The sequence below is a fragment of the Erwinia persicina genome (genome assembly GCF_014838825.1).
Lineage (GTDB): Bacteria > Pseudomonadota > Gammaproteobacteria > Enterobacterales > Enterobacteriaceae > Erwinia > Erwinia persicina_A.
Map to the genome: position 1 here is coordinate 1 of NZ_JACYMO010000007.1, position 114,540 is coordinate 114,540.

110 protein-coding genes and 4 pseudogenes (1 of these 114 only partly in view) are annotated in these 114,540 nt (G+C 54.9%); 54 read left to right on the forward strand and 60 right to left on the reverse strand.

Features of this window, described 5'->3' with window-relative positions; genetic code table 11:
• Positions 1–339: 339 nt before the first annotated feature.
• The 16 genes from IFU29_RS16235 to IFU29_RS16310 all read right to left on the reverse strand — a co-directional run bounded on the left by IFU29_RS16235 (position 340) and on the right by IFU29_RS16310 (position 24,464).
• Positions 340–4,302, reverse strand: a complete 3,963-nt coding sequence (locus IFU29_RS16235; protein WP_191934835.1) for a DUF2357 domain-containing protein — start codon at positions 4,300–4,302, stop codon at positions 340–342.
• The gene (locus tag IFU29_RS16240; RefSeq protein ID WP_191934836.1) at positions 4,303–6,591 is read right to left on the reverse strand and encodes a chromosome partitioning protein ParA; all 2,289 of its coding nucleotides are present in this window, start codon (positions 6,589–6,591) and stop codon (positions 4,303–4,305) included. It lies immediately after the preceding gene.
• Positions 6,592–8,718, reverse strand: a complete 2,127-nt coding sequence (locus tag IFU29_RS16245; RefSeq protein WP_191934837.1) for a hypothetical protein — start codon at positions 8,716–8,718, stop codon at positions 6,592–6,594.
• Entirely contained in the window at positions 8,715–12,089 is a 3,375-nt protein-coding gene (locus IFU29_RS16250) for a DEAD/DEAH box helicase (RefSeq protein WP_191934838.1), read from the reverse strand. Before IFU29_RS16250 ends, IFU29_RS16245 begins: the two co-directional genes overlap by 4 nt.
• Positions 12,086–13,555, reverse strand: a complete 1,470-nt coding sequence (locus IFU29_RS16255; protein WP_191934839.1) for a lipopolysaccharide kinase — start codon at positions 13,553–13,555, stop codon at positions 12,086–12,088. The genes IFU29_RS16250 and IFU29_RS16255 overlap by 4 nt, the downstream gene beginning before the upstream one ends.
• Positions 13,552–14,280, reverse strand: coding sequence for a PP2C family serine/threonine-protein phosphatase (locus IFU29_RS16260; protein WP_191934840.1), 729 nt, complete (start codon positions 14,278–14,280; stop codon positions 13,552–13,554). The genes IFU29_RS16255 and IFU29_RS16260 overlap by 4 nt, the downstream gene beginning before the upstream one ends.
• Positions 14,273–14,857: a vWA domain-containing protein gene (locus tag IFU29_RS16265; RefSeq protein WP_129639997.1), complete on the reverse strand. Its 585-nt coding sequence runs from the start codon at positions 14,855–14,857 to the stop codon at positions 14,273–14,275. Before IFU29_RS16265 ends, IFU29_RS16260 begins: the two co-directional genes overlap by 8 nt.
• A complete protein-coding gene (locus IFU29_RS16270; RefSeq protein ID WP_129639996.1) occupies positions 14,854–16,554 on the reverse strand; it encodes a Card1-like endonuclease domain-containing protein in 1,701 nt (566 codons plus the stop codon). Before IFU29_RS16270 ends, IFU29_RS16265 begins: the two co-directional genes overlap by 4 nt.
• Positions 16,551–19,235, reverse strand: a complete 2,685-nt coding sequence (locus IFU29_RS16275) for an FtsK/SpoIIIE domain-containing protein (protein ID WP_198424996.1) — start codon at positions 19,233–19,235, stop codon at positions 16,551–16,553. The genes IFU29_RS16270 and IFU29_RS16275 overlap by 4 nt, the downstream gene beginning before the upstream one ends.
• A complete protein-coding gene (locus IFU29_RS16280; RefSeq protein ID WP_129639995.1) occupies positions 19,210–19,449 on the reverse strand; it encodes a hypothetical protein in 240 nt (79 codons plus the stop codon). Before IFU29_RS16280 ends, IFU29_RS16275 begins: the two co-directional genes overlap by 26 nt.
• Positions 19,442–19,831 (reverse strand): hypothetical protein, encoded by a 390-nt coding sequence (locus IFU29_RS16285; RefSeq protein ID WP_129639994.1) that lies wholly within the window; start codon positions 19,829–19,831, stop codon positions 19,442–19,444. The genes IFU29_RS16280 and IFU29_RS16285 overlap by 8 nt, the downstream gene beginning before the upstream one ends.
• Entirely contained in the window at positions 19,821–21,149 is a 1,329-nt protein-coding gene (locus IFU29_RS16290; protein WP_191934841.1) for a hypothetical protein, read from the reverse strand. Before IFU29_RS16290 ends, IFU29_RS16285 begins: the two co-directional genes overlap by 11 nt.
• 9 nt (positions 21,150–21,158) lie before the next feature.
• Positions 21,159–21,428 carry a hypothetical protein gene (locus IFU29_RS16295; protein ID WP_129639992.1) on the reverse strand — a complete coding sequence of 90 codons (270 nt, stop codon included), beginning with the start codon at positions 21,426–21,428 and terminating at the stop codon, positions 21,159–21,161.
• Between the two features lie 20 nt (positions 21,429–21,448).
• Positions 21,449–22,162 (reverse strand): vWA domain-containing protein, encoded by a 714-nt coding sequence (locus IFU29_RS16300; RefSeq protein WP_191934842.1) that lies wholly within the window; start codon positions 22,160–22,162, stop codon positions 21,449–21,451.
• Between the two features lie 233 nt (positions 22,163–22,395).
• Positions 22,396–23,523 (reverse strand): CRISPR-associated ring nuclease Csm6, encoded by a 1,128-nt coding sequence (csm6, locus tag IFU29_RS16305; protein ID WP_129639990.1) that lies wholly within the window; start codon positions 23,521–23,523, stop codon positions 22,396–22,398.
• Positions 23,524–24,236: 713 nt separating this feature from the next.
• Positions 24,237–24,464, reverse strand: coding sequence for a hypothetical protein (locus IFU29_RS16310; RefSeq protein ID WP_191934843.1), 228 nt, complete (start codon positions 24,462–24,464; stop codon positions 24,237–24,239).
• 1,656 nt (positions 24,465–26,120) lie between these two features.
• Between IFU29_RS16310 and IFU29_RS16315 the strand changes: the two genes are divergently transcribed.
• Positions 26,121–26,456 (forward strand): hypothetical protein, encoded by a 336-nt coding sequence (locus IFU29_RS16315; protein ID WP_191934844.1) that lies wholly within the window; start codon positions 26,121–26,123, stop codon positions 26,454–26,456.
• 227 nt (positions 26,457–26,683) lie between these two features.
• Positions 26,684–27,310 carry a hypothetical protein gene (locus IFU29_RS16320; RefSeq protein ID WP_191934845.1) on the forward strand — a complete coding sequence of 209 codons (627 nt, stop codon included), beginning with the start codon at positions 26,684–26,686 and terminating at the stop codon, positions 27,308–27,310.
• 49 nt (positions 27,311–27,359) lie between these two features.
• Here the strand turns inward: IFU29_RS16320 and IFU29_RS16325 are convergent, their stop codons facing one another.
• Both IFU29_RS16325 and IFU29_RS16330 read right to left on the reverse strand, forming a co-directional pair.
• Positions 27,360–29,669 (reverse strand): FdhF/YdeP family oxidoreductase, encoded by a 2,310-nt coding sequence (locus IFU29_RS16325; RefSeq protein WP_191934846.1) that lies wholly within the window; start codon positions 29,667–29,669, stop codon positions 27,360–27,362.
• A 311-nt stretch (positions 29,670–29,980) separates the two neighbouring features.
• Positions 29,981–30,601, reverse strand: a complete 621-nt coding sequence (locus tag IFU29_RS16330) for a TetR/AcrR family transcriptional regulator (protein ID WP_191934847.1) — start codon at positions 30,599–30,601, stop codon at positions 29,981–29,983.
• Positions 30,602–30,852: 251 nt separating this feature from the next.
• Here IFU29_RS16330 and IFU29_RS16335 point away from each other — a divergent pair, with 251 nt between their 5' ends.
• A complete protein-coding gene (locus IFU29_RS16335) occupies positions 30,853–31,980 on the forward strand; it encodes an MFS transporter (RefSeq protein ID WP_191934946.1) in 1,128 nt (375 codons plus the stop codon).
• Positions 31,981–32,202: 222 nt separating this feature from the next.
• Here IFU29_RS16335 and IFU29_RS16340 read toward each other — a convergent pair whose 3' ends face one another.
• The 5 genes and pseudogenes from IFU29_RS16340 to IFU29_RS22345 all read right to left on the reverse strand — a co-directional run.
• Entirely contained in the window at positions 32,203–33,549 is a 1,347-nt protein-coding gene (locus IFU29_RS16340) for a VasL domain-containing protein (protein WP_191934848.1), read from the reverse strand.
• Positions 33,550–33,588: 39 nt separating this feature from the next.
• The gene (tssE, locus tag IFU29_RS16345) at positions 33,589–34,044 is read right to left on the reverse strand and encodes a type VI secretion system baseplate subunit TssE (protein ID WP_191934849.1); all 456 of its coding nucleotides are present in this window, start codon (positions 34,042–34,044) and stop codon (positions 33,589–33,591) included.
• Positions 34,045–34,144: 100 nt separating this feature from the next.
• Positions 34,145–34,312: pseudogene (locus IFU29_RS16350) on the reverse strand (type VI secretion system baseplate subunit TssF); the annotation flags it as partial.
• 198 nt (positions 34,313–34,510) lie between these two features.
• Complete coding sequence (locus IFU29_RS16355) at positions 34,511–35,209, reverse strand: DUF3592 domain-containing protein (protein WP_191934850.1); 699 nt, start codon at positions 35,207–35,209, stop codon at positions 34,511–34,513.
• Positions 35,210–35,516: 307 nt separating this feature from the next.
• Positions 35,517–35,600: pseudogene (locus IFU29_RS22345) on the reverse strand (type VI secretion system contractile sheath small subunit); the annotation flags it as partial.
• A gap of 629 nt (positions 35,601–36,229) precedes the next feature.
• Here IFU29_RS22345 and IFU29_RS16360 point away from each other — a divergent pair.
• Positions 36,230–37,294: a mechanosensitive ion channel family protein gene (locus tag IFU29_RS16360; RefSeq protein WP_191934851.1), complete on the forward strand. Its 1,065-nt coding sequence runs from the start codon at positions 36,230–36,232 to the stop codon at positions 37,292–37,294.
• Positions 37,295–37,896: 602 nt separating this feature from the next.
• Here IFU29_RS16360 and IFU29_RS16365 read toward each other — a convergent pair.
• The 3 genes from IFU29_RS16365 to IFU29_RS16375 all read right to left on the reverse strand — a co-directional run bounded on the left by IFU29_RS16365 (position 37,897) and on the right by IFU29_RS16375 (position 40,506).
• Entirely contained in the window at positions 37,897–38,391 is a 495-nt protein-coding gene (locus tag IFU29_RS16365; RefSeq protein WP_191934947.1) for a MarR family winged helix-turn-helix transcriptional regulator, read from the reverse strand.
• Positions 38,392–38,650: 259 nt separating this feature from the next.
• Positions 38,651–38,878 carry a hypothetical protein gene (locus IFU29_RS16370; RefSeq protein WP_244633728.1) on the reverse strand — a complete coding sequence of 76 codons (228 nt, stop codon included), beginning with the start codon at positions 38,876–38,878 and terminating at the stop codon, positions 38,651–38,653.
• 83 nt (positions 38,879–38,961) lie between these two features.
• Positions 38,962–40,506 carry a methyl-accepting chemotaxis protein gene (locus IFU29_RS16375; RefSeq protein WP_191934853.1) on the reverse strand — a complete coding sequence of 515 codons (1,545 nt, stop codon included), beginning with the start codon at positions 40,504–40,506 and terminating at the stop codon, positions 38,962–38,964.
• A 382-nt stretch (positions 40,507–40,888) separates the two neighbouring features.
• On the opposite strand from IFU29_RS16375, the gene IFU29_RS16380 reads away from it, so the two are divergent.
• Positions 40,889–41,437: a GNAT family N-acetyltransferase gene (locus IFU29_RS16380; protein ID WP_191934854.1), complete on the forward strand. Its 549-nt coding sequence runs from the start codon at positions 40,889–40,891 to the stop codon at positions 41,435–41,437.
• Positions 41,438–41,455: 18 nt separating this feature from the next.
• Here the strand turns inward: IFU29_RS16380 and IFU29_RS16385 are convergent, their stop codons facing one another.
• Positions 41,456–42,580, reverse strand: a complete 1,125-nt coding sequence (locus IFU29_RS16385) for an N-acetyltransferase (RefSeq protein WP_191934855.1) — start codon at positions 42,578–42,580, stop codon at positions 41,456–41,458.
• A 637-nt stretch (positions 42,581–43,217) separates the two neighbouring features.
• Between IFU29_RS16385 and IFU29_RS16390 the strand changes: the two genes are divergently transcribed.
• Genes IFU29_RS16390 through spt form a run of 4 tightly spaced genes read left to right on the forward strand, consistent with a single transcriptional unit; the run spans position 43,218 to position 47,324 of the window.
• The gene (locus tag IFU29_RS16390; protein WP_423244847.1) at positions 43,218–44,966 is read left to right on the forward strand and encodes a fatty acyl-AMP ligase; all 1,749 of its coding nucleotides are present in this window, start codon (positions 43,218–43,220) and stop codon (positions 44,964–44,966) included.
• A complete protein-coding gene (locus IFU29_RS16395) occupies positions 44,963–45,874 on the forward strand; it encodes an NAD-dependent epimerase/dehydratase family protein (RefSeq protein WP_191934857.1) in 912 nt (303 codons plus the stop codon). Before IFU29_RS16390 ends, IFU29_RS16395 begins: the two co-directional genes overlap by 4 nt.
• Before the next feature lie 30 nt (positions 45,875–45,904).
• The gene (locus IFU29_RS16400; protein ID WP_191934858.1) at positions 45,905–46,165 is read left to right on the forward strand and encodes an acyl carrier protein; all 261 of its coding nucleotides are present in this window, start codon (positions 45,905–45,907) and stop codon (positions 46,163–46,165) included.
• Complete coding sequence (spt, locus tag IFU29_RS16405) at positions 46,152–47,324, forward strand: serine palmitoyltransferase (protein WP_191934859.1); 1,173 nt, start codon at positions 46,152–46,154, stop codon at positions 47,322–47,324. The genes IFU29_RS16400 and spt overlap by 14 nt, the downstream gene beginning before the upstream one ends.
• Before the next feature lie 61 nt (positions 47,325–47,385).
• Here the strand turns inward: spt and lptG are convergent, their stop codons facing one another.
• From lptG to IFU29_RS16440, 7 genes are all read right to left on the reverse strand, one after another.
• Entirely contained in the window at positions 47,386–48,465 is a 1,080-nt protein-coding gene (gene lptG, locus IFU29_RS16410) for an LPS export ABC transporter permease LptG (RefSeq protein ID WP_191934860.1), read from the reverse strand.
• Positions 48,462–49,532, reverse strand: a complete 1,071-nt coding sequence (lptF, locus tag IFU29_RS16415) for an LPS export ABC transporter permease LptF (RefSeq protein WP_191934861.1) — start codon at positions 49,530–49,532, stop codon at positions 48,462–48,464. Before lptF ends, lptG begins: the two co-directional genes overlap by 4 nt.
• 20 nt (positions 49,533–49,552) lie before the next feature.
• Positions 49,553–50,116 (reverse strand): YtfJ family protein, encoded by a 564-nt coding sequence (locus IFU29_RS16420; RefSeq protein ID WP_191934948.1) that lies wholly within the window; start codon positions 50,114–50,116, stop codon positions 49,553–49,555.
• Between the two features lie 22 nt (positions 50,117–50,138).
• Positions 50,139–50,987 (reverse strand): hypothetical protein, encoded by an 849-nt coding sequence (locus tag IFU29_RS16425; RefSeq protein WP_191934862.1) that lies wholly within the window; start codon positions 50,985–50,987, stop codon positions 50,139–50,141.
• The gene (locus IFU29_RS16430; protein ID WP_191934863.1) at positions 50,962–52,320 is read right to left on the reverse strand and encodes a lipopolysaccharide biosynthesis protein; all 1,359 of its coding nucleotides are present in this window, start codon (positions 52,318–52,320) and stop codon (positions 50,962–50,964) included. The genes IFU29_RS16425 and IFU29_RS16430 overlap by 26 nt, the downstream gene beginning before the upstream one ends.
• A 187-nt stretch (positions 52,321–52,507) precedes the next feature.
• The gene (locus tag IFU29_RS16435; protein WP_191934864.1) at positions 52,508–53,254 is read right to left on the reverse strand and encodes a hypothetical protein; all 747 of its coding nucleotides are present in this window, start codon (positions 53,252–53,254) and stop codon (positions 52,508–52,510) included.
• Complete coding sequence (locus IFU29_RS16440) at positions 53,254–53,979, reverse strand: hypothetical protein (protein WP_191934949.1); 726 nt, start codon at positions 53,977–53,979, stop codon at positions 53,254–53,256. Before IFU29_RS16440 ends, IFU29_RS16435 begins: the two co-directional genes overlap by 1 nt.
• 200 nt (positions 53,980–54,179) lie before the next feature.
• On the opposite strand from IFU29_RS16440, the gene IFU29_RS16445 reads away from it, so the two are divergent.
• The 5 genes from IFU29_RS16445 to IFU29_RS16465 all read left to right on the forward strand — a co-directional run bounded on the left by IFU29_RS16445 (position 54,180) and on the right by IFU29_RS16465 (position 57,016).
• Entirely contained in the window at positions 54,180–54,905 is a 726-nt protein-coding gene (locus IFU29_RS16445) for a dTMP kinase (protein ID WP_191934865.1), read from the forward strand.
• Between the two features lie 294 nt (positions 54,906–55,199).
• Positions 55,200–55,520 carry a hypothetical protein gene (locus tag IFU29_RS16450; RefSeq protein ID WP_191934866.1) on the forward strand — a complete coding sequence of 107 codons (321 nt, stop codon included), beginning with the start codon at positions 55,200–55,202 and terminating at the stop codon, positions 55,518–55,520.
• Positions 55,521–55,818: 298 nt separating this feature from the next.
• Positions 55,819–56,064 (forward strand): regulatory protein YcgZ, encoded by a 246-nt coding sequence (ycgZ, locus tag IFU29_RS16455; RefSeq protein ID WP_191934867.1) that lies wholly within the window; start codon positions 55,819–55,821, stop codon positions 56,062–56,064.
• A 170-nt stretch (positions 56,065–56,234) separates the two neighbouring features.
• Complete coding sequence (locus IFU29_RS16460) at positions 56,235–56,534, forward strand: hypothetical protein (RefSeq protein WP_191934868.1); 300 nt, start codon at positions 56,235–56,237, stop codon at positions 56,532–56,534.
• Between the two features lie 233 nt (positions 56,535–56,767).
• Complete coding sequence (locus tag IFU29_RS16465) at positions 56,768–57,016, forward strand: biofilm/acid-resistance regulator YmgB/AriR (RefSeq protein WP_191934869.1); 249 nt, start codon at positions 56,768–56,770, stop codon at positions 57,014–57,016.
• A gap of 195 nt (positions 57,017–57,211) precedes the next feature.
• Here the strand turns inward: IFU29_RS16465 and IFU29_RS16470 are convergent, their stop codons facing one another.
• On the reverse strand, positions 57,212–57,415 hold the full coding sequence (locus tag IFU29_RS16470; protein ID WP_191934870.1) for a hypothetical protein: 204 nt from the start codon (positions 57,413–57,415) through the stop codon (positions 57,212–57,214).
• 384 nt (positions 57,416–57,799) lie between these two features.
• Between IFU29_RS16470 and IFU29_RS16475 the strand changes: the two genes are divergently transcribed.
• The 4 genes from IFU29_RS16475 to dcuR all read left to right on the forward strand — a co-directional run bounded on the left by IFU29_RS16475 (position 57,800) and on the right by dcuR (position 60,805).
• Positions 57,800–58,033 carry a YgdI/YgdR family lipoprotein gene (locus IFU29_RS16475; protein WP_191934871.1) on the forward strand — a complete coding sequence of 78 codons (234 nt, stop codon included), beginning with the start codon at positions 57,800–57,802 and terminating at the stop codon, positions 58,031–58,033.
• 15 nt (positions 58,034–58,048) lie between these two features.
• Positions 58,049–58,279: a YgdI/YgdR family lipoprotein gene (locus tag IFU29_RS16480; RefSeq protein WP_191934872.1), complete on the forward strand. Its 231-nt coding sequence runs from the start codon at positions 58,049–58,051 to the stop codon at positions 58,277–58,279.
• A 169-nt stretch (positions 58,280–58,448) separates the two neighbouring features.
• Positions 58,449–60,089, forward strand: a complete 1,641-nt coding sequence (locus IFU29_RS16485; protein ID WP_191934873.1) for a sensor histidine kinase — start codon at positions 58,449–58,451, stop codon at positions 60,087–60,089.
• Positions 60,086–60,805: a two-component system response regulator DcuR gene (gene dcuR / locus IFU29_RS16490; protein WP_191934874.1), complete on the forward strand. Its 720-nt coding sequence runs from the start codon at positions 60,086–60,088 to the stop codon at positions 60,803–60,805. The genes IFU29_RS16485 and dcuR overlap by 4 nt, the downstream gene beginning before the upstream one ends.
• On the opposite strand, the gene IFU29_RS16495 is transcribed toward dcuR, so the two are convergent.
• Positions 60,786–61,754 carry an FAD:protein FMN transferase gene (locus IFU29_RS16495; RefSeq protein ID WP_191934950.1) on the reverse strand — a complete coding sequence of 323 codons (969 nt, stop codon included), beginning with the start codon at positions 61,752–61,754 and terminating at the stop codon, positions 60,786–60,788. The genes dcuR and IFU29_RS16495 overlap by 20 nt on opposite strands.
• Before the next feature lie 117 nt (positions 61,755–61,871).
• Positions 61,872–64,649 (reverse strand): flavocytochrome c, encoded by a 2,778-nt coding sequence (locus IFU29_RS16500; protein ID WP_191934875.1) that lies wholly within the window; start codon positions 64,647–64,649, stop codon positions 61,872–61,874.
• A gap of 593 nt (positions 64,650–65,242) precedes the next feature.
• Here IFU29_RS16500 and IFU29_RS16505 point away from each other — a divergent pair.
• The 3 genes from IFU29_RS16505 (at position 65,243) to IFU29_RS16515 (ending at position 70,368) form a co-directional block, all read left to right on the forward strand.
• Entirely contained in the window at positions 65,243–66,754 is a 1,512-nt protein-coding gene (locus IFU29_RS16505) for a DASS family sodium-coupled anion symporter (RefSeq protein WP_191934876.1), read from the forward strand.
• A gap of 182 nt (positions 66,755–66,936) precedes the next feature.
• Positions 66,937–68,583: a class I fumarate hydratase FumA gene (gene fumA / locus IFU29_RS16510; protein WP_191934877.1), complete on the forward strand. Its 1,647-nt coding sequence runs from the start codon at positions 66,937–66,939 to the stop codon at positions 68,581–68,583.
• A gap of 207 nt (positions 68,584–68,790) precedes the next feature.
• The gene (locus tag IFU29_RS16515) at positions 68,791–70,368 is read left to right on the forward strand and encodes a methyl-accepting chemotaxis protein (protein ID WP_191934878.1); all 1,578 of its coding nucleotides are present in this window, start codon (positions 68,791–68,793) and stop codon (positions 70,366–70,368) included.
• Between the two features lie 54 nt (positions 70,369–70,422).
• Here IFU29_RS16515 and IFU29_RS16520 read toward each other — a convergent pair whose 3' ends face one another.
• Positions 70,423–70,887, reverse strand: coding sequence for a DUF805 domain-containing protein (locus IFU29_RS16520; RefSeq protein WP_191934879.1), 465 nt, complete (start codon positions 70,885–70,887; stop codon positions 70,423–70,425).
• Between the two features lie 166 nt (positions 70,888–71,053).
• On the opposite strand from IFU29_RS16520, the gene IFU29_RS16525 reads away from it, so the two are divergent.
• The 4 genes from IFU29_RS16525 (at position 71,054) to treA (ending at position 76,820) form a co-directional block, all read left to right on the forward strand.
• Positions 71,054–73,207 carry a hypothetical protein gene (locus tag IFU29_RS16525; protein ID WP_194710772.1) on the forward strand — a complete coding sequence of 718 codons (2,154 nt, stop codon included), beginning with the start codon at positions 71,054–71,056 and terminating at the stop codon, positions 73,205–73,207.
• A complete protein-coding gene (locus tag IFU29_RS16530) occupies positions 73,177–73,902 on the forward strand; it encodes a DUF3142 domain-containing protein (RefSeq protein WP_191934880.1) in 726 nt (241 codons plus the stop codon). The genes IFU29_RS16525 and IFU29_RS16530 overlap by 31 nt, the downstream gene beginning before the upstream one ends.
• Positions 73,903–74,012: 110 nt before the next feature.
• The gene (gene argC, locus IFU29_RS16535) at positions 74,013–74,942 is read left to right on the forward strand and encodes an N-acetyl-gamma-glutamyl-phosphate reductase (RefSeq protein ID WP_191934881.1); all 930 of its coding nucleotides are present in this window, start codon (positions 74,013–74,015) and stop codon (positions 74,940–74,942) included.
• Between the two features lie 195 nt (positions 74,943–75,137).
• A complete protein-coding gene (gene treA, locus IFU29_RS16540; protein WP_191934882.1) occupies positions 75,138–76,820 on the forward strand; it encodes an alpha,alpha-trehalase TreA in 1,683 nt (560 codons plus the stop codon).
• Positions 76,821–76,878: 58 nt separating this feature from the next.
• On the opposite strand, the gene IFU29_RS16545 is transcribed toward treA, so the two are convergent.
• Entirely contained in the window at positions 76,879–77,127 is a 249-nt protein-coding gene (locus IFU29_RS16545; RefSeq protein WP_049851133.1) for a GlsB/YeaQ/YmgE family stress response membrane protein, read from the reverse strand.
• A gap of 200 nt (positions 77,128–77,327) precedes the next feature.
• Here IFU29_RS16545 and IFU29_RS16550 point away from each other — a divergent pair, with 200 nt between their 5' ends.
• Positions 77,328–78,065: a flagellar brake protein gene (locus tag IFU29_RS16550; protein ID WP_191934883.1), complete on the forward strand. Its 738-nt coding sequence runs from the start codon at positions 77,328–77,330 to the stop codon at positions 78,063–78,065.
• Positions 78,066–78,068: 3 nt separating this feature from the next.
• Here IFU29_RS16550 and emtA read toward each other — a convergent pair whose 3' ends face one another.
• The gene (emtA, locus tag IFU29_RS16555; RefSeq protein ID WP_191934884.1) at positions 78,069–78,704 is read right to left on the reverse strand and encodes a membrane-bound lytic murein transglycosylase EmtA; all 636 of its coding nucleotides are present in this window, start codon (positions 78,702–78,704) and stop codon (positions 78,069–78,071) included.
• Positions 78,705–78,900: 196 nt separating this feature from the next.
• Here emtA and ldcA point away from each other — a divergent pair, with 196 nt between their 5' ends.
• Both ldcA and IFU29_RS16565 read left to right on the forward strand, forming a co-directional pair.
• Positions 78,901–79,824: a muramoyltetrapeptide carboxypeptidase gene (gene ldcA, locus IFU29_RS16560; protein WP_191934885.1), complete on the forward strand. Its 924-nt coding sequence runs from the start codon at positions 78,901–78,903 to the stop codon at positions 79,822–79,824.
• 20 nt (positions 79,825–79,844) lie between these two features.
• The gene (locus IFU29_RS16565; RefSeq protein ID WP_191934886.1) at positions 79,845–80,519 is read left to right on the forward strand and encodes an MBL fold metallo-hydrolase; all 675 of its coding nucleotides are present in this window, start codon (positions 79,845–79,847) and stop codon (positions 80,517–80,519) included.
• On the opposite strand, the gene IFU29_RS16570 is transcribed toward IFU29_RS16565, so the two are convergent.
• Both IFU29_RS16570 and IFU29_RS16575 read right to left on the reverse strand, forming a co-directional pair.
• The gene (locus IFU29_RS16570; RefSeq protein WP_191934887.1) at positions 80,520–81,257 is read right to left on the reverse strand and encodes a class I SAM-dependent methyltransferase; all 738 of its coding nucleotides are present in this window, start codon (positions 81,255–81,257) and stop codon (positions 80,520–80,522) included. It abuts the gene before it with no gap.
• 101 nt (positions 81,258–81,358) lie between these two features.
• A complete protein-coding gene (locus IFU29_RS16575) occupies positions 81,359–81,583 on the reverse strand; it encodes a YgdI/YgdR family lipoprotein (RefSeq protein WP_244633729.1) in 225 nt (74 codons plus the stop codon).
• A 154-nt stretch (positions 81,584–81,737) separates the two neighbouring features.
• Here IFU29_RS16575 and IFU29_RS16580 point away from each other — a divergent pair, with 154 nt between their 5' ends.
• Both IFU29_RS16580 and IFU29_RS16585 read left to right on the forward strand, forming a co-directional pair.
• Positions 81,738–81,983 carry a DinI-like family protein gene (locus tag IFU29_RS16580; RefSeq protein WP_191934888.1) on the forward strand — a complete coding sequence of 82 codons (246 nt, stop codon included), beginning with the start codon at positions 81,738–81,740 and terminating at the stop codon, positions 81,981–81,983.
• Positions 81,984–82,248: 265 nt separating this feature from the next.
• The gene (locus IFU29_RS16585; protein ID WP_191934889.1) at positions 82,249–82,485 is read left to right on the forward strand and encodes a hypothetical protein; all 237 of its coding nucleotides are present in this window, start codon (positions 82,249–82,251) and stop codon (positions 82,483–82,485) included.
• A 24-nt stretch (positions 82,486–82,509) separates the two neighbouring features.
• Here IFU29_RS16585 and IFU29_RS16590 read toward each other — a convergent pair whose 3' ends face one another.
• Positions 82,510–82,710, reverse strand: a complete 201-nt coding sequence (locus IFU29_RS16590; protein ID WP_191934890.1) for a hypothetical protein — start codon at positions 82,708–82,710, stop codon at positions 82,510–82,512.
• A gap of 450 nt (positions 82,711–83,160) precedes the next feature.
• Between IFU29_RS16590 and IFU29_RS16595 the strand changes: the two genes are divergently transcribed.
• On the forward strand, positions 83,161–83,850 hold the full coding sequence (locus IFU29_RS16595) for an XRE family transcriptional regulator (RefSeq protein ID WP_191934891.1): 690 nt from the start codon (positions 83,161–83,163) through the stop codon (positions 83,848–83,850).
• Positions 83,851–83,890: 40 nt separating this feature from the next.
• On the opposite strand, the gene IFU29_RS16600 is transcribed toward IFU29_RS16595, so the two are convergent.
• Both IFU29_RS16600 and IFU29_RS16605 read right to left on the reverse strand, forming a co-directional pair.
• Positions 83,891–84,178, reverse strand: coding sequence for a phage holin family protein (locus IFU29_RS16600; protein WP_191934892.1), 288 nt, complete (start codon positions 84,176–84,178; stop codon positions 83,891–83,893).
• Positions 84,165–84,545, reverse strand: coding sequence for a putative holin (locus tag IFU29_RS16605; RefSeq protein ID WP_191934893.1), 381 nt, complete (start codon positions 84,543–84,545; stop codon positions 84,165–84,167). The genes IFU29_RS16600 and IFU29_RS16605 overlap by 14 nt, the downstream gene beginning before the upstream one ends.
• Positions 84,546–84,787: 242 nt before the next feature.
• Between IFU29_RS16605 and IFU29_RS16610 the strand changes: the two genes are divergently transcribed.
• Positions 84,788–84,925, forward strand: coding sequence for a hypothetical protein (locus tag IFU29_RS16610; RefSeq protein ID WP_191934894.1), 138 nt, complete (start codon positions 84,788–84,790; stop codon positions 84,923–84,925).
• A gap of 22 nt (positions 84,926–84,947) precedes the next feature.
• Here IFU29_RS16610 and IFU29_RS16615 read toward each other — a convergent pair whose 3' ends face one another.
• Positions 84,948–85,853, reverse strand: a complete 906-nt coding sequence (locus tag IFU29_RS16615) for a LysR family transcriptional regulator (protein WP_191934895.1) — start codon at positions 85,851–85,853, stop codon at positions 84,948–84,950.
• A gap of 241 nt (positions 85,854–86,094) precedes the next feature.
• Between IFU29_RS16615 and IFU29_RS16620 the strand changes: the two genes are divergently transcribed.
• Complete coding sequence (locus IFU29_RS16620) at positions 86,095–87,108, forward strand: zinc-dependent alcohol dehydrogenase family protein (protein WP_191934896.1); 1,014 nt, start codon at positions 86,095–86,097, stop codon at positions 87,106–87,108.
• 16 nt (positions 87,109–87,124) lie between these two features.
• Here IFU29_RS16620 and umuC read toward each other — a convergent pair whose 3' ends face one another.
• The 4 genes from umuC to IFU29_RS16640 all read right to left on the reverse strand — a co-directional run bounded on the left by umuC (position 87,125) and on the right by IFU29_RS16640 (position 90,143).
• Complete coding sequence (gene umuC / locus IFU29_RS16625) at positions 87,125–88,387, reverse strand: translesion error-prone DNA polymerase V subunit UmuC (protein ID WP_191934897.1); 1,263 nt, start codon at positions 88,385–88,387, stop codon at positions 87,125–87,127.
• On the reverse strand, positions 88,387–88,809 hold the full coding sequence (umuD, locus tag IFU29_RS16630; RefSeq protein ID WP_191934898.1) for a translesion error-prone DNA polymerase V autoproteolytic subunit: 423 nt from the start codon (positions 88,807–88,809) through the stop codon (positions 88,387–88,389). The genes umuC and umuD overlap by 1 nt, the downstream gene beginning before the upstream one ends.
• 269 nt (positions 88,810–89,078) lie before the next feature.
• On the reverse strand, positions 89,079–89,477 hold the full coding sequence (gene fos, locus IFU29_RS16635) for a fosfomycin resistance glutathione transferase (RefSeq protein ID WP_191934899.1): 399 nt from the start codon (positions 89,475–89,477) through the stop codon (positions 89,079–89,081).
• Positions 89,478–89,759: 282 nt separating this feature from the next.
• A complete protein-coding gene (locus IFU29_RS16640; RefSeq protein WP_191934953.1) occupies positions 89,760–90,143 on the reverse strand; it encodes a nuclear transport factor 2 family protein in 384 nt (127 codons plus the stop codon).
• Positions 90,144–90,416: 273 nt separating this feature from the next.
• On the opposite strand from IFU29_RS16640, the gene IFU29_RS16645 reads away from it, so the two are divergent.
• The 4 genes from IFU29_RS16645 to IFU29_RS16660 all read left to right on the forward strand — a co-directional run bounded on the left by IFU29_RS16645 (position 90,417) and on the right by IFU29_RS16660 (position 93,223).
• Complete coding sequence (locus IFU29_RS16645) at positions 90,417–91,076, forward strand: TetR/AcrR family transcriptional regulator (protein WP_191934900.1); 660 nt, start codon at positions 90,417–90,419, stop codon at positions 91,074–91,076.
• A gap of 32 nt (positions 91,077–91,108) precedes the next feature.
• Positions 91,109–91,693: a TetR/AcrR family transcriptional regulator gene (locus IFU29_RS16650; protein WP_244633730.1), complete on the forward strand. Its 585-nt coding sequence runs from the start codon at positions 91,109–91,111 to the stop codon at positions 91,691–91,693.
• Positions 91,694–91,746: 53 nt separating this feature from the next.
• Entirely contained in the window at positions 91,747–92,850 is a 1,104-nt protein-coding gene (locus tag IFU29_RS16655; protein WP_191934901.1) for an alkene reductase, read from the forward strand.
• A gap of 127 nt (positions 92,851–92,977) precedes the next feature.
• On the forward strand, positions 92,978–93,223 hold the full coding sequence (locus IFU29_RS16660) for a hypothetical protein (RefSeq protein WP_191934902.1): 246 nt from the start codon (positions 92,978–92,980) through the stop codon (positions 93,221–93,223).
• On the opposite strand, the gene IFU29_RS16665 is transcribed toward IFU29_RS16660, so the two are convergent.
• Together IFU29_RS16665 and IFU29_RS16670 are read right to left on the reverse strand one after the other, a co-directional pair.
• Positions 93,196–94,029 (reverse strand): hypothetical protein, encoded by an 834-nt coding sequence (locus tag IFU29_RS16665; protein ID WP_191934903.1) that lies wholly within the window; start codon positions 94,027–94,029, stop codon positions 93,196–93,198. The two genes, IFU29_RS16660 and IFU29_RS16665, sit on opposite strands and share 28 nt — an antisense overlap.
• 108 nt (positions 94,030–94,137) lie before the next feature.
• Complete coding sequence (locus tag IFU29_RS16670) at positions 94,138–94,548, reverse strand: ASCH domain-containing protein (RefSeq protein WP_191934955.1); 411 nt, start codon at positions 94,546–94,548, stop codon at positions 94,138–94,140.
• A gap of 226 nt (positions 94,549–94,774) precedes the next feature.
• Here IFU29_RS16670 and IFU29_RS16675 point away from each other — a divergent pair, with 226 nt between their 5' ends.
• The 5 genes and pseudogenes from IFU29_RS16675 to IFU29_RS16695 all read left to right on the forward strand — a co-directional run bounded on the left by IFU29_RS16675 (position 94,775) and on the right by IFU29_RS16695 (position 97,420).
• Complete coding sequence (locus tag IFU29_RS16675; protein ID WP_191934904.1) at positions 94,775–95,293, forward strand: GNAT family N-acetyltransferase; 519 nt, start codon at positions 94,775–94,777, stop codon at positions 95,291–95,293.
• Between the two features lie 129 nt (positions 95,294–95,422).
• Positions 95,423–95,959, forward strand: coding sequence for a GNAT family N-acetyltransferase (locus IFU29_RS16680; protein WP_191934905.1), 537 nt, complete (start codon positions 95,423–95,425; stop codon positions 95,957–95,959).
• A gap of 135 nt (positions 95,960–96,094) precedes the next feature.
• Positions 96,095–96,301, forward strand: a pseudogene (locus IFU29_RS16685) (integrase); the annotation flags it as partial.
• A gap of 124 nt (positions 96,302–96,425) precedes the next feature.
• Positions 96,426–96,803, forward strand: a complete 378-nt coding sequence (locus tag IFU29_RS16690; RefSeq protein WP_191934906.1) for a RidA family protein — start codon at positions 96,426–96,428, stop codon at positions 96,801–96,803.
• 227 nt (positions 96,804–97,030) lie between these two features.
• On the forward strand, positions 97,031–97,420 hold the full coding sequence (locus IFU29_RS16695) for a SecDF P1 head subdomain-containing protein (protein ID WP_191934907.1): 390 nt from the start codon (positions 97,031–97,033) through the stop codon (positions 97,418–97,420).
• Between the two features lie 131 nt (positions 97,421–97,551).
• Here the strand turns inward: IFU29_RS16695 and IFU29_RS16700 are convergent, their stop codons facing one another.
• Complete coding sequence (locus IFU29_RS16700; protein WP_191934908.1) at positions 97,552–98,139, reverse strand: TetR/AcrR family transcriptional regulator; 588 nt, start codon at positions 98,137–98,139, stop codon at positions 97,552–97,554.
• A gap of 133 nt (positions 98,140–98,272) precedes the next feature.
• Here IFU29_RS16700 and IFU29_RS16705 point away from each other — a divergent pair.
• From IFU29_RS16705 to IFU29_RS16715, 3 genes and pseudogenes are all read left to right on the forward strand, one after another.
• Positions 98,273–99,469: pseudogene (locus IFU29_RS16705) on the forward strand (MFS transporter).
• A 27-nt stretch (positions 99,470–99,496) separates the two neighbouring features.
• Positions 99,497–100,675, forward strand: a complete 1,179-nt coding sequence (locus IFU29_RS16710; protein WP_191934956.1) for an MFS transporter — start codon at positions 99,497–99,499, stop codon at positions 100,673–100,675.
• Positions 100,676–100,862: 187 nt separating this feature from the next.
• Entirely contained in the window at positions 100,863–101,414 is a 552-nt protein-coding gene (locus IFU29_RS16715) for a chorismate mutase (RefSeq protein WP_191934909.1), read from the forward strand.
• Positions 101,415–101,472: 58 nt separating this feature from the next.
• Here the strand turns inward: IFU29_RS16715 and IFU29_RS16720 are convergent, their stop codons facing one another.
• Together IFU29_RS16720 and IFU29_RS16725 are read right to left on the reverse strand one after the other, a co-directional pair.
• Positions 101,473–102,000 (reverse strand): carboxymuconolactone decarboxylase family protein, encoded by a 528-nt coding sequence (locus tag IFU29_RS16720; RefSeq protein ID WP_244633731.1) that lies wholly within the window; start codon positions 101,998–102,000, stop codon positions 101,473–101,475.
• A 13-nt stretch (positions 102,001–102,013) separates the two neighbouring features.
• Positions 102,014–102,784 carry a cyclase family protein gene (locus tag IFU29_RS16725; RefSeq protein ID WP_342214484.1) on the reverse strand — a complete coding sequence of 257 codons (771 nt, stop codon included), beginning with the start codon at positions 102,782–102,784 and terminating at the stop codon, positions 102,014–102,016.
• 243 nt (positions 102,785–103,027) lie between these two features.
• Here IFU29_RS16725 and IFU29_RS16730 point away from each other — a divergent pair, with 243 nt between their 5' ends.
• Positions 103,028–103,687 (forward strand): AraC family transcriptional regulator, encoded by a 660-nt coding sequence (locus tag IFU29_RS16730; protein ID WP_244633732.1) that lies wholly within the window; start codon positions 103,028–103,030, stop codon positions 103,685–103,687.
• A 20-nt stretch (positions 103,688–103,707) separates the two neighbouring features.
• On the opposite strand, the gene IFU29_RS16735 is transcribed toward IFU29_RS16730, so the two are convergent.
• Positions 103,708–104,910 (reverse strand): diguanylate phosphodiesterase, encoded by a 1,203-nt coding sequence (locus tag IFU29_RS16735; protein WP_191934910.1) that lies wholly within the window; start codon positions 104,908–104,910, stop codon positions 103,708–103,710.
• 266 nt (positions 104,911–105,176) lie between these two features.
• On the opposite strand from IFU29_RS16735, the gene IFU29_RS16740 reads away from it, so the two are divergent.
• From IFU29_RS16740 to IFU29_RS16760, 5 genes are all read left to right on the forward strand, one after another.
• Complete coding sequence (locus tag IFU29_RS16740) at positions 105,177–105,605, forward strand: hypothetical protein (RefSeq protein WP_191934911.1); 429 nt, start codon at positions 105,177–105,179, stop codon at positions 105,603–105,605.
• 369 nt (positions 105,606–105,974) lie between these two features.
• Entirely contained in the window at positions 105,975–106,712 is a 738-nt protein-coding gene (locus IFU29_RS16745) for an MtnX-like HAD-IB family phosphatase (protein WP_191934912.1), read from the forward strand.
• A complete protein-coding gene (locus tag IFU29_RS16750; protein WP_191934913.1) occupies positions 106,705–107,577 on the forward strand; it encodes an alpha/beta hydrolase in 873 nt (290 codons plus the stop codon). The genes IFU29_RS16745 and IFU29_RS16750 overlap by 8 nt, the downstream gene beginning before the upstream one ends.
• Before the next feature lie 13 nt (positions 107,578–107,590).
• Positions 107,591–107,947: an EamA family transporter gene (locus IFU29_RS16755; protein ID WP_191934914.1), complete on the forward strand. Its 357-nt coding sequence runs from the start codon at positions 107,591–107,593 to the stop codon at positions 107,945–107,947.
• Positions 107,944–108,336, forward strand: coding sequence for a DMT family transporter (locus IFU29_RS16760; protein ID WP_198424997.1), 393 nt, complete (start codon positions 107,944–107,946; stop codon positions 108,334–108,336). The genes IFU29_RS16755 and IFU29_RS16760 overlap by 4 nt, the downstream gene beginning before the upstream one ends.
• Positions 108,337–108,399: 63 nt before the next feature.
• On the opposite strand, the gene IFU29_RS16765 is transcribed toward IFU29_RS16760, so the two are convergent.
• Both IFU29_RS16765 and IFU29_RS16770 read right to left on the reverse strand, forming a co-directional pair.
• On the reverse strand, positions 108,400–109,779 hold the full coding sequence (locus IFU29_RS16765; protein ID WP_191934915.1) for an aspartate aminotransferase family protein: 1,380 nt from the start codon (positions 109,777–109,779) through the stop codon (positions 108,400–108,402).
• 136 nt (positions 109,780–109,915) lie between these two features.
• Positions 109,916–110,140: a hypothetical protein gene (locus IFU29_RS16770; RefSeq protein WP_191934916.1), complete on the reverse strand. Its 225-nt coding sequence runs from the start codon at positions 110,138–110,140 to the stop codon at positions 109,916–109,918.
• Between the two features lie 365 nt (positions 110,141–110,505).
• On the opposite strand from IFU29_RS16770, the gene IFU29_RS16775 reads away from it, so the two are divergent.
• Positions 110,506–110,961 carry a DUF5680 domain-containing protein gene (locus IFU29_RS16775; protein WP_244633733.1) on the forward strand — a complete coding sequence of 152 codons (456 nt, stop codon included), beginning with the start codon at positions 110,506–110,508 and terminating at the stop codon, positions 110,959–110,961.
• Between the two features lie 140 nt (positions 110,962–111,101).
• Complete coding sequence (locus IFU29_RS16780; protein WP_342214485.1) at positions 111,102–112,109, forward strand: YiiG family protein; 1,008 nt, start codon at positions 111,102–111,104, stop codon at positions 112,107–112,109.
• A gap of 67 nt (positions 112,110–112,176) precedes the next feature.
• Here the strand turns inward: IFU29_RS16780 and IFU29_RS16785 are convergent, their stop codons facing one another.
• Positions 112,177–112,413: a YgdI/YgdR family lipoprotein gene (locus IFU29_RS16785; RefSeq protein WP_191934917.1), complete on the reverse strand. Its 237-nt coding sequence runs from the start codon at positions 112,411–112,413 to the stop codon at positions 112,177–112,179.
• A gap of 617 nt (positions 112,414–113,030) precedes the next feature.
• Between IFU29_RS16785 and IFU29_RS16790 the strand changes: the two genes are divergently transcribed.
• Complete coding sequence (locus IFU29_RS16790) at positions 113,031–113,414, forward strand: YgiW/YdeI family stress tolerance OB fold protein (RefSeq protein WP_191934918.1); 384 nt, start codon at positions 113,031–113,033, stop codon at positions 113,412–113,414.
• A gap of 390 nt (positions 113,415–113,804) precedes the next feature.
• On the opposite strand, the gene icd is transcribed toward IFU29_RS16790, so the two are convergent.
• On the reverse strand, positions 113,805–114,540 hold the 3' portion of the coding sequence (gene icd, locus IFU29_RS16795; RefSeq protein ID WP_118664296.1) for an NADP-dependent isocitrate dehydrogenase. It continues 515 nt past the right edge of the window; the window shows 736 of its 1,251 coding nt (coding positions 516–1,251); its start codon lies off the right edge, out of view; it ends in the stop codon at positions 113,805–113,807.

The following is a 114,540-nucleotide window of genomic DNA, read 5'->3' on the forward strand; positions in this document are numbered from 1 at the left end:
CGTTTCTTCATGGGGATGTCCTCATGTGGCTTATGAAGACATTACTAACATCGGGGTGTACTAATCAACGGGGAGCAGGTCAATCTCCTCAGGAGACATAACCAGTATGTCAGAGGGTCACTAAGAGTGAATGGTTCGTTTTGCAGGGATACTTACAACCAAAGGGAGTAACTCCGATCGGCGAAAAGCTCAAGCCTCTTTCAACATAGCAAACACCACGCGGGCAGATCCCTGCGTCAGTTCAGGATTTGAGAAGTACGGCAGCATTATTTCCTTGCGGGCAAGGCTGCGCATCCCGTCCGGCAGTGCCTGGCTGCCGGACCTTTATCTACCCCGACTTCATTTACCCTCATCAATCGCGCTTATCACGATTGAACTACCGCCAGAATCGCCGGAAAGATAGCAGCGCAATGCGTAAACCAGCGCCACATCTTCGCTGGAAACGACCGATTCGATAATCTCCAGGTGAATACGTGACTTTAAGGCAATATTTTTCTCTAGAGCTTTACAGGCAATTGCATCTGTCAGCGCCAGTAACCGCCGCGCCATCGCTGAACCCGGCACCAGCAGTAGTCGGATTTCCTCATCCTGCGATTCGCGGCTGCGTAACAGCGCCAGCAGCAATTCCAGATGCCGGGTAAGGATACCTGGATCCTGCGCACGTCCAGGCTGGCCTAACCGTTGTAAGTCAAACTTCAGGCAGTTTTCCGTACGCAGCAGCAGAGTCGCTATCTCTGCTTTATTAAAGCGAAAAATGAGCTGGCGCGATCGCCAGAGCGCGACGGCCAGGATCTCCAGCGTAGCGGAACTCACCCATCGCTCTTGCCGTTGCGGGGCGATCAGCGCCGCCAGCAGGTCCTGCTGCCATTCCCGCTCTGCACTGCCGATGGCGTAAGCGATATTGTTTTTCTTAGCAGATAAATCGCCCTGCGCCGTTACTGCCATCATCAATGCCCTAACAACGCTTTCAGGCGCGTCAACGTGGAGATAGCAGAGAAAGTTAAACAGCTCTTCTTTCAGGCTTTCAGGCACATTATCCGCGTCCATTAGCGCTTGCGCGCTGGCGATACCGCTCATCACGATGCGGCAAAAATCAGGCGGCATCTCCCCGGAATTTAACGAAAAGGCGTTATTCCAGAGGGTCAGCGTTGGGAAACGCAGGCTGCTCCTCAGGTGGGTAATAGTGTCTTTAGTTATTGCATGCCCAGACGCAATCTCTTTGGCTACAAATTCATTGGGTTCTTGCTGCGGTAACAGATTGAACGACAGCGAGGTAGCCTGCGCATCAAAGGACTTAAAATGTCGTTGATGAAAGAATACCTTGCCGTAGTCATAACGACGCGTGAAGAAGCAATGGCCATTTTTATCCTGCCGCCAGGGGAAGGGTGATGGCCCATTGTCAGCAAATTTCCTTATGCTATCGGCACTGGCGCTGAAAAAACGCTGCAATTCGTCAATTATCGCCATATTACGCTGTGTCCAGTCCGCAAGGTCGGTAACGGTGCCTTTGTTCTGGTCAGGGAACTGTAAAAAATCCGCCCAGCGTTTCGCCGCCGGATACGCGGGCGCGGCAGCCAGCGCTCTTTTCCCCTGCTGATGATCCGCATCGTTTAGCCATTTGACCTGCGCTGGCCTGAAGCGACCGGTGGCATTTCCCGTCGGCACGAAGACCAACTCGTAGGGTATCTCCTCACCGTAGTGATATGTCATTTCTAACGTGCATGGGGTGTCCTCCGGCAACGGAAAGGCCGGAGAACGCAACTCCGCAACATATTGCTGCAACTGCTGCCCCTGTCCCTGGCGTAGCGGAAAACGGTAATATGGCCGCCCGGCTGGCAGCGTGAACGTCTCCGCCACCTGAATGCGCATGCTGCGTCCGCGCATTGGGGTTACCGTCTGATTATCGACCAGCGCGAAATCCGCCCACCAGTATTTGCCGTTGGCAACGGGCTGCGGAATATCCATCAGCGACAACACCGGCAGATGGTCGCGCCATAATGGCGTCTCCCCCGCCTGTTTTTGCCACTGTGCCAGGGTACGCGCGCCCGCGGTTAGCGACCATCCGCCGCCAATCCAGTTAACGTTTGGCGGCAATGTCTCGCTTTTAATATTGCGGTTCAGCGCCAGGATATGCACCCTACCGCCTTTGAGCCGCAGCGCCAGTTGGCTAAGACACTCATTAATCAGGGACGGCGTAATACTGACTTTTGCGGCCTCGGGACAGACAGTATCCGTCATGGAAACCGGCAAGTGGAACCACTGCCGGTCCACAAGCGACAGTTGGCCGGCTTCCTGCATCAGTCCTTCCGCGCCAAACAGCGAGAAAAGCGCCCCGGCATGGGGGCAACCTTGCGCCGACAAATGCTGAACAATGGCCGTACAATCATATCCTTCCAGAATAAAAGCAGGATGGCGTTCCCAGCCGATGCCGCAGGCTGATGGGATCTGCCGGACCACCTCCGGCAGCGCAATCGCCTGAACCGGCGTAACCGACAGCCCGCCTTCGAACACATCAAAAATCAGCACCTTGTCCCCCGCCGCGACCACATCGCGCGCAAAGCGAGGAGAAGATTGCCATGCCAGTAGCGCCGCGATGCTTTCCGGCAAGGGTACGGAGTCAGGGAAGGTGGTATTAATATTGCGCGCCAAATGCTGCAACTGAAATTCGTTACTCCAGTCCGGTGCCAGCCAACACAACCGCTCAGCCGGGAGCCATTGCTCCAGTTGCTGGATAAAGGTGCGAGCCGCTTCGCTCTTTTGCGTTTCCGTGAGCGGCGAGTCCGGGAGGAAAAGGCTTCGCATACTGACCGTCTGTTGCTCGCCGCCCAGTCCTAGCGCGCTGGCCCGGTCGCAGTTAACCGTCTGACCAGGCCAAAGCTGTTGCATCAGGCGAACAGGCAAGGGCCGCAGGTACCCGGTTTCGCCTCCGATGACAGGGCGGGCAGCGCACAGTTGCACAAACATCTGCCCCTGCGGCTCCACATCCCATTCCGGTTCCGCAGGCGCTGCGATCTCTCCGGCTATTAACCGCGCCAGCGCAGGCGCGACCTCAGTTAGCGCCTGGTCTGCCAGCGGAAAGCGCAGCGTTTTCCCCGAAGGCGACTGCGTCACCACAATCTCGCTATCGCCGTAGCTTACGGTAATCTGCTGATGTTTGCCTTCCAGGGTAAAACCCTGCGCCCCCTGGCGAATATCAAACACGTCAATCGCAGCGGCTTCGCTGATATTGTCCGCGCACGGGCCCTGCTTGTTTTGCCCCACGACAAACTGGACCTGCTGGCCCGGTTGCAGTGCGGAAAAATTCAGTACGCGGTCAAGGTTGCTTTGATGGAAAAAGTAATCCTCCCCCTGCCGATCGGTAATAAATCCAAATTTTTTAACCTTATTAACGGTTTTAATTTTTCCCCGCTTGCGGCCATCGCGCAGGGGAAACAGGCAGCCCTGTATGGGCAGCACGGGTTTAACCGCAAAAGTGTGGTAATCGAAAGCCAGGGGTTGTTGAAGCAGACGGAATCGCCCAGTGCGATGCAGCGCCGCCAGGGTTTGCCATTGCAGCGCCAGCATCAAATCCTGCCGCATTCGCGCAGCATCTGCGGCGATATACTCATCCAGGCTCAGAAGCGTCTGCCAGGCATCCCATACCTTGCGATAACGCCGGTCCTGCAACAAGGTGTTGTTTGGCGGCACGTTCTGCCACAACCCGATCTCTGCCGCCTCATCGCCGCGCAGCCAGCGCTGAAGATGAACCAGCAGAGTTTCGCACGTCTCTTCTTCTTCGCCCTGAAACACCGTTCCCCGCGCCTGTAGCAGCTCATCCAGCCGTAGTAATACGCTTTTCAACAGCCGGTTTTCTGCCGTATCCACGCTACTGCGCCGCTGTACCGCCATCACCCGGCGCTGATTGCCCAGCTTTTGGCGTAGCGTGGTTCCCTGCTGGCGGCTAAGCCACTGCACGCTGACGCTATCCATCTCTTTGGCGGCATACAGCGGCATGACGCCGTGGTCGCGAACAATCTTCTCACGCATCTGCCCCAGAATACCCTGCAACGGTGCCAGCAGATCTTCTGCTAGGCGTTGCAGGCGATCGCGCCCCCCCTGGTCTGGTGGCAGACCCTGCGTGCCGACCCTGTTAAGAAACTCTACCGCGTCGGTCGCCAACAGCTCTCCGCTTGCCGGATCGGCATGCGTAACCCGCGATAGCCAGTTACGCAGCGCGACCAAACGTTCCGCCTGCGTTCGCTGTGGCGCATCTGACGCAAGCGCCTTAATAAGCGCCGCTTGCGAATCAATTCCCTGCGCCATTTATTCCTGCTCCGCTGGCGTACTTTCAAACGGCAACGCATCATCCAGTAAGTAATTCGCCGAGCTCCAGATAAACTGGCCATAGCCAAAACGGCAAGCGTGCTCAAAGTCATCAATGATGTTGTAACCATCCCGGATCAGCAGGTCACGGATCTTATCCAGGCACTCGGTTTTAGCGGTTCCCCGGGTTTCAATACCGCGCAGCTTGGGCATTACTTTCTGCACCAGTTGATCTTCAAAAGCGATCTTCATTGCCGCCTGAAGCGCCTGCGTGTTTTCCTGCTGTCTCGCCGCCAGCACGTCAGGGTAGTTCGCCATGTAGTATTCAATCGACTGCCAGACGCGATGGCCCAGCGCCCGCCCGACGGCAGCCAGCGCCTGGTTAATCTCCTGAATCAGCGCCTTAAACTGGTCGATTTGTTCATCAGTAAAATCACTCTGTTTGCACCACCAGTTTTCCCATGTTCTGCGCGGTAACAGCGGGCTGGCTGGCTCCAGAGGTTTCAGCACATTACGTCGTTGCAGAATAGAGGGGCGCGGGAAGTTAATGACGATACCGCGATCCAGCACCTTGTCCGAAAGTGATTTGGTGGTTTCATCCTGGTTCATGGTGCCGGCCCACAGCACATTGCGCCCCAGCTGCAATGGATACTCCATTACGCCCCCCAGCGAAATGCTCAGCGTTGGCGCATCGCTGCCTTTCATGCCGCGGCGCTGCTCCAGTTTGCTAAGGAACTCTGCGAAATAGAGTTCTACGTGCGCCAGGTTCATCTCATCCATCAGCACCAGGCTAACGGTATCCGCCAGGCCAAGCGGATAGTCATCACTGCATGGTTTCTGCGATTGCGCCAGCAAATGCAGTAGCGGCTTACCTTCGAATCGCTCTTCCATGACATTAAACCAGCCGAGCATCGCTTCCTGGCTGTCCCAGTTCGGCTGCACCGCCAGGTTCATAAAGTTGATGCCGCCAAAATGCGCATAAAGACGCGGCAGCTCAGATTTACCGGTGCCACTGACCCCTGCCAGTACCGTCAACGGGGACCATTCGGCAGTTTTCAGCGCGGTATGGAAGGCGTAAAGAATACGACGCGGGAACACCAGCCCATAATCGGCGCAGCGTTTGCCTATCCCATTTAACCAGTCGATTTCCGTGATAACGCTGGCCTTATCAGCACGCGGCAACGGCAGTTTAAAGTAAGGCGTTTCAATTTCTTCTCGCCATTTCACCAGTTCATCACCGCGCTCCCGGGCGTGTTTATACCGATCGAGCCTGTCGATAAGGTGCTGGTTATGCGCCTCCAGGTACGTATTGGTTTGCTCCAGCGTTTTGTTGCGGGTCGTAGCGCTCTCCAGCTCAATTAACACCCGGTCGTAATCCCGGCTGCGTTTGCGCAGATTTTCATAATCGTCAGCCAGATTTTGCTGCTGAAGATCCAGCGCCTCTTTCTCGCTTTTCAGCCGCTCGAACTCTTCGCGCATCGCCAGCGATGGGCGCGCCAGCAGCTCTTCACGCAAGTTGCTGACTTTCATTTCGTACTCTGTCAGTTGCTGAAGTACCCGCTCCGGCTCATCCCCGCCCAGTCGCCGCGCAAGCTCGTCATAACACTGGTTTAGCGCGTTGCTGCGGCTAATCTCCTGGCGCAGGCGTTCATTTTCATCCGCGAAATCAGCGATCTGGCGTTCAAATGATAACTTGCGCTGCGCCACACGTGATTTCACTTCTTCCTCAAGTAGATGCTCACGCTGATCGAGATGCTCTTCACGCGCATCCAAACGACGCGTCAGCAGGTCATGTTGATTCGCCTCTTCTGCAAGCCGCTGCTGAGACTGGTTGACGGCGGCGATCTGCGTGTCCAGCGCCGCGCGCATCTGTTGCAGGCTGGTATCCAGCGCCTGGCGGCGTTGCGTCCGCTCCTGTTCCCACTGTTTATCGTGGGCTTCCCGCGCCCTCGCCAGTTGGTGATCGCATTGCGCGCGCCGCTGCGCCAGCTCATCGTCAAGTTGCGCCGTACGCGCTGACCTTTCGGTATCAAGCTGCTGCTCGCTGTTCTGGCGCGCCTGAGCCAGTTGCGCATGCAACTCAGTAAATTTCTGTGCGCGCATCTCGTGGTTCTGGCTCTCAAAGACGTCGCGTCTGGCGCTAAACTCCCTCTCAGCGGCAGACAGCGCGTTTTCCCGACGCGCTAATGCTTCCCTTTCCTGTTCAATCATTCGCCATTGATGCTGTGTGTCCGGCGAAGGTTGCTCCATGTTTGTCAGTTCGGCCTGAAGTAACGCATTATCTTTCACTTAAAATATCTCCATCATCAGGTTCAGCGTTGTCAGTACGCGTTGTTGTAATTGGTCCATTTCGGCAGCGCTGATCAGACTGGCTGGTGCTTCGTTGCCATGCCCGCGTAACAACGCCAGACTGGCGACGAAATGAATAAAGTCGCCATCCCGATGGAAAAGCGCTTTCAGTTCTTTTTCCGGCGCCAGAATAAACATCCCCAGCAGATTCGCTCCCAGCGTCGGGCCGCTTCCCAATACGGCCTGTTGCACTTTTTCATTGGCCACCGTGACAACGGGCGTCGGTAATTCACTGACCGATGACGCAAAACCGGCATCGACCATTCGTTGCAGCGCCACGCTCTTCAGTTCCCCCTGGATGAGCGCCGTTTGGCGGTAGCCTTTGCTGACATGAGCTAACGCCAACTCGATCACCGTGGCGATGCAGGTACGAAACGCCGCTTCCGTCTGCAACGGGTCGAGCGGAGGCGTGGTTAGTTGAATCATCTGGATCAGCGCATTGCGCAGCATCCTATCCAGGGTATGGGCGACGCTTATCCCCAGCGCGTCATCCAATGCCAGACTGGCGGCGAGAAACTGCTGATTGAAGTCTTCGGATGTCGCGGTGTCAGTAGCGGATTCCTCGGGGGAAAAATCCGGGAAAAGCGTCAGGATCGCGGTCTCAGTGCGTTTCAACCACATTTGCAGGTTTTCAATGTCCAAACGCAGCATTTGCGACTTACCGTGCATCGCCTGATCCCGACGAATTTTTAATTGCAGTAGAAATTCGATCCAATCCGGCTCCTGGCGCGCAAGCGCGCGCAGAGGATGGCGGGGGCGCTCGTGTGCGGCGGCAATGACTAACGCCAGTAAGGGCTGCAATTCAACGTTATTATCATGAAGGGTACGGAATTTACCGCTTTTAACCCTTAACATTCCCGCCGCGCTGCCCGGAAAATTCAGGCCAAGATCCTGGGCAAACCCGACCAGTATCGACTGATTTTGTACTGGCCGCTGCATGCTGAACAACTTCTGCCAGCGATCGGCAGGATACTGGGTAAGCAAAATACGCAGCGACCATTCAAATGCTTCATAGAGCCCGATTGCCGTATCGCCGACGTTTTGCATCAGTCTTTCTTCGTTGCCGTCAGGATCCGCATGAAGACGTTCGCTCCGCACGATAAGGCTCTTCGCGACCGCCAGCCTGCGCGCGACCTGGTGATACTTACCGATGCTCTGGGCATGGGTATAAGCGGCCCGAATGTGGTCCGCGCGCTGCTCCGGTATACGTTCGACCCGCGCGCGTTTTTTCAGCCCGGTTATCCACGGCATACTTTGCGAGACGCAGTATCGCGCCAGGGCGTCGTTGAAGCCGAAACCAAAGCCATCGGTGACGATCACATTGCCGCTCCCCTTACGGATGAGCGCGCTGCAGTGCAAGAAAACCAGCTCGGCGCTATCACTTATCTGAATGGCTTCCGCCTCCGGAAGCGAGGAAAACGGCAGTTCAACCTGGGGATTAAGATAACGGAGGTCTTTATGCCTTCTGGCGAATCCGCGCATCGCCCGCAGCACCTGATTGACGCTCGGTTTTTCCGCATGCGCCACCGCGCCGCGTGGCCAAATTCGTATGGCGTGAATGGCATTTTTATCGGTCTGGCGTTGCAGAAATCGCAGATTTTCTCCGCCATCCCAGTGCTCCACTTTTTTGAAAACCGGCTGTTCGGTGGTGATCCACTCCATTAGCTCGCCATTCAGCGCATCAACCAGCACCCACGCCACGCGGTATTCCACTTCGCCGCCGTGCGGATCGTGCTGTTCCGCCAACAATTTATGCGCGCGCGGCGTTAACTGCTGGCATGTATCCAGCAGGTTGAGTTGGTGCAGCCGCTGTTGAATAAACGTCACCAGTTCGACTTCAAGGCACGTCAGATCCGCCAGATGCGCCGCTTCCGTTGATGACACGGCCATCAGATTCAAAATCAGCTCTTCAAACACATTCAGCACACGGTTTTTTTTGTGCGGAAGAGATAACGTCCAGGCGTGGCAAGGCCACAAAATATCCTGCCGGGCAGCGAAACTCACCGTCGTGGTGGTATCAGAGAAACTGATGATTTTCGGTCGATAGTCTGTTGGTTGGCTGCTCATAGTACGACTCCTTCCGTCTGGCAGAGCTGGTAATAATTTCTCAGCGCGGATACCGCCGCTTCGCCGTGCGCGCTACGTACCGTGCCGCTATCGCCCACAATCGCCAGCACCCGTTTCTGGCGGCTCATGCTGACGCATAGCCGGTTTTCAGACATCAGGTGGCCAAATATCTTTTGCTGCTGTTTGCGCGGGTTCGCTTCCTTACGGATAAAGTCAGGTAAATGATGCATATCTTCGCTACGCACCATGGAGAGCAACACGACGTCAAACTCCATCCCCTGGAAGCTATCTACGGTACCGATGCGTACCCGTTCTTCATCGTTGGAATAAAACCGCCATTCGTCGTTAATTTGCCATTCGCCATTGACAAAACTGCTGATCCCTAAGGATTGCAGCGCCTCATGCAGCGCATTGACCTGGGCCCGGTAAAAGGTAATCACGCCGAAGCTCAGGCCGGGATGAGGCGCGCCGGTCAGCGCGCTCATGTATTCCGCGCTGGCCTCTTCACAACGCAGCCAGTCCGCCAGTTGTTGAGCAATCTTTAACGCTTCACAGTCGCGAGTGTAACTGCCGGTAGGCAGTCGAGTCGCCTTGCCCTGTCGGTGCGGAACGTCAATCCACGCCATGGCCTTGCCCTGCAAACCCGGCAGTTGTTGTTGGAAATAGCGCGCAGAAAGCGGCGACTTATAACCCTCTTTATGCTGCTCATAGAAATGCTCGCTGACAAATTTGCCCAGCAGAGGGTGGGTGCGGTATTGCGCGTCGAGGGTAACCACGCGTCCGCGCGTATAATCCTGTTCGGCATCCAACCGCGTCAAACGCCTTTTTAAGTAGGAGAACATACTTTCGCGCACATAATCATTCTCGCTGGTTTGCGTTTCGCCCAGCATATTTACGATATCCTCATTCACGATATGAGGAAGTTGCCGGTGATCGCCCACCAGAATGATGCGTTTTTCTGCCTGCGACATCGGGATCAGCAAGTCGCGCGGGCTGGTACGCGCCGCTTCATCAATAATGACGGTGTCATAAGTCAGCCGCTCGTCGTCAGAGCGTTTTTTCGCTTTGCGGATATCCCGCCCGTCCGCTTGCTGGGTAGTGGCGGCGAAAACAAAGTTGTAGTCTTCAATTGCGGTTAATACGCCATCGGGGTTGTCTTCAAGCTGGTGCAAAAACTCCGCTAAAATCGCATCGCGTTTGCTGCTGCCGCTTAATTCCGACTTCAGACAGAATTGCACCTCTGCGACGAGTTCCGTTACGCTCTCCAGCGTTTTATCCCGCCGATAGTCCGGCAGTCCTCTGGCGCTCAACAGTAACCGTTCTTTTAACATTTTTAGCGCGGCTAAAAAGTCCAGTGGTTCTCCCGTCCGCCAGAACGCCGCCCGCTCAAGCAGCGCCCGATCCTCTGTAGTCAGTTGCTCGCCCAGTGTTTCCAGCAGCACCAGCGCGCCAGTTGGGCCATCATCGGCAAATCCCTCAGGGCTGACGCGCAACGCGCGAACAGAACGCTGCGAGTGGAAGCTGAGCGAAGCAGATTCAGCCTGTAATGAGCCGAGAATAGCCCGCGCGGCATCGACGATCTGCGGCGTAATCAGGCGGCGCGGCAGTTGCAGAATATTATTGAGCAGCGTCAGCGTGTTGCTGCGCGAAGGCGTTCGGGCATAAATTGCCGTAAGCTCGCACAGTTTCCGCTGATGCTCAGTCTGGACAATCTGCGGATTTTTCTCGCGAATGCGTTTGGCGATGTTGGCGCACCAGGCTTCCGTGCGGACGGTTACCGCATCCGCGCCATAGCCGTTATCGCCCGAGCGCTTGCCAAACTTCACCGCCGGAAGGGCATTGATGCTCAAGCGGGCGATAATATTTTCCACGGCATCATGCTGGAAACCGGAGACCAGAATCTGCCCGCGCATGGAACGCGTCTTATCGAACTCTTCATTCAGGCGTTCGATAATCGCCGTGACGACCGTGGTTTTCCCGGTGCCCGGCGGCCCCTGAATTAATGCGATATCCGGGGTATTGAGCGCCACGTCGATGGCCTTGATCTGTTTATCCGTCGGTTTATGGCGGAAAATTTTGTCTTCAACGAAAGGCGTTAACGGCTTGAGGCTGGAGCTATAGCGCAACGGCGGCAGGGTGCCGTTCTCCTCTATCAATAACCCCAGCAGCGGATTGGCGCTACGGCCTTCGATGATCGCTTTGCGGCTCTGCATACGGCGTTCAATCTGAGTTTTATCGCCACCGATGGACAGGGTTAAAAATTTCCCTTCAGCAGGCTCTACCTGCAATTCCAGACTGATACTGAACGCAGAAAGGTTAATAATTTTCAGCGGCTGGCTACCTGAAGAGAACTGACGCTCCGCCAGTTGTTCTTCCAGATGCCGGGCATAATCCTGCCAACTGGCCTCAGGGTGGCGCAGATAAAACGGCTCTTCATCGGTAAGCTCAAGCCGATCGTTTTCGGTTAACGCCTCCGGCAGCGACGAAACAGAAAACTTCATGCCTCCCGACACCGGCACCGGCGGCCAGCGAAAATCAATACGTCCCACCGCTCTGGCGCGCGTCAACAGCATCTCGCCTTCAATGTCACCATACTGATCCCAGGACTTTAAATAACTATCTTCCTGCTGGCTGAGCTTTTGCATCGCGCCCGCCGCCTGAGCGCGCAGACGGCCAGTTTGAGTATGATCCGTGAACATCAATCGGCCTTTGGCCAGCCGCAGTGCACCGTTCGGTCGCGGATTATCGCTGGCGATGGCCTTGCTGGCGAGCAGGATATCCGTCGTAAAATCCTGCTGACGCCGTTCAACCGCCAGGCGCTGGCGTTCGCCATGCAGCATAAATGCCTGCTGCGGCGGGGCGTCTTTCGCCACGGGTTCTGATGCCAGCTCAGTGCGCGCCGCCGGGCCGCTGGTGAAAACAAACCAATCCTCGCCGTTAATCTGCAACTGGTATTTTTGTTCCATCAGCCTGGCCAGTTCATCGATGTTTTTACAGCGCATTCCGCTTTTCTTCGCGCTGTTTAAAATATGCTCATCAAGGCCAATCTCAATATCGCCCCAGTCCACGGCCTCCCCATTGAAGAAGCGCACGGTCAGCCTGGCGGCGCGGCCGCCGGGGAAGATCTGCGCCAGGTCAATGTGCGCCAGGCAGGCGCATCCGCGCCGTAAATGGGTATTCAGCTCGCTGGCCGCGCCCCGGGTCTCGACCATGACTTGCTGCATCACCCCACCAAAATAGAGCTGATAACATTCGGCGCGGCTGGGATCCGCGTGAAGCGTGCCGGTGCCGGGCTGGATGACCTCATCGGAATACTCAGGCTTAATCATCAGCTCAAAGACAAGCTCATTTTTGATATCGCTTAATTTCATTGGCCTGCCTCTTGCATCACACACCTAATCAGGCGGGGGGTCGTCATTTCAGTAAATAGCCAGAAGCCTGACGCGGCATCAGCATATTCAATGCCAAGCTGCGCGCTAACCGGATGAAATGCCCCGTCGGTTGCCGCTGCCAGCGTCATTGTTGCCCCGACGATTTTTTTGACTGTCAGTCGCGGGCCGTCGAAGCAAAACACCAGCGCGTCGTCATCGGCAGTGCGGACGGCAAAATCATCTACCACGCGGCGCGGCAGAGTTATTTCGGCACCTGGCGTAATTTCACGGCAGAAGCCCCAGTCTGGGTCGCCGAGAGGCGCGTCTGCCCCCTCCCAGCGCCACGATTCCAGCACCAGCCGCGCCGGAAGCGGCGCCTGGCAGTATGGGCACGTTTTTGTGTAAGGCGTCTCGGGGTAGTAGTTCATGCTGCAGCCCGCGCATTCCAGCGTGATGTCAGCCGCGGCGGCCAGCGCCTGCGGCCAATGCCAGATTGCCGGACGGCGCCAGGGAGCCAGGCGGCCTGCGCTGAAGGTATCGTTAAACAGCGTTTGCAACGCGGGGGTCAGCACGAGTACGCTCGGCAGCCCTGAATCGGTTGCGTTACTGTCATCTTCTTCGTCACCCACCCACGGCAACTCTCCGGCGAGCGCGCGATCTTCTGACGTACGCGCATCATCATCGGTATCGGACCAGTCCCGATCCTCGCCGAGCGCCTGACGGCCCATAAACGGGTGCACCGTGCTCAACAGATAGAAGGCGACGACGGCGAAAGCGTGACAGTCGCTGGCCGGGCGGCCGCCATCGCGCTGGTTAACCAACTCCGGCGCGCCGTAACGCGGGGTATAAATCGCGCTACCGCAGGAGGGGCGATCAAAGCGCAAGTTATCGGCGTCAATCAGCCAGACGGCATCTCCCGCCGCCGCCGCGCCGCGGGAGATAAACATATTGCCGGGGGAGATATCGCCGTATACCAGACCGTAACCATGCAGTCGCGCCAGCAGCGAAGCGCTTTGCAGCAGAGCGTTCAGCCGACGGCGCAGGCCGCCGGTACGCTGATAATGAACCAGTTTTTTTGCGTCTGCGGGTTGCATGGCAGCCATCCAGTGGGGAATGGCATCATCAGAAATACCCTGCAACGCGGCAGTATACGGCCAGAAATACTCGAATGGTTCCATCTCGCCCAACAGCGGCATTACGTACCCTGCCTTGTTTTTCAGCAATGCGATGGGCATGGAGATATTTACGCCATCGGGCAACGGTAGCAGGCGCACCCACTGGAAACGCCGCTGATACCGTTGGATCTGAACTGGATCGGTCAGCGGTTCGCCATAGGCATCGGTGACCAGCTTAATCGCCAGATCGGGATCATCAGTGCGGAAAACCACGCCCTGACCGCCCTGCCCCAGCACTTCGCTCCGGGCATGATCAAAGCCGTACTCATCAATAAAAATGTCGTTGTTCATTGCACGGCTCCTTCAGGTATCAGGCACAACCCGGCCAACGTTTTATCATCTGTATGCCCCGGCACCGGCCAGGCCGTCATCCAGCGCCGCAGGTCGCTTACCACGTTGCGCGGCGTCTGGGCCGCATACTGCCGATACATTTCGTGAATAAAGGTGGTGAACGCTGTCGGTAAAATGTCATCAGCGATGCCGTCTGAGCAGAGAAATACGGCGCTAACCTCCTGTGGGTTAAACACGGCGACCTGCCACAGCTCCGGTTTAAATGCCTGATGCAAACTCGCGGTCAAGTTAGAGAACGCAGCCTGTTTATCCTCGCAAAGCAGCGTGCATCCCTCGTCTGCGGCGCGATAAACGGCAATCGCGCCATCGCCCAGACGCCCGACAATCACCTTTTCCGCCGTGTGGATCGCAAACAGGCAGGTGGTGGCACATTGTGATGCCGTCAACGGCGCGATGTTGAGTAGCCAGTGGGCATGGATCAGCCGCAGCAATGCTTCAGTCCCGGCCTGCGGATGGCGCTGAAAACACCGGGCCGCCGTGATGACCGCCGCGCAAGCGGCGCTCGAACCCAGATGCGAATGAGGTTTGCTGCCCAGACCATCACACACCGCCAGTACATGGCCCCAACGGTAGCGGCGCGCTATCCAGGCATCCTGGTTAGGGATACCCTGTTGCTGATGCAGCGGGCCAGTGACGCTCGATCCCCAGATTTGCCAGTCAGTCATTCCAGTCATCCTCCGCTTCCTCTGCGGATGGCTTACTCACGGTTCCGATGCGTATCTCGTTAAGGGAAGCAGGCATCAGGAAACGTTCGCGTTTATTTCTCATTACATGGGCTATCGCCGCCGCAATATCTTCTGCGGCAAACACTCTGGCGTTATCGGCAATCTCTTCCAACCGTTGCGTATCGGCATCAGCGCCTGTCGCCACCGGGCAGAGAGACAGGGCGATTTGAGGCGAGAGCGCCGCCTGAAATAGGCGTAGAGTTTTGCCGCTCGCACTGCCGTCGGTCAACAGCAGGACCCTTTGCAAAACGTCGTCTTCGTGAAGCGCGGCGCAAAATGTCGCCAGCGCCTGCCAGTCGGCCTGGCCTGCGGCGGTAAACGGTGGAATGTCCTGAAGCGTGTCGAGGGGTAATGGCGTGACCTGCTGTTCCCACAGATAAAATTTGAGCGTAACGGCGGGGGCGTTTGCCGCCGTCCATTGCCGGATAAAGCGGCACAACGTCTGTTGAAGCATTACCTTACCCATCTCCGCCATGCTCCCGGAGACGTCAACCACCACATTCAGGTGTTGATTCATGCGCTTTCGCTCCCGAAGCGCTGCAATAGCGCCTCTTCCATGCCATTGCTGTAATACCAGTCGATAGTGAGATCCTGCGCTTTCTGGCGAGTGACCGGATGAGAGGCTTTGAACGAGGAGACCAGAATAGCTTTGCCATCTCCGCCGCCAAATTTCTTGCTGATTTGATGCAGCTTGACCACTTGTTCCGACGTGACGCTGCCGGATTTACACTCGACAATGGTCAGCGTGTAGCCGTCGGTAAAGATAACGTCGAACTCCTGATAAAGTGCGTGGTCGCTGTAGTTCTGGGCATACTCGCTGAAATGCGGGTTAACCTCGGTTTGCGCCACAGAGACCTCCAGCCCGAGGCGCAGATCTTTAATCACGCCCTGGTCGAGCAGCGGTTTCAGCAGAGAGTAGACGTACAGTTCCAGCCACTCTCCCATTAAGAACCGCGCCAGGCCGGGAAAATAGTCGAACTCAACGCGTTCGCCGCCAATCGTCAGGCGCGCCTGATAATCGTCGGTCAGTTCGGCATAGATCTGCTCGGTGCGCAGGATAAATGCAGAGGGCGTTTGCTGGTCTGCATGTGGTTTCAGCTCGCGATACTTACTGACGATTTTATGACGCTGTTTCCACAGCGCCCGCGCCAGCGTCAGCTTCTCCGCCAGGTGCTCTTCCCCGACGCGGCCCGGTTTTGATATCTTCAGGCCGTCGCCATTCAGCAGTAAAAAGTCATCCACGCTATTGAGCGTCGCCAGCGGCTGCTTGCGATAATCATTCAAAAACACCACCTGCTTACTTTTACCTTCAAAGTAAAACGGTGTAGCGTTGACTTTACGGCAGGCGGCCAGCGCGCCGGCGAACATAAGTTTGGTGCCGCCCGTCAGGTTAAAACCAATGCGTAATCCGACAGGCAGTTGCGCGATACGCGCCAGCAGCGTGCTGCGTACCTGCTCAGAATCCCACGGATCGATAGCAAGCTCCTCAAAAACGGCGCTCCCTGTAAACTGCCGCAGCGCTGCGGCGGGGAAACGCGCTGTATTGACGAAAATATGGTGAAGGCAGGGAAATTGCCGGATAGCGAGCAGACCGGGGATACGCTGCTCGCCGAACAAATGGAAAATGACATCGAAGCCACGGGTATTTTCATCTGGCAGGTTACGCTGGCGACCATGCCACTCCAGCCATTCATCAGGCAGCGCAATGGTTTCCGGCGCTTTTCCCGGCTGCGACGCGGTAATTAAGCGTTTTTTTAGGTTGGGATATTTCAGGGCGGCGAAGGCCCAGGCAAAAGCCATCACCGGTGTGCCGGGGCTAAGATACAGCGTCACGCGCTTATCGTTGGGCATCTGCGCCAGTTGAGTAAGCGCGCCGGTCGCGGCCTCATAAATGCCCTGGGTGTCATTTAGGTGGGTGAGCGGCACGGGGCGAAAATCGATCGCTGTGCTGCGCCCCGCCTGCGCCAGACGCTGCGTTAACCAGTCAATAAACAGGCGGTGCGCCTGGGGCGTATTCGCCAGTGCGCCGATGCCGCCAGGCTGCATCAGAGGCGCGTTATTATCCGGCGACGCAGCCTGCGAATAACCCAGGATCAAAACGTGGGAATAGGCCTCCGCCAGCAGCGCAGACAGCACTGGGCCGTCTCCCCCCTCCAGGCTCTGCGCGGCGCGCAGATCCGTGATGCCGTACCATGTGATTAACCAGCTTTTCATTTGTCATCCTCACTGATGAAGGGGCGGAAGGTGGTGACCTCAGAGGTCGTCCGATCGGCCCATGCGGCGCGGTTATCTGCCGTCAACCCTTTGAATTTGACGAGCGAACCGCCCGAGAGGAACGCGCCAGCATCGTCTTCATTCATGGCAAATCCGATACGTTGCTCAAACAACTGCGTCAGTTCTTTACAGACCGTATTGCAACGTCGCCAGTTATCGGTGAAGGCAAAGGCAAAGCTGCCGTGACGCGGGCCGTTTTCCAGCCATGCGCGCAGCAGATCTTTTGGCGAAGGCGGTTCATCTTTCTTTGGCGCGCCGCGAAACGTCATATCGCTGTGGAAAGCTTTTACTTCATCCAGCCCTTCAATTAACAGCACCCTTCTGGCACTGACGGGGGCTTTGAGCAGACTGGCCAGTTCATCGCTATGCTGACAGCGGCGCACCGGCACATCGCCTGCGGAAAAAAGCGCGTCCGTCGTTACGCCGTTGGGATTAAACCAGACGATTTCATCAATCTGGCCCGACGTCGCCACGCTGCGGAGCAGCGACATCAACAGACCTTTTTGGATCCGCCGATCATACCCGGCTATTAACAGGTTGGCGGCGCGGGGGCCGCAGGGGATCTCTAACGGCGCTTCGCTAAAGTCCAGACGCAGGCCAGGCAGCAGCCGTAATTGTTGATCGCTGCGTTCGGCAAACCATGCCGGGTGCGGCATAGCGGGCAGATGGCTGCCGTTAAAGACGCGCGTGCGGGTACAGTAGCCTTCTGCTTGCGCGCGCGCCGCCATTGACGCCAGATGATGTTGCAGTAACTGGCGCTGCGCCTGCGGAATGGTCAGCAGCTTATTGGCGGTAAGCGCTCCGTTGGCATTATTAATAATGCCCTGCGGCGGGCTGTTTAATTCTGACGCCGCCCAGTTGCCGTTACCGAGGATCATCGCGGAATCCTCCTGGCTACAGGCCAGCGCCAGCCGGCAGCCCATTTGGCTAATAAGCTGTCCGGTCGACCCCGACTGCAAACCTCGCAGCGTCTGGGTCGCCAGCAGAAGATGAATGCCGTAGGCCCTGCCCTGACGCAATAATTGATTCAGCAGCCTGTCCGCTTTATCAGCCACATCGCGCCCGGAGGAGAACAGGATCTGGAATTCATCCACAATCAATAACAGACGGGGCAGAGGCTCGGAACAGACCGCACGGTATTCGCCGATGTCGCGCACGTCGTGCTGTTTAAACTGGCGCGCGCGGTTATCCAGTTCCTCACAGAGATGCGTCAGTACGGTGACGCCATATTCCGGGCAGCCTTCGGTCGCGACCAGACTGGCATGCGGTAACGGCGGCGAAGCATATGCGCTGAATTCCGTGCCTTGCTTGTAGTCCAGCAGCCAGACGCGCAGTTCATCAGGCCCGTAGGCGTGGCATAAACCATGGATCAGCACATGCAGCAGATTCGATTTCCCGGAACCAGAGCGACCAGCCAGCAGGACGTGATGCTCCGTATGGGTTCCGCCCAGCGCCAGACACACCGGTTCGCCCTCGTCAGACCAGCCGATGGGCGCGCTAATGCCCTGCGCGCTGCTGCTGCGCCAGTAGTCCTCCTCGGCCCATAATTCGCCGAGTGGACGTTGTGTTCCGGCATGCTGCTGATAGCACTGCGCCAGCTGGCGCAGGAAATTGTCCAGTGCCTGCTGCTGGGGCCAGAACTCGCCCTCTTCGCTGACGGTGATAATCGCATCGGTTTGCGGGACGATATCGCCCTTCACCAGCGCGTCAATCGGTCTGGCACAGGTACGCAGCGCGTCTCTGAGCGCAGTGAATTTACGATCTTCAAGGCGCGCGACATCCGCGACCATCACTGGCAACACGCCACAACGCGGACCATGCTCAATCAGGCGCGTCAGAGACCACAGGCTGCGATCGGATAATTGTTCCGGCAGGTCAAAAATAAACAGCAGTCGATACGGCAACAGACGATCGCGCCGGGTGGAACGATACGCGGCCCAGTCAGCGGCTTGTGCGGTGAACTGGTTTTGAATCAGGTTTTCGACTTCGTCGGTCAGTGCCGCCAGCGCGTGCTCAATCTCATCGGAACGCGTCAGAATACGCTGCGCCGGCACCAGTTTTTTGATGGCCAACAGAGGACGGAACGGCTCAAGCGCGCGTCCCAACCCGGAGGGATCAAACGCGGTGATTTCCAGTTGGCCCACCGGCACAACTTGAAGCAAACGCAGCACCAGTTGATGGATCTCGCGCGTCGTTTCATTGCCTGGGGCGTGCCATAGCGCATTCGGCAACGGAAAAGGCACCAGACGCGGCACGTAGCCGCGCCAGTTTTCATAACGGCAGTGCAGGCGTCCAAACGCCAGCGCATCGGGGTAACTCTCCCCCTGATTAATATGTTGCTCATCAAGCACATTGAGATGCGGTTGGCGATGGCGCACCCGCTGGCAGAGTTGATCAAGCGTATCCAGCGCCGCCAGCCAGCTCTGTTCGAAGTGCTGGTTCACCGCCGCCAGGCGTTCAGTACGTTTTTGATAATCGGCAAGCGCCAGCTTTTGCCCGGGAAAATCGCTCTCCACGGTGCGTACATGGGCATCGCGTCGGGCGAGCGTTTTTTGCAACTGACACAACGCGTCAGTGATTCGCTGGCGCAGAGAGCTACCGCCCGGCGTTGAGTATTTCATTTCCTTTGCTCCCGATGGTCCTTACTTCAGCGCTGATGCAGTCTATTGCAGCGCCCTGTTCGCAGCTGCTTGTCGACATGTGCTGCAACGCCGTTAGATTCGCCAGCATGGGCGTGAAAACATCGTCAATAATCGACTGTCCAAAACTGTCGTTAATCGTTCCGGCGAATGACGTTATACGCACTGAAGCAAGCGAAACCAGCTCCTCAAACATCTTCATCCTCCTCAGCTTGAGGAAGTTGTAGCAGCAGCGAACCAGTGGATCGCGCCAGCGCTATGAGCGCCGCGACCGCGACCAGGGCTTCGTCGTTTTCCGGGCTGGATAAGGCCTGCGCCAGCTGCGCGATTTGCGGCTCTTCAAGCACGAAACCGGCGCTAAAATCGCTCTGCGTTTCACGCACCCGCGCCAGCATTCGCCGCCATGTCGTTTCCGGCACCCAAAGCAGTGGCTCTGGCTGCGCCAGCCTCAATAGCTGTTGGGTAATTTTGTCAGCATCGCTAACGTCGCCCGCCATCATCGCGCATTCCAGCTGGATGCTGAGCGCTTCTGCTTCGGTGCGCCTCTGCGCGGACAGGAGCGCAAGATTAATTTTCATCAGCGCCTCCGCTGTTCTGTTGTTCTTCTGTGACCAGCAGCCAGCAGGCCTTATCAATTTCCGCTTTTTCAGGCAGCATGCCGATAAGCGGCGAGCCGGACTGCCTCAGCGCTTCGCGCAATTGGTCCTGCTTCTCTTGCGGCAGCTTTTTAATATCGCGCGAGCAGATCGTCACCGAGGCATCAGCCTGCTGATGGCCGCCTGACTGAAATACCATGTGATCCTGTTGCCCCAGCAGGTAGGCCGTACCGCCGCATTTCACTTCAATAGCGATGGAGCCGCCCTTTGGCGCGCTCATCCCCGTACCGCGCCCCAGGATGACTGGAACATTGAGATCCTGAAGCACAAGGTCAGTTTTGGTGTAACGGCCATCGGCAAACCGGGTTTTGTTCTGGGTACTCACGCTGCCTGCCAGCGGGCCAAGCGCTTTCTCGACGATTTTTTCACCGCAATACCCGCTAAGATGGCGACGAATTTTCAGTTGCACCGCCATGACTTCCGCCGGGCCCGCCGCGTTGGCGAGCTGCTGGCGGTAGTCGGCGATTTTGGCGCGAAACTGCGGGTCGCGTTCAGCCAGGTATTGATAGAAATAGCGCTGCTGTTCCGGAGTCAGGTTGAGCCGGGCATGCAGATCCTGCGGGGTCACCACCTTTTTCCCATCAGGTTTCCAGTTCAGCCAGGCGTGAAACTCGGCGGCGGCAGGATGCGTATTCAGGTACGCGGTAAGCACAGTGCTGGCGTTTCTCAACCGGCAACGGCCCGTTTCCAGCAGTTGCGCGGCATGGCTCAGGCGGGCGGCACATTCGCTGTGTACGCTTTGCGCCAGTTGACTGGCCATATCCAGGCACTGATGTGCGAGATCCCGGCGCTGCTCCAGCGCCATACGCTGTTGCTTCGCCGCCACGACGCCTTGCTCAGCGCTAAATAGCGCCGTTTCAGCGCCTTGTACATCCGCTTCGGCTATGGCGATCCCGTGCTCTTCCTGGCTGCATATCGGCGGGTAATAATGGCCTTCGGCATCGTAGCGGCCGCCAGCTTCACAGAAGGCGAGCGCTGCATGGGCATGACTCAATTCTCCCTGCGCCGCCATCAATGCCTGCTGGCACTGAACAAACGCATTTTCCGCCTGCATCTCCTGTTCGATGCCCGCGTCCAGCAACGCCGTGCTGTTTTCAAGCTCCGCCTGTGCCGCCTCACATCGGGCAACAACACTGGCAATCTGGGCCTGACAGGCGGATTCCATCCCCTGATAAAGCATGTCCAGATTACCGATTGCCTCTTCCAGGTTTTCGACCTGCCCCACCGATACGTAGCTCATTCCCTTACCTTAACTTTGTAAGTATTCTCTTAAGCGAGACGCCAGCGCGTGGATCCAGGGGATTTGCTCTGCCGTACAGGATTCGAAGCGCGATAGCTGCTGCATTAACAGATTGAAGTCCTCTTCAAAGCGGGCGCGCTTTTCATCCTGCCAACTCTCCCCCACCCTCGAGAAACTGTGGTTCAGGCTTCCCAGCGCCTCGTTCAGCGTCTCAACAAATTCGCTCAGGGCATAACCGAAGCGATCCAGTTCGTCGGGATCGCCAATGGCTTTAGACATAGCTACCTCCGTAGGGTGGATTACCAGTAATTGTTGTCATCGGCATCCGCCACGCTGTCGTACACCGTAGCTAACTGAACGCTGCCGCCATCCAGCACGATTTGCTCAGGAGTCGGCACCGCGTTGGGGTTGGCAGAGACGCTGCGCAGCGTGACGGACATGGTGACCAGCCGGAAAAACTCGCGCAGCCGGGAGGCGCTTTCAGCGTAAAACAGCGGGTGAGTCGTGTTTTCCACAAAACGGCCTAATACCGCATCATCCGCGTCGCTGCCAATCGACATAGCCATACGGTCACATTTTTCGGAGCGCCCTTGGCCGATAAACGCCGCCAGCGGTTGCTCCCATGAGTCTGTGGGATGGCCATCAGAGACCAGTACCACCACCGGACGATAAGCGCGCGACGGGGTGATAGTTTTATCTTCAATCATCGCCTTTGCCGTCTCCAGCGCCTTACCCATCGGGGTTAATCCACTGGCGCTCAGCGGCTGCCACTGCACTTGAGAAGCCGGGGTGTAAGGCGTATGCAGTACAACGCCGTCGCCGAAGGTAATGGCGGAGAACAGGATCTGCGTCTCCATTTTTTCCTGACTGGCAAACGACGCAATCATCTCTTCAACGGCCAGATTGAGGCTGCGGATTTTGTCGCCGCTCATGCTGCCGCTGATATCAAGCAGCAGTATCACAGGAAGGGGTTTCGCGGCGGGCGCGGTGAATTTGCTTGGATCGAAGATCATTTCTTTTGCTCTCCTCAATAAAGTTATCGAATGCGTTATCGGCTAACCAGGAAAAATATTCAGCCTCACCAAATAGTTATACTAATTTTATTTGCCAGGAGTCACATTTTTTGTCACGCTATCGGTTGAACACCACTTTACGGATCGGTGGGAGAGAAGAAAGCTTAATAAGCTTATGAACTTCACCCAGCGGAACGCGAAAGGTGTGCCGGACGCAGGGCACAAGGCATGAGTTAAGGTAATAGTGTCACTGCGACCGGATGGTTGAATAACGCCAGCGCATAACGATGCTGAGTTTTCTCGCTGTAAGCGCTGATTTCGATATTTCTTGCCGTTTGCGCGGGGAGTTGACTAGTAAGCTTTTGATTGATAGTCGACCGAACTGTCTGAATAAACTCTTTCTCCATACCGCGCAGCCTGACATTCCCCCCTGCGGAAAACACTTCGTAGCTGGTGTCAAAGGTATTGAAAACCCGAGGATCTTTCGCCAACACGGCATAAATTCGCAAAAAATCCCGGCTGTGCTGTTCCTGTTCGCTGAAGTCACGATCGACCACAATCCCCTGTTTACCCTTGCTGTGCAGCCAAAGGTAGAAGGCGAACTCCTTCGGCGTCAAAGTGATGTTATTTTCCTGAACTCCAATCGTCCGGCGGCTTTTATCCAGCCTGACAGAAAGCTCGCCGCGGTGGGTTTCGTTAATCAGTGCGACAATGTGGCTGAAAGAGTGACTGCTCATGGAATCAATCAGTGTCGGGGAAACGGATTCGCGCATCCGCACAAAAGGAATTTCCACTAATCTGACCTGCGCATTCTTCGTATCCACCTCGCGCTGTCCAAATTGACCCGCGACCCAGCGGGTGTCTTTGGTCGGATACCAGAAATCGCGCACAAATTCGTAAGGCTCATCGACAAAAACATGGCTGAGCGTATCCTGCGCGCGGCCAAGCAGAGACATCGCATAACCAAAATAGAACGTCATGGTTTTGCGTCCCCCAGCGAGAGAGGCGTGAATGGCGCAGTTAGCGTTCTGGGTCAGTCTGAAGACCTGACGGATGATAAAATCCGCGGCGGCTTCCTGCTCTTCCGGGGATTGGGTGTCCTCTAACTGCTGGCCGTATTTATCCTCAATGAGCCAGATATGCTGCTCATCGAAACAAAACTCCGGCAGTTGATACTCGTTTTTTAGCGCCTGAAGATGACCATCGCGAAATAAGCCGTTGACCAGCTTTTGCCGGGCAACACCGGTGGTGATGACAAACACTTCATCGGGGAAAGGTTTACCACTTTGATGGAGGGCATACAGCGTTTCGGTCAACACTTGCGGGCTGGCGCCAATCGTGGCGAGGAGAATATGCTTCATAACATGCCGTTGTCTGTTATCGTTCAGGAGCCTGGGCTGACGTTACTGGCAATCAGGACATCTTCACTCGGTTTATAATCGCCTTATGATAATGATCAACGAAGTGAAATAACAACTCATCTCACTTCTTTTTCTCAGAACATGACTCAGACACGGTTAACTTTCCTCATTTAGCACTCTCAGAATTACCGCGATAAATCGCAGGTAAAGGTTTTTTCTGGAAGATTTTGAACAGTTGCTCACTGAATATCTCTAGCGACTGGTCCGGTTAACGGACTATCCGTTCCCCGGAAAGCTCACGTACGGTCATAAATTCCAAGTTTTCTGTTGTTATCTGATTCTCTCTTTACTGCTTAATGACGTCATCAAAATTCATACTACTTGCACCAACCAAATAATTGTACAAGACGTCCTACCATGCATTGCAGAGTATCGGGGGACAGGAGGCAACTGACAAAATCGCAAAGAGTTTAGCTGCTGACTACTCACCAAACGTTCAATACACAGCCACCAGCTATATCTTTTAAACAAGTACCCCCATAAGTACGCAAGAGAGAAATTGGGGATTTTAACAAAGACAGAAGCTGTATAAGTAATTGATTTAAAGGGTTCGATAGTAGAAGTATAACCTTCAACCTTCGCAATACGAATGCGTGCTAAGTTTTAAATGAGTACAAAGATGAGTATTTATAAAAAAACTAATTAAATAAATTTTAAAAATCAATGGTATAAATAAATAATCGCAGTTCAACGTCTGACCCGTTCTTCTGACTGATGGGGTGAAAAAGCCCCTCATCAAGGCAGACAGCGACGATCAAACCCACGCCACGGCGTGGGTTTTTCATTTTCACACCCTTCTTCAGGCAACCGCTAAACGCGCCCCCCGTTGCTGCTGAAGCCCGCCGCACCATTTCATCTGTTCTGAGGCTGGCTTTAGCCACTCTCAGAGCAGATAACGGTCTTATCTGACCTGTCCCCAGGCGTTTGCTGATCCCTGTACACATCAAACCTGATGAACCGGGGCTCACAGGTGAGGCACGGTTTACCGGACCAGGTGGTATATCGCATTAATCGAGATTTAAGCTAAGAGCTCCACTGCCAGACCAGGAGCCAGCACCGACCCCAGAGAGTTCCGACCTGAGGACGACAGTATTGTTACCTTTGGATAAAGAGAGACGCGCGTTGAGCGGACCCGTGGAGGTTTTTATGCTCGCGTATCCTCCCCCAAGGGAAATACGGTCGTTGGCTGATGCCAGAGAGAGGCGGCCCGTCGCAGCCGCGTTACAATTGATATTCAGATCTGCGGACGCCAGACCTGGGGGATCGCCAGCGGTGACCACGCCATGGTTCAGTCGTACGGGTTGCGTTATGGTGCAAGATGTTGGTACTGACGTGTCGATCGGTATACATGATGACTCCCAGATGACGCGAATAAAACTACTATTGCCACCCGGTTGTTCGCGGATTTGTACAGTCGCGCAGACGGGTACGGCATTAAGGTAGAAGCTGTAATCCCGTGGAGTTAACGTCATGGCGAAAGGGCGTAAAGTTTGGCCATTAGTGGCCCCGGACTGTCTGCCTCCTAAGAAGTGTGGTTCAGAGCGCATACCGGAGGCACTGACACCCACAACAAAGATATCGCGATACACGAAGTCGGGTCTGGCCGGGATCCGGTAGTCAAGCTGCGAAGACGGGATGTCGACCAGCACCGCAGGGTCACTGCCAGACCAGGAGATCCCCCCCTGAGAAGCGGGAGGGGAATTGTACAGGGTCGGCCGCACACGGGGTAACGGATATACAGATAACGGGTATCACCAGGGATGCGATGAGTGCTTTCATATATCTACCAAAGTGCTGACTAAGGGCGGGCGCAGCGTAAGTCATCAGGTCAGCCTTCTTAACATCCCCTCTGCCCACAGATTCCATTGCAACGGAAGCCTCCTTTTAATACAGGAAATATATTTATTTTATTATAGAGAACGCGCTCTCTATAAGGTTAGAAACGCCTGTTTTCGGGGAGGACCCACATTATTAAATGACATATGACATTAAATCTTTTATTAAATAAACCTGTCATTTCATGGAGGCAATGTTAACACCACTTACTGACAATTGAGATATACATCTAAAAAATATGTTGCATAGAGATTAAAATCCTGTTTTTTATTTTTTCACGATTTACAATATCAATTCACCGTGATTTAAAAAAACCATTTCATCTCAACCGGATTAAAAACTGCCTGTTAACAGCTGTTAGACATTACCTTATTGAACTGCACCCTGTATGGGTAAAACTAACTGAAAGATGTGTCGAAAATCAGGTGTGCCTGCCAGAGCGAGGTATTATGTTCTTCGCTCAACGCCTTGCTGGCGGGGTTAACTTTATCGGTTTGTATGCGGTCGACTACATTTAATTTATCATCAATGGCCATATACGGGTCTTTTTTCTTGCCCCCATTCCCATGGCAGCATTAATTAAATGAAAATTCGAACAGTCTGCTCAGAGCATATTTTCCAAATGGGACAGCGGTGCCTTAAACTTTGAAAAACGGAGCGGGCGAGGAATCATCGCGTGATGCACAATGAGATGAAACCAGATGAACGGTGTCAGGGAGGGGATTATGGGTGCGGAGCGCGCGGTTGAGGGGGTTTATGCACGGCTGATGGGGGAAAACGCCATCCCGCTAAAAATTCGCGCCAGAAAAGGGGGAGCGGCGGCGGAAGTCAGCGAGCTGTTTTTGGCTATTGATGTCCTGATTGGTCATTACAGAAGACAGGATAGGATCCCGAAGAAACTGGCACTGGCCTTTGTCGATATCTTTGTAGGGTTCAGTGTTGCCGATGATTTTTATGATCAGGATGAGCTTGAGCGATATGAGAATATCGGCATCGCGCTTCAGGATAAGGCCGGTGCGTTATTCGACGGGGCCTGAGACGGACCGGCGGGCCTCTCTTCGGCCAGGCAACCTGCCGGACCGGGGTCGGTTTCACCGCAGGAGATCCCCCTGCCTGAGTAGCCGCTGACCTTTAACGGCGCCGGGGATGGCAACCGGACAGGCTCCGATAAAGGTTATTGAAATCGGGCGGGTTGTCATGCACGATTCGGTTGCAGCAGCGGGGGGTAAACAGTGCAGGTACAGGTTTGATACAGGGGTGAGTCATGAGCAGGGAACATCGGATTTATTTTGAAGAGGAGCTGCAAAACGAGCTCAAACGTATCGGGTGTCACGCGCTGGCCGTCACCGCCGTTAAGCGGGGCCTGAAATTTCGCTATGAAAAAAAGCTGGTGGCGGAGCTGTCTTTGCAGTACCTGGTCAAGGCGCACGCCTTTGTCCTGCTCGGGCATGTCTTTGGTGGCCCCCTGTTTGACAGCCTGTCCAAAATTGAAATGCCTTATAAAAGCAACCTGGGCAGTAATGCCTGCTTTTCATTTACCACTTCAGGACGGCAGGATAAAAAGTTCAGTCCCGATATTTACGGGGCGATCGCTGTGCCCCGCCCTGAACAAGCCAGTGAGGTGTCTGAGCACATCCGGCGCGTCCTTGAGGAGTACTATATCCCTTTAGTTGTCGGGTGCATCCTGCCTTCAGAACGAACGATTGAGGACGTACTGTATTCCCCGAGAGACTATGCTTATCCGGCTGCGTTTATTCACTGTGCTCGCAGCAGCAACCCCTCCTTATATCACGATGGTATAAAGGAAAAGTTGAGAACCAATAAGAAAATCATCAAAAACAAAGCTTTTGATTTTGCGCTTTTAGGTATTGATCCCCCTCAGCGGTGTTAATGCCGCTTACGCGGCATGAAGAGGGACACCTGCCCGCGTCAGGCTCGGTTCAGGCAGACGCGGGGGCCAGTGGGGTGGCGATGTCACGTGACCGCAGCGTGATGCGTACCGGAGCCGATTTGTAAGACGGCGTGCCGCTTTCCCTGTCGATGTAATCAAGAGGGATCAGCACGTTTGCTTCGGGGTAATAGGCCCCGATCGATCCCCTGGCGATGGCATAGCGGATCACCGTCATGCCTTCCAGCCGCATGCTGTAGCCCTTCACTGCTGACTCCAGGTCTACCACATCGCCGTGTTCCAGCCCCAGACGCTCAAGATCATCGTCGCACATAAACAGCACATCACGGCGGCCAAACACCCCGCGATAGCGATCGTCCAGGGCATAGATGGTCGTATTGTACTGGTCGTGGCTGCGCAGCGTGATGAGACGCAGGACGTTGTCACCCGGCACGGACAGGTCCTCATGGGTGCCCTGATAAACCGAAAACATCGCTTTACCGCTCGCGGTCGGCCAGATGCGATCCCGGGGCGGCAGCGGCATCTGGAAGCCACCGGGTTCCCGTATACGGGCGTTGTAATCCTCAAAGCCGGGAATGGTTTTTTCAATCAGATCGCGGATAAGACTGTAATCGGCAATCAGCGCATCCCATGCCACTTTCGTGCCCGGCAGCGCCGCTTTAGCCATCCCGGCGACAATGGCCGGTTCCGACCGCAGCAGCGGCGAGGCTGGCTTCAGCTTGCCAGAAGACGCATGCACCATAGACATGGAGTCTTCGACGGTGACGGACTGGCGGGTGCCGTCCTGCTCATCAAGTTCGGTGCGCCCGAGACAGGGCAGCAGCAGGGTCTCTTTCCCGGTCAAAAGGTGCGTGCGGTTCAGCTTGGTGCCGATGTGGACGCTGAGTTCAAGCTCACGCATCGCCGGAAAGCTCACTCCGGAATCGGGCAGCGCCACCGCAAAATTGCCGCCGAGGCAAATTAGCGCTTTCGACCGCCGATCCACGATGGCCTTCATCGCCTGCACCGCATCGTGACCGTGATGCGACGGGGGCGTAAACCCGAACACTTTCTCAAGCTTACTGAGAAAATCAGCAGACGGCTTCTCCGTGATCCCCACCGTGCGGTTACCCTGCACGTTGGAGTGACCGCGCAGTGGACAAACCCCGGCGCCGGGCTTGCCCATGTTGCCGCGTAACAGCAGCAGATTAACCAGCAGACGCACGTTGTCGGTGCCACGGTTGTGCTGAGTGATGCCCATACCGTAGGTCAGGATGGTGGCATTCGACTTCACGTAAGCCTGGGCCACCTGACTAAGCTGCGCCTGCGTCAGGCCCGACTCAAGCTCCACCGAATCCCAGGACGTGGCGTCGATGTCGGCCGCAAACTGCGCAAAACCGTCGGTGTGTTCGCGGATAAAGGCATGGTCCAGCGCCGTGCCGGTCGCGGCCTCAATCGCCAGTACCGCTTTGGCAATGCCCTTCAGCGCGGCCGAGTCACCTCCGGCGCGAACCAGATAGTACGTGGAGGCGATATCGGTTGAGCTGTTGGTGGCCATCTCCATGACATTCTGCGGATCGGCAAAGCGCTCCAGCGCGCGTTCACGCATCGGGTTGAAGACGATGATGGGGACGCCACGGCGTGCCAGCTCGTGCAGCGTCCCCATCATGCGCGGATGATTGGTCCCCGGATTGTGTCCAAAGGAGAGGATCAACTCTGCGCTGTCGAAGTCATCCAGGGAAACCGTGCCCTTGCCGATACCAATCGACTGAGGCAGGCCAACGCTGGTGGCTTCATGGCACATGTTTGAGCAGTCCGGGAAATTGTTTGTGCCGTACTCGCGGGCAAACAGCTGAAACAGATAAGCCGCCTCATTTGACGCCCTTCCGGAGGTGTAAAACTCCACCTCGTCCGGCTGCAGCGCCGCCAGTTTTTCAGCGATAATCGTGAAGGCCTCATCCCAGCTGAGCGCGTTAAAGGTATCTGAGTCGCGGTTATAGCGCAGCGGCGTGGTCAATCTGCCGTACCCTTCCAGCTCAAAGTCTGTCCGTGCCAGCAGCGATGTCACGGTATTGTCGGCTAAAAAGGCGGGCGTAACGCGTTTAGTGGTGGCTTCCCACGTCACGGCTTTAGCGCCATTTTCACAGAACTGGAAGGTGGATTGATGATCCTTATCCGGCCAGGCGCAGCCGGGGCAGTCAAAACCGTCAGGCTGATTGGTGCGCATCAGCGTGGACGGCGCTTTCAGGGTATCCATCTGATTTTTTACGGCAATGGCCGTCGCTTTCAGGGCTCCCCAGCCGCCTGCCGGGCCATCGTAGGGATGCACGCCTGGCACGGTACGGTGTGTTTTTTTGCTCATGACGACTCCGGGCTCACATAAAAGGAATCAACAGCGCTGCCACGCCTGCGGGGGTGGTGGCCTGAGTAAGGCTTATTCTGATGTTGATTGTGTCAGTTAAAAGTAGCAAAAAAAAACCGATGGCCGCCTCCGGTTAGCAACTGGTTACGTTTTTCTTTCTTTTGCTTGAGGGTTAGACGCTGGAAAGCGCGGCGGGTTGTCCGGGCGTTGAAGCCGGTGATGTGGGGAAGGTCTGTGCATCCGTCGAAGGGGGCGATTCTCAGGGCTGCCGCTGCCCTGTGCCAAAACGGGCCGCTTCACCTCAGATTCTGTTAATTAACAGTAAGCAGCGCTGCTGCATCCCAGGCTTTCATGGCAGACGATACCGCAGCATCAAGCTCTTCGCCCGGAGTCCCGTCGCGCGCTTCTGTTGAGAGTCCGGTTTCAAAACTGTGCAGAAAGGTGGCCAGCGCCCGTGCGTCAGTGGTCGCAGCCAGTTCACCCGCCTCTTTTGCTCTCATCACACAGCGCAGAAATCCCTCTCTTGTGCGTGCGCGTCGGGCTGTCAGCAGCTGGCGGATGTGCTCGTTCCCGGGCGAACAGGTGTTAACGGATAAGGCGATAAGGCAACCGCTGGGGTGCCCCGGTTCTGTCTGCATTTTTGCTGAACGACGCAGCGCACGTTCCGCAGCCTCACGCGGGCCGAGCGTGTCGTCCCACAGGCAGTCGTTAACCTGGCCAAAGGTCGACATATAGCATTCGATAACCTCTTCAAACAGCGCCTCTTTAGAGCCAAACGCCGCGTAGAAGCTGGGTGCGGTGATGCCGTTGCCAAGGTTCGCCTTGAGCAGGGCAAGCGAGGTGGACTCGAAGCCATGCTGCCAGAAAAGGTACATTGCCTGACGAATTGCCTCGTCCCGGTCGAATGAACGTGGTCGTCCCATCTGCGCCATATTGGTTCCTGATTATGCCAGTGACACATAAATACTAATCGATACAGATATGCTTGACAACCTTCGGGCTGACCTATAGCGTCTGACATATATACCATTCAGTATATATGTCATGACAGAAACGCACTGTCTGAACTGTTTCCGCTATTTATTAGACACCTCAATAAGGACTCACCGTGCACGCAGAGACAAACTTACGTGAAACCCCATCGCAGCAGCAGCTGCCTCTGGCCGCCCTACTGGCATTTGCCATGACGGGCTTTATTGCCATCCTGACTGAAACCCTCCCGGCGGGCCTGCTGCCGGAAATTGGCGAGGGGCTTGGCGTGTCACAGGTGATGGCGGGCCAGCTGGTGAGTCTCTACGCACTGGGTTCACTGCTGGCGGCGATCCCGCTGACGGTGCTTACCCGTGGATGGCGGCGTAAAAAAGTCCTGTTGCTGGCTGTCGGTACCTTCCTGATTTTCAATACCATTACCACCGTTTCAACCAGCTACTGGCTGACGCTGACGGCACGGTTTATGTCCGGCGTGGCTGCCGGACTGGCATGGGGGATCCTGGCCGGTTATGCGCGCCGCCTTGTGCCTGCTGATTTACAGGGCCGTGCGCTGGCCATTGCTATGGTAGGCATACCGGTTGCCCTGTCGCTGGGAACGCCGGCGGGAGCGTGGCTGGGCGGCATGATGGGATGGAGAGTACCGTTTGGGCTGATGGCCGCACTGGCAGTGATTTTGTTTATCTGGACACTGGTTGCGGTTCCTGACCTGCCCGGGCAGCCGGCGGAGCGCCGCCTGCCCGTGTGGCAGGTCTTTCTGCTACCTGGCGTCCGTCAGATTCTGGCGGTGATCTTTCTCTGGATGACGGCACACAATATTATTTATACGTTTATCGGACCGTTCCTGGCACTGTCGGGGCTGACCGCACTCGTCGGACTCATCCTGCTGGTCTTCGGGCTTGCGGCCCTTGTTGGCATCGGAATAACCGGAACGCTGGTTGATCGCCACCTGCGCCCTCTTGTGCTGTTCAGCCTTGCGGCGATGGCTGCGGTAGCTCTGGTGCTGGCGGTGGGTATGCGGGAGCCGATCGTGGTATTTCTGGCGGTTATCGTGTGGGGAGGATCATTTGGCGGCGCGTCAACCCAGATGCAGACGGCAGCGGCCGATGCGGCCGACAGACATGTCGATGTCGTTCAGGCGATGGTGACCACCGCATGGAATCTGGCTATCGCCAGCGGCGGCGTTGCCGGCGGCCTGCTTCTTAATCAGGCGGGTGCGGTGTCATTTCCCTGGGCGATCCTGGCCTTGATGTCTGTCGCGTTTGTTATTGCTTATTTCGGTAAAAAACAGGCTTTCAGGCCCGGTGCAAGAAACGGGACCTGAATCGGTAAGACTCCCGCCCTTGCCGACCTGCTGCGGTCAGAACGTCTTTGCTGTTGACGCAGCCAGCCTCCGTGTTAGCAGGCATACCGGAGGTGGCCTGCTGAAAACCGCGCCCCGTCCGGCTCTTTCATTCCCCGCTGACAAAACGACATTCCCGCTCTCTTACCGCGAGGAGAACGGGGAACACTTTCAGACGACCGGCGGCAACAGGGAGTCCTGATGCTAGGGCATTCCCTCCGTTGCACCCGGCGACTCAGCCGCCTGCTTTAGCAAAAAATACCGCTTCTGTAACTGATCCAGCGCCATTTCCGCCTGCCGCCGTTCTGTTTCTGACGGGCGGGCCGCATACAGACGCAATCGTTCTTCAGCCGGAAGCGAACGGTTAAACGCCTGCGTGGCATCATACATCACCGACTTCAGTTCGCTGACCGTGATATATTTTCCGCGCTGTCCGTCGAGGGCGTTGAGCCTGGCGGTCAGTTGCTGCAGCTGCGCCATCCCCTGCTGCCAGCCCGACATCACCTCTGGCGGTAACGCCCCTGCCCCGACCTGCTGTTGCCACGCGGCAGCCATTTTTTCCGTGGTGGCATTCGGCGGGCTTAGCGCCTTTGCCTGATGCACCAGACGCTGTCCATAATCAAGCGCCCAGTCCGGCGCAAGCCCGCTGAGGCGCGTCAGCTGTTGCTGCGTGCGTGGCATAAGGTTGTCCGGCGGCATAGTCTTCATCTGCAGACGGTTTAGCTGCTCTTCTGACAGCGGCGATGCCGGCGGCGACAGTGAGGCGTAAAGCTGGGTTAACAGCGCATCCGGACGGTGCAGGGTAAGCCAGGCCCACCGGGCGGCGCTGCCGACCACCAGCGTAACCACCACCCCGGCGACAAACGGTTTCCAGCGGCTTGCCTTCGCGGGCACCGCCGTTCCCCCCTCCGGGGCGGGCTGAGACTGCGCCACATACACCCATTGCGCTCCGCCCACCCGGCCCCCCCCCGTCACGGGCGGCACTGCAGCCGGTAACACTGCTGCTGAAGGAGTCACCGCAGGCGTATCGCTGTTTTCCAGCCGTACCGCGCTGGTGTGCATCAGCGTGGCCAGCGCGTCAAACTGGCTCAGATGTTTTAACTCCAGGCGCTGCAGGCTGGCGTTAAGACGGCCAAGCTGCTGCTCTGCGTGATAAAGCTGGCTGAGGTCGCTGTAGCTGAGCGGCAGCGTGCGCATCATCTGCTGCAGGCGACGGCTCAGTCCACTGAGGATCTCGACCCGGGCATGGGCCTGCCGGGGCCACAGGCTGCCCCACTGGTGGCTGATTAGCGCCTCAAGGATCGACACGCCCTCGTTCAGCCCCGCCAGCCCGCCCAGCTGAGTGCGGGCCAGCGTGTACCAGGCGGCGGTTTGCAGCTCCACGCCGTTTTGTTCAAACAGAGTAAGGCTGAGTTTTTCAACAAGATGCCAGTTCACGTCCGGTCGTGCCGGATGCGTCAGTTTGCCCAGTTCATCGCGCAGTGCGGCATAGTCCGGCAGCGTACGCGGATCGCCGCCGGTCTTCAGGTAACGTTCAGATAAAAGTGTCATAAGCGGCTTCAGATTGTCATCGGAAAAAAGCGGCGTCTGCTAAAGAGCAGCGCGCGGGTCCAGGTACTGCTGCTGTTTCATATGGCGGATGAGGACTTTGCCCTCGGGCATAAACCCGGTGCCGTAGCGCACCAGCCCGATGCCGTTCAGTTCAGCATCGATGGCATAGCTCAGCTCACCCGGCACGGTCTGTTCCAGCATCACGACACTGATGCTTTTCAGCCGTGGCTCAAAGCGCAGCAGCACCGACGACAGCGTGGTCATCAGCTGATGCGCGGTGCCGGGCATCCCCTGCAGAATTTTCGTCATATCCGGCAGGCCGTAGTCGGGCAGATGCGCGAGGGAACCCGCGCGGCAGTTGAGGATGCGCTGCATATTGTCCAGCACCGAGAGGATCACCTGGTTTTCCTCGCTGACGTTATGCAGCTCCAGCCCGCCGCTGAAGTTACCGTAGAGAATTTCATACAGCGAGGGGGCGTTATGGGAATGGGGCATTACTTATCCTTAAGTGGTTGCATCGTGATTGTCTGCTGGTTCAGCTCAATCTGGCGGGCTTTGCCCGGGCCTGGGACGTCGCGACGCAGTACCAGACCGTTGAGAAGGCAAAGCCCTCAAACAGCCTTTCGACGAACGGATCCGGGGTTCCGGCTTTATCCAGGTCCAGCATCGCCGCCCGGTCGGGGTGCGCGCGGGCAAATTCTTTTGCCGCATCACGCAGGTAGCGCATTTCAGCGTCGAAATAGCGCAGGCTTAAATCGTCCATTGGTAAACCGTCCTTGCTGATCTCATTCTGTTGACCTGGGGTCAGATTTTTAATCTCTCTTGCCGTTCGCACAGCAGCCTGATGGGCCAGCAGGCCGCTGTTGCAAAGCATGACTGGCTTTCTGCGACGCGAGGATGTCACCGGATAACATCCATCTCTGAGAGAATCATCGCCCGCGCCAGTCGCCCTGCATATTCCTTACGCTTTTTTGGGAAATGAAGAGGTATCGACGTAATATTTCTTAAAATTTCCGTGATCAATATAAACTCTTATTTTATCTTCCTTGATATACGATGACGGATCGTAATAAAAGTTATCACTATTGAACACGTATACAGTATTACTCAACGGGTCAAGCCACTGGCAAACAATTATCCACGGAGAACGGCCGTTAAACTGGATCGTCTCATTCAGTGCCACACCAACGATTTCAGCGTCAACGGGACGGCCGTTATGAACCAGTTTGGCATAACGACTGCCTCTGCCTGTCACTCTGATGCCGATAAAGCTTATAAACAAAATAACAGCGGATACACCGCCAAACACCATTGAAGGAAGGTACAGCCGGGCCTTATCGTCAACTTTAGCGGTTTCAGGACGATCGCTGAGATAGAGGATATCTATGCCATCACTAAATGCGTTGCGATAAGAATTGCTGTTGGACGAGGATTCAAATACGTTAGTTTTCCCTTTATTATCAACAAAGGTCACTTCCGTATACCACTTGCCTGATGAAGCGTTGTCGCTGCGGCTAAAGCGCAGGTCGGTCACTTTCCCCTGAGTATGGATAGCGTTTGCCTGAAACTGATAAGCGTCAAAAGCAAGGTAACCACTGACCCCCGCCAAAATAAGTCCCAGCAGCAGCATAATGCGAAAGATCAGTTTCATTTTACTCATGTTGTTCTCTTTTATTTTTTTAAAAATTCAACAATAGCGCGTACAGTTGAATGAGCTGTTCTTATTTCATTTTTCATCTCACCCTTCACCCCAGCAAACTTCCTTGTGCGGAAATCTTACCCCAGAACGGTTCTGCAGAACAGTTCTGCTATCGGGGAGTCATGGCCAGGATGAATGACAGCTGGCATTTTATACCTTATGAGACATCTCTGATAAAAGCAGGCAGGTTAATATTTTTTCGGAAAGCGCAGTGATATTTAAATGATATTTTTGGAAATTTATCCAGCTGCCGGCGAAGTTGGCAAAACTTTTTCTGCGCCCCGCAGGCGTGCAGATCCAGCCGGATATTAACGCGCGCTTTTGGGATCTCATTCTGATAAGAGTTGCTCATTTTCTTTCCTGTAAAAATGGACACAGAAAGCAGGCGTTACGCACACTTTCCTTGTGTGTACAGGCGGGACTATATAGCAGTCTGTTTAATGTGAGCAATATGAAACGGTGCGCAATACGATCTGATTTATATAGGAATTTTCTTGAAATTTAATTTAAGTTACTGAAAGAAAGGGTTAACCTTTCTCCTCAATACGGTGAAAAAATGCCATCCCCTTTGCTGAATTTCAGGAATAAGGACGATTTTCAGGGTGTTTAATCACGCCGGATTAACTGTTTCATTAGATGGCATTTATGAAAGAGGATACTCATCACACGCGCTGTGATAACGCTATCGTGTTACTCTGTCTTGCGCAGGCGCAGGTGGCAGAGCGAGTTACGTACGCAAAGCCTGTCGGCGAGTAAAAAATTAACTCCTTTACATTTCAACCAGTTGCAATAGCAGCCAGCTGAAATCCGATCTCTTTTCGCGCTTTTTTGCTGTTAAGAAAGTCAGATCAGCAAATTTTTCATAAACTCATCTGCGTTAACCATTTGATCCGCTGACCACGAAGAAGACAGCGGTAACTGATTTTTTTACTGAACTGGCAACGCAAACGTTGGTTGTTGGCTGAAAAAAAGGGAAAAAGCATGCTAATGATATTCGGTGAGTTCTCTGGTGCGCCATCCTGGGTGCCTGCGGTATTGCTCGTCACGCTCTCATTTGCATTGGGTTTCCTGGCCCGATTTATATTACTCAGGTTCATCCGCTACTGGCAGAGTCGTGACAGAAAGTTGTTCAAATCTCTTGAAAAGCATCTGCGTGGCTCCCTGTTTCTTTTCATACCCTTACTGCTTATTAATGTAGGGATTAATTACATTGATATTCACCCGGGCTCCCTCTCGCTTATCACCACCGTGATCAACATCTTTATTATCTTATCATTCTGCTCTGTGTTAATCCGGCTGACCAATGTGGCGCAGGATATGCTGTTTATACGCTATGATATTAATCTTTCGAATAATCTTCGGGCGCGTAAAATCCGTACGCAGATCATGTACGTAAAAAAGGTTGCTATCGTACTGCTGGTTCTGTTCTGCCTTTCCCTGATTCTGCTCAGTATCCCCGGGGTACGAAAATTTGGTACCACCATCCTGGCCGGTGCCGGGGTTGCCGGGATCATCATTGGTTTTGCTCTGCAGAAGTCGTTGGTTAACCTGTTTGCCGGCATTCAGATAGCCTTTACGCAACCGATAAAAATTGATGATGCGGTAGTGGTTGAAAATGAATGGGGCTGGATTGAGGAGATAAACCTGACGTATGTTGTTGTGCGTATCTGGGACCTGCGCCGGCTGGTTCTGCCTATAACCTACTTTACAGAAAATGCCTTCCAGAACTGGACGCGCAATAACGCACAAATATTAGGTTCGGTTTTTCTTTACCTGGATTATTCCATGCCGCTGGATCCCCTGCGTAAGCATTTCGAAAAAATCCTCAGTGAAACAAAACTCTGGGATCAGCAGACTCAGGTACTCCAGGTCACCGATACCACGGACAAAACCATGACGATCAGATTATTGATGACGGCACAGAACTCCCCTACGGCCTGGGATTTACGCTGCCACGTGCGGGAAAAAATGATTGAGTTTATTCAGCAAAATTATCCGCAGAGTCTGCCTCACGTCAGGGCAACACTGACCGGGCCCGGTGTGTGATGGGCGATCACAGACGTGATTCATCACTGGGGTTGGAGACTGACTAAAGACAGCGGATCGAAAAGTTATCACGCCTCATCCGGCAAGGCCCCCCCTGGCCCCGCGCTACCTGCTCCCTTTGTTAACAGCAAAGGTCAGCGATACTGGCGCTGACCGAATGGCCGGACTGGGGGTAACTGCTGTTACTGTATAGGAGGCGGGCTCAGGGCGAATCTTACGCAGCGTCACGTCAGCTCAGTCGGTGATGCCGGAGAGTTCACCCGGGACGGGAAAGGGCTAAGGAAGGCTCACGGTTTCTTAAGCCTGTCAGAAATGAGGCGTTCCGCTGCTGCACAGGTTTGCTTCATTCCATCAACAGATTCACTCTCACGCTGGTTCAGGGCCGCCACCAGAGTGTCAGAGTCTAATGGCTGACCCGACTTCAGCAGAGATGAAACGGTACGCCCTATCACCGCATGGATCCTGTCCATTTTTAACTTATCATCAGCGTTCAATCAGCATTCCTCAACCTGCTTATCTGACAGGCAATCGCAGCCTGAAGTCACTTCTGTCCTGACGGTATCGGTTCTCAACGTGCAGGATGCTGGAAGAGAGTGTGATGATCATTCCAGAGCATGGGTCAGTTTCTTGCGCAGCGCTGTAATCCGTACAGTCAGGTCAGACAACTCTTCATACGGCGTGTCCATTACCGAGACCATATCTGCAGGCACACCGGCCGCTTTAACCCTGAGCTGGTGTCCCTGCTCCGTTAGCGAAATAAGTACCCTGCGCTCATCGCCACCCAGGTCACGTTTCCTGGCGATCAAGCCGGAGACTTCAAGTCTCTTCAGCAGCTGACTGAGCGTACCGGAATCCAGGCAAACGCGAGCGCCAATGTCAGACACCGTGACATTGTCCGTTTGCCAGAGTGCCAGCAAAACCAGATATTGCGGGTACGTCAGGCCGATAGGCTTCAGTCGCGACTGATAGAGTTTGGTCATGGCCAGTGAGGCAGAATAAAGCGCAAAACAGAGAAATTGATCGACCGTCACCGGTGCATCTGTAATGGCAGAAGCCTCATCCGCGTCATCTGTTTCATGGTTAACATCGTTACACATTGAGGATCCAAATCTGATGGCGAACGGGGTGCCTTTCTGCTGCACATCGTGGCGGGCTGACACAGCAGGATGGCCCCTGCTCTTCCCGGCCCCGGTCCGAAAAAGGCATCATGACGAGAGCCGCAGGCTTCGCCCTTGCATAAGCCTGCGAAGTATTGAATCAAGTCTAATTGATGTCAATCTAATTTATCAGAACACGTCCCTGTTTTCTGACAAATCAGTGAGGGTGAGAACGAGGGAATATGACCTCCGGGCTGAATCACTTGCTCTGCTTTGCCGCGCAGCGCAGGACGTTATTCATGACCTCGATAATACGTCCTACTGCCATCAGGTCAGCCGCCAGCAACACATCGGTGCGCACCACGACATCCATCAGTTCAGCGTCATTCATGTGATGCTGAATACCGGTGTAGAGACGCATCAGATGCACCCAGTTGTTTGCAAAGGTGTCCAGGCTCAGATACTCCCCTTCACTAAGCTGCTTCATCAGAAAATTCACGTCACTTTTGAGCGCACAGATACGTGAGAGAAGATCTTCTGACGAGGACGATGCCGGCATTTCTGCAGGCCTCATACGCGAAATGTTTCCACCATGCCGCGTAGCGTATGGGCCTGTGCGGACAGAGATTGCGATGCGGTGGATGATTCCTCAACCAGGGCCGCGTTGCTCTGTGTGACGCCATCCATCTGGCTCACCGCAACGCTGACCTGCGAGATCCCCTGCATCTGCTCACCCGAGGAGAGTGAGATGTTGTCCATCGCGTCCGCCAGTTCGCTTACCATGCCTACTATTTTCAGAATACTGTCTCCGGTGCCGGTAGCCACTGTCACGCCGTTTTCTACCTGGCTCACCGCCTGTTCAATCAGGGCTTTAATATCGCGCGCCGCGTTAGCGCTGCGCTGTGCCAGCGTTCTTACCTCACCGGCGACGACGGCAAATCCCCGCCCCTCTTCCCCTGCGCGGGCGGCTTCAACGGCAGCGTTCAGCGCCAGAATGTTGGTCTGAAAGGCAATGCTCTCAATCACGCCCGTGATGTCGCGAACCTTCGTCGCACTGAGAGATATATCGTTCATCGTCTGCGACATGCGCTGTACGTCTTTCTCACCGGTACGGGCCAGCGTCGCCGTGGTCCGGGCCGTATCCGCCGTCTGCTGCGCACCCGCCGCATTACTTTTCACCGTCGCGCTAAGCTGTTCAATGCTGGCGGCCGTTTCCTGCAGCGCCGCAGCCTGCTGCTCGGTCCGCGAGGACAGTTCGGTATTGCCCTGCGATATTTCGTCTGCCGCCATAGCAACGGACACCGAGGAATCCCTGATATCAGAGACCAGGCTACGCAGGCTGCCCTGCATGGTGGCCAGCGATGCCAGCAGGCTGCCCCTGTCGTGTCGCCGCAATGTGACCGGATAAGTGAGATCGCCGCCAGCAATAGCCGCAGCCAGTGCCTGTGCCTGAGCCGGTTCACCGCCCAGCTGGCGCATAAGTATGCGTACCGTCAGATAACAGGTCGCCGCCGCCAGCAGGACGGACAATGCAGTAATAGCCATCAAAAGAGAGGCGGTACGTGAAGAACGGGCGCTGTTTTCAGCCACCGTATCGCGGCTCAGCTGCTTTTGTACGTCGGTCAGTTGATTCAGTGCTTCCAGCAGTTCTTTCTGCGCGGGGCGAGCCGTGATCAGCAGGTATGCCGTGGCGTCGTTTTTACGGTTTTCCAGCCCCATTTTGCCTGCCGTCATCAGGGTAGAAAGTGCCGCAGACTCTGCGGATAACGTCCGCCCCAATGCTGCCTTCCCGCGGGCAGAGACATGGGATGACATACTGTTTTCCAACGCTTCACGTGTCTGAATATAAGCATCACGCTGTTTAACCAGGCGCTGCCACTCCGGCTGCATCTGCTGCGGGTCCGTTATCAGAGCCAGGTTGCGTACGGCAATGGCCATATCGCGCGCACTCCCCCGCATATCCAGCACCAGCGCGAAACGCTTCATCTTCACATCAACGGTATCATTCATGCCATCACGGGCATGCCAGAGCGCGTTAATAGCAATACTGGTGCACATTATAAAAAGCAAAATAATCAGGCCAAAGCCTGCAGTCAGTCGCGTTGCAATTTTCATCAATCTTCTCAGGACAGTTAACGTAGTGACCCTGTATCGGCAGCAACAGCGTACAACATAAGGGTTGAGCAAAATTAAATTGAACACAATCTATCTTTCACAAATCACTGCCCCCCCGGGTGGGGGAATGCCTGACTGCCCCAGTGCGGCCCGGGGGACAGAGGCAACGAGGCAACTTCAATGCGTCAGGCTAACGCGTATGCCCGTTCACCCCGTGTGGCGGGACTTAACTCTGGCGGAGTCAGGTTGAATTGACGGTGTTGAAAAAATAACGCACCTTTACCGGAGTTCGCCCGGCTGGCGGGATGCGCGTCGCGATACCACACCAGGACTGTGCGCCTGAGCCGGCCATCATGCTTTCGTGTCAAAAGGAGGTAAACACATGCCTGTGCCCGTGCTTAAAACCGAGCGCCTGATATTAAAACCGTTAGTCGCTGAAGATGCGCCACAGATTCAGACGATCTATCCACGCTGGGAGATTGTGCGTTACATGGTGGCCTCAGTTCCCTGGCCATACCCTGAGAACGGTGCAGAGCATTACGTCAATCACGTGGCGCTGCCGGCGATGGCAAAAGGCGAGGCCTGGGTCTGGACAATCCGGCGGCGTAGCGATCCCGATAACCTGATAGGGCTTATCTGCCTGGATGATGAGAAGGATAATAACCGGGGATTCTGGCTGGTGCCGGAATGGCAGGGGCAGGGATTAATGCGGGAAGCCAGTATTAAGGTGACAGATTACTGGTTTAATACCTTAAACAGGCCCGTGCTGCGGGCACCCAAAGCGGCCGAAAACAGTCGTTCCCGGCATATTTCTGTCGGCAGTGGTATGCGCCTGATCAGAACGGAAAAAAAGGAGTATGTCTGCGGATGGCTTCCCTCAGAGCTATGGGAAATCACCCGCGATGAATGGAACGCTCAGCGCCAGCGCTGAGACGGTTGCCTGGTGCGGTTAAAGCTGCTTTTCATACAGCCGGTAACGCTTATAAGCAACAGCTCCAATACGTTCCAGCATCGTGCGCATCCCGCTGTTTGCCTCTAAAATCCACGACATTTCCAGCGCATCTATGTGACGCCGGGCAAAGGGATCACGCAGCGCTTCGATCAACAGCAGTGCCATGACTGGTCCACTGCGGCTGAACTGATACTCCTGCCGCACCCCCATTAGCGGCACCCGGGCGGTGCGCACACCGCTGACCTTCAGTCGCCACAGCAGCTTTGCCCAACCGAACGGCAGCATTCGCCCCTTTAAACCGGCAATAGCCTCATTGATATTGGGCAAGCCGACGATAAAGGCGCAGGGGTTGCCTTCCACTTCAGCAATATAAATCATATCGTCGGGTACGAGGAATTTTAACTGGTCACCCATGACGGCGAACTCCCGTTCGGTAAAGGGCACAAATCCCCAGTTATTCTGCCAGCCGGAGTTAAAAATCTGTCGCATAATCTGCATTTCCTGGCTGAACTGCTTACGATTAAGGCGGCGGATAGTCACTTTCTGCCGCACTTTATCCATCAGACGGTTTAATGACGGGGAAAAATACAGATCGGTACGGCGCATCCAGTAAGCCAGCAAATCGGTACCCTGAGTATATCCCTGCTGTTCTACTGCGGCAGCATAATAGGGTTTACCGTGAGGCATCATCGCCGACGGCGGCGTATCGAATCCCTCAATCAGCAGGCCACTTTCCTGGTTAATATTCAGACTGAAGGGGCCGCTAATGTTTGTCGCGCCTCTGGCTTTCAGCCATGCTTCTGCCGTCTGGAATAATAAGCTGAACACCGATGGATCGTGAATGGCCTCTATCATGCCAAAATGGCCGGTATCTTCACCATATAACTCACGATGTAACGTATCGATTTGCGCCGTTATTCGCCCGACAACAACCTCTCCTTTTCTGGCAATCCAGGCCTGCCATTCAATATGTTCTTTCGCCGGATTTTTATCAGAAAGATGTTCCGCACGCTCCATATATAAGGGATCAATCCAGTGAGGATCGTCAGCATACAAGGTAGAAGCAAAATTTATAAATGCCTTAAACTGCTGCCTGGTATCAACTTTTTCAATGTGGATCATAACAACCTTATCAGTGGGTTATTCACGAAATAATACAATAAACCGGTCATCATTCCCGACGCAGCGGTTTATTGCTGTATATCCCAGGCAGCGTCATAAAATGAAAAAAGCGTTAAATGATAAAAAAGTTTTTTTTAGTCGTTCTGCTATCTTACCCTTGCAACCGCATAGCGTAATTTATTGTGATGAATATTGTCATCACCTTGTCATGCTTTTTACTGAATTCAATATGTTACAGAAATTATCTGAATGGGCATGGCTATTTTTACCACTAAATGCGTTTAATCACATTCGTGTAAAACTAACCATACACATTTAAAAAACTAAGCGTCATAATAATCCCACGATATTAACTGAGAAGACTTTCATGTACAGGGCTTATCCGGCCAATCGCGATATCATTATATCAACGGGTCTCTCCCCCACTCATCAGTATGCGGTCGCGCACCTGCGGATATAGCTATCCGTGTAAAGCTCGCGCGAGGCCTGCGGGAGGTTAACCATTAAAATTACAATTAAATACATACCTTAATCTAATGTCATTTTAGAAAAATTATTGCGAGTTTTTTACAAAGACCTCTATTCCCCGTAGCTATCTGTACTTTTTGGCGGTTTTTAATCTATGGCTTTATCGTATATATCTGAAACAAGTTCACACCACTCTCTTCCCATGCGCCATGCTGACTTCCCCACTCTGGTTGAGGCGTTAAACTACGCCGCCGGGGGAGATACCGGGATGAATTTTTACGACAGGCGTAATCAGCTGGCAGACGTGCTGGAGTATCGCCTGCTCAGGCAGCGGGCCATCACGGGTGCCCGGCGACTGCTGTCGCTCGGCCTGAATAAAGGCGATCGCGTGGCGCTGATGGCGGAGACCAGTGCGGGTTTTATCGAAGCTTTCTTTGCCTGTCAGTATGCGGGGTTAGTGGCAGTACCGCTGGCTATCCCGATGGGAATGGGCCAGCGTGATTCTTATATCACCAAGCTCCGGGGCTTGTTAAAAAACTGTCAGCCCGTCGCCATTATCAGCAGTGAGGAGTGGCTGCCGCTGATCCGTTCGGCCAGTGCAGATACCCCCGGTATTCATACCCTCAGCAATGATGACCTGGCGGCCCTGGCAGAGAGGGAGATCGCCCTCCCACTTCCCTGCCCGGAGGATATTGCCTATCTGCAATATACCTCGGGCAGCACGCGCTTCCCGCGCGGGGTGATCATCACTCATCGGGCGGTGATGGCGAATCTGCGGGTCATCAGCCATGACGGCATCCAGTTACGCGCGGGTGACCGCTGCGTCTCGTGGCTGCCGTTCTATCACGATATGGGGCTGGTGGGCTTTATGCTGACGCCGGTCGCCACCCAGCTTTCCGTTGATTATCTGCGTACGCAGGACTTTGCCATGCGGCCCATGCAGTGGCTCAAGCTTATCGGTAAAAACCGCTGTACCGTGTCTGTCGCCCCGCCTTTCGGTTACGACCTGTGCTTACGCCGCAGTAACGACAAAGAACTGGCCGGTATCGACCTCTCCAGCTGGCGCGTGGCGGGCGTCGGGGCTGAACCCATTCCCGCCTTGCTACTTGACCAGTTTGCCCGGCACTTCAGCAAAGTGAACTTCGACCGCCGGGCATTTATGCCCTGTTACGGGCTGGCGGAAACCACACTGGCCGTCAGTTTTTCGCCGGCGGACTGCGGGACTCAGGTGGATGAGGTCGATCGGGGTATTCTGGAATACCAGAGCAGGGCCGTCGCGCCGGGTGAAAAAACCCGGGCGATCTCGACCTTTGTTAACTGCGGCAGGGCGCTTCCGGGCCACCGTATCGAAATCCGTGATGAAGAGGGGCAGGCCCTGCCCGAGCGTGACGTCGGCCATATCTGTATCTCCGGCCCCAGCTTAATGAGCGGCTACTTCCAGGATAGCGCCTCACAACGGCTGATGCAGGAGACCGGCTGGATGGATACCGGTGACCTGGGCTATCTGCTGCAGGGCAACCTCTACGTTACGGGACGCAAAAAAGATCTGATCATCATCCGGGGACGTAATATCTGGCCCCAGGATATTGAATATGTCGCCGAGCAGGAGCCGGAAATTCATTCCGGCGATGCAATAGCCTTCGTCACCCCGCAGGATCGGGAAGAAGGGGCTCGCATTATCTTACAAATCCAGTGCAGGTTCAGTTCAGAGGCGCGCCGGGAACAGATCGTTCACTCCCTCACCGCGCATATTCAAAGTGAATTCGGCGTCGCCGTCGAGATTGAACTCCTGCCGCCGCACAGTCTTCCACGCACCTCATCAGGTAAGCCCGCCCGAGCAGAGGCCAGAAAGCGTTATCTCAGCGCGCTGGGCACCGCCGTCAGCCCACGGGTCGAACTGGCAGGCCAGACGCCATGACCGGCACCGTCGCCATCACGGGAGCCACGGGCTTTATCGGCAGGCACATTGCCGACAGCCTGCTGGCGCAGGGGTTTACCCTCAGGGCTCTGACCCGCCGCCCTCAGGGCACGGTCAATAATCTGACCTGGGTTGCGGGCACGCTGGAGCAGAGCGACGCGCTGGCTGAGTTAGTGCGCGGTGCTGACTACGTGGTTCACTGCGCCGGCCAGGTGCGGGGATGGCAGGAGGCGAGTTTTATGCAGGCCAACGTTAGCGGCAGTCAGCGTCTGATGCAGGCGGCAATAGCCAGTGGCGTCTGCCAGCGCTTTTTGTTGATGTCTTCCCTGGCTGCGCGCCACCCTCACCTCTCGTGGTATGCGAAGTCGAAATATCTGGCCGAGCAACGTTTAACCAACCTGACCGCCGGGATCACTTTCGGCATTTTTCGCCCGACAGCGGTTTACGGCCCGGGAGATAAAGAGCTGAAACCGGTGTTTCGCTGGCTGCTGCGCGGGCTGCTGCCGCAGACCGGACCGGCGGACGCGCGCCTCTCTTTTCTTCACGTCAGCGACCTGGCCGCCGCCGTGGGGCAGTGGTTAACGGCGGCACAGCCCCCACCCGGCCCCTGTGAACTCTGTGACGGCGTGGAGGGCGGCTACAGCTGGCCATCATTACAGGCCACCGGTGCCAGGGTGCGTGAGGGGCCCGTGCGGCTGATCGGCATCCCTCTGCCGCTGCTGAAGGGGCTGGCGGATCTCAGCGTGCTGGCCAGCCGTATAGCGGGTCGGGAGCCGATGCTGACCCGCAGCAAAATTCATGAGCTGACCCATCAGGACTGGTCAGCCAGCAATGTACGTTTCTCTGAACATACCGGGTGGTTGCCTGCGGTGACCCTGGAGCACGCCCTGCGTGCCGGGCTCTTTTGAAACACTGACTAAAGGGAAGTTGAGGATTTTATGCTGAATCAAAACGCGGTGATGGACTATATCCTGGCCTGTTTGCGGGGCATGGTTGCCAGTGAGCTGGAGATCGAACCAGACAGCGATCTTGTTGATGAACTGGGTCTGGAGTCGATCAGGGTAATGGATCTGCTGATGATGTTAGAAGACCGGTTTGATATCCCCATCCCCATCAATATATTGCTGGATGTCAGGACCCCGGTGCAGCTCCGGGATGCGTTACTCCCCTTCCTGGAGAAGTCATATGGGCCTTTATGATCGCTTTGCCCGCCTTGATCACCACCGGGAACAGTTTGAGGCCAGCGGTCTTAACCCGTTCGGTACCTGTATTGATGAAGTCTACTCGGCAACCGAAGGCCGCATCGGGGAGAACCGGGTGGTACTGGCCGGAACCAATAACTATCTGGGCCTGACGTTTAATCCGCAGGCGATTGCGCAGGGTCAGGCGGCACTGGCAGCTCAGGGAACAGGCACCACCGGCTCACGCATGGCAAACGGCAGTTACGGTTCACATCTGGCCCTGGAACATGAGATCGCTGCCTTTTTTGACCGCCCTACCGCCATCGTCTTCCCTACCGGCTATACCGCTAATCTGGGCATCATCAGCACCCTTGCCGGGCATGATGCCGTGGTATTACTGGATGCCGACAGCCATGCCAGCCTCTACGACGCCTGTGCGCTGGGAGGGGCAACGATCATCCGTTTTCGCCATAACGACGCCGCCGATCTGGAGCGCCGCATGCTGCGCCTGGGCGAGCGTGCCCGCGAAGCGATCATTATTGTCGAGGGCATTTACAGTATGCTGGGAGACGTGGCCCCCCTGGCGGAGATCGTCGATATTAAGCGCCGTCTCGGGGGCTATCTGGTGGTGGACGAAGCCCACTCGTTCGGCGTGCTCGGTGCCCGCGGACGCGGGCTGGCCGAAGCCGTCGGCGTTGAGCAGGAGGTGGATATCATCACCGGCACCTTCAGCAAAAGCCTGGCGTCTGTCGGCGGATTTGCCGTTGGCGCCGCGGCGATGGATGTGCTGCGCTACAGCAGCCGCCCATATATCTTTACTGCCTCCTCCTCACCCTCAGTTATCGCCTCGGTGCGTTCGGCGTTACGAACGGTTGCACAACGGCCTGAGCTGCGGGAAACACTGTGGAAGAATGCCCGCCGCCTTTACAACGGGCTGGAACGCCTGGGTTACCCGCTGGGGGCGCATATCAGCCCGGTGGTACCGGTCATTATCAGCTCGAAAGAGGAAGGTCTGCGGCTGTGGCGTGCGCTGATCGCCCGCAACGTGTATGTCAACCTGGTCCTGCCGCCTGCCGCACCGGCGGAGATGACGCTGCTACGCTGCAGCATCAACGCCGCCCACAGCGAAGCGCAAATCGATAAAATTGTTCAGGCGTTTGCCGATGTAAAAGGCTGAACCCCCCGGCGGCTCCCCGCGTTACCGGCGAGCCGCTTTCTGCGTCACGCTCCCCCCTGCGTCAGTGCTGCCGGTCAAACCGGCGGACCAGCGCTACCGCCAACAGCAGGAGTAACGCCGGCGGGCCCAGGGTGGTAAGCGGTACATTGAGTGAGAGCAGCAGCCCGAGATTAACAATAATCTGGTCGCTGATGTAGGTCACCAGCCCGACAATCACACCGGTGGCTAAACGGCTGCCCATGCCAGGCGACCGCGGGTTGCTGAACGTAAACGGGATAGCCAGTAAGACCATCGCCAGGGTTAACACCGGCCGCCCCAGCTTCTGCCACAGGGCGATCCGAAATTCCGTTCCGGGCTGGTGGGTATCGTGCAGGTAGTGAATATAGCGGCGAAGCTGGCCAATCGAAAAGCTGGCAGCCGGCAGCGTCAGCTCCTTCAGGCTGATGCGTGTGAAGAGGGATCGCCACGCCAGGGACGGCCGTATCGTTACTGTCTCTTTCTGGTTCAGCCACTGCTTTTGATTCACGTCGTGCAGCATCCATATGCCGTTGCCGAGGACGGTGGCGCTACCGGCATAAATATAGGACGCCAGCGTCAGGTCTGGCCGGTAGCAGAAGATCTCCACGCCCACGGGCTGCTGATGCTCATCCAGCCGTCTGACCGTAGCGAATTCATTATGACTCCTCGCCCAGAGCGCATTGTTGATGCTCTCACCGTCTTCATCCTGCGCCGCTGCGGCGCTCTTCAACGTAATCGCGCGCTGCTGTAACGGCGAGGCCACCCACTCATCAAGCGCGCCAGCCGCAAACGTTAACATTATGCCGGCAGCGGTTATCGCCAGTGCGATGCGCAGGACAGAAAAACCTGCCGTGCGCATGGCCGTTAATTCGAGGGTTTTCGACAGCTGCCCCAGTCCGACAATGCCGCCCAGCAGCGCGATAAAGGGAATAAGATCGACCAGGCTGCGGGGTAGCGTCATCAGGACGACCGCCACGGCCTGCGTCCAGCGATAACCGCCGGGGCTGACGTCATCCAGCTCGTTAATCAGATTAAAGGTGGTAAACAGCGGGATCAGCAATCCTGCGGCGGCGGCAAAGCCGGTGAAGACGTTACGGATGACATAGCGGCTGAAAATGTTCACCGGAAGCGTGCCGGCAGCAGCGCCAGATCGCGGGCTATAAGCAGCGCCACCCCCGCCAGCATCAGCAAAGGCACACACCACACGCCGGGAAACACCGGTAGCGCCCCATTGGCCACCAGCGTGCGGGAGAGATTCCCCCCATAAAAAATCGCCGTGAACACCAGGGTCAACGGCAACAGCGTGGTAAAGCGCCCCTGCCGGGGTTTGATGCGGCTTAGTGATACGGCTAACAGCGCCATCAGCAGGGCACTGGCCCCCCGGCTCTGCCGCCACTGCAGTTCAGCCCGGTCGGCGGGATCCTGCGAACGCGCAAGCTCGTTCACGGAGGCCGACTTACGCCGGGTGTTGTTGCTTTGGGGGATCGGGGTCAGCTGCAGATGAAGATGACGGTACAGCGTTTCACTGTCCGCGCTGCCCTGGTGATCGAGCGAATAAGAGGTTCCGGACTGCAGCAGCACCGAGGGGCTGGCAGGCGAAGGGTCGGTCACGCTGACCGTTCCGGCCCGGTATACGCTGCTTTTTATCCCAGATGAGGTGTAAATAAGCACATCCGACAGGATACGGGTGACGGGATCAATCTCTGCCGCCAGCACCATCCTGCCGCTGTCATTGACATTAAACTTACTGGCCACCAGCCGGTGCGTGTCCAGTTCGGACTGCGACCGCTGCTCCAACTGATAAATTTGCCCGTAGGCCCAGGGCCTGGCGTACATTGACAACAGCATCACCATCATACCCAGCGGCACGGCCAGCAGCATCACCGCCTTATACAACCGCAGCGGACTGGCACCGGAAGCCAGCATCGCGGTGATTTCCGCATCGCTGTAGAGCTGCCCCAACGCGACACCGACGGCGACATAAAGCCCGACCGGAAGCAGCATCTCAAGGGCGATCACCACCTTAAAGAAGACCACATCGAACACCACCGACAGGGCTAACGTACCGTTGGCCGCATCGGTCAGATAGCGCTGTGCCGAATAGCTGGCAAAAATAAAAATCAGAAAGCCCACCAGGGTCGCCACTAAGCGGTGAGTCTGCATCAGGATGTAGCGTTCAATCAGCAACATACACCGCGCGCCTTTTGCCATTACTGCTGCTGATCGAGCAGGTGATGAACCTGCGCGAGAAGCCGGGCAACCTCATCTGGCGTCAGGGCCCCATCCTTCACCCACTGAATACGCCCCTGCTGGTCAAGCACCAGGATGGTTGAACTCGCCGCCTTCAACTGCCAGGCGCGCCGGGCGAGGCCATCGCTGTCGATAATGAACTGCGCCCAGGGGTAACGTCTTTTATTCTTTTCAACCTTTCTGCGCACAAAAAAACCGGAGCCGGGGATGGCATCATCCGTATTGACGATGGTCGTCGGCTGGAAACGATCGGATGGAAACCGGGCACGCTTAATGGCCTGGATCAGCAGTGCGTTTTTATTTTTTGCAGAGGTGCGTCCGGCAATGTACTGCACCACGCGAATTTTGCCCGCCAGCTCCGTACTCTTCCAGGGTGAATAATGAATCTGCCCGTGTTCCAGCCGCAGCTCCCCATCATCCGTAATCAGAACGGGCGGTACCCGGTGTCCGATATCGAAGTTGTGCGCCGTGGCCAGCACCGGCAGTAACAGACCCAAAACGGGCAGACATCTGCATAACCTCATCATGCTTCCTTTCTGATGGATGTTACTGACGGACGCCAAGCGGATAGCGTTCCAGAAACTGTTCCAGCCGCTGACGGATACCCGCATCCAGCGGTGCGGCGGCATTATAGTCACTGTGCCCCGCCAGGTTGCCGGACACCATTTCATCGTGCCGGTCGCCCATTAAACCGTTTATTGCCGCTAAGTAGCGCGAGATCTGCCTGGCCTGCAGATCGTCTGGGGCCAGGGCGCGCAGCGTGTCGTAGTAAGAGACCTGCTGACTGACAATTTTCCGCACGGCGTGAAACTCCCGCCCAGTGAGCCTGGGTTTGCCGAGGAATGCCTCAAGCTTGCGCATCTCCTGCTGGCAGCAGGCGATAAAGTCACGCTCTCCGGTCAGTGGAAAATGCCGCAGAGAGTGATCCACCCACCGCCAGACCGGCGCGCTGAGACAGAAACGCAGTATCCGCCCATAAAAAGTCACATGGCTTATATTTTCGTTACGGAATGCATCCTGAAAGCGCCCGAGAAAGACCGTGGTTTTGCTCAACCCCGCGCTGCACGCGTGTTGCTGCCCGTAGAGCCGCTGGGCAAAACGCAGGTGTTTGTAACGTGAGCGGATATATTTGTACTGCCTGCGCTCCTGTTCTGACAGCGTTTGCCCCTGTATAACCCGGGTGACCAGGCCCAGCAGCTCTGCCCGCGTAAAACCCTCCTGCCAGTATTGCAGGCACAGGGCGTAATTATCGCGAATGCTCTCCCCGGAACAGGAGAGGTCGATCGCCTGCGGCAGGCTGACGCTGTCATCAATACAATCGTCTTCGTCCACCGCAGTAAACAGTAAATCGACGGTTTCAGGCGGGTACTTACGCCACGCTGGTCTGCTGGTCATGGGGACGTTCTCCGTGCTGACTGAAAGGGAGTAAATGACGATGGCGGTAGGCCCGCAGCGTCGGAACAAGCAACAGCAGCACGTCCACACACTGCCCTGCTGCATAGGCAAACGCCGCGCCGGACACGCCAAAGAAGTGTGACAAACCGACCAGCAGTAACATACTGGTGACGGATGAGATGGCCTGGGCCACAAGGAAGGCGCGCTGCTTTCCTGCCATCAGCAGCAGCGACTCCTGCGGAAAGCCCATCATCGACACGACAACGGCACAGAGCATCACCTGAATTAAGTCATAAGCTTCAAGATACTGATGCCCGAAAACGAGGGAGACTAAGGGCTGCCCCACCATCAACACCACCAGTGCGACGGCAAGTCCAATGCCTCCGGCTAACAATGCTGATTTCAGCCCCAGCAGCCAGGGCCTTTTCGTCCGCGGATCCAGCCGCATCATCTCGGGATAAAAACTTTTCTCCATCAGGCTCGCCGGTGTACCGGTGGCCGATAAAAAGGTCATCGCAATTTTGAACAGGCCGGCGGCGGCAGGTCCGGACACGATGCCGACTAACACCGTGCTGCCGGAGTTACGCGCTGCCCAGATAGAGTGGGCAATATTCGTTGCCCAGACAAAGCCCCACGCCCCGGGAAGATTTCGTGCAGCATGCAGTAATCGCGGCCGGAAAGCGTGATGGATGCCCCTGCGGCGCAGTTCGCGGGCAGCAAACCACCAGTACAGCACGCCCCCCATCAGATCAGAAACATACCAGGTCAGCATAAAACCGGCGAAGCCAAAATCCCCGGCGAAGGAGATCACGCTGCCTGCTGCCCGCAGAAAGGGCCGGACCGCCTGCTGAACCGCAATCAGATCGAACCGGTCAAGCGCACGTAAAATGCCGGTGGGCGTGGATGCCGCCATGGAAGGGATCAGCGTGCAGTAGAGGATCGCCAGCCAGAAGCTGTGCGCGTCCAGTCCTAATGCCTGTGCAAGGAAAGGCAGCAGCAGCATGCCCCCGGCAATCGCCGCTGCGCCGCTGGCCAGGTCCAGCCCCAGCGAAAAGGAGATCACCTCGCGAAACTGCAGCAGGTTATTATTCGCTAATGCCGGGGTACCGTACTGCACCACCAGCTGCCACGTCTGAAACTTCATCACATCGCTTATCGTTTTCGCATACGACTGGATCACCACCAGCACCCCAAACAGGGCGGGCGACATCCCTTTCCCGGCACAGGAAAGTGCCAGCAACCCCAGCAGAGCACTGGCCACATTGCCAGAGCCCAGATAGGCCGTATTGCGCAAAATGGTGCGAAACACACCATCAGAAAACCAGTGTTTCATGGAAACAGTCAGCCATAGCCAATATTCCAGCAAACCGGGCGAATAAAGAAAACCACTCGCCATTCAGTGCGTTTAACTGAAATATTATTCAATAAATTTTTCATCAGAGAGATAAGACGCCGACATTAAAACCCTGCCCGTAAATATTTCCCTGAAGACAATTGCGCCTCTGCCATGAATACCTTATTCAGGGAGATTGCCGTTGAGGGGCAATGGCCAGAATGGCATTCAGCGATTTTTGCAGCACATCGTTATAGGGTGCTCTGGAATCCACTTCCAGCACAGCCGCGTGATTGTAATTAATTTTATCCATAACAGAGATTTTATCCCGCAACTCTTCGTAATCGTGATCGGGCTTGCGGGAAAAAGCGGTATCAATATCAATATCAAGGCGGATCACTAACTGTGGGCGATAATACGCCATTTCCTGATAGAGCCGTTGTTCGCGCCGGGCCAGCCCTGTCATCAGCCACCCTTTCACTCGCTCAACGCCAATGCCGGGGCCGTCATAATGAAAACCGGCAATCTCTGCCTGCGGGTAGCGGTCACTGATCACCATCACCCCGCTTTTTGCCAGTCGTTCCACCTTGCGCAGGTTTGCCCTGCGCCGCAGCGAAAACCCGTACATAATCAGCGCCGCCCATAGCGCCGGTGAACGGGTCTGCATACTTTGGGTCTTTGACGACTTTGCCGCCAGACGTCGCTCAAGCCAGACGCCAATCAACGGCAGGCGCTTGATTTTATCGCCCTCCTCACCCGAAACCAGCCCCAGATAGCGGCGCTCTGTGAGGTAATGCGTTTTCAGGTTCTTCACTAAGTCGGCGGTCAGCGTCGATTTTCCGGTGCCATCGCACCCGACGACCGCGATCAGGCCCGGAATACAGGCCCCTGTGGGCTGTTCGTTTATCTTCACGTTATCAGATGCCCCTGACATCAATTCTGATCGTCGCTGAAGGTGCGGAGAGGTGATGTCCCCAGTGAGATCTGCACCGCCTGCCTTGAGGCATCAAAGATTTTATCCGCAGGTTCACAGCCGTTTAAGTCAATGATCTTCGCCCCATTAAATCGCAGATGGGGGATCACCGCCGTCTTCTCCCGCAGCGCGGCGATCGGGTGGTCAGGCTTGCGCTGGTGCGCGGTTTCGGCATCAATATTCAGCCTGATTAACAGCAGCGGGGGATAAGACGCCATCCACTGATACAGTCTCTGCTCCCGCGCTCTCAGCGCACAGATCCACCGGTTGCCCCCTGCGGTTTTCGCCAGCTGAGGTCCGTCAAAACGAAATCCGGCCACCTCCGCCTGCGGGTAGCGGTCGGTAAAGAGTAAAGAGCCTTTTTTACAGCGGCTCAGCATCCGGCGAAACTTATAGGTGCGCCAGCAGGAGAGCAGATAGATGACCAGAGCCGTGCCCCCACCCGGCGGGGATGCCGGTTTAGCATGGACCCCCCGGGCTTTCGCCCGTAAATAGCGACTGAAAGGCGCGCCAACCACAGGCAGACGACCTATCCTTTCTGCAATATGGCCTGACGACTGCCCGAGATACACGAGTGCCGCAGCTTCTCCGGCAGAAAAATAACGTACAAGTTGAGAGGCCAGCGTTGTTTTACCCGCGCCGTCGCAGCCAGCAATGGCAATAACCCTGACCGCAGGATGAGGCATAAGAGAGGAAGGTTGCTTCACAGCTAAATCCGTATTGAAAATAATGCCACGATGCTAATTCAAATTTCTCTGAGGTTATTTGCGGTTACGTGCGGTTAACTGTCGCTTTATGTATTAATGGCATTTTACAGACGTACCTCTTGAGGACATTTCAGGATGAGCGTATTTTTCCGCTCACTGTATCCAGAAAGAGTTTAAGTATGTCACCGAAAAAGATACCGCTCATTGCCGTTATTGGCTGCGATGGGTCGGGAAAGTCCACTGTCTGTGAACATTTAATTACTTATATTAATAAATATGGCCCTGCCGTCAGAGTTCATCTGGGAAAACAGGCGGGAAACGTTGAGCGGGCGGTTATTAAGCTACCGCTACTTGGACCAGCGTTGGATAATGCCATTAAACGAAATAAAGTGATTGCGGCTAAAAAACTTCCCGGCCCCATCCCTGCCCTGGTCGTAATGAGTTTTGTTCTTCGCCGCCTGTGGCGTTTCAGACATATGCTGGCCTGCCGCCGCCGTGGGCTGATTGTCTTAACCGACCGCTTTCCCCAGGTGCAAATGCCCGGGACGAACGATGGACCGGTTTTTCCTGCCCATGTCCCTGGCGGGCGTTTTGTCCTGTGGCTGGCCGAACGGGAGCGACGTGCATTTAGCTGGATGGCCAGGCAGAAGCCGGATCTGGTGATCCGCTTGAACGTCAGTCTTGACGTCGCCTGCAAACGCAAGCCCGACCATCATACCGAATCCCTGGCCAGAAAGATTGCCATGACGCCGCTGCTGACCTTTGAAGGGGCACATCTGGTGGATATCGATGCTGATCGCCCCCTCGATGAGGTGCTGAATGCCGCGATGACCGCTGTATCAACGCTGATGGTCTCACTGGGGTACCCTGCTGTAGAAGCAGAGACGTCTTACCTGCTCTCCTGATGCGCTTATCCCTGAGCACGCAGTGAAAATAACCTAGGAAACATCTTAATATTTCCAGATCTGTAGGTAATCTGTCGCAATAAAAATAAATAAATCTGAAGAAAAAAATAGGGCGAAAATATAATAAACTATAAAAAACAGCAACTTAAAATATAAAAGGCCGCTTTTAATCGTTTTAATCTATCAATCAAATTGATCTGCAACTCATGTGGCGTCAGCGTAATGAGGCAGGATGGTTTATAATTAGTCTGCACGTAAAAAGTTAATCTTTTGAAAAGCACTCTGGAGGTATTTTTGTCTATTTCTGATGAAGATGAAAAACAGCACGTTGTCATCGGTGAGGCTGCAATGAATCTTATCTTCAGCAGGGAAGAAGTCAGTCTTGGGTCTCTCATTAACCAGTTACAGAGTATGGCGCGCACGGAAGACGATGAGGATCGGCTGCTGAAGATTGATGAAGCGCGCACGTGGTTGCTTGAGTATAAAAAAGGGCGTACTACCGCCCCTGCGGGAAATCACTGGCTGGCCTCATCAGGCCATCAAAACGATCCGGTCAGCAAAGAGTCTGACATCACGATGAACGTTTACAGCGACACCGAAAAACCAAAACGCTGAAGCACCATCTGCGCAGCGGCCCCAGGCCGATGTCACAACATCGGCCTGACCCCTTTACTGTACGCCAGCCCTTACCCTGCCCGCCTTAAATTTCAGAATTTTCCCTATTTTCCCCTCCATCGAGGGCGGTATGATCCTGCCTGTCTATCTCGTAACACGATGATCTTAAAGATTTAGCACTTTTTGCACAAATCTTAAGGGGGTCAAAATTCACTATTCCTGTACAAATCACTCATAGATGTATAACTTTACTGCGGAAAATTTGACACAACAAACTTTACGACTGAGGGACATTCTTATGCGTCAGGACGGTTCCAACCCGAAGATTGAAAATGACATCAGCCGTTATTTTAGTGAGGCGGTAATGCCTTCTCAGCAGGAAACACTTGGCCAGATTGTGGTTGAGATCCTGCGTTCAGGCCGCAACCTTAACCGCAAATCTATCTGTTCAAAGCTGCTGACGCGCCTTGAGCTGGCATCGGGCCCTGAGCAGGAACGGCACTATCAAGAACTGATTGGCTTACTTTTTGGCCGCGGTGACTGAGTTTTTAAGCAACTTTTGCTGATTGAACACTTATAAGTGCGCATTACGTCACGACTCAGTCCGACAATCTGACCATCCTGCCCATCGGCACATGCTGTAACAGGGTATCGGGATGCAGGTTTCTGCGGGTATTTTAGCTCTGCCCGCATCACTGATTCAGAGAAGTTGGTATGTACAGAAACGAAGACGAAGAAGAATTACTCTCCGATATTATTTTAGGCGAAGCCGTTATGGTTCTGCTGAAAGCTGATGCGGCGATCAGCAGTTCAGCTCTCATCCGTCAGTTGCAAGCTATGGCCGCAGGAGAAAAAGAACTCACCCGGCAGCGCGCCTGCAGACGTGCCATTGCGGAGGTCAGGAGTTACCAGGCTCCTGAGCCGGATACGGATACCCGGGAGATCCGCGACAGGGATAACGTGACCCACCTGTTTACCAGCGAAGGTCCGGCAGACGGAACGAAAAAACACTGATGGATCTGGCTGGGTGTACTACGCTCATTCAGGGGTAAAGCGGTATCACGTTTGCCTTACAGTATCTGTTTCATCGATGGCGCCTGAAAGGCGTGCTTAAACCGCCAGCAGGCGCGTCCGGTGAAGAGCAGTTTTCACTTTAGCGTCAGCGTTTTCCGCCCTGCTTACTTCGTGGAAAACACCCTTAGCTGGCTCATAGAGCATTTTTTCCATTTTTTACAAGGTCATTATCCATGCAGCAGATGTCATCAGAATCCGAAATCCTGAGTTATTTTCAGGGTGGCGGTGAGAAGTTTTCACAAGAGGCTCAGGTTCTCGGTGCTGTGATAAAGGAACTGGCAACCGGTGGCAGACATGTCAACAATAAAGCCATTATCCTCAAGCTGATTGAGAAGCTGGAGACCACCTCGGACGTTGTGCAATTGGATGTTTATCGTCAGGTGCTGGAAGTGGTCGTTGGCATGACGCCAGACGATGCCTGACAGGATGGTCAGCCGCCGGCGAGACAAAACCGCATGATGAGGCACACCTGAGTTATCTGCAGGTGTGCCTTTCAATCTGGTGGAATATAACGAAAGTGTCAATGCGTTTGCTGAGTTGAAACAAAACTAAGATTTATCTCTCTGCTGTTGAGATGTTTTTTTCATTAGCAGAGGAGCCCACGCTTTTCCGCGCGATTAATGAAAGCTTTCCAGTAGATAACGGAAGGCCTGCTTATAAATATCCAGAAGCTGAGCATCTGCTGTTTTGCTGCTGTGAACCTGCAGCATAATGAGCACGCTCTTCTTATCCAGCGGTTGTTTTGCTGTAATCAACTCTGACACTGCCCGCCCAATAACTGCATAAATTTCTTTCGGATATTCCTGGTTATTATCGTGCACATGCACCCCTTGTCTGGCTGTATGTACTTTAATATTAACATTTCATGATGAATATTGCACATCCCCGACATCAAATCCCGCGCGAATAGCGAAGAACCCCAACAAAGCGAAGAATCAACACATTGATTTAGAACATTTTTTTATTCCACCCACTTACCCCTCCGACGCATGCGCTTAAGACCAAACAAATAAGTAAATAACATTATAAAAAAAGGCAAGATCATTCTATTTTTTTAAGATTAATCTGCGAAAAAGTAGAAGCCTGGTTAAGAAACTGTAAATACGCAGCACCCTGAAATATATTACTGCCAATTTATAGCAGATTTGAAAATCCCAACTATAATTGGTGGGTGAGACGAAAAAGACACCAATAAGGAAATCCAAATGAAAGTCACACTGTTTAAGTCTACCTTTATCGCTGCGCTGTCACTGCTGATGCTCGCGGGCTGTGCGTCGAATCAGTCAATTCAAACTACCGATGGTAAGACTATCGTTACCGACGGTAAGCCACAGATTGATGATGAAACCGGACTGGTTTCATACAAAGATGCTCGCACGGGTCAAACAGAACAGATTAACCGTGAGCAGATTAAAAACATGAGTGAACTCGACAACTAATAAAAAGGAATCCCTATGAAAAAGATTATGGCTGTATCTCTGGCGGCACTGTTCTGCGTTACCGCCCTCTCCGGCTGCACCCGCAGCAGCTATGCTATCCATACTAATGATGGCCGTACCATCATCAGTGATGGCAAGCCGAAGGAAGATAACAAAACGGGTCTGATTGCTTACACCGATGCCAACGGCACTGAACAGCAGATCAGCAAGAGTGACGTTAAAGAGCTCAGCGAACTGCCAAAATAATGGCGTGAGCCCCTCCGGGGGCTCTTTTAGACTCCTCCCCCCCCTACCTCTTAGCGCCCCCCTGTCGTAAGAAAACCAACCTCATTTTCCGCTAAAATATCCTGTTTAACCGGTTCACGCGTTATATTAGCGACAGTTTAAGCCGCTTCCCTCTCTTTCAGGAGTCTCCATGAGTGACCCGCAGCTGACGCCGCCGGTGCGAAAGCGCCCGATGAAACTCAGCACTTCCGTCAGCCTGATGGTCAGCGCCGTGATCGCTACGGTGTTGCTGATCGTGCATCTGTTCTATTTTTTCCAGATAAGCCACGTCACCCAGGAAAGCGTCAAAGATAAGGCCCTGGCGGTAGCACGCACCCTGGCCGACTCCCCTGAGATCCAGCAAGCACTGCAGTTACCCCCCACCCAGGGGATCATTCAGCCGATCGCCAGCGCCGTGCAGGAAAGCAATGACCTGCTGTTTGTGGTCATCACCAATATGGACGGTATCCGTTATTCTCATCCCGATGCCAGCCTGATCAACCAGCACTTTATCGGGGAAGATCTGCAGCCTGCTCTACGGGGTCAGGAGAATATGGCCATCAATCACGGCAAACTGGCTGAGGCGCTCCGGTTGTTTACCCCGGTTTACAACCACCAGCAGCAACAAATTGGCGTGGTGGCGATCGGTATCTCGTTAAGCGAAGTCGCCAAACAGATTAACCAGAGCCGCTGGAACATTTTCTGGTCTGCACTGTTCGGTATTCTGGTTGGGGCAATTGGCACTTTCCTGCTGGTAAACGCCGCCAAACGCATCCTCTTCGGGCTGGAGCCCTATGAAATATCCACGCTGTTTGAGCAGCGCCAGGCGATGCTGCAATCAATGAAAGAAGGGGTGATCGCCGTGGACGATCACACGCAGGTCACGCTGATTAACCGTGCGGCGCGTCAGCTTCTGCGCGACGCCGGCATCCAGCAGGCGGTGAACGGTGATATCGGCGAGACGGTAGCAGCCTCCGGGCCGCTGATCTCGAATCTGCGCAACGTGCTGAGCAATGGCCTGCCCCGGCGGGATGAAGAGATCAACCTGAGAGGCCGCATCCTGCTGTGCAATACCATGCCCGTCCGCAGTAACGGCGTCATTATCGGTGCCATCTGCACCTTCAGGGATAAGACCGAAGTCAGTCAGCTGATGCAGCGCCTCGACGGGATGGTCAGCTATGTTGATGCCCTGCGTGAACGCTCTCACGAGTTTATGAATAAACTGCATGTGATCCTCGGCCTGCTGCACATGAAAAGTTACGGCAAAGTAGAGGATTATATTCTGAAAACCGCTAATAATTATCAGACTGAAATCGGTTCGCTGATGGGAAAAATCAAGTCGCCGGTGATTGCCGGTTTCCTGTTGAGTAAGATTAACCGTGCTTCCGACACCGGTAATCATCTGCTGATCAGCGATGACTGCATGCTGCCTGACAGCGGCAGTGAAACCCAGGTGGCCGTGCTGATCACGGTGCTGGGTAACCTGATTGAAAATGCCCTCGATGCGCTGGGACCCAGCGCTGAGGGCGAAGTCAGCGTGCTGCTACACTACCAGAATGGCTTCCTCGCCTGTGAGGTTAGCGATGACGGCCCCGGCATTGCTGCCGACCAGCTGGAGGCTATTTTTGAGAAGGGTTTCTCTTCGAAAGGCGAAGAACGCGGCGTTGGACTGTTTCTGGTAAAACAACAAACCGAGAGCCTTGGCGGGAAAATTATTGTAGAGTCCGAGCCTGGCGTTTATACGCAATTTTTTGTACAACTGCCCTGGGATGGAGAGAATAAAAACGCATGATCAATGTTTTAGTCGTCGATGATGATGCGATGGTCGCAGAACTGAACCGTTGCTATGTCGCTCAACTGCCGGGGTTTACCTGCTGTGGCGTGGCGTCCACCCTGCAACAGGCAAAAGAGTGGGTGCTGCACAGTGACGTCCCTATCGACCTGATTCTGCTGGATGTCTATATGCAGCAGGACAACGGATTGGATCTGCTGCCGGATCTGCGCGAGTCCGGACGCGCTGTCGATGTGATTGTCATCTCTTCTGCCGCCGATGCGGCGACAATCAAACAGTCCCTGCACTATGGTGTGGTGGATTATCTGATCAAACCCTTCCAGTTCTCCCGCTTCGAAGAGGCACTGACCGGATGGAAACAGAAAAAAACGCTGATGGACAACCACGCGTTTTATGAACAGGCAGACGTGGATCAGCTGCTGCACGGTAATCCGCCAGCGGCTGAAGATACCAAACGCCTGCCAAAGGGTCTGACCCCGCAGACGCTACGTACCCTGTGCCTGTGGATCGATGCGCATCCGAATGATGAATTTTCCACGGACGACCTCGCTGCTGCCGTGAATATTTCACGCGTTTCCTGCCGTAAATACCTCATCTGGCTGGCGCACAGCAATATTCTGTTTACCAGTATTCACTACGGTGCCACCGGCCGCCCGGTCTACCGCTACCGTCTGCAGCCGGAGCATACTGCCCTGCTTAAACAGTATTGCCAGTAAGGCGATAGCTGTCGTCCAGCAGCGTAAAGCGGTAAGTGCGCTGTGAGGAGCAGATCACCTGACGATCCCGGGTAACAAAAATGGCCTCGATGTCTGGCGTATTGCGCAGGACAGCGAGGCTTTTTTCTACCCCCATGCCGTACAACAGCGTCGTCCAGATGTCTCCGTCAATCGAGTCAGCAGAGACGATCGTTACACTGAGCAGTTCATTGTCCAGCGGGACGCCGGTGTGCGGGTCAAGGATATGGTGGTAGCGCCGTCCCTCAAGCTCGAAGTAGCGTTCGTAAACACCGGAGGTCACTACGGACTGATGCGATACCGCGATCACACCGATCAGCGCCTCAGGTTCAGCAAACGGCTGTTTCAGGCCGATGCTCCAGCCCTGCTCACCCGGATGCCCCAGCGTCTGGACGTTCCCCCCCAGGTTGATCAGCGCACAGTCAACGTTCTGCTGGTGCAGATAGTCGCGCACCACGTCAGCAATATAACCTTTGGCGATCGCTCCCAGGTCAATCTCCATACCTGCCTGCTGCAGAAAAACTGAGTGTTCGGCATCATCCAGTACCACCTGATGCGGGTCGGTGAGCGCCAGTAACGTCTTCAGTTCGCTTTCAGGCGGCACCGTATGCCCCTGAAAGCCTATTTTCCAGCGTTTGACCAGCGGGCCGATGGCAAAGTTAAAGCTGCTACCGGGTAGCCTGCTGACCTCACTGGCCCGCCTGATAAGCTGATAGACCGGCGGGCTGACGACCACAGGATGTCGCCCTGCCGCATGGTTAATCGCCATGACTTCAGAGTGAGCGCGGTTAACGGTGAATAGATTTTCCTGCTGCTTAATAAGACGAAACACTCGCCCGGCGAGTGCTTCATCGTGGTCAAACAGCTTAAGGAGGATGGGTGAGCCCATCAGGACGGCGGAATAGGCGTACACGCCAGTTTCAGCGGGCAGGGTCATTCTCAGGCTCCTCAATGCGGGACGACCGGGACAGCAGGTTGCGTCCCCTGTGGATGAAGGCGATGGCGGGGCTGACTTTTTTCCGGTCAGCCCGTTCATGCCTCGCGGCCGTTAGCGCCGGGCGTAAGCCGCAGCGTTACGGCCAGCCAGGGTACCGAAGATGATGATATCGGCTACGGCGTTTCCACCGATGCGGTTAGCACCGTGAATGCCACCGGCCACTTCCCCTGCCGCCCAAGCACCAGGAATCACCTGTTTCTGCGCATCCAGCACCGATGTATCGGTGTTAATGGTCACGCCGCCCATGGTGTGGTGAACGCCCGGGGCGATGCGGATGGCGTAGTACGGTCCCTTATTCAGCGGATGACGCAGGGCGGTGGTACGGCCAAAGTCTTCATCCTTCTGCTGTGCCACAAAGCCGTTGTAGCGGCCCAGCGTGGTCTGCAGCGTTTCCTGATCCATATTCAGCTTCACTGCCAGCTCATGCGGCGTTGGCGCACTGATCACGAAGCCTTTGGCAATATACTCATCGGCCGCTTTGTTATTGCTGCGAACCTGATCGTCGAAGATAATCCAGGCGCTCTTCTCTGGCAGGGCAATAATCTCAGCGGACACTTTGTCGCGGGTTTCCATTTCGTTGTAGAAACGGTGGCCTGCCTGGCTGACCAGGATGGCACCGCCGCCGCGAATCGATTCGGAAATCAGGTACGAGGTGGTCTGCTCCACTGTCGGGTGAATCTGAATTTCGCCCATATCAACGGTATCCGCACCGATGTTCTGCAGCATAGCAATCCCGCTGCCGGTGGCACCTTTGTGGTTGGTGGTCACAAAGCCGTCCAGCTCAGGGCGGTATTTCACCACCATTTCGCGGTTGGCGCTGAAGCCCCCGGTGGCGACGATCACGCTTTTCGCATTGAGGATGCGGGTGTCATTATACTCATCCACCACTCTCACGCCGCTGACCGCCCCATTCTCCATCAAAATTTCAGCAACAGAGGTTTCCAGCAGCACTTCAATATTGCGCTGGTTGATGTTCTTCACCAGTCCGCTGATCAGAAAGCCGCCGACGGCTGAACGGTCTGCAGGGCGGTGTGTACGGTCAATGCTCATGCCGCCGGTGATGGTGATATCGTTGAGCTCGATACCGTTGCCCGCCAGCCACTCAATGGCCTCCGGCGCGAGGTTAACGAACTCACGCAGCAGCTCGGGATTGTTTTTAAACTTGCCGCCTTTCAGCGTCTCGTCATAGAACAGCTCTTTGCTGTCTTCAATGCCTTTCAGTTTCTGGAAGCGGGTTTCTGCGGCATTCATGCCGACGGAAGCCTTAATGGTATTCCCGCCGATGGTCGGCATCTTCTCGATGATCACCACATGCGCACCGGCATCACTCGCCTCGATCGCTGCGGCCAGACCGCCACCGCCGCTGCCGACCACGACCACGTCGTAATTTTGGGGTGCCTGCGGATTACCGCCCTCTTCGATTACGTGCTCCTTGCTGGAGGTCGTCATCGCGCGGGAAACGGCTTTTTTCAGCGCCTCACTCTGCGTGGTCGCGCCGGTTACTGCATCCACATGCGGACTGTTAGCCACCAGCATGCGGGTACGCAGGCTTTCAAAGGTAGTGGTGAAGTCAACATCAAGGCTGTCGTCAGGGATCAGCGAGATGTCAGTAATACGGTCGGTATCCAGTGTGACGTTGATTTTCAGCTTCAGCGCTTCGGCTTCCACTTTTTCCTGATACACGCCGGCTTTGTATTTGCGACCGCTGGTGCTGACATCGCGGATCATGGCGTCAACCAGTGAGAAACGCCACAGCGGTTCAGGAATATTCAGTGCTTCGCGCTGGGTGCTGTCGATAAACAGCTCCAGATGATCGTTTTTAATGATGCGGTCTGCCCAGTCCGGGTAGGCGATACAGGCTTTACCCACGGCCACCAGGTCGAAACCGTACTCCAGCGCCATCTCGGCATCCGCTTTGTTAACCACCCCACCTACGCCAATCACCGGCACTCTGGCCAGGGTCTCTGAACGTGCTGCCAGGTAGTTGGTGATCAGCGGGGTTGGATCTTCACGATCGACAATGGAGGAACGCAGCAGCTGTCCCACGGAGAAATGCACGTAATCCAGGCCGCGTGCGGCCAGCTTTTCCAGCAGGTACAGCGTGTCGTCAAAGCGGATGCCCGGCACTTCAATCTCTTCCGGGGAGAAGCGGTAGCCGATAATAAAGGAGGAATCGGCAAAGCGTTCCACCATCTTATGGGTGATCTCCAGCACTTCCAGCGGGAAGCGGGCGCGGTTGTCACGGCTGCCGCCCCATTTATCGTCGCGCTGGTTAGAGTTCGGGGAGTAGAACTGCTGGATCAGGTAGGTGTTAGCACCGTGGATCTCTACGCCATCGAAGCCGGCTTTAATCGCCCGGTTTACGGCGTCACCAAACTTGGTGATCATCACGTCTACTTCTTCTGCCGTCAGCGCCTGCGGCGTGGTCGCCCCTTCACGCGGGGCGGCAATGGCACTCGGTGCGACCGGGATGCGACCGCCAATCAGCTCCGGTTCGACCATACGGCCACCGTGGTAGATCTGCAGGATGGCCTTAGAGCCTTCGGTTTTGATAGCGTGAGCAATTTTTGCCAGGCCCGGGATCTTGTTATCGCTATCAATGGCGATGGCGCCAGGGAAGGCCGGCCCCTTCGGATCTATAAAGCAGCACTCGACAATCACCGTGCCAATGCTGCCCGCACGGTCACGGTAATATTCGACAAGCTCACTGGTGACGGTGCCGTCATAAAAGCCGGTACAGGTAGTCATCGGTGCCATCAGCAGGCGGTTTTTCAACACCGCACCGTTAGGCAATGTCAGCGGGTTGAGAATAGGGGTTAACGTATTCATAAGGTGGACTCCAAATTAAAAGTTCTGAATTCTTTCGCGGACAGCTGTTTATTATTTATATGAATGGTCCGATGTCATGGTGCTAATATAGCAATTTCTTTAGCTATATAATCGATAACTTTAATTATTTAACTTTTAAATAAACGATTGATTTTTATTATCCTAAAATGATATAAATACTTTTATTAATTGTTAACCAATGAGAACAAAAAATCAACTTATGGTTTACATTAAAATAAAAATGATTAAAATCAATGGGTTGAAAAAATTACCTGGGTTTTTCTGGAAATGAAATCTACCGTATCAGGGGTAATAATGTGCTCAAATGAAAACTACTCATAATAATTCAGTCCCATTTGTTAAAAATAAAAGGGTCCTTTGATTTTTCTTGATCTAGATCAAAGTCTATATTTAAGGAAGTCGCATTATATTTATATCAAGCCCATAAATAATGACGTTCCTCACCAGGAACAGGGCAAAAAAGATTCAAGTATCAGGGTAAAAAAAACGGAACAAATAGAAAAGAAAGTAAAAAAAACCGCTATACCTTACCGGATACTTAACGCATTCTTATTAACTTGCAGACAAAAACTATGAAACAGACATCGATAGTAAGTGATACCGCAAAGGCTCCTCCGGCCCCTGCGGCGCAAAAAAAACGCCTGCTTATGTTGTTCCTGCCCGTTCTGGTCGCGGTACTGCTGCTGCTGGTACCGGTCCCGCACGGCCTGGAACCGCATGCCTGGCACTTCTTTGCCATTTTCGTTGGGGTGATTGTCGGTTTGATCTTTGAACCACTGCCCGGTGCGGTTATCGGCCTCACCGGCGTGGTAGTGATTGCCCTGTTCAGTCAGTGGCTACTGTTCAGCCCGGCTGAGCTGGCGGATCCTAAATTCAAAACCGCCGCTCAGGCCTTTAAATGGGCGGTGAGCGGATTCGGGAACTCCACCGTCTGGCTGATCTTCGGTGCCTTTATGTTTGCGGCGGGATACGACAAAACGCAGTTTGGCCGTCGCCTGGCGCTGATTCTGGTGAAATATCTGGGTCGCCGCAGCCTGACGCTGGGTTACGCCATTACCTTCGCTGACTTGCTGCTGGCACCGTTCACCCCGTCCAACACCGCGCGCAGCGGAGGCACTATCTATCCGATTATTGCCAACCTGCCGCCCCTGTACGGTTCCAAACCCAATGACCCCAGCGCCCGTAAGATTGGTTCTTACCTGATGTGGGTGGCCATCACCGCCGCCTGTATCACCAGCTCCATGTTCCTCTCGGCGCTGGCACCGAACCTGCTGGCCCTGGCCCTGGTGAAAAGTGTCGTAGGCTTCGATATCTCCTGGGGTATGTGGTTCCTCGCCTTCCTGCCGCTGGGTCTGTTACTGCTGCTGACCATGCCGCTGCTGGCTTACTGGCTCTACCCGCCGGAAGTCAAATTTAACGATGAAGTCCCGCGCTGGGCCATCAGTGAACTGGAAAAACTGGGTAAACTGTCGCGTAACGAAATCCTGCTGCTGGTGTTCGTGGTCTCTGCCCTGCTGATGTGGATCTTCGCTACCGCATGGATTGAACCGGCGATGGCCGCACTGCTGGTAGTGGTACTGATGCTGTGGACCGGCGTCCTCAACTGGAACGACATTACCAGTAACAAACCGGCCTGGAACACCTTTGCCTGGTTTGCCACCCTGGTCGCGCTGGCGGACGGTCTGGCTCGCGTCGGCTTTATCGCCTGGCTGGGCAAAGAAGGTGGCATGCTGCTGCAGGGTTATGACCCTCAGGTTTCAGCGGTAGTGCTGATGATTGCCTTCTTCCTGTTGCACTACCTGTTCGCCAGTACCACTGCGCATACTACCGCGCTGTTACCGGCCATGCTGACTATCGCGGCATCGATTCCGGGCATTAATATGCCGGTATTCTGCCTGATGATGTGTACCTCACTGGGTGTGATGGGCATCATCACCCCTTACGGCACCGGCCCAAGCCCGATTTACTACGGTAGCGGCTACCTGCCAACCAAAGACTACTGGCGTCTGGGCACCATCTTCGGTGCTATCTTCCTCTGCGCACTGATGCTGATTGGCTATCCGTGGATGGTGATGATGTTCTGATGCGGACTTAACGGTTAATTTCGCACTCAGGCATGCAGATGTTGCAACAATGTTATACCATTCCTGACCTGCCGACCCGAGCCCGGGCCGGCAGGTCAAAAAAATAAAACAGATATCGCCATTAATGTTGCCGGGCCTCCGCGTCAGAGAAGGATGGCAGCACATCATTAAGTGAGAGCACAATGTCGAAAAAACCTTTCCATTATCAGACCCCGTTCCCTCTTGCCAAAGAGGATACCGAATACTACCTGTTGACCCGCGACCACGTTTCCGTGAGCGAATTCGAAGGACAGGAAATCCTCAAGGTCGAGCCGCAGGCGCTGACGCTGCTGGCACAGCAGGCCTTCCATGATGCCTCATTTATGCTGCGCCCTGCCCACCAGCGTCAGGTGGCGGCGATCCTCGCCGACCCCGAGGCCAGTGAAAATGATAAGTATGTCGCCCTGCAGTTCCTGAGGAACTCTGAAATCGCCGCCAAAGGGATTCTGCCGACCTGCCAGGACACCGGCACCGCGATTATCATGGGTAAAAAAGGCCAGCGGGTCTGGACCGGCGGCGGCGATGAAGCCGCCCTGGCCCAGGGCGTGTACAACACCTATACAGAAGATAACCTGCGCTATTCCCAGAATGCCCCGCTGGATATGTACAAAGAGGTCAATACCGGTACTAACCTGCCCGCGCAGATCGACCTCTACAGCGTTGACGGCGATGAGTATAAATTCCTCTGCATGGCAAAAGGCGGCGGTTCAGCCAACAAAACTTACCTGTATCAGGAAACCAAAGCGTTGCTCACCCCGGGTAAACTGAAAGATTACCTGACTGAAAAAATGCGCAGCCTCGGTACGGCCGCCTGTCCACCGTACCATATCGCCTTTGTCATCGGCGGCACCTCGGCTGACAGCACGCTGAAAACCGTCAAGCTGGCCTCCACGCACTACTATGACGAGCTGCCTACCGAAGGCAATGAACACGGTCAGGCGTTCCGCGACGTTCAGCTGGAGCAGGAGCTGCTGCTGGCAGCACAGCAGCTGGGCCTCGGTGCGCAGTTTGGTGGCAAATACTTTGCGCATGATATCCGGGTGATCCGCCTGCCACGTCACGGCGCATCCTGTCCGCTGGCGATGGCTGTCTCCTGCTCCGCTGACCGTAATATCAAAGCGAAGATCAACCGCGACGGGATCTGGATTGAGAAACTGGAAGAGAACCCGGGTCAGTATATTCCGGTCGAACTGCGCCAGCAGGGTGAAGGTGATGTGGTGCAGGTTGATCTGAACCGTCCCATGAAGGCGATCCTCGCCCAGCTGTCGGCATACCCGGTGTCGACCCGCCTGTCGCTGAGTGGCACCATTATTGTCGGCCGCGATATTGCCCATGCCAAACTGAAAGAGCGCATTGACAGCGGTGACGGCCTGCCGCAGTACATTAAAGATCACCCGGTGTACTACGCCGGCCCGGCGAAAACACCTGAAGGGTATGCTTCCGGCTCCCTTGGCCCGACAACCGCTGGCCGTATGGACTCTTACGTTGACCAGCTGCAGGCCAACGGCGGCAGCATGATCATGCTGGCAAAAGGCAACCGCAGCCAGCAGGTTACAGATGCCTGCCACAAGCACGGCGGTTTCTACCTCGGCAGCATTGGCGGGCCGGCTGCCGTGCTGGCGCAGCAGAGCATCAAGAGTCTGGAGTGCATTGAGTACCCTGAACTGGGGATGGAAGCCATTTGGAAGATCGAAGTGGAAAACTTCCCGGCCTTTATTCTGGTCGATGATAAAGGCAACGACTTCTTCCAGCAGATCCAGCAAAACCAATGCGATAAGTGTGTAAAATAAACGCGTAATCCGGTATTCCCCTCCCGCTGCGGAGGGGATGCCATTGTCACGAAAACGTCATAACCCCCCCTTCCTTCTACAGATCAACCTGTTAGCCGCTATTCTCTCCCTTTTCCCCTCTCCTGCCGATTAAAGTCACTGCCGATTGGGTCGATACCACTGGCGTACGTGAACTTATTGATTTTTTAACCGGGAAATCCTGACGCTATGAAACTTAATCACCTCTCCATCGGACAGCGACTGAGCCTGCTGGCGGCCATTTTATTGCTCGCCACCCTGTTTACCGGTCTGCGCGGTCTGATGATCAACGCCGATGGACTGACGCAGAACCAACATATTTTGGCCACGGAAGCGACCATAGCAGAGAGCATCGATACCGCACGCAACGCGCAGGTACAGTTTAAAATTCAGGTTCAGGAGTGGAAAAATACCCTGCTGCGCGGCACTCAGGGTCAGGATAAATTCGATCAGTACCGCACGGCCTTTATCGCCCGCAGTCAGAACACCCGGCAACTGCTTACTCAACTGAGTACCATGCTGCCGCAGATCGGCCTGAGTAATGCGGAGGTGCTGAAAACGCGTACGCTGCACGATGCACTGGAAGCACACTACCTTTCCGCCCTGCAGCAGTACGATCTGCGGGACAGCGGCAGCGCACACCGCGTCGATCGCCTGGTGACGGGCATCGACCGTGAACCCACCCGGATGATCGATGAAGTGGTCAGTGCCACGCTGAAGAAGGCGACGCTGCTGCGTCAGCAGAGTGAAGCACGCAACCTGCAGCAGTATCAGCAAACCCGCCTGATGCTGCTGCTGGCAATGGGCCTGACGCTACTGGCCGGGACGCTGATCACCTGGTGGCTGATCCGCAGTATCACCCGCCCGCTGGCTCAGGCCGTTTCTGTTGCCCGCGCCGTGGCCTCCGGCGATTTGCAGACGCCTATTGTGGTCAGCGGTCGCGATGAAACCGCCGGGCTGATGCATGCCCTGCACGACATGAACGGCAACCTGACGCGCATTGTCTCCGGCGTGCGCTCCGGCACGGAGACCATTGCCTCAGCCTCCGCTGAGATCGCCACCGGCAGCCGCGAGCTGTCCACCCGTAATGAAGCCCAGGCCAGCGCTATTGTACAGACGGCGGCCTCAATGGAAGAGCTGACCTCGGTGGTGAAAAACAACGCAGAGAACTCGCGCATCGCCAGCACCATCTCCATTGAAGCCTGCGCGGTCGCCAGCCAGGGCGGTGAAGTGGTAGAACAGGTGGTACAGACCATGAGTCAAATCCACCAGTTTTCTACCGAGATCAGCAATATTGTTGGAGTGATCGACAGTATCGCCTTTCAGACCAATATTCTGGCGCTCAATGCCGCGGTCGAAGCGGCCCGCGCCGGTAGTGAGGGGCGGGGGTTTGCGGTGGTGGCGGCCGAAGTCCGGGCGCTGGCGCACCGGTCTGCCTCGGCAGCAAAAGAGATCGGTACGCTGATCGATCGCTCGGTAACGCGCATCAATGAGGGAAATTCGCAGGTGAAAGTGGCGGGTAGCGCCATGGATGAGATCGTCAACAGCGTACAGCGCGTCAGCCAGCTGGTGGAAACCATCTCAATGGCCAGCGGCGAGCAGAGCAGCGGGATTGACCAGGTGAACGTAGCTGTGGTGCAGATGGACGCGGCCACCCAGCAGAACGCCACGCTGTCTCAGGCCTCGGCGGCGGCGGCTCAGGCCATGCAGCAGCAGGCAGAGCAGTTGCTGGAGATGGTGCGGGTGTTTAAGCTTCGCGACGCGTAGCTTCCGACGGGCCTGCACGGTGCTGCCAGACCGCGCTCCGGGCAGGCCTGCATGTCAGGCCTCCGCAGATTCCGGCGCGACGCTTTTTTTGCAGCAGAGAACGATCATGATCACCAGCGGCACCCAGCCGAGCAGCACCGACAGTACCATCTGTCCATAGATAAAGGTTTCCGGCGTAGCGAAACCGCGCAGGATCGCCGTCAGCAGCTTAAACAGGCCAGAGGTAATGAAGATGGCACCGAACCACCAGCCTGACCGGTTGATATCGTGCATGCGGCGAATACCGACGGCGATAAACGGCAGCAGAAACAGCAGGGAGAACAGCGACTGCGCCATCGAGCCATAAAACATCGCGGCACGCGAACCGGCCAGTGCCAGCAGAGACATCACCAGCATGCCCAGTAGCAGCGACAGCAGGATATTGAAGCCGAGAAATACCCAAAATTCCTTTCTGCCTGCCCGCCCCTGAAAGTTCACATACCCTTTCCAGCCGCGCAGGTAACACTGCCATACCGTCATGCCTGTTCCCCTGAACTCTTTAATTTTACGGGCATCATAGCGGGATAACGCCTGTCGCGTCATCCTGCAGCAGAAGATTAACGACGGCAAAGCCATTGAAGCGTGATCTGCTTTCGGCTTACTATTCGCGGGCTCATCAACGCTCCATTACCTACCGGAAAGGATTATGCGTAAATCAAGGATTGCCCTCACCGTCCTGGCGTCACTGACCGTCAGCGTTCAGGCGTTCGCGTCTTCGGATATTCAGAGCTGCCAGTGGGGCAGCAGCGACTGTTTTATCGTCAGCCCGCCGGTGCTGGACGTGACCAATGACACCCGTGACAATCTGTTGCGCCTGGTGAGTGAAAAGATGCCGCCCTCTCTGCTGGCACTGCCCGTGCCGCAGGACATAACCCGCAGCCGTTCATTCTATTTCGGCTACCATGACGAGGTGACGCCTGCCGCCAGCAGCCCGGTGGTCGCCGGGGATCCCCTGTCAGAAACGCTGCTAACGCAGATTGCCGCGCTGGGTCTTAACGACAACATTCTTAAGGTCACGCCGATGGCGCCAGGCGAAGAGGAAAATCGTTTTGTCTCTTACACGCTGAGCACCGTTTCCCAGTTTTTCGCTGCGCTGCTGGCCGATACCACGCTGGACGCAGAACAGCGTAAGGCGCTGGCCACCGCGCGGATGTCCCTGTCCGACAGTGCCGGATACCGCCAGCAGACAGCAGCGCTGCCCGGTTCTGAAGGGTCTGCGGCTCAGGCCTTCCGTGACTACCTGCTGGCCGCCAGCTTCTTCTATCAGGGTGACTACCCGGCAGCCGGACAGGCATTCACCTCACTGGAAAAATCCACACAGCCCTGGGTAGCGGAAACCGCCAGCTATATGCTGATGCGCACGGCGTTGAATCAGAGCAGTCAGAACGCCAACGGTGAATATGGCGATTTCGATGTTAAAAAAATCGACAGAGAGGCTGCAGCCAGCGCGATGACAGCGGCCCGTGCCTATCTGACGGCCTGGCCAAAAGGACAGTATGTGGCCTCGGCAGAGGGGATGATGCGCCGTATTAACTGGTATCTGGAAGACTGGGACTCGCTGGCAAAACAATATGAACACTCCCTGACGCAGGCGACACACACGGATGACGTTATCGCACTGATCGCTGAAAACGATCTGAAGCTGCAAAGCAAAGATCAAAGCGGCGATGCGATATTCACCAGCGCCACCGGCGCTCCGCTGCTGACCTTTACTCAGACGCTGCGTCTGATGCGCAGTCACGACTGCCCGTCACGCCAGCCCTGCGTCGATGCGGCTTATCTTGAGAGCATTAAGCCGATATTCGACCAGGCCGACCGGCTGCCGCTGTGGCACTATCTGACCCGGATGCAGGCATTCCGTCAGGGTGACTACCCCGCCGTGATCGCCGCGATTAAACCCGCAGACGCCCTGCCCGCGCACGATATCCTGACGTTCAGCGAACAGGTCCTGTACGGCGATGCACTGATGGCCCGCCAGCAGTGGCCGGCTGCCCGTGACCACTGGTCACATCTGTTAACCCTGAGTCAGGATGCAGAACAGCAACAGTTCCTGCAGGGACGGCTGGCCGCCGCGCTGGTGTCTGGCGATGAAACAGCAAAAATCTTCGCCCCGGACAGTCAGGTAACGAACCTGCGATACCGTTCGCTGGTGCTGAAGACCCGGGCTACCCCCGCCCTGCTGCGCCAGCAGGCCAGCAACGGCCCCAACGATGAAGAACGCACCATCGCCCTGCACACCCTGCTGGTCAGGGATCTCACCGAAGCGCGCTACGGTGAGTGGCTGCAGGATCGGACGCTGGCCGGGCATATCACCACGCCAGTGGTGACCGGGGCGTTTGACGATGTGCAGCTCAGCGCCTTCGACTGGAGCGGGGAAAAGACCGAAAAAGGCTATGCCTGCCCGTCGCTGCAGACGGTCGTGACGCAGCTCAATGGTCAGCGCGACAACAGCCACGCGCTGAACTGCCTGAGCGAATTCTTCCGCACCACCGGTGTTGCGGTCAGTCTCGCGGCCGACAGCGGCGGCAACGGCACGCTGGACACGACGGTGACGGAAGGTAAACGGCCCGGACAGCCGGACCGCCAGCACTACTACCAGCAGGTGATTGGCAACAGCAAAACGGAACCAGAAGATAAAAGCTATGCGCTGTATCGCGCCGTGATGTGCTACGCCCCGTCGGGCTACAGCGACTGCGGCGGCGCAGAAGTCGATAAGTCCCAGCGCCAGCGCTGGTTCACGCAGCTGAAAAAACAGTATCCGGGAAGCGCGTGGGCCAAAAAGCTCAAGTATTACTGGTAAGCCTGGCGCTGGTGTTCCTGTCTGCGCTGCCGGTCAGGGCCACACAGCAGATTACCGCCCGCGATGCTCAGGCATTCTGGCTGTGGTCGGGCGTCCGGCCGGGTCCTGAGCTGCGCACTGCGCGCACCGTCTATCTGCATCAGGGGGAGGTGATCTCCCGGCAGGGTCAGGCGGTGTTTGTCCGTATGGGTCTGCCGGTCAGTCGTTTAACCTTCCCGCAGATCTGGATCACGGTGCGCATGGAAACGCTGGCGGTACCGGACGCCATGCTGGAGCGCACGGTTCAGCTGGCGCGGCGCTGGCAGCAGGCCGGTAATCACGTGGCCGGCGTGCAGATTGACTTTGATGCAGCCACCCACCGTCTGGATCAGTACAGCCTGTTTCTGCAGCGGCTGAGAAAAGTCCTGCCGCCAGAGTTCTCTCTGGGGGTAACCGGGCTGCTCGACTGGGCGAAAACGGGCAACGTCGCTACGTTGAATGCGCTACCGGTGGATGAGCTGGTGATCCAGAGCTACCAGGGACGCCAGACAGTCAGCCGCTATGCTGACTATCTTCCGGCGCTGGACGGTCTGCGCATCCCCTTCCGCCTGGGGCTGGTACAGCACGGACAATGGAATAAGCAGGATGAGCAGCGCCTGCTGGCCTCGCCGTGGTATCGCGGCAGCGTGATCTTTTTACTCAACCCCGAAAAATGACTTTTTATGCAAATTAATCAGATAAAAAGTCATTTTTTATTGTCCTCACGGCCGCCATCACGCATACTCTGAACCTACTGTTTTTCACCCATTTAAGGCAAAGGGCTGTAATGAGTCAGAAATATCGCGTGTTTATCGACGGTCAGGCGGGCACCACCGGGTTGCAGATCCAGCAGCGGTTAGCCCGCCATCCCCGGATTGAAATGCTGCACATTGATGAGGCACTGCGCAAAGATGCCGCCGCCCGTCAGGCGCTGATGAAACAGGCTGATGTCAGTATTCTTTGCCTGCCCGATGCGGCCGCGCGTGAAGCGGTTGCCCTGGCCGATGCCGTCGGCGCGCGCGTGCTGGACGCCAGCTCCGCCCACCGTGTTGATGCGGACTGGGTCTATGGCCTGCCAGAACTGGCGGCCGGTCAGCGTGAAAAAATCCGTGCAGCCAGCCACGTCTCCAACCCGGGTTGCTATGCCACCGGGGCCATTGCGCTGCTGGCCCCGCTTACGCAGTGCGGTCTGCTGAAGGCCGACCAGCCGCTGGCGATTAATGCCGTGTCCGGCTACAGCGGCGGCGGTAAAGCGATGATCGAAAAATACCAGCAGGCCGGTACCGGCTTTGCCGCTTACGGCCTCGGCTTTGATCACAAGCATCTGAAAGAGATCCAGGCCTGGGGTGGACTGACCAGCAGGCCGATTTTCCAGCCTGCGGTGGGTGATTATGCCCAGGGGATGCTGGTCTTTATCCCGGTGAATAACAGCGACGGCGCGGCTTTCCAGCAGGCGCTGGCCCGCTTCTATGCCGGTCAGCATTTTATTCAGGTACACGCGCTGAATCACATGGATGAGGACACATCACCGTATCTGCTGCCGGAAGCGCTGAACAATACTAATAATATGGAACTGTTCGTCTTCAGCCATGCGCAGCAGCGTCAGAGCATGCTGGTCGCCAGACTGGATAACCTGGGTAAAGGTGCGTCGGGTGCGGCGGTACAGAACCTGAACCTGATGCTCGGTCTGCCGGAAGACCTTTGCGTCAACCTGTGAAGGGACTTAACGGGGGCGCAGGCCGTCCCCGTCTCTTCAACTGATCCTGTTAACTGAACCCGCCATTGCGCTAAAATCCTTACCTGACTCACAGTTTATCCCTTCGCTTCCTGATCATTTCGTCAAAATCGACTAAAGTTTTAATCTGCTCAACTACTTACAGATCATGTACGGTCTGGACATGGAGAATGGCCAATGAGAAGAGTCGAACAACGTCAATGGAACACCCGCCTGTTTACCCCCCTGTTACTGACTGCTGCCCTGACGGCCAGTTTTTCACTGCAGGCGGAAGAGAGCCAGCGGATGCTGAGCAGCAACCCTCCGCCGCCTGATGTGCGTCTGGGGCCACTGTTCCACGCGGTGCAGGCAGCGAAGCTATATCCCGACCAGAAAACGTTTGCCGACGCCGTGCCTAAGCAGGACCCGACCGCCATTCTCAGCGACTGGCAGATGCAGAAACAGCAGCGCAATTTCAATCTGAAACGTTTTGTCGAGACAAACTTCACCCTGCCCGCTGCCGGCGAAAAATATGTTCCCCCATCCGGGCAGAGCCTGCGGGCACACATTAATGGCCTGTGGCCGGTGCTGACGCGGTCGGCCAGCCAGGCGAATCAGTGGGATTCGCTACTGCCGCTGCCAAAACCCTATGTGGTGCCGGGCGGTCGCTTCCGTGAAGTCTATTACTGGGACAGCTACTTCACCATGCTCGGTCTGGCAGAAAGCGGACACTGGGACCGCGTGCAGGACATGGTCGATAACTTCGCCTCGGAGCTGGATAAATACGGCCATATTCCTAACGGCAACCGCAGCTACTACCTCAGCCGTTCTCAGCCGCCGTTCTTCAGTATGATGGTCGACCTGCTGGCGAAGCACGACGGCGAAGCCGTTTACAGCAAATATCTGCCGCAGTTGGAGAAAGAGTACAACTACTGGATGGCCGATGCAGACAGTCCGTCGTTAGCCGCCGGTTCGGCCAGCAAGCGGATCGTTAAGCTGAAAGATGGCACCCTGCTCAACCGTTACTGGGATGCCCGCGACGTGCCACGTACCGAATCCTACATGGATGATATCGCCACCGCAGGCAAAGCGCCGGATCGCGACAAAGCCGGGCTGTACCGTGACCTGCGTGCCGGAGCGGCCTCGGGCTGGGATTTCAGCTCACGCTGGTTCGATAAGCCGGGCGATCTGGCCACCATCCACACCACGCGTATCGTACCGGTTGACCTCAATGCCCTGATGTTCCATCTGGAAAAAACCCTGGCTCATGCTTATCAGGTGGCAAAGAATGAGGACGCCAGCAAACGCCTGACCGCACGCGCCGCGCAGCGTCAGGAAGCGATTAACCGCTATTTGTGGGATGACAAACAGGGCTGGTATGCCGACTATGACTGGCAGAAAGCCGAGGGCCGTCCACAGCTGACGGCCGCTGCGCTGTTCCCGCTCTATCTCCAGGCAGCCACTGACGATCACGCTAACCGCACCGCCACGGCAGTGAAGGCACAGCTGCTGAAGGAAGGAGGGCTGGTGACCACCACGGTGAATAACGGTCAGCAGTGGGATGCACCTAACGGCTGGGCTCCCCTGCAGTGGGCCGCTGTCGAAGGGCTGAACCACTACGGCAAACAGGATCTGGCCAAAGAGATTGGTATGCGATTCCTGCAGAATGTGCAGGCCACCTACGATAAAGAGCACAAGCTGGTGGAGAAATACGTGGTCGAAGGGAAAGGTCTTGGCGGCGGTGGCGGCGGTGAATACCCGCTCCAGGATGGCTTTGGCTGGACCAACGGCGTCACGCTGAAACTGATGGATCTTTACTGTCCGAAAGAGACGACCTGTAATAACGTCGGCGATATCAGCGCCGCCAGACCGGCGAAATAACACCGGTTATACGCAACAAAAAAGGGAGGCCGGAGCCTCCCTTTTTTAACATGCGGTTTTAGCTGCGCACTTTACGGTAGATCCACAGCACCACAATGGCACCCACTACCGCGACAACGAAGCTGCCGAAGTTAAACCCGTCTACCCTGCCGAAGCCGAACAAGGTGCTGATCCAGCCACCGACAACGGCACCCACCACCCCAAGCACGACGGTGATAATGAAGCCGCCACCATCTTTACCCGGCATGATCCACTTGGCAATAATACCGGCGATAAGACCAAAGATGATCCATGAAAGAATACCCATTTCTGACTCCTTAATATCTTCTGATTTAACGCTTCACCTAATAAAACGCACTAAGTATAGGCGAGGTTTCTAAGTCTGTGATTTAAATCTAAACTTTCTTAACAACTTTAGTAAGATAATTGTAAAGGACGCGATGCAGGTGCCGATAACCGTTACAGGGCCGCTAACGCGCATGATGGGGTATTCGACTGGAGCTGGATGTGAAAGAGGACGACAAAGAGCAGTATCTGAAACGTGGGCCGCTGGCCGTGCTGGCCGTCCTGCGGGATCTTCTGGAGAACCAGACGCCGGTGATGGTCTCCCACGCGCGTGGCCAGTTTATCACCCGGCTGCTGTATGCTGACAAAGCGAACATGGTGCTCGATTTCGGCAGTAATGACTATGACAATCAGCTGGCCAGCGAGGCTGACAACCTGCACATCACCGCAGAAACCCGTGGCGCCAAAGTCGAGTTTGCTCTGCACGCGTTGGGGACGGTAGAGCATGACGGGCTGCCGGCTTTTTCTGCCGACCTGCCGGAACTGCTCTGGATGATCCAGCGCCGCGAGTTTTTCCGCGTGACCGCCCCGCTCAATCCGGTGTTTTACTGTCATATTCCCTGGCCTGACGGATCCGGTGAAGGCCGGCTGCGCCTGCAGGACTTGTCTCTGGGTGGCGTGGGCGTCCTTTCGGACAGCGCGCTGCCGGAGACGCTGAAAACCGGCGACAGCATTACTAAACTGCGCGTGGAGATGGGCGACTATGGCCGTTTTGAAGTGGATGCACAGCTGATCACCATCGGTAAACGCAGCGTGGTGGGCAGTAAAAGTGAAACGATAGTCACCCCCCGCCTGAGCTTTCGCTTCCTGTCGCTGAACGCGGCACAGGAGCGGGCGTTACAGCAGGTGATCTTTTCACTGGAACGGCTGGCGCGCGATAAAGCCAACCGTTTCCAGTAAATATCAGATGGTGCGGTAGGCGGTGGTGACCTTCCACAGGTAGCGCGGTGCCTGAGCCGCCGGATGCTTATTCTGTACGTGCTGATAGAACGCTTCCGGGGTCATGGCATTAATCATCGCAATTGCCCGGTCACGATCGCGCGAGAAGGTGCGAAGCAGCGCTCCGGCCCCGTTGGCATAGGAAACGATGGTGGCATAGCGCAGGGTTTTCGGATCGCGAATGCCCGCCAGCTGCTGCTCCTGCAGAATACGCAGATACGCGGTACCAATGTCGATATTCTTCACCGGATCGCGCAGTTCTGACTTCGTCGGCTGGCCGCGCAGGCCCTGAGAACGATACACTTCACGCCCGGCCGTTGAGGCCTTTATCTGCATCAATCCAACGGCATTCGATCTGCTGACAACCGTTGGATTGCCGCCCGATTCCACGGCAATAATCGCTTCAACCAGCTTTTGATCCACACCGTTCCGCTGGGCGGCCTGCTCGGTCATCATGGACCAGGCGCTGGCCACCTGTGAAGGCGGTGCCTGGGTTAAGGGCGTGTCGGTCTGACGAACAATTTTTCTGTGCGGTTCGCTGGCACAGCCTGCCAGCAGTAATGCTGCGATGATCGCCGCTGTTTTCACGCTTTTTCTCACGCTTTTATTATCCTCTGAGCCTTAGCTTCATGACTATCATACGGCATGTCTGCCTTCAGGAAATTGCCGTCACTCTTAAATTGTGCGGTATGCGGATGACTTCATAACGGCTATTCGTCATCATCGACATTATAGGACCGCACTGAATTCGAAATAATTCCCTGCGTGCGCATAAAAAACCACCAAAGTGAGCGTTATGTCAACTATTCCACGTACGATTCATCTGGTTGCCCCCTCGGGTTACTGCCACAATCCTGCGGCCGCAGCACGCGGCGTCGCCCGCCTGGAGGCTGACGGCCACCGGGTGACGAACAGCGGCGTTATTGCCCGCCGTGAACAGCGTTTTGCCGGCAGTGACAGCCAGCGTCTGGCCGATATTAACGGCCTGGCTACGCTGGAGACGCTCCCGGATATCGTTTTGGCCGTGCGCGGGGGATATGGTGCCTCCCGCCTGTTGCCCCTCATTGACTATTCTGCACTGCGCGATCGCCTGCTGGATGCCCCCATTGCCCTGTGTGGCCACAGCGATTTCACCGCCATTCAGCTGGCGCTGCTGGCGCAAAGTGGCGTCCTCAGCTTCAGCGCCCCGATGCTGGCAGGTAACTTCGGCGCTGAGGTTTTATCTGAATTTACCGTCCGGCACTTCTGGCACGCGCTAACTTCCCCTACATTAACGGTAAACTGGACGACAGTATCACAGCAGGTACAGGTGGCCGGCACCGTATGGGGTGGTAACCTGGCGATGATAACGTCGCTGATTGGTACACCCTGGATGCCCGATATCCACGGTGGCATTCTGGTGATCGAGGATGTGAATGAGCACCCTTTCCGCATTGAACGGATGCTGCTTCAGCTGCATCAGTGCGGCCTACTTTCCCGCCAGAGTGCCATTGTTACCGGCAGTTTTAGCGGAACCACTTCGACGGATTATGACAACGGCTACGATTTCACCAGCGTCTGGAACCTGATACGCGATTTAACCGGCCTGCCGGTGGTCACCGATCTGCAGTTTGGCCATAGTGCGGACACCGTCACCCTGCCCCTTGGTGCCCGGGGCCAATTGACAGTGGAGGGATCCGCAGCGTCACTGCAGATATCAGGACATCCCGTGCTGCGCTGATCGTGGGGAGCACAATAATAATGAAACAGTTGTATGAAGATCTCTGGGTATCCACCCCGGAGTTTCCCGCCAGTAAGGATGAACCGGAGCAGCTCATGCACGGTTTTTTATTGCAGCATTTGCGTGGAAATTTACTGATTTCACGGGTAACCAGCGCGGAAGATCAGCAGGCCATTGCCGATCGCGGTGGTCTCATCCGCCATTATCTGACTCACTGTCATGAGGCCTGTCCTGCGACGCGGGCATTACAGCAGCGGTTTAATTCCGCGCTGTACTGCCATGCGCGGGCTTTAGGTCAGGTCAGCCATTTCGCGGAAGCCGATGCCACCTTTCATACGGCTGAAGTTCACTGCGGCAGTTTTCATGTGGTCCCCACACCCGGCCACACGCCGGGCAGCACCAGTTATCTTTATGCGTCACCCTATGGCAAAACCTACCTGTTCGTTGGTGACACTGTCACGTTATCTCGCGGGCGTTGGGTGACAGTACTGGTAGAGGAAAGTAATGAAAACGATCTGCGGCAGACGCTGGAGTTTTACCGGGCGTTACGCCCGGATGTGGTGCTGATGGGAACCACCCTCGGCCACCAGGCGTGGCAGGAGGTGGATGTGCGTCAGTGGCTGGCGCTGCTGGATGAGGCAGAGAATAACGTACTGGATCTGCGCCATTCCGCGCTGCATACCAGCCTCCACTGATCAGGCGTTGGGCCGGGTGACCGCCATAATAAACAGCATCGGTCGCTCCTGTTCTTCCGCCAGCGCGGGCTGTTGTTCTACCTGCTGCGGCGTCGGGCCCCACTCGTTGAGCGAGTCGATGGTAAACCCGGCGGCGACAAGGTGATTAATCCAGGTGCCCAGCGTGCGGTGCTGCTTGATAACCCCGTCGGCAAACCAGTTGGTCACCCGCTTTCCTTCGCGCTGATAGTCACTGAGCGGCCAGCATTTCTGCTGTTCTCCGGCACTCAGCCAGCCCGGGTTGCGGGGTGCCGTGTAGATCGGATGTTCGGCAGTAAAAATGAACTGCCCGCCAGGTTTCAGGGAGGCAAACACCGTCTGCAATAGCGTTGGCAGCGCTTCCACATAATGCAGTGCGAGGGCACTCCACGCCAGATCGTAGCGCTGCGGCGGCAGGGTTAACGTTTCCAGATCCGCACGCTGCCAGTCAATCGCCGGGTTATCCCCCAGCGAGACCGCTTTTGCCAGCATTTTTTCCGAGACATCCAGCGCCAGCACCGCTTCAGCGCCCTGCTGGCAGGCATAACGACTGAACCAGCCGTAACCACAGCCCAAATCGACCACCTGACTCATTTTTAACGGAGGCAGGAGCGCCTGCACCGCAGGCCACTCAGGCGCGCCTTCCAGGCCCTGAGTGGAGCGATTCAGCGTGGCATAACCGGCAAAAAAGGCCGGGTCGTCATAAATATTTTGTGTCATTCACCGTTTCCTTAGCGTCATTCCTCCCGGAACAGGGGAGAATTTTAGCGTCGGGTGACCACAAAAAAAAGCGTTTCTCCCCTGAACGGTGAGCATTGTCCTCAGTTTTTGACCCGGGACATACTTTTGACCTCCTGCAGATTCACCGCCTGCGTGCGCCCGGTGGCGTCGGTATATACCAGCATCTGAGTGGCGCGATCGAGGTGAGGCTTACCTTCAACCACCACGGTACTGCCATCGCGCATGTGCAGAATATGGTCGCTACTGCAACCTGCCAGCAATCCCACCAGCATCAGTAACATACAGCCCGTCATTCTGTTGCTCATGTCGTTCTCCTTGTTAACAGGTTGACTATTTTAGCCCTGTACCCCACTCCGTTTTGCTGTTTACTGCCTTTCTTCTCCTCGCAGGGGAAATAGTGTTTGTACCCGGCGAAAGATACCTGTATTTTTATCCAGCAAAAATGCACAAGGAGCAAAAATGTTTGTTGAACTGATTTATGACAAGCGCAACGTAGCCGGTCTGGCGAATGCCGAACAGCTGATCCTTAACGAGCTGGAAAAACGCGTACAGAAAGTGTTTCCTGACGCCCTGGTTAAGGTGAAGCCTATGCAGGCCAACGGCGTGAAAAGTGACGCCAGCAAAAGTGATAAATCCACGCTGCTGCGCATCATCGAAGAGATGTTTGATGAAGCCGACGAGTGGATGGTATCCGAAGAATTTTGATGCTAATACCGTGCGGTCAGCCAAAAAAATTGATGTTGATGCGGAATGATACGGGTTTTTATTTGCATTTGTTCCGCATCGTCCTATTATTTAAATTAATCGATTTCCCTGGTGTTGGCCCGCACTCAAGCTCTTAGCGGGCTTTTTTTTGCCCCGAATACCCCTGAACGTTATATAGCCCACCGTTTTGTCTCTGTCCCTAAAGTTTTCCCGCCCGCTGCCGAAAAATTAACCACACCATAAGCAGGCAATAATCGGGACAGCAATGGCCACAATTTATATTCCGTCACTGATGGGTTTACTCAGTCATGCCGAACGGCAGAAAGGGACGAGGCTGACGCGCGAGGAAGTGGAAGCGCTGCGCGATTCTGTTCTCTGCGTGACCATCCCTGACCGCATTGCCTGCGCGCTGGACCCGTCACAAAACTTCAGTGAAACAGACCCGGCGCGCTGCTGGGAGGAGTGGTCACGCTACCGGCATCGCACTGAAACGATGCCGTGATGAAGGCGGGCGGGCAACGGGCCCCTAACGATGGGCGCTGGCCGCCAGCTCTTCGCTCAGTAAATCGTGTACTTTTGCTGCAAAGGCTGAACTGTCGCGCAGCATCTGAATGGCTTCTTCCAGCGTCTGGGGGGGCATCTGCCCCACAATACGCCAGCCGAGAGCGATATTTTTTGCTTCTTCAAGCCGTTCAAATTGATGTTCGCCAGATACCGATTCAGACACGATCTTCTCCTGATTTAACTTTTGGTCCTATTTTACGTAGCCTGATGACGACATCACAACCCCACCACTGGATTTAAATTGCTCTTTGTCTGCTTTTCAAGCGTTTATCGGTTAAAAAAGCATAACCGTTCCCCCATCCGTATTTTTCCCCGTATAAAATACAGCCAGTAATTTCCAGAAAAGCTCTCTCACATCCGGTAAATCGGGTATTTTTTCGGAAAGGCGCTGACTCGATTGAGCAGGCGGCGCTGAAGGCCAGGGCCTATCGCCGTCGTTTAACCCGGGATGATGGCCGTATGGTTGCGATCGGTCACGTTCAGTTGCACACTGTTTCTGCCGTTATTGGGCTTTACGACGCACACTTAATTGCAGTGTTGCGCCATTAATCCCCGTAACCGCGCTTTGAATGCGCCATGCGCAATTCAAAAACACATAACAGGGAGATATGTGATGAAACCAGGCGTTCGAATCCGTCAGTTACGTAAAACGCAGAAAATGACGCTCAGGGAACTGGCACAGCGTGTCGGTAGCGATGTGGGGAATCTGTCGCGCCTGGAGCGTGGCCGTCAGGGCTACAGCGATGTCATGCTGGAAAAAATCGCGGCGGCGCTGTCAGTGAGTATTTCAGGCCTCTTTTCCACGGAGATAAGCGATAACACGCCTGCGCCGCCAGGGGTTCCCCCTTCCGCCACGCAGGAGGTGTATCGGGTTGATGCCGTCGATCTACCCACCCGCACTGGCCGCCATCCTCCGGCCCGGGACGTGGTGCAGGTGGTGCATGCTGTGGAATACGTCCGCTCAGAAGCGATGATGATATTTAACAATAAGCCCGCCCCTGCCGTCAGGCTGATCAACGTGCGCGGTGACAGCATGGCTGGCACCCTCGATCCCGGCGACCTTATTTTTGTCGATACCAGCATTGATTTTTTCGAGGGGGATGGGATCTATCTGTTTAACTATCAGGATGATATTTTTGTTAAACGGCTGCAAAAAGTGAAATCACAGCTGTATGTAATCTCGGATAACCCACGCTATAAAGCGTGGACGATTTCAGCGGATGAACGGCCCGGATTGCATGTCACTGGCCGCGTCATGCTCAGTCAGTCACAGCAGTTTCGCTGTCACGCCAGGTTGAAATAACCCGCTCTGCGGCGGGTTTTACCTGCTGTCGCCCCGCCCCTCAGCGCCGCGGGCGCAGCACCTCGAAAACCTGCGCCACATTGCCTTTTGCCCGCCAGACTGCCGCACAAAATATCAGGTTGATAATGACCGCCGCCCAGTGCGTGTGGGCGTAGACGTCAAAGAGAAAGCGGAACGGTACGGAGGCATATGCCAGAATAATCAGATAGGCCAGCCACGATGCCCAGCGCTGGTGTCGGGCCCCGGCTTTATAGAAAAACATCAGCCGTAACACAATGGCCGAGCACACCACCACGTTAGTGATGACCATAGGATCACTTGTTACCATGTTGTCCTCCTCTCCAGCGGGCAAGCCAGCTTGCCGGATCCTGCTGACTGAAAAACGTCAGCGTTTTTATCGCCAGGGCGGACAGCAGCACCGCCCCCAGACCATCCAGCGGTTTATCGCTGTAGCCCAGCACCAGCGCCAGCTTTGCGCCGACCAGACCTGCACCGTAGATCCCGACAATCCACGACACCAGAAAATAGGCCGCGCGACGGATCACCTGAATATCGGCCGCCGTGGCCACATAAAAAACAGCACCGGCAAAAGCACCAAACAGGACGCCATAATCCGTTGTCCCGATAAACCCTACCAGACTGGTGCCCGTGGTGACGGCGGCTCCCAGACTCACTGCCAATAATGTTGTTACCATATTGCCCCCTCCGCTGTGTCCTCTTACCGATTCAGGCATAAAAAAAACCCGGCCAGGGCCAGGTTAAAAAACGATTACCGTGATGATGCCGGCAACGCTGTTTTTATAACGTTAATCGGTTTTTTGCGTACGCGTGAGCCGGGTCTGAAAAACAGCGGCAAAAGTTGTGATCGCGATCAAAACAACTTCTCGCCCGCTGGAACAGCATACAGGGTGTGTCCCTCCCCCTCATAAGGAACCGTATGAACGCCGCGTTACTCTTTTCACTGCTGCTGATTGGTGGCCCCCTGATGGGATTTTTAGTGATTATCAGCGTTTGTCTTCCCGGCGTTCTGCTGGCGCTATGGCATCAACTGGACGCCCGTATTCATCTGCGCTGATGGTAACGCCATCCCGTTAACATCAGATCCCCTGCTGCCTGGCAAACAACGCACCAAACCAGTCGATAAAGACTCTGACCTTAGGCGAAAGGTAGCGCCTGTCCGGGTACACAATAGAGACTGGCTTAGTGACGGTCGCGTAAGGGGTCAGCACCTCTTTCAACCGGCCGTTAGCGATAGACGGTTCCAGAGCGGTGCGTAACGCATGAAGCATTCCTAACCCCGCCAGACCACAGGACAGCAGAACGTCAGAATTGTTAACCAGCATGCTGCTGCCAGGCCGTCGCGCAACTGTCTCACCGTCCACGTCAAAATTCCATGCCATCACCTCACGACTGTGTTCGCTGAAAAAATTAACCGCCTTGTGGTGTATCAGGTCGTCAGGCGTCAGCGGCGTTCCGTATCTATCCAGATAGGCAGGCGCGGCGCAGGTGGCCATCCGCACGCTGCCCAGACGCCGGGAGATAAAGCTGGAATCGTCCAGTTCGCCAAGGCGGATCGCACAGTCAATGCCCTCGGCGACCAGGTCGGCCCTGCGGTCGGAGGCGGTCAGCACAATCTCTATATCCGGGTAAAGGGCCTGAAAATCGGCCAGCGCAGGGACCAGAATGCTATGCGTCAGGGCAAGCGGTGCATCGATACGTAAACGCCCCCGGGACGGCTGCGTGGGAGAAAATGATGCCATGATGTCGCTGACTTCAAGCAGCAGAAGCCTGGCCCGCTGATAAAACGCGTCTCCCTCTGCCGTCAGACTCAGGCTGCGCGTGGTGCGATGAAGCAGCTTAACGCCCAGGTCCTCCTCAATCTGCTGGATCGCCCGGGTGACCGCAGGCCGGTGAAGCTGCAGGGCGTCCGCAGCTTTAGTAAAGCTGCGTAATTCGACGACCTGAACAAAAACTTTCATTGAATCAAGCATGTTTGAATGCATCGTTCCTCTTCACCTTCCTGTTGAACCGCCATCGCCTGACGCTTTCCGCACATTCTACCCGGGATCGCCTGCCCGGATGGAGAGCATTGTTTCACTGACAGTAATTCTGAAGTATTCGTTCGCCTCTTTTTCCCGTCCCCTGCGGTGACTATTCTGAGCGGCATTGGGTGGTTCAGGAGTCTGACCGGGGCTGAATATTTCAGCCACCTCCCGCCACCGATGATTAAGAGGAAGCACAACAATGAAAGCATGGTTACTGAAAGATTTTGGCCTTAACAACCTCAGGCTTGAAGACGTCCCTGTTCCGACGCCGGGTCCGGGTGAACTGCTGGTGAAGGTGGGCGCAGTGTCACTAAACTTTCGTGATAAAGCCATCGTGGAGGGGTTCTACGAGCCCCACAGGGTGCCTGAATCGCTGATACCTGTTTCTGACGCCGCCGGTACGGTCGTATCAACCGGGGAAGGTGTTACCCGCTTCGGCATCGGCGATCGCGTTAACTCCCATCTCTACTCACGCTGGCTTGACGGCGAACCCGCTGCGGATGAGCCCGACTGGTGTGTGGGTATGCCGCTGCCCGGCGGCCTTGCTGAATATATGATTATTCATGAAGACAGTGCGGTGCAGGCCCCGGAGAATATGACGGATGAGCAAGCCTCAACGCTGCCGATCGCCGCACTGACCGCCTGGTATTCGCTGATGGAGGTGGGAAATCTGCAGCCGGGTCAGACCGTGCTGGTCCAGGGGACGGGCGGCGTATCGGTGTTTGCCGCGCAAATCGCCCATGCTTACGGCGCACGAGTGATCGCTACCTCCAGCAACGATGAAAATCTTGCCCGCATCAAAGCGCTGGGCGCTGATGAAGGCATCAACTATAAAACTCATCCCGACTGGGAAAAGAAAGTCCTCGAACTGACCGGCGGTAAAGGGGCGGATATCACTGTGGAGGTGGCTGGCGGTAACGGGATCAACCAGTCCGTCCAGGCGACAAAGGTTGCCGGTACGGTGGCCCAGGTCGGGTTCCTGACGGGCCAGACTGCACAGCTGGATCTGATGTCGGTGATTTTCCGTCAGACCACTCTGCGGGGCATTGCCGTGGCGCCGCGCGCCGCATTTGACCGTATGAATCCATTCCTGAATCAGCACAATATCGCCCCGGTGATTGAAAAGGTGTATCCCTTCAGCGAGGCAATTGAAGCATTTGAACATCTGTCGCGTGGCGCATTCGGTAAGATTGTGATCAAAATCGCCGGGTAACGTCAGCGGAGTATGCTCATTTTGCTACCGGCAGGTCTGCATATCGGGTCGTATAAGCGGGCGACAGCATCTCCCGCTTCATTGCCCAGGCTTTCTCTATCCCCTGCCCGGCAAACCACACTTTACCTTTACCTGACTGATTCAGCCCGTCAATCACCCCCATCAGCGCTTCGCTGTTGAGGGGAGACGGGGGCGCGTCAAACAGGTTCATCTGCGCCACCCCCTGCGAGAAAAAGTCCCCCAGCATCACCCCCGCTTTCATATAACGATGCCCCTCAACCCAAATCCGGTCGAGCGCCTCCGTTGCCACGCGAAGGATGTCCCGCGTGTCGTTCGAGGGCGTCAGCAGCGTGCCAGCGGCCTGATTACCGTAGAACACTTCCCCTTCCGCATGGGGACTGGTGCGCAGAAAAACGCTGATAAACCGACAGTACTGGCCATCTTCCCGCAGCTTTGCGGCCGCACGTTCGGCATAGGCGCACACCGCCTGCCGCATCTCGTCGTATTCCGTGATGCGTGAGCCAAACGATCGTGAACACATGATTTGCTGCCTGGCGGGCGTCAGATCTTCCAGCGTCAGACACGGCTCACCGCGCAGTTCACGCACGGTTCGCTCCAGTACCACGTTGAAATGCTTGCGAATGGTGCTGGTACTTTGCTCCGACAAATCTTTCGCCGTGAAGATGCCCAGCGTATTCAGCTTCTTGCTGATGCGCCGCCCCACGCCCCACACATCTTCGACCGCGACTAACCCCATCAGCTTCCGCTGGCGCTCAACATCCGACAGGTCCAGCACCCCGCCGGTTTTCGTCCATTTTTTGGCCGCATGGTTGGCCAGCTTGGCTAAGGTCTTGGTGGGCGCAATGCCCACCCCCACCGTCAGATGCGTATCCCGCCTCACCCTCTCCCGGATTTCCCGCCCGAACTCGTCAAGGATCCGGCAATGACGGACGCCCGTCAGATCCATAAAGGCCTCATCGATGGAGTAGATTTCGATAGCGGGTGCCATCTGCTCAAGGGTGGTCATCACCCGGTGGCTCATGTCGGCATACAGCGCATAGTTAGAGCTGAAGACGTGGATGTTATGCTGTTTTATCTGGTCTTTAAGCTTGAAATAGGGAGCGCCCATCGGGATGTTTAACTTTTTGACTTCGGCACTGCGCGCAATGATGCAGCCGTCGTTATTACTCAGTACCACCACCGCTTTGCCACGCAGATCGGGCCGGAATACGGTTTCGCAGCTGGCGTAGAACGAATTGACATCCACCAGGGCAAACATTAGCGGTGCATCGTCTTAATGACGTGTTTCACCACGCCAAAGATCTCAAACTGATCGGGGTCGGTAATGGGAATAAGGGAATAGGCGGGGTTCATGGGCCTGAGGGACAGAGAAGGAGTGGTGATCAGCTGCTTGACGGTGAACTCGCCCGATAAGGCAGCGACAATGATGTCTCCATGCACGGCATTTAGTGCGCTGTCAACGACCAGCATATCGCCATCGTTTATCCCCGCGCCGATCATTGAGTCCCCGCTGACCCGGATGAAATAGGTTGAACTTGGGTGAGCGACAAGCAGATGGTTCAGATCCAGACGCTGCTCAACATAATCCTGGGCCGGGGAAGGAAATCCACACGGCACGCGATCAATAAACAGGGGTAACGCGACAATCGCGTGAATATCGGCAGGCTTAAAAAACATCATGACTGTCTTCTCATTATTTACTGTATTTATATACAGTATTATTGATCAGCCCACGCAATCAAGTTGATTTATGGAAATTTTGGTAAAGCCGTTGGTGGAAAAGAAGTTTTAGTTGGCAGGCGTGAAATGCCATGAAGTCATCAACGGAGGGTTGCCACAAGTCCCGGGGCCTGGAACTGATGTCCGCCAGGCGGCAGGGGTGGACGTTCAAGGCATTAACAAAACCCTGACTCATATGGGATATTTTTATCAGAAGGGGAACAGATAATTCAGAAGAACGTCATTCCTTCATAGGGTTGGGTAAGACAAGCATTTAAACGGCTCTTAAGATCGCCATCATGGATCTCAAGCCGGTGGCCATCGGGGTCTAAAAAGTAGACAGATTTGCCCTCACTCTTGTTAGTTTTCCATTCCTTAATACCCGATGATCTCAAGCGCTCCACGAACACATCAAATTCTTCAGTGGGAATACTGAAAGCATAGTGTGTGTAATCATCACCAATGGATACGGTATCTATCGAAAGACATAGCCAGAGTTCACCCAGCGAAAGGTAGGCACCATTATCCCATTTAGCTTTAGGGGTGAACCCAAGAGTTTCAGCATAAAAATTCAGGCTCTTTGCCACGTTACTGACTGCAAGGGTGATGTGGTTTAGTCCGGTCAGCATGTTGCACTCTCTAAGAGGATGGGCAGGTATGTAATTTATAATTTTTTAATGCCTTTGAACATAAAGTCACTAAGACGTCTGCAACAGAAGGGGGAAACCCGTCAACAGTACGCGGAACAAGGTCCGGTTTCCGCTGACCGGTCCGCAGTCCTTCCAACGCCTCTCCCTGCCGTTTGCGTAGCGGCCTGGTCATCCGCGGTCGGTGTCGCTTAGCTATTTTGACGCATCTTCATGTCCTCTTCTGTGCAGCCTGCAGGGATTGCAGGCTGCGGTGGTCAACTATCAGGGTGCAGTGTGGGTGTGATAAATCTTGCTGACCACAGCCCAGCGGCCGTTGACCTTCAGCAGGTTGAAAAAGTCGGTAAAACGAAAGCCCGAAATGTCATCGGTATCGATGCGGGCGCTGGCGGCCGTCCCGACGATGTCTACACGCACAATAGCAGCCTTCGCTTCGGGAGAAGGACGGAAGGCGCTGTCGATCGTATCAAACAGCCCCTGGATCGGGCCGCCGCTGAGATTGCCGTCGCCGTCAATGCCAAAAATGGTGGCTTGTTCACTGAATGCGGGCTTCATCAGCTCACTTTTCGCCTGCTTACCCCCCTCGTTGTACTGGTTCAGCACGTTCACAATGTCGTTGTAGTCCTGCACATAAGTCGTGTCATTCATCATTTTTTGTCTCCATTTCAGTAAACCGGGCATCCGTTCAGATACCCCTCTTTCGTCTGATACTCATTGGCGTGGGGCCGAAAAAAGCAGTGAGCCTGCGAGAAAAACCGCAAACAAGACCCCCGTACCCCCCACCAGCATCTGCAGATAAAATTCAGGGATGAGATAAGGCCTGCCGTATTGTTACCTGAATTTTTTAGTGACCACTATGTAATGTTATTATTGTATAGTGATCGCTATGTAAAGTGTCAAGCAATGATTGGAAACCTCGTTATGAAAACTCATGATCGGCCTGAAGCCAGGGAAAAGCCCAAAGGCCGGCCGCGCAGTTTTGACCGTGATAAGGCACTGCTGAAGGCGCTGCACCTTTTCTGGCGCAAAGGTTTTGAGCCGGCATCGGTTGCCGAGCTTTGCGCCGCAATGGAGATCAACCCGCCCAGCCTCTATTCCGCCTTCGGCAATAAGGCCAGGCTGTTTCTGGAAGCCGTGAATTACTACGAGCGGGTTTACTGGCAGGCCACCTGGGCGCGGCTTGAAGAGGCGCAGGACATCGTGGGGGCAATTGACCGCTTCTTCAGTGAAGCAGCAGACATCCTGCTTTCTCCCTCAGCACCGTGCGGCTGTATGGTGGTACTGGCGGCGATCAATGTCTCCGCCGAGTCGGATGATGTGGTCAGGGCAGTCAGCCTTCTCAGGCAGGAGGGAAAAGATCTGTTTGAACAACGGCTGGCCAGAGCAGTGCAGGAAAAGCAGCTGCCTGAGGAAACCCAGACCGCCGCGCTGGCGACTGTTCTCAACACCCTGCTGGAGGGCATGTCGATTGAGGCAAAAGACGGTGCCACACCTCAGAGTCTGAGGTTGATCGGCCAGCATGCCGTCAGGCTGCTGCAGCCGTTCAGTCCTGATCGCACAAAATGCGACAACCAAAACTAGACGACCGGTCAGTTTTTAAATAGAGTACAGGCATGATAAAAAAACACGCGACAGATATGCGCCAGCACATCATTGATGTGGCACGGGCGATTATGACGCACAAAGGCTACAGCGCCGTCGGGCTTTCCGAAATAGTCCAGGCGGCCGGTATTCCCAAGGGCTCTTTTTACTACTACTTCAGATCCAAGGAAGAGTTTGCAGAAGCGCTGCTCGAGCACTACTTCAGCCACTATCTGCAGGAGGTAGGCAACCAGCTGAACGGTACCGGAACGGCGAGAGAACGGCTGTTGCGCTACTTCACCTTCTGGAAGACCACTCAGGGCGCAGACCTGCCGGAAAGCAAATGCCTGGTGGTCAAGCTCGGGGCGGAAGTCTGCGATCGGTACGACAGCATGCGAAACGTGCTGGCGACCGGCACGCAGGCGATCATACAAAAAATCGCGGACTGTATACGGCTGGGGCAGGAAGACGGCTCACTGCCTGCGGTGAGCAATGCCGGTGAGCTGGCTGAAGAACTTTATCAGCTGTGGCTTGGTGCCTCCCTGATGGCGAAAATCCATGATCCGGACAGTGCCTTTGGCAAAGCAATGAATGCAACAACACGGCTGCTCGGGTAGCCGTTTTTTTTTACCTAATAACTAGACGACCGGTCAACTAATTAGAGGTTTACATGACTGACAACACTATTCGTACCGATTTATTTTCACCCGTCACGATGGGCAGTCTTCAGCTGGCTAACCGCATTGTGATGGCGCCCGTTACCCGCAGCCGTTACGGTGAGGATGGCGTGCCTGACGAACTGCATGCGACCTACTATGCGCAGCGCGCCGGCGCGGGTCTGATTATTTCAGAAGCGACCAATATCTCGGCTCAGGGCCGCGGCTATGCCGCCACGCCCGGGATCTGGAATGAAGAGCAGGTCACCGGATGGAAAAAAGTGACTGACGCAGTCCACGCTCAGGGCGGAAAAATAGTGTGCCAGCTGTGGCACGTTGGCCGTTTTTCAAGCGTGGAACTGCAGCCTGACGGTGCGCGCCCGGTTGCCCCGTCTGCCATCAAAGCAGAGGGCCAGACCTACACCGTGAACGGCTTTGTTCCGGTTTCCACGCCGCGCGCGCTCGAAACAGATGAAATTCCCGGGATCATTGAGCAGTACAAACACGCGGCAGAAAACGCCCTGCACGCCGGATTTGACGGCGTTGAAGTACACTCAGCCAACAGTTACCTGCTCGATCAGTTCCTGCGCGATTCCACTAACCACCGCACCGATGCCTGGGGCGGTTCTATTGAAAACCGGGCCCGCCTGACGCTGGAAGTCACTGAAGCGATCGCCAGCATCTGGGGCAATGAACGTGTTGGCATCCGCCTGTCACCGGTGACCCCTGACGCGGGTAATACCCCGCCGGACAGCAACGTCATGGCGATGTATGGTTATCTGATCCAGCAGCTGAATCGCTTTAATCTGGCGTATCTGCACTTCGTTGAGGGGGCAACGGCCACCTCGCGCGACGTGCCTGCCGATGTAGATATGGATGCGCTGAGCGCGCAGTTCACAGGTCCGTTTATCGGCAACAACAACTATGACCTTGAGATGGCCATCAGCCGCCGGAACGCGGGGATTATTGATGCCGTCGCCTTTGGCCGCCTGTTTATTTCCAACCCGGATCTGGTGAAGCGCCTGCGTTACGGTGCCGCACTGACCCTTGCGCCAAAAGAAACGTATTACGGCGGCGGGGCTCAGGGCTACACCGACTGGCCGCAAGGTAATTACTGATAATCAAAACCGGCGGGGCTCCTCCCGCCGTCTGCACCGGCATTACGGGTAACAAGCCATTTCGTCGCCTTTACCTTTGTGCGCCCGCTCCTGATCTCAGTGTCAGAATTTGATACACAGGGGATAGGTGCCCTCCTGTTCGCCTACGGTATCGCTGGCGTTGCAGGTCACTTTCACCGCAGCACGCTATACGATATTCACCCTGATAGTGATGGCGGCAGGGCTGATGTTAACGCCGTTACTGTTTATTACCGCCGGGCAATTGGTCACGGGGGGAAGTGATGTGCTCATCTTCTGGGGGCTGGCGGCAGCCACGTTAATTTTGGCCGTGGCTGCTGGCCTGAATCAGCAGCGCAACCATTCGCCGAAGTGAAGGCGCACAGCGTCCCTGTCATAGCGATCTTCCCCACGCCATGCAGCGGCCGCCGCCGACCAGTCGCTCTTGCCGTGAACCGGGCGGTCGAATGATGCGGGCCTGAGCACGTCCAGGCTGGCCAGGATATTGATGATGGTACGTCGCTCGTTCTTTGACGATTTAACGGCGGCCGCCAGTCGCTTTTCGAGCGTACCGGCATGATCGCCCGGCTGGCTTGATGCGATCGTCGAGAGGATGCGCTCAAGGATCACGATGTCCTCATCCGTCGGGTCGGGAATGTCGGCAGCGTCCAGCGCCTGCAGATCGAACCATGTGTAGATCAGTTGGCCGTGACGGACACCGCCCCACTTCAGTCGTTCGAAATTGAGGATGTTGAGGTCCTCATTCCTGTACCGTTCAGCACCAATCGTCAGCCCGGGGACGACGTCCCGGCACACGGAGCATGTATGGCTCGTGTTGCATATGGCACCGTCCGGGCTAAAACTTTGCCCGCTGACCACCGGCGTGTATTGATGTGGGCTCATTTGACGGGCGAGATGGTATGAGGCGACGCCTGACCGCCAGTCGAGTCTTTTTGTGGACAGGCTGGACAGAAAAGCGTGCGACGCTTTGGTGGGCGGCATCCGTTTCACTATTGCCAGAATTGTTTGCAGACAATCGTCGTGGGTCACGTTGACCGGATCGAACATCACTCCCCGGGCCCTGGCATAAACAAAGTCTTCGGGATCGGTCTTGTATTCAGAGAGCCAGCCGCTGCTGCCCCAATACGTTTTAAAGAGGATGTTCCTGGCTTTCTTATCCATAATGGCTTCCAAAAAGTGTATCGTCGGGCCTGCACCTGCCCACCAGAGCAAAGGGGGGCTCACCTCAGAGACAAGGGCGGGACACCTGTTTTTTTAAGTGGGTCAGGTTCACAGAACCTCAACCACCTCGAATTCTTCGGTGATCAGCTCCATATCATCAGCAAAATAACCTTCCCGGGTAAAAAATCGCTGATGCTCTTTTCGCCAGTATTCGAGGCTTAAATCGCCCTCGCCCTCTTTTCGGGCAAACGCCCCGGTGACATCACAAAAACGCACCAGCCGCATCGAAACCAATCGGATAACGCATACCGGTACATCCTGACCATCAAGGATGATGTTATAACTCCCTATCCTCGGGGCGGGTTCTTCCTGCTGATAAGAGGCAAAAGATCCACATGAGGCTGTTTTGATCCCTTTTGTAATAAGGGTGGCGAGTTCGTCGGCCAGTTCAGGACTGTCACCCATTTGCCAGCTATTCGCGCCGGGATATTTCGCCTTTACTTCATCAATCGTATCCATTAAAAGCCTTTTATAATTTAAATCAACACGTTGAACAATATCGGACATGCCCGAATATTATCAGTAATGCTTTTATGTTAATCATAGTTTGCTTCACGATCATAGCTGATATGCGCTCTCTAAACGCAGCTTTGTGCCCGGCGTGGACGTTGTTGACATCGTGCCAGATTGATTTATGGGGAGAGGTTCACCGAAAGTAATGCCTTCAAGTAAAAAGGATGGTCAGATGAATTTAGAAACTACGCGTTTAAGGCTTGAACCCTATCATGATTCACACTACGAAGGCTTAAGGCTGATGGATAACAATTCCGGTGTGATGCGGTATATCAGCAAAGGTATTGTTAAAACCCCAGAAGAGACCTGGGAAAGTATCAGGCGTGTTCAGGCCCGATGGCAGAAATATGGGTTTTCGTGGTGGGCTATCAAAGAGAAGGCTTCCGGGGCCGTTGTTGGGGCAGCATGCCTCCAATACCTGGCAAACGTTGAGGGTGCCCCCTTAGAGATTGGCTGGCGGCTCATCCCAGAACAGAATGGTAAAGGCTATGCAACAGAAGCGGCTAAAGCGATTATTGATTTCGCGGCAGAGCAGAGAGGCGCAACGTATTTAGTGGCTGTTGCTGACCCTGAAAATGCGCCCTCTCAGCGAGTGATGCAGCGATTAGGCATGACTTACAAAGCAATAGAACAGCATTACGATGTGCCCTGCGTAGTTTATGAACTTAGCATTCAGCGCGCTCAATCGTAATGGGGATGTGTACACAACGTCCGCTATGTGCCAGAAGCGGACGTTACTCCCGTTATATGAATTTTGGAAAAAGAGCTGTGCAAGGTGGTCAATATTAGCCAAACTCTGGCGCTAAGATAAGGAGAAATAATGATGACACAGCAAGCACCTCAACTTGAAACAGAACGCCTGATTTTAAAGCAATTTACACTTGATGATTTCCCGGCGCTCAGAGAATGCTGGGCGACGCCTGAAATGGCGAAGATTAATGGCGGAGAAAATCCAACGGCTGAAATGGTATGGACCCGCTTATTACGTTATATCGGGCACTGGCAGGCGTTAGGGTATGGCTACTGGGCAGTGTTTGAAAAAAAGACAGGCCGTTATGCTGGTGCGTTTGGATTTCAGGATGCGCATCGTGATATCTCGCCTGAGTTGCAATACCCTGAAGCTGGATGGACGTTGATTCCAGAAGTTCGTGGCAACGGTTATGCGTCTGAAGCACTGACCGCAATTTTACTATGGGCCGACAGGACATTCTCCTCGCCGGTGTGCTGTATTATTGATGAAGAAAACAAACGTTCAAATTATTTAGCTGAACGCTTTGGTTTCCAGTTTCAAACTCATGTTAACTATCGTGGTAAGCAGGTACGCATGCTTGTACGCGAGCAAGCAGCCAGACCATAAACCCCCATTTCAACTTGTTCATTTGATCAGACCGCCTTTGAAAAGCCCGTCGCTTTCCAGGAATAAATTATTGATTTTAATAAATAAAATTAAATATACATCACATCATCACTGCACATCTTGCCAACATCGCTAACCCGACAATACAATCGCATTTTTCATGGACGGGCAGCAAAGTCTGGCCCCGAAGATTCGCTGTGCAGCACACCTTCCATAAGAAGAACAAAACCTCACCTGCTTTATAAGAAAACCAAGAATCACCGGCTGCTCCAGCTTCTGTTGGGCTATAAGAAACTGGAAAGCACAGTCCGTTATCCGGGCATTGCAGTCTACGATTTTTTGGGCTGTCACAGCAGCCCTGCGCCAGAAGCGGACATGGCATACTTTACGATACGCCAATCAACGTTGAGCATTTACAGTGGAGTGGTAGGATTGTGGCGTGTTCCCTTTCAAAAAGGCCATCGGCATGAGTCATCTGGTAAGAAAAAATTACAGTGCGTTAGGTGAAGTAAAAGCGCCGTACGTCCATTCAGTAAAGCATGGCAACACGCTCTATATTTCCGGCCTGACCGCGTTTGGCACAGCGGCACAGCATGAAGGTATTGTTGAGCAGGCTGAAGAAATATTCAGCCAAATCAGGAAAATTGCCAGCACAGAAGAGATAGATTTTTCAGCACTGATCAAAGTGACTATATTCATCACCTCTTTTGAGGAGATAAACGGGCTACGCAACGTGCTGTACCGAAATTACGGTGATCACCTGCCCGCCAGCTCGCTCGTGGAAGTCAGCCGCCTCTTCTCACCTGACCTCTCGATAGAAATTGAGGCTATATTCGGCCTTTGATTGATTGCTCATCGCCGGATAATGATAACTGTTCGGATCGAACGCCATTTTATCAAACCTTCTCTAAGACATAATGTCCGCTCTTCGCTCTAAGCGGACATTCCGCAAGTGTATACCTGCTTTGTGCCAGGAACTGATGTTGCTGAAATTGCGATATGCTAATTTATGGGAAGCAGATTGGCTGCCTTTCATTAGGATTAATTAATAATTTTATAAAAAACAAGGAGATGATGATGTATATCAAAGCTGGAGCGTTGTTAATCGTAGCACTCATCCCATTGACATCGGTTGCAGCAAAAGGCGATTTTGATTTTTCGATCTCAGGGGAAAAGACGTCCTTCAACTCTGGATGTGTAGAGTCCATTGAATATGTTGAGGCAGATGAAGTGGACAATGAGAATATCATCATGAAATTCACTGATGAATGTGGGAAGAAATTATCGACCATGACCCGGCAGAACATCGGAAAGCAGATGACCATTGCCTATGACGATAACAAACTTACCTCCGCTATTATTGCCTCGCGCCTGAGCACGAGTTTCAGAATCTCCGCAAAAGGAATACCCAGGGTGCTGTTGATGAAAATATTTAATGATTATGGAACAGTTATTCAGTGACTGGGACAGACACATCGTCTAAAAGGCACCAGGAAATTTAACGTCCACTCTGCGATCAACGCGGGTCAACACGCCTTGATGATCGCTTGTCGCCAGTCGCGGCCCCCTCCCCGTGCATGTCAGCCTGATTTTCAGCCAGTCCGTCGCAATCCGCGAAGTAGCAGGTTCAGCGCGGTAATGCCCTGTGTCAGCTTCGTATTGCTCTCATCACCGTCAGCAATCCAGAATGCCGCTTCTGCCAGACTCCCGTAAATCAGAGAAGCCAATCCCTCTGGGTCGACATCTTCCACCACACCTTGCTGAACCAGATCGTGAATCAGGCCCCGCATGGACGCCAGGCAATGACGCTGTGATTCAGGGGAAGCCCCCCCCAGCACCGCTTTGGCATCACGCAGCACAATACGCTGAAATTCAGGTTCCAGTGCCATCTCGAGGTAAGCCCTGCAGCGGTTGCAAAACCCCTCCCACGGATCGTCTGCATCACTGGAAATCGCCTGCAGGCGTTGGTCCATCTCGTCATCGATCTGTTCCACAACGGCCGCCAGCAAGCCTTTTTTGTCACCAAAATGATGATAAAGCGCACCACGGGTCAGCCCGGCCTGCGCAGTCAGGTCATCCATTGAGGTATCAGCGTAGCCATATTCACGAAAAACCTTACGGGCAGTGGCTAACAATGTGGCTCTTGTCTCTTCCATTTCAGCGCGGGTCCGGCGAACCATACTTTGCTCCTTACATACGACATGAATGATTATTTACAAACACTCCGTATGAATATACGATTGGATTCATACGCGTTGTATGTATTGTCGCTTTGTCACCGCGTTGTGGCAAGCAAATGCTACCGGAGAGATGATGGCTAATCTGTATCGAGACCTTTTTACTGCGCCTGGCGCGGCACATTTTGCTATGGCAGGTCTGCTCGCACGCATCCCGCTGCCGATGACAGGCATCGGAATTATTACTCTGTTTTCGCAACAGTACGGAGGGTATGCGCTGGCGGGAGCCCTTGCCGCCACCTTTGTTCTGACCTACGCCCTGCTCTCGCCGCAGATTTCCCGCTATGTGGATCGTTATGGGCAGCACCGCGTTTTGCCTGCAGCTACGGCGATCAGTGTTGCTGGTTTTGTCATCCTCATCGCCTGTTCCTAGTGGCGTGCTGCCAGCTGGATCCCGTTTATCGGCGCATTACTGGCGGGGTTTATGCCCAGTATGTCGGCCATGGTACGGGCACGCTGGACGCTGCTATATCGGGGCCAGCCGCGTTTGCAGACAGCCTATTCGCTTGAAACGGTGCTGGATGAACTGACGTTTATTGTTGGCCCGCCCCTCTCGATTGGCCTTTCCCTCACGCTGTATCCCCAGTCAGGTCTGCTGCTCGCCGCACTTTTGCTGTTTTCAGGGGTGTTTGCCCTGGTGATACAGCGCGGAACGGAACCCCCGGTAATGAGCGTATCCTGCGGCAAAATGGCCACGGGTTCGGTCATCAGGATGACCAGCGTACAGCGGCTGGCGCTGCTGATGATGGCGATGGGCGTCATTGTCGGCACGGTAGATATCGTGAGTGTCGCCTGGGCTGTAGAACGGGGGCACCCGGCTGCGGCCAGCCTGGTGTTATCCGCCTATGCCGTGGGTTCGTGTTTATCCGGATTGATCTATGGCTCGCTCAAACTGAAAACCCCACTCCCCCGGCTGTTGTGGCTGGGCGGGCTGGCAACGGCCACGACCACTGTCCCACTGATACTGGTCACCCATCTTACCGCGCTGACAGCAGCCGTGCTGGTGGCAGGCCTCTTTTTCGCCCCGACCATGATCGTGGCCATGTCACTCATTGAACGCCAGGTTTCTGAAAGCCAGCTCACAGAGGGCATGACCTGGCTGCTGGCCGGGCTGAATGTAGGCGTTGCGCTGGGCGCGGCCCTCGCCGGTCAGGTTGTCGACAGCGGGGGATCTCGGGCGGGGTTCTGCGTCGCCTTAGGTGCCGGCGCCGTGGTGCTGCTCATGGCCTTTTTAAGCTATTTAACCCTGCACAAACAGGATGATCGCGCCTGATTGCGTGCGCTTTTTAGGATCTGAATGATGAATACATGTTCTGCCATGCAATGCGTTCGCCCCCCCTGGACCGCGGTTTTCGCCGTTGGTCTGGCGACGTTCTCTGTGGTGACAACAGAAATGCTCCCGGTGGGTTTGCTGACCGCCATCGCCGGTACGCTCAACATGACCACAGGAAGCGCAGGTCTGATGATCTCCCTGCCCGCCTTGCTGGCCGCTTTATTTGCGCCATTCGTCGTCATTGCATCGGGTGGAACAGATCGCCGGTGGATACTGTGTGGCCTGCTGGCGTTGCTGGTTGTGGCAAACCTTACCTCCGCGCTGGCACCTAATCTGATGGTGATGCTCGCCGCCCGCATCCTGCTCGGCTTCTGCATGGGGGGGATATGGGCCATCGCGGGGGGGCTTGCTTCGCGTCTGGTTCCGGAAAAGGCTATTGGCCTGGCAACCGCCATCATCTTCGGTGGTGTTGCTGCTGCATCGGTATTGGGCGTTCCCCTGGGGGCGTTTATTGGCGATGTTATTGGCTGGCGCTGGGCATTTGGCATCATGACCCTTTTCAGCGCACTGGTGCTGGCACTCCACCTTGCGGTGATTCCGTCATTACCCGTTACAGGTTCGGCTAACCTTAGGCAGTTCATTGCTCTGCTTGGCAACCGCAAAATACAAGCGGGCGTGTTCCTGACCTTACTACTCGTAACAAGCCATTTCGTTGCCTTTACCTTTGTGCGCCCGCTCCTGATCTCAGTGTCAGAATTTGATACGCAGGGGATAGGTGCCATCCTGTTCGCCTACGGTATCGCTGGCGTTGCAGGTAACTTTCTGGCGGGTATCACCGCAGCACGCTATACGATATTTACCCTGATAGTGATGGCGGCAGGGCTGGTGTTAACGCCGTTACTGTTTATTACTGCCGGGCAATCGGTCACGGGGGGAAGTGGTGTGGTCATCTTCTGGGGGCTGGCTTACGGTGGGCTTTCGGTCGGACTGATGACCTGGATGATGAAAGCCGCCGCCCGCGCCGTGGAGATTGCCGCTGCGCTGTATGTCGGGGTATTCAATGCCGGGATTGCGCTGGGAGCCTGGATCGGAGGGCAGATCGTCGATAGATTGGCTCTGACAGATACACTCTGGCTGGCCTGTGGGCTGGCGGCGGCCGCGTTACTTCTGGCCGTGGCTGCTGGCCTGAATCGGGGAAATACGTAACCTCCCTGCCAGGGATCAAGGAGACAGCGCCTGGCCCCGGGGCTTTCTTATAAAAGTGATGCAATCCGGTTAACTTTCAGCCGATTCTGATGATAACCAGGACAACCGGCAATGAAACTGTCACCAACCGGTACTATTCATCGTGTAAGCTGAACGCTCTGAATCCATCACCGATAAAGAGAGATCTATGCCCTACCTCCTTCTGTTAATCACATCGTTAATGATGGCCGGATCTGTTTTTGCGGCCTCCTCAACCGCCAGTGCCATGTCTTCGCTGACGTCGGCGATGAATCAGCGCATGCTGGATATGAAAGAGGTGGCCAGCTACAAAGCCACTCACCACCTGCCCGTTGAGGATCGGGGCAGGGAAGAAAAAGTTCTGTCGCTTGCTCAGAAACAGGCGGAGGCCGCCCAGCTGGATCCGGCCTCGGTGATGCCTTTTATTCAGGCGCAAATGGATGTCGCCAAAGCCATTCAGTATCGTTATTTCGCAGACTGGTTATCTCAGCCGGGCTCTGCCACCCCGTCCCGAAGCCTGGAGGAGGTCAGAACGTCGATCTCCGTTCAGGATAAACGCATACTGGAGGCGATTGCGCAGCGTCTGCTGGCCGGGGGGTTTAGCGGTGAAGATCGGGCCGAAATTGCCACGTTACTGCATGCCCCCCACCTGACCAATGCCGATAAAGCGCGGCTGACTGACGCACTTGTCTTGATTCGACGCAGCAGTAAAGCCGCCTGACAGAGAGCGGGCGTGGCCGGCAAGCGCGTCCCACGGGCCCGCGCTTGCCGTGACCTGCCTACACGGACATCCGATCCCAGGGGGTGGCCTTGTCGTCCAGATCAATCTCCAGCGTCTCAAGGAATCGCGCCGTCATCATATAATGTCCAATCAGCAGCGTCAGTTCAGCGAGCTGCGTGTCGTCATAGTATTCCGCCACGGAACGGAACGTGCTGGCGGAAACTTTCACCTGGTTAACACACTCATCGACAAAACTGAGAATGGCACTGTTTCTCTGACCGTTCACCACCCCGCGTTCAATATTATGAATCTCTTCCTCACTCCAGCCCGCTTTTAACGCTAACGGATAGTGCTGCATACGCTCGTAGGCGCTATGGCTCAGCGCGCCGACACGCATAATCACCATCTCGCGATCTTTGTCCTCTAGTTTCCCGGCAGGAAAAGACGCGCCGAGGGAAAGATATCCCCGGGCAGAGGACGTCGTTCTTAATAATCCCAGCGTCAGATTGGCCGGAAAGCGGGCGTACTGTTCCCGCTCAGCAGCGGTTAAACGTTCCATGCTGAATAAGGTAATACGTGACATCATTTTCTCCCTGACATTAGATAATAGCGATGGTCCGCGTCCAGCCTGCGGACGCTTTATACACCTTGACCGGTAAACTGATTACGGTGAAACCTCGCGCCGGCAGCCGATCGAGGTTAGCCAGTTTTTCAATCTGACAGTAAGGCCGGACGCTACCCGCAAAATGCCCCTCCCAGATCAGAGAAACATCCCGCGTCTGGCGAACGGTTTCCGCCGTATGGCAGAAAGGCGCATCCCAGCTCCATGCGTCCGTGCCCACCACGCGAACCCCGCATCCGGTCAGAAACAACGTTGCTTCTCTTCCCATCCCACAGCCTGATGACAGGAAGTCAGGCTGGCCATAGCGCCCTCCTGCGGCGGTATTCACCAGCACGATATCCCCTGCGCTCAGGACGTGTCCGATGTGGTTCAGCGCCATCCTGATATCCTGGGCGGTGACCACATAACCGCCAGGAAAGTGCCGGAAATCAAGCTTCACACCGGGACCGATGCACCACTCCAGCGGGATCTCATCAATGGTTTTAGACGCCGTGCCATCCTCCATATGCGAGTGATAATGGTAAGGGGCATCCATGTGCGTCCCGGCATGCGTACTCATGCGGACAAACTCAACCGCCCACCCTTCGTGATGCGGCAGGTCGCCGGGCTGCACTCCCGTGAACGAGGCGGCCAGCTGAACCGCACCGGCCTGGTGATCCACATAGTCAATTTCCGGCAGAAACATCGGTGGGTCAGAATGAATTCCGCTCATCAGCGGCACAGAAAGATCAATCATTTTTCCAGACACAGGTTTCTCCTCGTGGATAAATAAAACTTACCCGTACAGGATAACGCCGGGCATATTTTGATAAATGCCGTAAGCAGGACGGCCTGTTATGATTAGCGGCCATTTTATTCATCACAGCGGGAGACCAGCGTGGATACGGAGTCATTATTTTCCGGGATGCTACCGAAAACAATCTGGTTTCGCCGCAAATACTGGCCTGCGGGAACCTTATTTCCTGAAAGAAGCCTTCCGTGGGGAAAGGTGATGTATTCCGTTAGCGGGGTGGCCGAAATACAGGCTTCATCATCCGTCTATCTGTCCACCACGGAATATGCGCTGTGGCTGCCACCGCAGACAACACATCAGTCCGTGGCGAAAACAGATATACACTATATTATCGTGAATATTGCGCCGCCTTTATGTTTGTCATTACCTGAAAGGGCGACCGCACTTAAACTGAACCTGGTTACCCGCGCTATTCTTCACGACTTTTCTCTGCGGGAGATCGGGCATCCGGTTAGCCGGGCAGACCGTTCGCTGGTGAAAGTGTTTATTGAGCAGCTGGCCCTGTGCGAGGCCTTTACCTGCTATCTGCCCATGGGATCGGGAGAGGATGGGCTGGTGGCGCTGATGACCGCCGAAATGAATCAGGATGGCAGTCCGCTTTTGTCCCTGAAGCAGTGGTCACAGAGGCTGGGCCTGAGCGAACGGGCGCTCTCCCGGCGCTTTTCTCAGGCCACGGGTATTGCCTTCAACGAGTGGAAACTGAGAAAAAAAGTCATTCTAGCCCTCCGTCTGCTGCAGGAGGGCCGAAGTGTAAAATATGTCTCTGCACAGCTGGATTACAACTACCCCTCGGCCTTTATTGCCATGTTTCGCCACAGGATGGGCGTCACACCGGCAGACTTTATCAGGCCCTGGTGAACGCAGATGATAACACCGGCTTACACCGGCTCAGGCCAGGCCACCGGGTTCAATCCGTTAAGCTCAGGCGGGGCGAAAAGATCGCCCTGAAAACTGCTGACGCCAGCCGCTTCCAGCCACATCCACTCTTCAGGTTTACTGACGCCAGAGGCGGTCACCGCGATCTCCAGCGCCTGGCAGCTGCGCAGCAGTCCCTGAATAATCGCCTGTTTCGGACCGCTGGCGTGAACATCACGCACCAGTTCAGCATCAATTTTAATTCTCTCAGGCTGCAGGCGGGCAAGCATCTGCAGGCCGCCCGCACCGGAGCCAAAATCATTGATAGCCAGACGCATTCCGGCCGAACGGAGCGCCCTGATGGCGACGGACAGCGCGGCCGTATCAGTGACCACTTCGTTCTCGGTGATCCCCACCACGATTTGTTCCGGTATCAGCCCGTGCCGTTTCGCCGCACTGAGTAAAGTATCGGTGGCTCCGGGCTGGGTCACCAGCGCCAGTGACGAGACGTTCACGCACAGGCTTTGGCTGCCAAGTCCGAGCGATTTTGCCAAACGGAATGCCGTCTCCTTTGAGGCGATATCCGCCTGGCACATGGCTTCAGCCGTCATGCCTGAAAAATAGCGTTCTGCACCGTCGCCAGCCGGAGTCCGCAGCCGGGCTTCGACATCTGTCACTCGCTGCGAGAGCGGGTCGGCCACCGGCTGGAAAGCAAACGTGTGGTCTTCCGCAGACTCAGCGGGAAGTCTTAACACTTCGCCTTCGCTGACAAACTTCCACGACCCTTCAGGTGGTAATTCGAAGTAGTTTTCCCTTTCATGCGAACAGACGAACGTCCGCAGAAAGTGCAAAGCACGGTCGTGATAATTGAGCTGATGAAGCGAGGTCCCGCGCTCGAGCACCGCCTGAAGCACGTCGCCACGAAAATTTTCCCGCAAATCGAAGAGTTCCATGCCCGTATTGCCAAAGCGTCTTGACGGCGCATAATCACGCATCAGCTCGACCACATTGTGATGGCGACCGTCCGTACAGATGCCCTCGAACAGGTGGATAACTGCCTGCTCTGGCCCTTCAAGAAGCTGGAAGAAATGTGTCCCGTTGAACAGTAAGATCCCGGTGATATCCAGTGACTGATTGACCTTATTAGCCTTGAAAACCATGGATTCAATGTCTTTATGGGGAAAATTTTCTGCAACGTGGCTACGGTAAACGAGGGTGAATAGCATGTACGCGGTTCCGTCTGAGGGTGCTGGTAACGTGTGATGTCAAAATCAGAGGTCATCATGAATACCATGACGAAAGTTATCAAGCTGCGAACGTAAGAGGCAGTTGTGGCGCTGATTTTATTATCAGAGAGAATAGTCACGTATGGTAGGAAAGCAAGGTATATTGTTTTAAACGTTCCACTTATCTGCACACAGCATCAGTATTTTTACTCACAACGCTGGCGCTAAGTTAACAGCCCTTTCGGGCGCAAACCAACAGGCATTCTATGTTCAATTATCCGGCTTCATTTTTCTGTGACGAAGAAAGCGATACCTATGAAATCCGCTTTCGGGATTTCGACACATCAGACGTAGTGGCCTTCACAGAGGAAGATATTGAGCTTGAAGCAAGCGAGGCATTAACGGCAGCCATCGGTGACATTATTGATGCACGCCTGCCCCTCCCCACCCCCTCCGCCGCCGTCGAGGGCGAGTTTATCGTTCATCTTCCCGTTCTGACCTGCCTGAAAGCGGCATTACACAACGCCATGATCCAGACCGGCACCCGCAAAGCTGACCTTGCGCGAAAGCTCAGCATGAAGGGAGCGCAGATAGACAGGCTGTTAGATGTGGAGCACGCCTCGAAGATTGAGACATTAGAACAGGCGCTCTATTTACTGGGCTGGAACGTGTCGGTCAGCGTTACCCCGATATAACCTGAGCAGCACAGAGACGGGGTTGGCCACGAAATAAATGTCGCCCCGAGATTACAGACAGCCCGTCATGGACGATTTTAACAAACACGCCTTCTATTTTCTGACGCCGCCGCAATACCGAAGCCCGCTTAATTAATCAGGCACTCCGTTCTTCACAATAAATGCCACCGCCACGAAAAACGTTTATATCAGGCAATGACGAGGCGAAAAAATGCTATTTCATCACCCGATGAATCCCCTGCCATGAAATAGCCTGCGTGGGTTTCTATTGTTGACTCTTCATTTATCACCCGCCCCTTAACATGCAGTGAGTTTTCATTTCGATGACGACGTTTGCTTACGATCCTGTGCTGATAAATAGGTGTATGTATGACGACCAGGCTTTCTCACGAGGATAATGGTGCCCTGCCCTGGACCATTTTATGTGATTTCGACGGAACGGTTAGCCCTGAAGATATTACGGACACCCTGCTGGAACGCTTCGCGCTGCCCGGCTGGGAAAAACTGGAACAGCAGTGGCTGACAGGGGAAACCGGCTCAGCGGAGTGTATGTCCGGGCAGATTGCCCTGCTGGATATGTCACGGCAGGAGCTGGATAGCTGCCTGAGCACTATCCGCATCGATCCCGCTTTTAAACATTTTGTCGCCGTAGCCCGGCGCTGTGCGGTTCCGCTGACCGTGGTGAGTGACGGGCTGGATTACGCTATTCAGCATATTCTCGACCGTCACGAACTGGGTCATTTAACGGTCATCGCTAACCATCTGGAGCAGCAGAGCGAGCGCCGCTGGCGGCTTCACCTCCCCTGGGCCGCCCCTGACTGCCGACGCGCCAGCGGCGTCTGCAAGTGTGCCGTGGCTAAAACCGTTACGGGCCGCGTCCTGATGGTGGGTGACGGGCGCTCTGATTTTTGCGTCGCGGGCCAGGCTGACCACGTGCTGGCAAAAGGGACGTTAATTGATGAGTGCCGCCGCCAGGGCATTGCCTGCACGCCGTTTCACGATTTCAGTGATGCCGTTCCCGCGCTGTCACGCTGGCTGCAGACGACTGGCAGCGACAGCGGATACCGCGCCTTTAATCCGCTGATGCCGTGGAGAACGCATGACTGAGCAACATGGCTTTCTGCTGCCCGGTACCAGCAAGACCGGCGTGCTGCTGATCCACGGCCTGACCGGCACGCCAAATGAAATGCGCGGCGTGGCGCGTGAACTGAACCAGGCAGGCCATACCGTTTGTGCCGTACAGCTGGCGGGCCACTGCGGCAGCATTGACGATCTGATCGCCACTCGCTGGCAGGACTGGTATCAGAGCGTCATTAATGCGGCTCACAAGCTGCGGCAGCAGGTGGACTGCCTGGTGGTAGGCGGGCTGTCAATGGGGGCCGTGCTGGCGCTAAAATATGCCTCTGAATTTCCGGTAAACGGCGTGCTGGCCTACAGCGCGACGTTCCGCTATGACGGCTGGAGCATCCCTGTCATTTCACGCTGGGCCGCCCCCTGCCTGTTGCCGCTCGCCGCGTTCCTCCATCTGGGCCGTCACCGCATGTTCAACGAAAAAGAACCTTACGGCGTCTGTAATGAAGTTCTGCGACGCCGCATCGCCAAAAGCATGCAGGAGGAGGACAGCGCAGTCGCCGGGCTACCGGGAAATCCGTGGCCCTCACTGAATGAAATGATGGCCCTGTCGCGCAGCGTTCGCCGGGCACTTCCGCAGGTTGTCGCGCCCTGCCTCGTACTTCACGCTGAAAATGACGATATCGCTCACCGCCGCAATGCGCTGTTGATCCGCGATCGGGTCAGCGGACAGGTGGATCTGGCGCTGTTAAAGAACAGCTATCACATGATCACCATCGATAACGACCGCGCAGAACTGATCGCCCGCACGCTCAGATTTATTCAGCAGCAGACCGACACCCAGAAAATCCGCAGGCCAGCCCCCTTACCGCTACAGACCACCGTCGGTACTCCGGCGTAATGCGCCTGATAACATGAGTCAACTGGTGCTGCTGTTATGGCTATTGAACGTGCTGGTCGATACCGGCGGCCAGCTGTGCTTTAAAGCCGCCTCGCACAACAGCGCCCGCTTTAGCGGCCTCGCCTTCTGGCGTCATATGGTCGGCCATGGCTGGATCTGGCTGGGCGCAAGCTGTTACGTGCTGCAGTTTATCCTCTGGCTGGCTTTTTTAACGCTGGTGCCGCTGTCCGTCGGCGTTATGCTGGGAGCCATAAATGTGGTGGTGATTATGGTTGCGGGCCGGATGTGGTTTAAGGAGCGCTTAAGTCCATGGCGCTTAACCGGGATACTGCTGATCGCGCTGGGCGTACTGGCCGTAGGAACAGGATGATGAAACACGTTTACCTGCTGGGTTTTTTAGCCCTGATGGTGTTTGATACGCTGGCACAGGTGGGTTTCAAGTACACGGCGATCGCCGCTTCTCCGCTGACGCTGGATGCGGCATGGCTGTACCGCCTCTTTACGCAGGTCTGGCTCTATATTGCCTTTGCGGGCTATGCGGGCGCTTTCTATACCTGGATGACACTGCTCAGAAAGGTCCCCGTCGGCCCTGCGTTTGCTGCATCACATCTTGATATTGTTTCCGTGACGCTGATATCGGTGTGGCTGTTTAACGATCACCTCACGCTGAGCAAAACCCTCGGCGGCGTGCTGATCCTGTTGGGTATCCTGTGTCTGGCAAAAGACGCAGCGGCCCGGTCACGGCCCACTGCCAGCTGATGCAGGAGGACGTTCCCGGGCAGCAGCAGTCAATGCGCCCGGTGAGCATCGGGCGCAGGGATTTTACAGCGCTTTTTTAGCCCGCACCAGCAGCTGATCCAGCAGTTCAATCGCCTGATGAATTTCAGCACGACTGATCTCCAGTGAAGGCGCGAAGGTGATCACATTTTTATAGTAGCCCCCCACATCCAGTACCAGGCCCGTTTTCTGGCCCTGATAATCCAGCGTACCTGACAGCCCGATATCCACCATCTTGTCCAGCAGCGCTTTGTTCGGGGTAAATCCATCTGCGGTACAGAGTTCAGCACGCAGCGCCAGACCCAGCCCGTCCACGTCACCGATTTCCGGATGACGCAGCTGCAGTGACTTCAGTCCGTCAAGGAAGCAGGCCCCGCTTTCCATAACCTGTTTCTCGTAGTCTTTTTCCGCCAGCATCTGCATCACCTCCAGTCCGACGGCGGTTCCCAGAGGATTAGAAGCAAAGGTCGAGTGCGTTGATCCTACGGGGAAGGTGACGGGATTAATCATCTCCTCACGCGCCCAGATACCGGCCAGCGGGTTCAGGCCGTTGGTTAATGCCTTACCAAACACCAGGACATCGGGCGTGATGCCAAAATGCTCGACTGACCACAGTTTACCGGTACGATAAAAGCCCATCTGGATTTCATCGACCACCAGCAGGATCCCGTGCTCGTCGAGCACCTTTTTAAGTCCTTTATAGTAGTTGCGTGGTGGGATCACATAGCCACCGGTTCCCTGCACCGGCTCGATATAAAAAGCGGAAAACTCAGACTGGCTGGCCTTAGGATCCCATACGCCGTGATACTCGTTTTCAAACAGGCGTGCAAAGTCGGCAATCAGCTTTTCGCCATACTCTTCTGCCGTCATGCCTTTCTGCCGCCGGAAGGGATATGGGAAAGGAATAAACTGGGCACGCTCACCAAAATGACCAAAACGACGTCGGTAGCGATAACTGGAGGTAATGGACGATGCGCCGAGGCTACGGCCATGGTAACCCCCTTCAAAGGCAAACATCCGGCTTTTACCGTTGCAGTAGTTGCGCACCAGTTTCAGAGAATCATCAACGGACTGTGAGCCCCCCACGTTATAGTGAACGCGTCCGGACAGACCAAACTTACGCGCCATATCCTGCGCGATGACTTTACTGAGTTCAATCTTGGTCGGATGCAGGTACTGGCTGGCAATCTGCGGCAGCACGTCAATCTGCCGTTTCAGCACATTGTCCAGCCGGGGGTTGGCATAGCCAAAATTAACCGCGGAATACCACATCTGAAGATCCAGATACGGCGTTCCCTCCGCATCAAAGAGATAGCTCCCCTTGCAGCTGTTAAATATTTTTGGCGTCGTGACATAATGCACCGTATCACCATGGGAACAGTATTTCGCTTCATCAGCTAATAGTTTTTCTTCATACGGGGTCATAAAGAGTCCTTCCTTTGGATTGACGAGGAGAGCTGATATTATCAGCAGGCTCCGATCGGATGACCGCCCTTTTATGGCTGAAATAACCTTAATGTTGATATGTTATATGAATCGTTTATTTATTCGGGTCATCATTTCAATCATTCATCAACACTATTCTGTTAATCTGCCATGCCGCTGAAATCAGCACGAATATACCTACACTGTTTATTTTTATATCTGGCATAGCCGTCTTAGCCATCGTCACGCCTCTGCCAATCAGCGCTGTCGGGTGACGCCAGCGTCCTGAACCTGTTCGCCATTCCCCGCCCTCTGCTTGCCACCAGAAAAGGGATATATTCGCCCGGCTTTTTACCGTCATATCACCCCTGATTTAAATCAAATTGATAATAAACAGGCAAATGTTACATATTGCATTGAAAAACCCGAAAAGATTTAACGCTTTTACACAACAGAACACCCTCACTTAAGGGAAATAATCAGGCCATAAGCAGAAAAATATCCATAAAATCGACTGAAATAACCCTCTACGACAGGATGCCGTGAACGATCGTTTTGTTTCAGTCAGCGACAGGAAATCCGCCGTCAGGGGATGCCAATTTAACGGTAACAAATTAAAATCCCTCCCTCACTCACAGCGAGCCTTTACCGCCAGAGCGAGGGGGGAACACCCGCCTTAGCGAGGTTTTATCGCGGCACCGTTCATTTAAAGATAAGGAAGGTTAAATGAAAAAGTTTTTGATAGAGGCAAACCGTTTTCTGTTCAGCTACCCGGAAAAACTTATCATTAAAGACTCTGCTTATAATGATATGCAGCTGATTGAGTATCACAGTAACAGTTACTCATACCGAAATTATTTTACCGAAAGGCGAAATATTTACGGCCAGATAATCATTTCTAAAAATAAAACGCCCGTATGGTGTATGCAGTTCCAGGGCGGCGTTGTCAGCGAGCACCTGGATGAAAGAACGGCCCGCCACCTTAAATATATTGCCAGAAAAAACCGCAGCCTCTCAGATGAGCGCTACCCTGTACGCGGCCCCCGGGAAACAATATTCGATGACCTGCATTATCAGAATGATATATTTGGTGACCTGACACGCTTTCAGGGGCAGGAAATTATTCAGAAAGAGGGTCAGACCTTGTTTATGATGAAGCTGTCAGGCGGCGAATTAAAATGACCGGGAAGAAAACGTTCTTGCCCGCCTGAGGGTTCCCTCAGCCGAAAGATAAAAGGTTCTTTTGTGAGTAAATCCGCTAAGCTTTAGGTGATTTTTAAGATGGTAACCTTTTGATTACGTTCACTGACTAAGGAGCGGGTGTGTTTCAGAAAGCAAGAAAGACGGTATTGTGTGGGATGTTAACGACGGCACTTTTGCTGCCATTAGCCGGCTGTGACCAGAGTGAAACCACAGAAGAAAAGCCGGTGCAACCCGCCGGGACTGCGGCCTTTAAGGAAGATGCCAACGCGCAGCTGGCGACCAAGTTAAACGCCTATGTGAGCTGCTTCAATACCGCCGATGGCGCGGCCCGTAACAGCGCGCAGCGCTATGTCAGCTGGATCCATGACCTGGATAAGGGCCCCACAGGTAAAGAACGCACCGTCAACGTGCCGGGCGATCTGACCGCTTACGAGCTGGACAGCTGCACCAAAGCCATTGGCGAGGCCTCGCGGGCCAAACCCGCCCTGCCGGCGCTGGACACCGCTGCGGTACAGTACCTGTCAGAACTCACCGCACTGGTACCACTGGTCTCGCAGGCTCATCAATATTACAGCCAGGAAGACTACAAGGACGACGGCTTCGCCAGGGGCAAGCAAATGCACCAGCCGCTGATGATGGCCTACGGGCGCTTTATCAAGTCCAGCGACGTCTACGGTGACGAAGTGGAAAAGGAAACGGTCAGGCTGACTGATGCACAGCTTATTGAGATTGAAAAAACACAGGGACGACACTCACCCTACTTCCGTCTGGCATTAGTCAGCCAGGGGAAACTGTTAGCCGCCCAGCTCAGCGCTGATGCTCCCGATGTGACCGCGGCAACGAAGGCAATCGATGCCTACGGTGCGCTGGTAGAGGAGTCAGCCAGCGCCACCGCCAGCGAGCCCGGCAAACCGGTGAGCTGGTCAGTCTTCCAGACCAGCGCCAGCACGTTCCTGAAAGACTGCAAAGACAGGATGCGGCGCGTGCGCGACAAAACACCTTACAGTCACGGCGAGCAGGGGCTGATGGAAAACAATGGCAGCAGCGCGGGCTGGACGGTCACCGGTTCACCGATGCGGGTACTGAAATCCTACAACGACCTGGTTGAAGCCAGTAATCGACTGTAATCCGGCGGGCCATCCTTCCCTCAGCGATGGCCGAAACAGGCAGCTATGCACCATGGCTGCCTTCCCCCTATTTTTCGACAATTTCCTTCACATCTTTCTGATGAATTTGATGGGTGTTACCGTCAGTATCTTTATACGAGATCAGGCCGGTATCTTTATCTTTAACGGGTTTGCCATGCGTCGTGACCATGTGCCCGTCATCCGTTGAAATAACATAATCACTTGAACAGGCGGTCATAGCCAGAACCGCTGACATAATAATACCGGCTAACGTGCATTTTTTGACTGATACGGACAGCTTCATAATTATTTCTCTTCTTTATTTGCGTTTCGACAGTATAAACAGGTGACGTATCTTGGTCCTTCAACCTTAAACAGAAACGCAATGAGCAACTCAGAAGATCCGCAACAAATGTTAAATTTGATTTATATCATTTAATCGTCAATAAGCCAGTGAAGAGGAAAACACCTTTTGGCGATTCAATTACTGCAATTTTCTGATGTCTTTTTTACTGACCACGCCCCCAATAAAAAACAAAAAATCAATATTTTCAATTAATTATAAATAAAACAATGAAATCTCAGCAGGCAACCTTACTCTGACGGGAGAGAGTGATGGGATACTTCCCCCGATTGTTCGGCGCTTAATCCAGCCCGTTCCTGGTGACAAGGCCGATTCAGAAAGGGATGACAAAAAAGCCTAAAAAATAAACAAAAATCACCTTTCAGTTCGGTGTTTTGGTTCTTATTGTTCCACAAAGCGTTTTGACACCCTTTCCCGCCGCACTTTGCTCAAAATGTTAAAAAACGGCATCCTGAACCGCAGCAACTGAATTTAAAAAAAGCATCACAGCCTTTAAGATTACGTTAAGAACTTTCCTGTAATTTACCCAGACACGAATTTTACAAGGAAATGAAATCATGAAAAAAGCAATTTTAATTACCCTATTGGCTGGCCTTTCATTCGGCGTTGCCGCACAGCAGCAAGGTTTCATTACTCCTGAAGGACAGGGCTATTCTCAGGGCGGTTTTAAAGGCCCTACACCGGGTTTATCTTCCGTTGCAGAGGCTAAAACGTTACGTGATGATGCCTGGGTAGTTCTTGAAGGTAATATCATCAGGCAGGTGGGCCATGAACTTTATGAGTTCAGTGACAGCACCGGCACCATTAATGTGGATATCGATGATAAGCGCTGGCAGGGTCAGGCCGCCTCACCGGGAAGCAAGATCCGAATTGAGGGTGAAATCGATAAAGACTGGAACAGCGTTGAGATTGATGTAAAAAATCTTCGCGTCCTGAAGTAACCTGCCACACAACGACTTACCCCGGCAGCGGTCAGGAGACGGTAAAACATTCTTTTACCCGAGGCCGCTGGTATGGATGACGCGTCATGCTGTCCTGCCCTTGATTTTCGCCTGTCGAACGGTCCTGATATTGCGCTATGACTCACGACAATCACCGGGTTCTTATACGCAAAAAAGGGTCTTAATACGCAGGATTTACTGAGCCATAAAAATCAGCAGCAGACCGATAAAGACCCTGATGACAGGAGTTAAGATGGGACGGTTGTAGCGGGATAAATTTAGTGGTTTCTTTATACAGCTTTGGGGAAGGGGATTGGGGATATTTTGGGGATGACTTTCTGTGGTGAAGAAATGAGGGCGGGAGCACCAGGCTCCCGCCGGCAAACACACTTACATGTGTTTGATCATCGCGTCGCCGAACTCTGAAGCTTTCAGCAACTTAGCGCCGTCCATCTGACGTTCAAAGTCATAGGTCACGGTTTTGGCAGCAATCGCGCCTTCCATGCCTTTAACAATCAGGTCAGCGGCTTCGAACCATTCCATATGACGCAGCATCATTTCAGCTGACAGGATGATGGAACCTGGGTTCACTTTATCCTGACCGGCATACTTAGGTGCTGTACCGTGGGTGGCTTCAAACAGGGCACATTCGTCACCGATGTTCGCACCCGGCGCAATACCGATACCGCCAACCTGCGCCGCCAGGGCGTCAGAAATGTAGTCACCGTTCAGGTTCATACAGGCGATCACGTCATACTCGGCCGGACGCAGCAGGATCTGCTGCAGGAACGCATCGGCGATCACGTCTTTAATGACGATCTCTTTGCCGGTGTTCGGGTTCTTCACCTTCATCCACGGGCCGCCATCAATCAGCTCGCCGCCGAACTCTTCTTTCGCCAGCTGGTAACCCCAGTCTTTGAAAGCGCCTTCGGTGAACTTCATGATGTTGCCTTTGTGAACCAGCGTCACAGAATCACGGTCATTGGTGATCGCATATTCGATGGCGGCACGCACCAGGCGTTGGGTGCCCGCTTCTGAGCATGGCTTAACGCCGATGCCGCACTGTTCAGGGAAGCGAATTTTCTTCACGCCCATCTCATCACGCAGGAACTTGATGACTTTATCT

Bases quoted from the DNA above. Each gene is read 5' to 3' on its own strand.
- IFU29_RS16290 (WP_191934841.1), bottom strand. From the start codon at position 21,149: ATGAGCTACGTATCGGTGGGGCAGGTCGAAAACCTGGAAGAGGCAATC.
- IFU29_RS16435 (WP_191934864.1), bottom strand. From the start codon at position 53,254: ATGTCAGGGGCATCTGATAACGTGAAGATAAACGAACAGCCCACAGGG.
- IFU29_RS16770 (WP_191934916.1), bottom strand. From the start codon at position 110,140: ATGACGGTAAAAAGCCGGGCGAATATATCCCTTTTCTGGTGGCAAGCA.
- IFU29_RS16525 (WP_194710772.1), top strand. From the start codon at position 71,054: ATGCGTAAATCAAGGATTGCCCTCACCGTCCTGGCGTCACTGACCGTC.
- IFU29_RS16480 (WP_191934872.1), top strand. From the start codon at position 58,049: ATGAAAAAGATTATGGCTGTATCTCTGGCGGCACTGTTCTGCGTTACC.
- IFU29_RS16595 (WP_191934891.1), top strand. From the start codon at position 83,161: ATGAAACCAGGCGTTCGAATCCGTCAGTTACGTAAAACGCAGAAAATG.
- IFU29_RS16605 (WP_191934893.1), bottom strand. From the start codon at position 84,545: ATGGTAACAACATTATTGGCAGTGAGTCTGGGAGCCGCCGTCACCACG.
- IFU29_RS16740 (WP_191934911.1), top strand. From the start codon at position 105,177: ATGTTCAATTATCCGGCTTCATTTTTCTGTGACGAAGAAAGCGATACC.
- IFU29_RS16715 (WP_191934909.1), top strand. From the start codon at position 100,863: ATGCCCTACCTCCTTCTGTTAATCACATCGTTAATGATGGCCGGATCT.
- IFU29_RS16280 (WP_129639995.1), bottom strand. From the start codon at position 19,449: ATGTTTGAGGAGCTGGTTTCGCTTGCTTCAGTGCGTATAACGTCATTC.
- umuC (WP_191934897.1), bottom strand. From the start codon at position 88,387: ATGTTTGCCCTGGTGGATGTCAATTCGTTCTACGCCAGCTGCGAAACC.
- IFU29_RS16465 (WP_191934869.1), top strand. From the start codon at position 56,768: ATGCAGCAGATGTCATCAGAATCCGAAATCCTGAGTTATTTTCAGGGT.
- IFU29_RS16235 (WP_191934835.1), bottom strand. From the start codon at position 4,302: ATGGCGCAGGGAATTGATTCGCAAGCGGCGCTTATTAAGGCGCTTGCG.
- IFU29_RS16475 (WP_191934871.1), top strand. From the start codon at position 57,800: ATGAAAGTCACACTGTTTAAGTCTACCTTTATCGCTGCGCTGTCACTG.
- IFU29_RS16380 (WP_191934854.1), top strand. From the start codon at position 40,889: ATGCCTGTGCCCGTGCTTAAAACCGAGCGCCTGATATTAAAACCGTTA.
- IFU29_RS16615 (WP_191934895.1), bottom strand. From the start codon at position 85,853: ATGCATTCAAACATGCTTGATTCAATGAAAGTTTTTGTTCAGGTCGTC.
- IFU29_RS16745 (WP_191934912.1), top strand. From the start codon at position 105,975: ATGACGACCAGGCTTTCTCACGAGGATAATGGTGCCCTGCCCTGGACC.
- fumA (WP_191934877.1), top strand. From the start codon at position 66,937: ATGTCGAAAAAACCTTTCCATTATCAGACCCCGTTCCCTCTTGCCAAA.
- dcuR (WP_191934874.1), top strand. From the start codon at position 60,086: ATGATCAATGTTTTAGTCGTCGATGATGATGCGATGGTCGCAGAACTG.
- IFU29_RS16445 (WP_191934865.1), top strand. From the start codon at position 54,180: ATGTCACCGAAAAAGATACCGCTCATTGCCGTTATTGGCTGCGATGGG.
- IFU29_RS16335 (WP_191934946.1), top strand. From the start codon at position 30,853: ATGACGGGCTTTATTGCCATCCTGACTGAAACCCTCCCGGCGGGCCTG.
- IFU29_RS16775 (WP_244633733.1), top strand. From the start codon at position 110,506: ATGAAAAAGTTTTTGATAGAGGCAAACCGTTTTCTGTTCAGCTACCCG.
- IFU29_RS16260 (WP_191934840.1), bottom strand. From the start codon at position 14,280: ATGACTGACTGGCAAATCTGGGGATCGAGCGTCACTGGCCCGCTGCAT.
- IFU29_RS16765 (WP_191934915.1), bottom strand. From the start codon at position 109,779: ATGACCCCGTATGAAGAAAAACTATTAGCTGATGAAGCGAAATACTGT.
- IFU29_RS16755 (WP_191934914.1), top strand. From the start codon at position 107,591: ATGAGTCAACTGGTGCTGCTGTTATGGCTATTGAACGTGCTGGTCGAT.
- IFU29_RS16285 (WP_129639994.1), bottom strand. From the start codon at position 19,831: ATGAAAATTAATCTTGCGCTCCTGTCCGCGCAGAGGCGCACCGAAGCA.
- IFU29_RS16275 (WP_198424996.1), bottom strand. From the start codon at position 19,235: ATGAAATACTCAACGCCGGGCGGTAGCTCTCTGCGCCAGCGAATCACT.
- IFU29_RS16720 (WP_244633731.1), bottom strand. From the start codon at position 102,000: ATGATGTCACGTATTACCTTATTCAGCATGGAACGTTTAACCGCTGCT.
- IFU29_RS16575 (WP_244633729.1), bottom strand. From the start codon at position 81,583: ATGAGCAACAGAATGACGGGCTGTATGTTACTGATGCTGGTGGGATTG.
- IFU29_RS16655 (WP_191934901.1), top strand. From the start codon at position 91,747: ATGACTGACAACACTATTCGTACCGATTTATTTTCACCCGTCACGATG.
- IFU29_RS16665 (WP_191934903.1), bottom strand. From the start codon at position 94,029: ATGGATAAGAAAGCCAGGAACATCCTCTTTAAAACGTATTGGGGCAGC.
- IFU29_RS16710 (WP_191934956.1), top strand. From the start codon at position 99,497: ATGAATACATGTTCTGCCATGCAATGCGTTCGCCCCCCCTGGACCGCG.
- IFU29_RS16650 (WP_244633730.1), top strand. From the start codon at position 91,109: ATGATAAAAAAACACGCGACAGATATGCGCCAGCACATCATTGATGTG.
- argC (WP_191934881.1), top strand. From the start codon at position 74,013: ATGAGTCAGAAATATCGCGTGTTTATCGACGGTCAGGCGGGCACCACC.
- IFU29_RS16250 (WP_191934838.1), bottom strand. From the start codon at position 12,089: ATGAAATTAAGCGATATCAAAAATGAGCTTGTCTTTGAGCTGATGATT.
- IFU29_RS16355 (WP_191934850.1), bottom strand. From the start codon at position 35,209: ATGAGTAAAATGAAACTGATCTTTCGCATTATGCTGCTGCTGGGACTT.
- IFU29_RS16785 (WP_191934917.1), bottom strand. From the start codon at position 112,413: ATGAAGCTGTCCGTATCAGTCAAAAAATGCACGTTAGCCGGTATTATT.
- IFU29_RS16255 (WP_191934839.1), bottom strand. From the start codon at position 13,555: ATGAACAACGACATTTTTATTGATGAGTACGGCTTTGATCATGCCCGG.
- IFU29_RS16730 (WP_244633732.1), top strand. From the start codon at position 103,028: ATGTATTCCGTTAGCGGGGTGGCCGAAATACAGGCTTCATCATCCGTC.
- IFU29_RS16580 (WP_191934888.1), top strand. From the start codon at position 81,738: ATGTTTGTTGAACTGATTTATGACAAGCGCAACGTAGCCGGTCTGGCG.
- IFU29_RS16620 (WP_191934896.1), top strand. From the start codon at position 86,095: ATGAAAGCATGGTTACTGAAAGATTTTGGCCTTAACAACCTCAGGCTT.
- IFU29_RS16325 (WP_191934846.1), bottom strand. From the start codon at position 29,669: ATGAGCAAAAAAACACACCGTACCGTGCCAGGCGTGCATCCCTACGAT.
- IFU29_RS16610 (WP_191934894.1), top strand. From the start codon at position 84,788: ATGAACGCCGCGTTACTCTTTTCACTGCTGCTGATTGGTGGCCCCCTG.
- IFU29_RS16375 (WP_191934853.1), bottom strand. From the start codon at position 40,506: ATGAAAATTGCAACGCGACTGACTGCAGGCTTTGGCCTGATTATTTTG.
- IFU29_RS16750 (WP_191934913.1), top strand. From the start codon at position 106,705: ATGACTGAGCAACATGGCTTTCTGCTGCCCGGTACCAGCAAGACCGGC.
- IFU29_RS16395 (WP_191934857.1), top strand. From the start codon at position 44,963: ATGACCGGCACCGTCGCCATCACGGGAGCCACGGGCTTTATCGGCAGG.
- spt (WP_191934859.1), top strand. From the start codon at position 46,152: ATGGGCCTTTATGATCGCTTTGCCCGCCTTGATCACCACCGGGAACAG.
- IFU29_RS16565 (WP_191934886.1), top strand. From the start codon at position 79,845: ATGAAACAGTTGTATGAAGATCTCTGGGTATCCACCCCGGAGTTTCCC.
- IFU29_RS16505 (WP_191934876.1), top strand. From the start codon at position 65,243: ATGAAACAGACATCGATAGTAAGTGATACCGCAAAGGCTCCTCCGGCC.
- IFU29_RS16300 (WP_191934842.1), bottom strand. From the start codon at position 22,162: ATGATCTTCGATCCAAGCAAATTCACCGCGCCCGCCGCGAAACCCCTT.
- umuD (WP_191934898.1), bottom strand. From the start codon at position 88,809: ATGATGTTTTTTAAGCCTGCCGATATTCACGCGATTGTCGCGTTACCC.
- IFU29_RS16675 (WP_191934904.1), top strand. From the start codon at position 94,775: ATGAATTTAGAAACTACGCGTTTAAGGCTTGAACCCTATCATGATTCA.
- IFU29_RS16545 (WP_049851133.1), bottom strand. From the start codon at position 77,127: ATGGGTATTCTTTCATGGATCATCTTTGGTCTTATCGCCGGTATTATT.
- csm6 (WP_129639990.1), bottom strand. From the start codon at position 23,523: ATGAAGCATATTCTCCTCGCCACGATTGGCGCCAGCCCGCAAGTGTTG.
- IFU29_RS16570 (WP_191934887.1), bottom strand. From the start codon at position 81,257: ATGACACAAAATATTTATGACGACCCGGCCTTTTTTGCCGGTTATGCC.
- ldcA (WP_191934885.1), top strand. From the start codon at position 78,901: ATGTCAACTATTCCACGTACGATTCATCTGGTTGCCCCCTCGGGTTAC.
- IFU29_RS16425 (WP_191934862.1), bottom strand. From the start codon at position 50,987: ATGACCAGCAGACCAGCGTGGCGTAAGTACCCGCCTGAAACCGTCGAT.
- IFU29_RS16680 (WP_191934905.1), top strand. From the start codon at position 95,423: ATGATGACACAGCAAGCACCTCAACTTGAAACAGAACGCCTGATTTTA.
- IFU29_RS16585 (WP_191934889.1), top strand. From the start codon at position 82,249: ATGGCCACAATTTATATTCCGTCACTGATGGGTTTACTCAGTCATGCC.
- IFU29_RS16295 (WP_129639992.1), bottom strand. From the start codon at position 21,428: ATGTCTAAAGCCATTGGCGATCCCGACGAACTGGATCGCTTCGGTTAT.
- IFU29_RS16270 (WP_129639996.1), bottom strand. From the start codon at position 16,554: ATGAAAAGCTGGTTAATCACATGGTACGGCATCACGGATCTGCGCGCC.
- treA (WP_191934882.1), top strand. From the start codon at position 75,138: ATGAGAAGAGTCGAACAACGTCAATGGAACACCCGCCTGTTTACCCCC.
- IFU29_RS16695 (WP_191934907.1), top strand. From the start codon at position 97,031: ATGATGATGTATATCAAAGCTGGAGCGTTGTTAATCGTAGCACTCATC.
- IFU29_RS16485 (WP_191934873.1), top strand. From the start codon at position 58,449: ATGAGTGACCCGCAGCTGACGCCGCCGGTGCGAAAGCGCCCGATGAAA.
- IFU29_RS16515 (WP_191934878.1), top strand. From the start codon at position 68,791: ATGAAACTTAATCACCTCTCCATCGGACAGCGACTGAGCCTGCTGGCG.
- IFU29_RS16315 (WP_191934844.1), top strand. From the start codon at position 26,121: ATGAACGGTGTCAGGGAGGGGATTATGGGTGCGGAGCGCGCGGTTGAG.
- IFU29_RS16320 (WP_191934845.1), top strand. From the start codon at position 26,684: ATGAGCAGGGAACATCGGATTTATTTTGAAGAGGAGCTGCAAAACGAG.
- IFU29_RS16500 (WP_191934875.1), bottom strand. From the start codon at position 64,649: ATGAATACGTTAACCCCTATTCTCAACCCGCTGACATTGCCTAACGGT.
- IFU29_RS16400 (WP_191934858.1), top strand. From the start codon at position 45,905: ATGCTGAATCAAAACGCGGTGATGGACTATATCCTGGCCTGTTTGCGG.
- tssE (WP_191934849.1), bottom strand. From the start codon at position 34,044: ATGCCCCATTCCCATAACGCCCCCTCGCTGTATGAAATTCTCTACGGT.
- IFU29_RS16265 (WP_129639997.1), bottom strand. From the start codon at position 14,857: ATGAATCAACACCTGAATGTGGTGGTTGACGTCTCCGGGAGCATGGCG.
- lptF (WP_191934861.1), bottom strand. From the start codon at position 49,532: ATGTTGCTGATTGAACGCTACATCCTGATGCAGACTCACCGCTTAGTG.
- IFU29_RS16700 (WP_191934908.1), bottom strand. From the start codon at position 98,139: ATGGTTCGCCGGACCCGCGCTGAAATGGAAGAGACAAGAGCCACATTG.
- IFU29_RS16360 (WP_191934851.1), top strand. From the start codon at position 36,230: ATGCTAATGATATTCGGTGAGTTCTCTGGTGCGCCATCCTGGGTGCCT.
- IFU29_RS16365 (WP_191934947.1), bottom strand. From the start codon at position 38,391: ATGTGTAACGATGTTAACCATGAAACAGATGACGCGGATGAGGCTTCT.
- IFU29_RS16690 (WP_191934906.1), top strand. From the start codon at position 96,426: ATGAGTCATCTGGTAAGAAAAAATTACAGTGCGTTAGGTGAAGTAAAA.
- IFU29_RS16760 (WP_198424997.1), top strand. From the start codon at position 107,944: ATGATGAAACACGTTTACCTGCTGGGTTTTTTAGCCCTGATGGTGTTT.
- IFU29_RS16440 (WP_191934949.1), bottom strand. From the start codon at position 53,979: ATGCCTCATCCTGCGGTCAGGGTTATTGCCATTGCTGGCTGCGACGGC.
- IFU29_RS16385 (WP_191934855.1), bottom strand. From the start codon at position 42,580: ATGATCCACATTGAAAAAGTTGATACCAGGCAGCAGTTTAAGGCATTT.
- IFU29_RS16645 (WP_191934900.1), top strand. From the start codon at position 90,417: ATGAAAACTCATGATCGGCCTGAAGCCAGGGAAAAGCCCAAAGGCCGG.
- IFU29_RS16670 (WP_191934955.1), bottom strand. From the start codon at position 94,548: ATGGATACGATTGATGAAGTAAAGGCGAAATATCCCGGCGCGAATAGC.
- IFU29_RS16420 (WP_191934948.1), bottom strand. From the start codon at position 50,116: ATGAGGTTATGCAGATGTCTGCCCGTTTTGGGTCTGTTACTGCCGGTG.
- IFU29_RS16735 (WP_191934910.1), bottom strand. From the start codon at position 104,910: ATGCTATTCACCCTCGTTTACCGTAGCCACGTTGCAGAAAATTTTCCC.
- IFU29_RS16340 (WP_191934848.1), bottom strand. From the start codon at position 33,549: ATGACACTTTTATCTGAACGTTACCTGAAGACCGGCGGCGATCCGCGT.
- IFU29_RS16640 (WP_191934953.1), bottom strand. From the start codon at position 90,143: ATGAATGACACGACTTATGTGCAGGACTACAACGACATTGTGAACGTG.
- IFU29_RS16430 (WP_191934863.1), bottom strand. From the start codon at position 52,320: ATGAAACACTGGTTTTCTGATGGTGTGTTTCGCACCATTTTGCGCAAT.
- IFU29_RS16245 (WP_191934837.1), bottom strand. From the start codon at position 8,718: ATGAGCAGCCAACCAACAGACTATCGACCGAAAATCATCAGTTTCTCT.
- IFU29_RS16330 (WP_191934847.1), bottom strand. From the start codon at position 30,601: ATGGCGCAGATGGGACGACCACGTTCATTCGACCGGGACGAGGCAATT.
- IFU29_RS16370 (WP_244633728.1), bottom strand. From the start codon at position 38,878: ATGAAGCAGCTTAGTGAAGGGGAGTATCTGAGCCTGGACACCTTTGCA.
- fos (WP_191934899.1), bottom strand. From the start codon at position 89,477: ATGCTGACCGGACTAAACCACATCACCCTTGCAGTCAGTAACGTGGCA.
- ycgZ (WP_191934867.1), top strand. From the start codon at position 55,819: ATGCGTCAGGACGGTTCCAACCCGAAGATTGAAAATGACATCAGCCGT.
- IFU29_RS16600 (WP_191934892.1), bottom strand. From the start codon at position 84,178: ATGGTAACAAGTGATCCTATGGTCATCACTAACGTGGTGGTGTGCTCG.
- IFU29_RS16520 (WP_191934879.1), bottom strand. From the start codon at position 70,887: ATGACGGTATGGCAGTGTTACCTGCGCGGCTGGAAAGGGTATGTGAAC.
- IFU29_RS16460 (WP_191934868.1), top strand. From the start codon at position 56,235: ATGTACAGAAACGAAGACGAAGAAGAATTACTCTCCGATATTATTTTA.
- IFU29_RS16790 (WP_191934918.1), top strand. From the start codon at position 113,031: ATGAAAAAAGCAATTTTAATTACCCTATTGGCTGGCCTTTCATTCGGC.